Source organism: Alcaligenes sp. YSL9, assembly GCF_030515105.1.
Lineage (GTDB): Bacteria > Pseudomonadota > Gammaproteobacteria > Burkholderiales > Burkholderiaceae_B > Alcaligenes > Alcaligenes phenolicus.
In genome coordinates, this window is sequence record NZ_JALXJU010000003.1 from 113745 (window position 1) to 225430 (window position 111686).

At 57.1% G+C, this 111686-nt stretch carries 109 protein-coding genes and 1 tRNA gene (2 of these 110 cut by a window edge); 54 read left to right on the top strand and 56 right to left on the bottom strand.

Going from position 1 to position 111686, the window contains the following annotated elements; genetic code table 11:
• On the bottom strand, positions 1-1110 hold the 5' portion of the coding sequence (locus M2Q46_RS13220) for a TonB-dependent copper receptor (protein ID WP_302357422.1). 942 nt of this gene lie to the left of the window's left edge; 1110 of the gene's 2052 nt are visible here — the first part of the coding sequence; the start codon lies at positions 1108-1110; its stop codon lies off the left edge, out of view.
• 98 nt (positions 1111-1208) lie between these two features.
• Positions 1209-1646 carry a DUF2946 family protein gene (locus tag M2Q46_RS13225; protein WP_239054864.1) on the bottom strand — a complete coding sequence of 146 codons (438 nt, stop codon included), beginning with the start codon at positions 1644-1646 and terminating at the stop codon, positions 1209-1211.
• 283 nt (positions 1647-1929) lie between these two features.
• Between M2Q46_RS13225 and M2Q46_RS13230 the strand changes: the two genes are divergently transcribed.
• Positions 1930-4554, top strand: a complete 2625-nt coding sequence (locus M2Q46_RS13230; protein WP_239054863.1) for a cation:proton antiporter — start codon at positions 1930-1932, stop codon at positions 4552-4554.
• 43 nt (positions 4555-4597) lie between these two features.
• Here the strand turns inward: M2Q46_RS13230 and cyoE are convergent, their stop codons facing one another.
• The 4 genes from cyoE to M2Q46_RS13250 are packed head-to-tail and all read right to left on the bottom strand — an operon-like array spanning position 4598 to position 7921.
• Positions 4598-5491: a heme o synthase gene (gene cyoE, locus M2Q46_RS13235; RefSeq protein ID WP_022983662.1), complete on the bottom strand. Its 894-nt coding sequence runs from the start codon at positions 5489-5491 to the stop codon at positions 4598-4600.
• Positions 5430-6503 carry a heme A synthase gene (locus M2Q46_RS13240; RefSeq protein ID WP_302357423.1) on the bottom strand — a complete coding sequence of 358 codons (1074 nt, stop codon included), beginning with the start codon at positions 6501-6503 and terminating at the stop codon, positions 5430-5432. The genes cyoE and M2Q46_RS13240 overlap by 62 nt, the downstream gene beginning before the upstream one ends.
• A 4-nt stretch (positions 6504-6507) precedes the next feature.
• Positions 6508-7137 carry a hypothetical protein gene (locus tag M2Q46_RS13245; RefSeq protein ID WP_081055342.1) on the bottom strand — a complete coding sequence of 210 codons (630 nt, stop codon included), beginning with the start codon at positions 7135-7137 and terminating at the stop codon, positions 6508-6510.
• Between the two features lies 1 nt (position 7138).
• A complete protein-coding gene (locus M2Q46_RS13250) occupies positions 7139-7921 on the bottom strand; it encodes an SURF1 family protein (RefSeq protein ID WP_302357424.1) in 783 nt (260 codons plus the stop codon).
• A gap of 28 nt (positions 7922-7949) precedes the next feature.
• On the opposite strand from M2Q46_RS13250, the gene M2Q46_RS13255 reads away from it, so the two are divergent.
• Positions 7950-8156: a twin transmembrane helix small protein gene (locus M2Q46_RS13255; RefSeq protein WP_026483580.1), complete on the top strand. Its 207-nt coding sequence runs from the start codon at positions 7950-7952 to the stop codon at positions 8154-8156.
• A gap of 44 nt (positions 8157-8200) precedes the next feature.
• Here the strand turns inward: M2Q46_RS13255 and M2Q46_RS13260 are convergent, their stop codons facing one another.
• From M2Q46_RS13260 to coxB, 5 genes are all read right to left on the bottom strand, one after another.
• Positions 8201-9076 carry a cytochrome c oxidase subunit 3 gene (locus tag M2Q46_RS13260; RefSeq protein ID WP_009457487.1) on the bottom strand — a complete coding sequence of 292 codons (876 nt, stop codon included), beginning with the start codon at positions 9074-9076 and terminating at the stop codon, positions 8201-8203.
• Positions 9077-9126: 50 nt separating this feature from the next.
• Positions 9127-9351, bottom strand: a complete 225-nt coding sequence (locus M2Q46_RS13265; protein ID WP_003805158.1) for a DUF2970 domain-containing protein — start codon at positions 9349-9351, stop codon at positions 9127-9129.
• Position 9352: 1 nt separating this feature from the next.
• Entirely contained in the window at positions 9353-9466 is a 114-nt protein-coding gene (locus M2Q46_RS13270) for a cytochrome oxidase small assembly protein (protein WP_009457495.1), read from the bottom strand.
• A gap of 17 nt (positions 9467-9483) precedes the next feature.
• Positions 9484-11091 (bottom strand): cytochrome c oxidase subunit I, encoded by a 1608-nt coding sequence (ctaD, locus tag M2Q46_RS13275; RefSeq protein WP_009457496.1) that lies wholly within the window; start codon positions 11089-11091, stop codon positions 9484-9486.
• A gap of 75 nt (positions 11092-11166) precedes the next feature.
• Positions 11167-12252: a cytochrome c oxidase subunit II gene (gene coxB, locus M2Q46_RS13280; protein WP_223253977.1), complete on the bottom strand. Its 1086-nt coding sequence runs from the start codon at positions 12250-12252 to the stop codon at positions 11167-11169.
• A gap of 350 nt (positions 12253-12602) precedes the next feature.
• Here coxB and M2Q46_RS13285 point away from each other — a divergent pair, with 350 nt between their 5' ends.
• The 4 genes from M2Q46_RS13285 to M2Q46_RS13300 all read left to right on the top strand — a co-directional run bounded on the left by M2Q46_RS13285 (position 12603) and on the right by M2Q46_RS13300 (position 16971).
• The gene (locus M2Q46_RS13285; protein ID WP_009457498.1) at positions 12603-13430 is read left to right on the top strand and encodes an NUDIX hydrolase family protein; all 828 of its coding nucleotides are present in this window, start codon (positions 12603-12605) and stop codon (positions 13428-13430) included.
• A 44-nt stretch (positions 13431-13474) separates the two neighbouring features.
• A complete protein-coding gene (locus M2Q46_RS13290; protein ID WP_302357426.1) occupies positions 13475-14347 on the top strand; it encodes a PhaM family polyhydroxyalkanoate granule multifunctional regulatory protein in 873 nt (290 codons plus the stop codon).
• A gap of 26 nt (positions 14348-14373) precedes the next feature.
• The gene (gene glmU / locus M2Q46_RS13295; protein ID WP_035269735.1) at positions 14374-15744 is read left to right on the top strand and encodes a bifunctional UDP-N-acetylglucosamine diphosphorylase/glucosamine-1-phosphate N-acetyltransferase GlmU; all 1371 of its coding nucleotides are present in this window, start codon (positions 14374-14376) and stop codon (positions 15742-15744) included.
• 108 nt (positions 15745-15852) lie between these two features.
• Positions 15853-16971 (top strand): glycosyltransferase family 4 protein, encoded by a 1119-nt coding sequence (locus M2Q46_RS13300; protein ID WP_302357428.1) that lies wholly within the window; start codon positions 15853-15855, stop codon positions 16969-16971.
• A gap of 7 nt (positions 16972-16978) precedes the next feature.
• On the opposite strand, the gene M2Q46_RS13305 is transcribed toward M2Q46_RS13300, so the two are convergent.
• Positions 16979-17455 carry an Lrp/AsnC family transcriptional regulator gene (locus tag M2Q46_RS13305; protein ID WP_052159272.1) on the bottom strand — a complete coding sequence of 159 codons (477 nt, stop codon included), beginning with the start codon at positions 17453-17455 and terminating at the stop codon, positions 16979-16981.
• A gap of 201 nt (positions 17456-17656) precedes the next feature.
• Between M2Q46_RS13305 and glmS the strand changes: the two genes are divergently transcribed.
• Positions 17657-19483, top strand: coding sequence for a glutamine--fructose-6-phosphate transaminase (isomerizing) (gene glmS, locus M2Q46_RS13310; protein ID WP_254002418.1), 1827 nt, complete (start codon positions 17657-17659; stop codon positions 19481-19483).
• A gap of 78 nt (positions 19484-19561) precedes the next feature.
• Here the strand turns inward: glmS and M2Q46_RS13315 are convergent, their stop codons facing one another.
• On the bottom strand, positions 19562-20389 hold the full coding sequence (locus M2Q46_RS13315) for a hypothetical protein (protein WP_302357429.1): 828 nt from the start codon (positions 20387-20389) through the stop codon (positions 19562-19564).
• Between the two features lie 307 nt (positions 20390-20696).
• On the opposite strand from M2Q46_RS13315, the gene M2Q46_RS13320 reads away from it, so the two are divergent.
• The 5 genes from M2Q46_RS13320 (at position 20697) to M2Q46_RS13340 (ending at position 26910) form a co-directional block, all read left to right on the top strand.
• Entirely contained in the window at positions 20697-21266 is a 570-nt protein-coding gene (locus M2Q46_RS13320; RefSeq protein WP_367997726.1) for a sigma-70 family RNA polymerase sigma factor, read from the top strand.
• A gap of 5 nt (positions 21267-21271) precedes the next feature.
• Positions 21272-22276, top strand: coding sequence for a FecR domain-containing protein (locus M2Q46_RS13325; protein ID WP_302357430.1), 1005 nt, complete (start codon positions 21272-21274; stop codon positions 22274-22276).
• A gap of 289 nt (positions 22277-22565) precedes the next feature.
• Entirely contained in the window at positions 22566-25100 is a 2535-nt protein-coding gene (locus M2Q46_RS13330; protein ID WP_302357431.1) for a TonB-dependent siderophore receptor, read from the top strand.
• 31 nt (positions 25101-25131) lie between these two features.
• Positions 25132-26373 carry a YncE family protein gene (locus M2Q46_RS13335; protein ID WP_302357432.1) on the top strand — a complete coding sequence of 414 codons (1242 nt, stop codon included), beginning with the start codon at positions 25132-25134 and terminating at the stop codon, positions 26371-26373.
• 198 nt (positions 26374-26571) lie between these two features.
• Positions 26572-26910, top strand: a complete 339-nt coding sequence (locus M2Q46_RS13340; RefSeq protein ID WP_115634563.1) for a DUF6616 family protein — start codon at positions 26572-26574, stop codon at positions 26908-26910.
• A gap of 127 nt (positions 26911-27037) precedes the next feature.
• Here the strand turns inward: M2Q46_RS13340 and M2Q46_RS13345 are convergent, their stop codons facing one another.
• The 4 genes from M2Q46_RS13345 to M2Q46_RS13360 form a co-directional block, all read right to left on the bottom strand.
• Positions 27038-28186: a YncE family protein gene (locus M2Q46_RS13345; protein ID WP_302357434.1), complete on the bottom strand. Its 1149-nt coding sequence runs from the start codon at positions 28184-28186 to the stop codon at positions 27038-27040.
• Positions 28187-28221: 35 nt separating this feature from the next.
• The gene (locus M2Q46_RS13350) at positions 28222-30561 is read right to left on the bottom strand and encodes a TonB-dependent receptor (RefSeq protein ID WP_115634561.1); all 2340 of its coding nucleotides are present in this window, start codon (positions 30559-30561) and stop codon (positions 28222-28224) included.
• Positions 30562-30829: 268 nt separating this feature from the next.
• Positions 30830-31825: a FecR family protein gene (locus tag M2Q46_RS13355; protein WP_302357436.1), complete on the bottom strand. Its 996-nt coding sequence runs from the start codon at positions 31823-31825 to the stop codon at positions 30830-30832.
• A gap of 36 nt (positions 31826-31861) precedes the next feature.
• A complete protein-coding gene (locus M2Q46_RS13360; RefSeq protein ID WP_302357437.1) occupies positions 31862-32410 on the bottom strand; it encodes an RNA polymerase sigma factor in 549 nt (182 codons plus the stop codon).
• A gap of 224 nt (positions 32411-32634) precedes the next feature.
• Between M2Q46_RS13360 and M2Q46_RS13365 the strand changes: the two genes are divergently transcribed.
• From M2Q46_RS13365 to M2Q46_RS13380, 4 genes are all read left to right on the top strand, one after another.
• Positions 32635-34590, top strand: a complete 1956-nt coding sequence (locus M2Q46_RS13365) for a sigma-54-dependent Fis family transcriptional regulator (RefSeq protein ID WP_302357438.1) — start codon at positions 32635-32637, stop codon at positions 34588-34590.
• Between the two features lie 158 nt (positions 34591-34748).
• Positions 34749-36566, top strand: coding sequence for an NAD(P)/FAD-dependent oxidoreductase (locus tag M2Q46_RS13370; protein ID WP_060185470.1), 1818 nt, complete (start codon positions 34749-34751; stop codon positions 36564-36566).
• A 599-nt stretch (positions 36567-37165) separates the two neighbouring features.
• Positions 37166-37510, top strand: a complete 345-nt coding sequence (locus M2Q46_RS13375) for a BON domain-containing protein (protein WP_035269768.1) — start codon at positions 37166-37168, stop codon at positions 37508-37510.
• 53 nt (positions 37511-37563) lie between these two features.
• Positions 37564-37761 carry a CsbD family protein gene (locus M2Q46_RS13380; protein WP_009456875.1) on the top strand — a complete coding sequence of 66 codons (198 nt, stop codon included), beginning with the start codon at positions 37564-37566 and terminating at the stop codon, positions 37759-37761.
• 80 nt (positions 37762-37841) lie between these two features.
• Here M2Q46_RS13380 and M2Q46_RS13385 read toward each other — a convergent pair whose 3' ends face one another.
• The gene (locus M2Q46_RS13385) at positions 37842-38747 is read right to left on the bottom strand and encodes a LysR family transcriptional regulator (RefSeq protein ID WP_009456866.1); all 906 of its coding nucleotides are present in this window, start codon (positions 38745-38747) and stop codon (positions 37842-37844) included.
• A 108-nt stretch (positions 38748-38855) separates the two neighbouring features.
• Between M2Q46_RS13385 and M2Q46_RS13390 the strand changes: the two genes are divergently transcribed.
• The 5 genes from M2Q46_RS13390 to fabG all read left to right on the top strand — a co-directional run bounded on the left by M2Q46_RS13390 (position 38856) and on the right by fabG (position 43269).
• Positions 38856-39734 (top strand): pirin family protein, encoded by an 879-nt coding sequence (locus M2Q46_RS13390; RefSeq protein WP_302357439.1) that lies wholly within the window; start codon positions 38856-38858, stop codon positions 39732-39734.
• A gap of 61 nt (positions 39735-39795) precedes the next feature.
• On the top strand, positions 39796-40482 hold the full coding sequence (locus M2Q46_RS13395) for a hydrolase (RefSeq protein ID WP_302357646.1): 687 nt from the start codon (positions 39796-39798) through the stop codon (positions 40480-40482).
• Positions 40483-40556: 74 nt separating this feature from the next.
• Positions 40557-41183 carry an isochorismate family cysteine hydrolase YcaC gene (gene ycaC / locus M2Q46_RS13400; RefSeq protein ID WP_026483600.1) on the top strand — a complete coding sequence of 209 codons (627 nt, stop codon included), beginning with the start codon at positions 40557-40559 and terminating at the stop codon, positions 41181-41183.
• A 91-nt stretch (positions 41184-41274) separates the two neighbouring features.
• Positions 41275-42216 carry a pirin family protein gene (locus tag M2Q46_RS13405; RefSeq protein ID WP_302357440.1) on the top strand — a complete coding sequence of 314 codons (942 nt, stop codon included), beginning with the start codon at positions 41275-41277 and terminating at the stop codon, positions 42214-42216.
• A gap of 312 nt (positions 42217-42528) precedes the next feature.
• On the top strand, positions 42529-43269 hold the full coding sequence (fabG, locus tag M2Q46_RS13410) for a 3-oxoacyl-ACP reductase FabG (RefSeq protein WP_009456856.1): 741 nt from the start codon (positions 42529-42531) through the stop codon (positions 43267-43269).
• A gap of 200 nt (positions 43270-43469) precedes the next feature.
• On the opposite strand, the gene proP is transcribed toward fabG, so the two are convergent.
• A complete protein-coding gene (gene proP / locus M2Q46_RS13415) occupies positions 43470-45002 on the bottom strand; it encodes a glycine betaine/L-proline transporter ProP (protein ID WP_022983652.1) in 1533 nt (510 codons plus the stop codon).
• 254 nt (positions 45003-45256) lie between these two features.
• Complete coding sequence (locus M2Q46_RS13420) at positions 45257-46201, bottom strand: LysR family transcriptional regulator (RefSeq protein ID WP_035269784.1); 945 nt, start codon at positions 46199-46201, stop codon at positions 45257-45259.
• Positions 46202-46307: 106 nt separating this feature from the next.
• Here M2Q46_RS13420 and M2Q46_RS13425 point away from each other — a divergent pair, with 106 nt between their 5' ends.
• The 6 genes from M2Q46_RS13425 to M2Q46_RS13450 all read left to right on the top strand — a co-directional run bounded on the left by M2Q46_RS13425 (position 46308) and on the right by M2Q46_RS13450 (position 52800).
• On the top strand, positions 46308-47792 hold the full coding sequence (locus tag M2Q46_RS13425; RefSeq protein ID WP_083054943.1) for an amidohydrolase family protein: 1485 nt from the start codon (positions 46308-46310) through the stop codon (positions 47790-47792).
• A 121-nt stretch (positions 47793-47913) separates the two neighbouring features.
• Positions 47914-49326, top strand: a complete 1413-nt coding sequence (locus M2Q46_RS13430) for a hypothetical protein (protein WP_035269790.1) — start codon at positions 47914-47916, stop codon at positions 49324-49326.
• A gap of 19 nt (positions 49327-49345) precedes the next feature.
• Positions 49346-50191, top strand: a complete 846-nt coding sequence (locus M2Q46_RS13435) for a serine hydrolase (protein ID WP_035269792.1) — start codon at positions 49346-49348, stop codon at positions 50189-50191.
• Positions 50192-50213: 22 nt separating this feature from the next.
• Positions 50214-51038, top strand: a complete 825-nt coding sequence (locus tag M2Q46_RS13440) for a carbon-nitrogen hydrolase family protein (protein ID WP_026483610.1) — start codon at positions 50214-50216, stop codon at positions 51036-51038.
• 29 nt (positions 51039-51067) lie between these two features.
• Positions 51068-51871: an N-formylglutamate deformylase gene (hutG, locus tag M2Q46_RS13445; protein WP_226348213.1), complete on the top strand. Its 804-nt coding sequence runs from the start codon at positions 51068-51070 to the stop codon at positions 51869-51871.
• Positions 51872-51951: 80 nt separating this feature from the next.
• Positions 51952-52800 (top strand): putative RNA methyltransferase, encoded by an 849-nt coding sequence (locus M2Q46_RS13450; RefSeq protein ID WP_257112638.1) that lies wholly within the window; start codon positions 51952-51954, stop codon positions 52798-52800.
• Here the strand turns inward: M2Q46_RS13450 and M2Q46_RS13455 are convergent.
• Positions 52797-54386: a diguanylate cyclase gene (locus tag M2Q46_RS13455; RefSeq protein WP_257112637.1), complete on the bottom strand. Its 1590-nt coding sequence runs from the start codon at positions 54384-54386 to the stop codon at positions 52797-52799. The genes M2Q46_RS13450 and M2Q46_RS13455 overlap by 4 nt on opposite strands.
• 267 nt (positions 54387-54653) lie before the next feature.
• Here M2Q46_RS13455 and acnA point away from each other — a divergent pair, with 267 nt between their 5' ends.
• Positions 54654-57407 (top strand): aconitate hydratase AcnA, encoded by a 2754-nt coding sequence (gene acnA / locus M2Q46_RS13460; protein ID WP_203145348.1) that lies wholly within the window; start codon positions 54654-54656, stop codon positions 57405-57407.
• Between the two features lie 127 nt (positions 57408-57534).
• A complete protein-coding gene (locus M2Q46_RS13465; protein WP_302357445.1) occupies positions 57535-58950 on the top strand; it encodes an MFS transporter in 1416 nt (471 codons plus the stop codon).
• Here M2Q46_RS13465 and M2Q46_RS13470 read toward each other — a convergent pair.
• Positions 58947-59801 (bottom strand): aldo/keto reductase, encoded by an 855-nt coding sequence (locus M2Q46_RS13470; RefSeq protein ID WP_022983645.1) that lies wholly within the window; start codon positions 59799-59801, stop codon positions 58947-58949. The genes M2Q46_RS13465 and M2Q46_RS13470 overlap by 4 nt on opposite strands.
• A gap of 301 nt (positions 59802-60102) precedes the next feature.
• Between M2Q46_RS13470 and panB the strand changes: the two genes are divergently transcribed.
• The gene (gene panB, locus M2Q46_RS13475; RefSeq protein ID WP_009456821.1) at positions 60103-60924 is read left to right on the top strand and encodes a 3-methyl-2-oxobutanoate hydroxymethyltransferase; all 822 of its coding nucleotides are present in this window, start codon (positions 60103-60105) and stop codon (positions 60922-60924) included.
• A 64-nt stretch (positions 60925-60988) separates the two neighbouring features.
• Positions 60989-61954, top strand: a complete 966-nt coding sequence (locus tag M2Q46_RS13480) for a LysR family transcriptional regulator (RefSeq protein WP_009456820.1) — start codon at positions 60989-60991, stop codon at positions 61952-61954.
• A gap of 63 nt (positions 61955-62017) precedes the next feature.
• Here M2Q46_RS13480 and M2Q46_RS13485 read toward each other — a convergent pair whose 3' ends face one another.
• Genes M2Q46_RS13485 through M2Q46_RS13500 form a run of 4 tightly spaced genes read right to left on the bottom strand, consistent with a single transcriptional unit; the run spans position 62018 to position 64371 of the window.
• A complete protein-coding gene (locus M2Q46_RS13485) occupies positions 62018-62395 on the bottom strand; it encodes a RidA family protein (RefSeq protein ID WP_035269810.1) in 378 nt (125 codons plus the stop codon).
• On the bottom strand, positions 62395-63300 hold the full coding sequence (locus M2Q46_RS13490) for an alpha/beta hydrolase (RefSeq protein WP_060185460.1): 906 nt from the start codon (positions 63298-63300) through the stop codon (positions 62395-62397). Before M2Q46_RS13490 ends, M2Q46_RS13485 begins: the two co-directional genes overlap by 1 nt.
• Positions 63300-64172, bottom strand: coding sequence for a tryptophan 2,3-dioxygenase (kynA, locus tag M2Q46_RS13495; protein ID WP_302357447.1), 873 nt, complete (start codon positions 64170-64172; stop codon positions 63300-63302). The genes M2Q46_RS13490 and kynA overlap by 1 nt, the downstream gene beginning before the upstream one ends.
• A 19-nt stretch (positions 64173-64191) precedes the next feature.
• Positions 64192-64371 (bottom strand): hypothetical protein, encoded by a 180-nt coding sequence (locus tag M2Q46_RS13500; RefSeq protein WP_147293848.1) that lies wholly within the window; start codon positions 64369-64371, stop codon positions 64192-64194.
• 114 nt (positions 64372-64485) lie between these two features.
• Between M2Q46_RS13500 and M2Q46_RS13505 the strand changes: the two genes are divergently transcribed.
• The 12 genes from M2Q46_RS13505 (at position 64486) to M2Q46_RS13560 (ending at position 75050) form a co-directional block, all read left to right on the top strand.
• Positions 64486-64974: an Lrp/AsnC family transcriptional regulator gene (locus M2Q46_RS13505; protein ID WP_035269814.1), complete on the top strand. Its 489-nt coding sequence runs from the start codon at positions 64486-64488 to the stop codon at positions 64972-64974.
• A gap of 170 nt (positions 64975-65144) precedes the next feature.
• Positions 65145-65837 (top strand): GntR family transcriptional regulator, encoded by a 693-nt coding sequence (locus M2Q46_RS13510; protein ID WP_009455428.1) that lies wholly within the window; start codon positions 65145-65147, stop codon positions 65835-65837.
• 35 nt (positions 65838-65872) lie between these two features.
• Positions 65873-67585 carry a dihydroxy-acid dehydratase gene (gene ilvD / locus M2Q46_RS13515; RefSeq protein WP_031232959.1) on the top strand — a complete coding sequence of 571 codons (1713 nt, stop codon included), beginning with the start codon at positions 65873-65875 and terminating at the stop codon, positions 67583-67585.
• A gap of 1 nt (position 67586) precedes the next feature.
• Positions 67587-68483, top strand: coding sequence for an NAD(P)-dependent oxidoreductase (locus M2Q46_RS13520; RefSeq protein ID WP_302357448.1), 897 nt, complete (start codon positions 67587-67589; stop codon positions 68481-68483).
• 14 nt (positions 68484-68497) lie between these two features.
• Positions 68498-69328, top strand: a complete 831-nt coding sequence (locus M2Q46_RS13525; RefSeq protein ID WP_060185458.1) for a hydroxypyruvate isomerase family protein — start codon at positions 68498-68500, stop codon at positions 69326-69328.
• A gap of 3 nt (positions 69329-69331) precedes the next feature.
• Positions 69332-70279 (top strand): NAD-dependent epimerase/dehydratase family protein, encoded by a 948-nt coding sequence (locus M2Q46_RS13530; RefSeq protein WP_060185457.1) that lies wholly within the window; start codon positions 69332-69334, stop codon positions 70277-70279.
• A gap of 53 nt (positions 70280-70332) precedes the next feature.
• Positions 70333-71373, top strand: a complete 1041-nt coding sequence (locus M2Q46_RS13535; protein WP_021447249.1) for a TRAP transporter substrate-binding protein — start codon at positions 70333-70335, stop codon at positions 71371-71373.
• Positions 71374-71441: 68 nt separating this feature from the next.
• Positions 71442-71945, top strand: a complete 504-nt coding sequence (locus M2Q46_RS13540) for a TRAP transporter small permease (protein ID WP_235332453.1) — start codon at positions 71442-71444, stop codon at positions 71943-71945.
• Positions 71938-73230 carry a TRAP transporter large permease gene (locus tag M2Q46_RS13545; RefSeq protein WP_203145355.1) on the top strand — a complete coding sequence of 431 codons (1293 nt, stop codon included), beginning with the start codon at positions 71938-71940 and terminating at the stop codon, positions 73228-73230. The genes M2Q46_RS13540 and M2Q46_RS13545 overlap by 8 nt, the downstream gene beginning before the upstream one ends.
• Before the next feature lie 15 nt (positions 73231-73245).
• Positions 73246-73572, top strand: a complete 327-nt coding sequence (locus M2Q46_RS13550) for an NIPSNAP family protein (RefSeq protein ID WP_035269826.1) — start codon at positions 73246-73248, stop codon at positions 73570-73572.
• Positions 73572-74522: a 2-hydroxyacid dehydrogenase gene (locus tag M2Q46_RS13555; RefSeq protein WP_302357647.1), complete on the top strand. Its 951-nt coding sequence runs from the start codon at positions 73572-73574 to the stop codon at positions 74520-74522. The genes M2Q46_RS13550 and M2Q46_RS13555 overlap by 1 nt, the downstream gene beginning before the upstream one ends.
• Before the next feature lie 156 nt (positions 74523-74678).
• On the top strand, positions 74679-75050 hold the full coding sequence (locus M2Q46_RS13560) for a GFA family protein (RefSeq protein WP_324577075.1): 372 nt from the start codon (positions 74679-74681) through the stop codon (positions 75048-75050).
• Positions 75051-75118: 68 nt separating this feature from the next.
• On the opposite strand, the gene M2Q46_RS13565 is transcribed toward M2Q46_RS13560, so the two are convergent.
• Positions 75119-75194 (bottom strand) — tRNA-Thr (locus tag M2Q46_RS13565).
• A 247-nt stretch (positions 75195-75441) separates the two neighbouring features.
• On the opposite strand from M2Q46_RS13565, the gene cysP reads away from it, so the two are divergent.
• Genes cysP through cysW form a run of 3 tightly spaced genes read left to right on the top strand, consistent with a single transcriptional unit; the run spans position 75442 to position 78182 of the window.
• Positions 75442-76446, top strand: coding sequence for a thiosulfate ABC transporter substrate-binding protein CysP (cysP, locus tag M2Q46_RS13570; RefSeq protein WP_042485687.1), 1005 nt, complete (start codon positions 75442-75444; stop codon positions 76444-76446).
• 3 nt (positions 76447-76449) lie between these two features.
• On the top strand, positions 76450-77340 hold the full coding sequence (cysT, locus tag M2Q46_RS13575; RefSeq protein ID WP_051359144.1) for a sulfate ABC transporter permease subunit CysT: 891 nt from the start codon (positions 76450-76452) through the stop codon (positions 77338-77340).
• Entirely contained in the window at positions 77337-78182 is an 846-nt protein-coding gene (gene cysW / locus M2Q46_RS13580; protein WP_051316283.1) for a sulfate ABC transporter permease subunit CysW, read from the top strand. The genes cysT and cysW overlap by 4 nt, the downstream gene beginning before the upstream one ends.
• A 240-nt stretch (positions 78183-78422) precedes the next feature.
• On the opposite strand, the gene M2Q46_RS13585 is transcribed toward cysW, so the two are convergent.
• The 5 genes from M2Q46_RS13585 to petA all read right to left on the bottom strand — a co-directional run bounded on the left by M2Q46_RS13585 (position 78423) and on the right by petA (position 82547).
• Positions 78423-78848: a ClpXP protease specificity-enhancing factor gene (locus tag M2Q46_RS13585; RefSeq protein ID WP_009455465.1), complete on the bottom strand. Its 426-nt coding sequence runs from the start codon at positions 78846-78848 to the stop codon at positions 78423-78425.
• 6 nt (positions 78849-78854) lie between these two features.
• Positions 78855-79463 (bottom strand): glutathione S-transferase N-terminal domain-containing protein, encoded by a 609-nt coding sequence (locus M2Q46_RS13590; protein WP_302357450.1) that lies wholly within the window; start codon positions 79461-79463, stop codon positions 78855-78857.
• 126 nt (positions 79464-79589) lie between these two features.
• Positions 79590-80444 (bottom strand): cytochrome c1, encoded by an 855-nt coding sequence (locus M2Q46_RS13595; protein ID WP_302357451.1) that lies wholly within the window; start codon positions 80442-80444, stop codon positions 79590-79592.
• Positions 80445-80463: 19 nt separating this feature from the next.
• Entirely contained in the window at positions 80464-81852 is a 1389-nt protein-coding gene (locus M2Q46_RS13600; protein WP_009455468.1) for a cytochrome bc complex cytochrome b subunit, read from the bottom strand.
• 50 nt (positions 81853-81902) lie between these two features.
• Positions 81903-82547 carry a ubiquinol-cytochrome c reductase iron-sulfur subunit gene (petA, locus tag M2Q46_RS13605; protein ID WP_035269839.1) on the bottom strand — a complete coding sequence of 215 codons (645 nt, stop codon included), beginning with the start codon at positions 82545-82547 and terminating at the stop codon, positions 81903-81905.
• Positions 82548-82673: 126 nt separating this feature from the next.
• Here petA and mscL point away from each other — a divergent pair, with 126 nt between their 5' ends.
• The gene (gene mscL, locus M2Q46_RS13610) at positions 82674-83129 is read left to right on the top strand and encodes a large conductance mechanosensitive channel protein MscL (protein ID WP_009455470.1); all 456 of its coding nucleotides are present in this window, start codon (positions 82674-82676) and stop codon (positions 83127-83129) included.
• Positions 83130-83310: 181 nt separating this feature from the next.
• On the opposite strand, the gene M2Q46_RS13615 is transcribed toward mscL, so the two are convergent.
• Complete coding sequence (locus tag M2Q46_RS13615; RefSeq protein WP_009455471.1) at positions 83311-84087, bottom strand: Nif3-like dinuclear metal center hexameric protein; 777 nt, start codon at positions 84085-84087, stop codon at positions 83311-83313.
• 25 nt (positions 84088-84112) lie between these two features.
• Here M2Q46_RS13615 and M2Q46_RS13620 point away from each other — a divergent pair, with 25 nt between their 5' ends.
• Positions 84113-85285 (top strand): S1C family serine protease, encoded by a 1173-nt coding sequence (locus M2Q46_RS13620; protein ID WP_035269845.1) that lies wholly within the window; start codon positions 84113-84115, stop codon positions 85283-85285.
• A 280-nt stretch (positions 85286-85565) separates the two neighbouring features.
• On the opposite strand, the gene tatC is transcribed toward M2Q46_RS13620, so the two are convergent.
• The 23 genes from tatC to M2Q46_RS13735 form a co-directional block, all read right to left on the bottom strand.
• Entirely contained in the window at positions 85566-86333 is a 768-nt protein-coding gene (gene tatC / locus M2Q46_RS13625) for a twin-arginine translocase subunit TatC (protein WP_009455473.1), read from the bottom strand.
• The gene (tatB, locus tag M2Q46_RS13630) at positions 86330-86824 is read right to left on the bottom strand and encodes a Sec-independent protein translocase protein TatB (protein WP_254002401.1); all 495 of its coding nucleotides are present in this window, start codon (positions 86822-86824) and stop codon (positions 86330-86332) included. The genes tatC and tatB overlap by 4 nt, the downstream gene beginning before the upstream one ends.
• A gap of 22 nt (positions 86825-86846) precedes the next feature.
• A complete protein-coding gene (gene tatA / locus M2Q46_RS13635; RefSeq protein ID WP_021447245.1) occupies positions 86847-87080 on the bottom strand; it encodes a Sec-independent protein translocase subunit TatA in 234 nt (77 codons plus the stop codon).
• Positions 87081-87092: 12 nt separating this feature from the next.
• The gene (locus tag M2Q46_RS13640; protein WP_026483636.1) at positions 87093-87461 is read right to left on the bottom strand and encodes a histidine triad nucleotide-binding protein; all 369 of its coding nucleotides are present in this window, start codon (positions 87459-87461) and stop codon (positions 87093-87095) included.
• 83 nt (positions 87462-87544) lie between these two features.
• Complete coding sequence (locus M2Q46_RS13645; protein WP_021447244.1) at positions 87545-87898, bottom strand: phosphoribosyl-ATP diphosphatase; 354 nt, start codon at positions 87896-87898, stop codon at positions 87545-87547.
• Entirely contained in the window at positions 87895-88299 is a 405-nt protein-coding gene (gene hisI, locus M2Q46_RS13650) for a phosphoribosyl-AMP cyclohydrolase (RefSeq protein WP_137430545.1), read from the bottom strand. The genes M2Q46_RS13645 and hisI overlap by 4 nt, the downstream gene beginning before the upstream one ends.
• A complete protein-coding gene (hisF, locus tag M2Q46_RS13655; protein WP_035269852.1) occupies positions 88299-89090 on the bottom strand; it encodes an imidazole glycerol phosphate synthase subunit HisF in 792 nt (263 codons plus the stop codon). The genes hisI and hisF overlap by 1 nt, the downstream gene beginning before the upstream one ends.
• On the bottom strand, positions 89087-89827 hold the full coding sequence (gene hisA / locus M2Q46_RS13660) for a 1-(5-phosphoribosyl)-5-[(5-phosphoribosylamino)methylideneamino]imidazole-4-carboxamide isomerase (RefSeq protein WP_009455480.1): 741 nt from the start codon (positions 89825-89827) through the stop codon (positions 89087-89089). Before hisA ends, hisF begins: the two co-directional genes overlap by 4 nt.
• A gap of 77 nt (positions 89828-89904) precedes the next feature.
• Positions 89905-90552: an imidazole glycerol phosphate synthase subunit HisH gene (hisH, locus tag M2Q46_RS13665; protein WP_254500219.1), complete on the bottom strand. Its 648-nt coding sequence runs from the start codon at positions 90550-90552 to the stop codon at positions 89905-89907.
• Between the two features lie 20 nt (positions 90553-90572).
• Positions 90573-91160 carry an imidazoleglycerol-phosphate dehydratase HisB gene (gene hisB / locus M2Q46_RS13670; RefSeq protein WP_009455482.1) on the bottom strand — a complete coding sequence of 196 codons (588 nt, stop codon included), beginning with the start codon at positions 91158-91160 and terminating at the stop codon, positions 90573-90575.
• A gap of 25 nt (positions 91161-91185) precedes the next feature.
• The gene (hisD, locus tag M2Q46_RS13675; protein ID WP_009455483.1) at positions 91186-92490 is read right to left on the bottom strand and encodes a histidinol dehydrogenase; all 1305 of its coding nucleotides are present in this window, start codon (positions 92488-92490) and stop codon (positions 91186-91188) included.
• 129 nt (positions 92491-92619) lie between these two features.
• Positions 92620-93294, bottom strand: a complete 675-nt coding sequence (gene hisG / locus M2Q46_RS13680) for an ATP phosphoribosyltransferase (RefSeq protein ID WP_009455485.1) — start codon at positions 93292-93294, stop codon at positions 92620-92622.
• Positions 93291-94553: a UDP-N-acetylglucosamine 1-carboxyvinyltransferase gene (murA, locus tag M2Q46_RS13685; RefSeq protein ID WP_302357452.1), complete on the bottom strand. Its 1263-nt coding sequence runs from the start codon at positions 94551-94553 to the stop codon at positions 93291-93293. The genes hisG and murA overlap by 4 nt, the downstream gene beginning before the upstream one ends.
• Positions 94546-94794, bottom strand: coding sequence for a BolA family protein (locus tag M2Q46_RS13690; RefSeq protein ID WP_009455487.1), 249 nt, complete (start codon positions 94792-94794; stop codon positions 94546-94548). The genes murA and M2Q46_RS13690 overlap by 8 nt, the downstream gene beginning before the upstream one ends.
• Before the next feature lie 4 nt (positions 94795-94798).
• Positions 94799-95557, bottom strand: coding sequence for an ABC transporter permease (locus M2Q46_RS13695; protein WP_042486095.1), 759 nt, complete (start codon positions 95555-95557; stop codon positions 94799-94801).
• 95 nt (positions 95558-95652) lie between these two features.
• The gene (locus M2Q46_RS13700) at positions 95653-96444 is read right to left on the bottom strand and encodes an ABC transporter ATP-binding protein (RefSeq protein WP_009455490.1); all 792 of its coding nucleotides are present in this window, start codon (positions 96442-96444) and stop codon (positions 95653-95655) included.
• Positions 96445-96630: 186 nt separating this feature from the next.
• Complete coding sequence (locus M2Q46_RS13705; protein WP_035269860.1) at positions 96631-97302, bottom strand: phospholipid-binding protein MlaC; 672 nt, start codon at positions 97300-97302, stop codon at positions 96631-96633.
• 38 nt (positions 97303-97340) lie between these two features.
• Positions 97341-98120 (bottom strand): VacJ family lipoprotein, encoded by a 780-nt coding sequence (locus M2Q46_RS13710; RefSeq protein ID WP_302357453.1) that lies wholly within the window; start codon positions 98118-98120, stop codon positions 97341-97343.
• A 40-nt stretch (positions 98121-98160) separates the two neighbouring features.
• A complete protein-coding gene (gene mlaD / locus M2Q46_RS13715) occupies positions 98161-98637 on the bottom strand; it encodes an outer membrane lipid asymmetry maintenance protein MlaD (protein WP_009455494.1) in 477 nt (158 codons plus the stop codon).
• 21 nt (positions 98638-98658) lie between these two features.
• On the bottom strand, positions 98659-99444 hold the full coding sequence (gene mlaE, locus M2Q46_RS13720; RefSeq protein ID WP_009455496.1) for a lipid asymmetry maintenance ABC transporter permease subunit MlaE: 786 nt from the start codon (positions 99442-99444) through the stop codon (positions 98659-98661).
• Positions 99441-100265: an ABC transporter ATP-binding protein gene (locus M2Q46_RS13725; RefSeq protein WP_009455504.1), complete on the bottom strand. Its 825-nt coding sequence runs from the start codon at positions 100263-100265 to the stop codon at positions 99441-99443. The genes mlaE and M2Q46_RS13725 overlap by 4 nt, the downstream gene beginning before the upstream one ends.
• A gap of 186 nt (positions 100266-100451) precedes the next feature.
• Positions 100452-100982 (bottom strand): chromate transporter, encoded by a 531-nt coding sequence (locus tag M2Q46_RS13730; protein WP_021447240.1) that lies wholly within the window; start codon positions 100980-100982, stop codon positions 100452-100454.
• Entirely contained in the window at positions 100979-101554 is a 576-nt protein-coding gene (locus tag M2Q46_RS13735) for a chromate transporter (protein WP_060185452.1), read from the bottom strand. Before M2Q46_RS13735 ends, M2Q46_RS13730 begins: the two co-directional genes overlap by 4 nt.
• A gap of 723 nt (positions 101555-102277) precedes the next feature.
• Here M2Q46_RS13735 and M2Q46_RS13740 point away from each other — a divergent pair.
• The 6 genes from M2Q46_RS13740 to M2Q46_RS13765 all read left to right on the top strand — a co-directional run.
• Complete coding sequence (locus M2Q46_RS13740) at positions 102278-104632, top strand: 3-hydroxyacyl-CoA dehydrogenase/enoyl-CoA hydratase family protein (protein ID WP_232467074.1); 2355 nt, start codon at positions 102278-102280, stop codon at positions 104630-104632.
• A gap of 19 nt (positions 104633-104651) precedes the next feature.
• Entirely contained in the window at positions 104652-105845 is a 1194-nt protein-coding gene (locus tag M2Q46_RS13745; protein ID WP_009455514.1) for an acetyl-CoA C-acyltransferase, read from the top strand.
• Positions 105846-106071: 226 nt separating this feature from the next.
• Complete coding sequence (locus M2Q46_RS13750) at positions 106072-106668, top strand: DUF3540 domain-containing protein (RefSeq protein ID WP_247966300.1); 597 nt, start codon at positions 106072-106074, stop codon at positions 106666-106668.
• A 2-nt stretch (positions 106669-106670) separates the two neighbouring features.
• The gene (locus tag M2Q46_RS13755; RefSeq protein ID WP_257112613.1) at positions 106671-109022 is read left to right on the top strand and encodes a type VI secretion system Vgr family protein; all 2352 of its coding nucleotides are present in this window, start codon (positions 106671-106673) and stop codon (positions 109020-109022) included.
• Positions 109023-109036: 14 nt separating this feature from the next.
• Positions 109037-109525: a hypothetical protein gene (locus M2Q46_RS13760; protein WP_083054910.1), complete on the top strand. Its 489-nt coding sequence runs from the start codon at positions 109037-109039 to the stop codon at positions 109523-109525.
• Positions 109526-109644: 119 nt separating this feature from the next.
• On the top strand, positions 109645-111686 hold the 5' portion of the coding sequence (locus tag M2Q46_RS13765; protein WP_302357456.1) for a pentapeptide repeat-containing protein. 481 nt of this gene lie beyond the right edge of the window; the window shows 2042 of its 2523 coding nt (coding positions 1-2042); its start codon is at positions 109645-109647; the stop codon falls past the right edge of the window.

The following is a 111686-nucleotide window of genomic DNA, read 5'->3' on the forward strand; positions in this document are numbered from 1 at the left end:
AATATTGTCAAATTCGGCATCTTTCACCCAATCCTGGTCCCGGTAGTCCTGCATGCCCATACCGCTGCGTTTGCGATGGCGGCTGCGCATCAAATCAGCACCCGTGGTCAAGGTCAGGTCCTCGCTCAAGGCCCAGTCCATGCTTAGACGGCCACCCCAGGTCAGGCGGTCCACATTGGAGGCCATAGGCATGGACATGCCGCCACCCGGTTTGAAGGTGCGCAGCCCGTAGTTGTCCATCACGTGATCGGCGTAGTTGTAGTAGAGCTGGGCCTCTACATTGCGCAGCACGCCTTCGTGCATCTCCTTCTTGAAACGCAGACCCAAGGTTTCACGCTTGAATTTCGTGCCATCCATGCCACGACCGGCGTAGCGGGCATAGCCGTCACCCGTACCTGCGCTTAACTCCAGCAAGGTATCGGCATCCGGGGTCAGGCCAATGGCGACGTCTGTATTCCACTTTTTCCAGCGCGAGGGCACACGTTCGCCATCACCGTCCTTGTAGTCCTGAGCGCGATCTTGATTGGCAGTCAGGCGGGCATAGTAAGAGGCATTGCCAGCCGCAAAGTCCACATTGCCTGCGTGACGGCCAGCCGAACCGCCCAGAATACTGGCGTCCAGCGTGGCGTCGTTCTCGGTAAAGCCGGGCGCTTTGCGCTCGAAGCGTACCGTTCCGGCAGAAGCACCCGGGCCCCAGCGCACGCTTTGCGGGCCCTTGATGATGGTCAGTTCATCAAAGGATTGGGGCGAAATGTAGGAGGTCGGCGCATCCATGCGTGACGGGCAGGCACCGGGCATGGAGCTGCCATTGGTCAGCACATTCAGACGCGAGCCAAACATGCCACGCAGCACGGGGTCCCCGTTGCTGCCGCCATTACGAATGGCCGCAAAGCCAGGAATGGTTTTCAAGTAATCCGTGCCGTCGCTGGCAGGCAAAGGCAAGCGGGGCAGTTTGGGGTTGGTGCTGAACTGCAAGGGGGATTCAGGAGCCACCCCGGTCACCACAATGGGGCTCAGTTGTTCAATAACGGTGGATTGGGCCAGGGCAATAGAGGGCACGCAGGCCAGCACACCGGCGCTGATCAGGCCGGGGTTTATTAATTTCTTCATGACTAAATTCCGAAGAGCAGCCGTCGTCCAGCGGCAAACCCGCTTGGGCGATGGCAACAAAGGAGAAAAGGCGTGGCGGCAGAGCCGAACGCGGGGAATCAGACAGGAAGAAGAGAGGGCGGGGCGCGTTGCCCCACAGGCGGGCCACGAATAAAGGCCTGCGCCAGAGCGGGGCTAAGAGGGGGAAGCAGGAAGGGCCGGAACTGGCCCAGGCTCAAAGGCGTGACGATAGCAATCGGCGCGGGCGTCAATGCGGCTTGCAGCATGACGCAGAACGGACAGGTGGCGCTGGTGGTGGCCTCGTCCGAATGGGACGTGGCGTCCTCGCCTAACAAGGCCGCCCAGTGCTGAATCATTTCAGGGGGAAGGCTTTGTCCTGAAGGCAGACAGAAGGCCAGCGCATACCCCTGATCTGTCTGCTTGGGCATATAGCCCGCAGGGACCATGCCGCGCAGCACCACAGCCAGCAACAACAAGCACAGGCCCAGACGATGGGGCCAGTGAGTCGCAGCGAGGAAGGTGCGCGGGAAATTCATGATGCGAAAGTATAACGAGTTATGTCAGACGTGAACTTGCGCTGGCGCAGATTTTGGCTTGCCGCCGTATCACCGTCCATTTGTGTTTCTGAATGCGGGTCCATAGGCCAAAAAACGTAAATTTTGCGAGAAAAAGATAATTCGGCGGCTGTGTGTCCGGAAAAAGGCGCTATTCTGATTCATGCGGAAAGCGGGGGGATTTTCCGTGCCGATCTGGCCTGCCCATGCCTGAATGCGTATGTACATGCCGATCGACTCAATGCCGATGACAAAGGATGTCGCGATGCAGATTGGGCAGTTTGTTTTTGGGTTGGCAGGCCTGCTGGGGCTGGTTGCCTTTATGCCGCCTTTGGCTGGACGCTTGCGACTGCCGTACTCCGTACTTCTGGCCTTGATCGGCTTTGCGCTGGGCATTTTGCTGCACCTGCATGCCTGGGCGCCCAAGATGGTGTCCGACTTCCTGGATACCTTGCAGGCCTTTGACATCTCCTCCGAGACCTTTCTCTACGCTTTCCTGCCCATCCTGCTGTTCGAGACTTCGCTGGCCATGAACTTGCGCCGCCTGCTCGACGATATCGGCGCCATCTTGATGATGGCCATCGTGGCCGTAGTGGTCTGTACCTTTGCCGTTGGCTACGCCTTGAACGCGGCTTCGTCTTATGGGCTGGTGGTCTGTTTGATGTTGGGCGCGATTGTGGCCACGACGGACCCTGTGGCCGTGGTGGGCATTTTCCGTGAAGTGGGTGCACCCAAACGCTTGTCTACCTTGGTGGAAGGCGAGGCTCTGTTTAACGATGCGGCTTCCATTGCCTTGTACTCCGTGCTGTTGGCAGTCTTGACGGGGGGTGGGGAATTAAGTGGCAGCAAGGTGTTGGGCAGCTTCCTGTTCAGTTTTCTGGGCGGTGGTGTCGCGGGTTTCTTGATGGGGCGTCTGGCCAGCGGCCTGTTTGTGCTCTTGCGCGGTTGGCCGGCTGCTGAAGTCACGCTGACCATTGCCTTGGCGTACCTGGCCTTTTTTGTATCCGAGCACTATCTGGGCGTATCCGGTGTGGTCGCCACGGTCATTTCCGGCCTGGTGGTGGGCTCGACAGGCCGCACCCGCATGTCGCCTGCGACCTTCGAGCTTTTGAGCAGCTCCTGGACTCAGATGGGTTTTCTGGCCAACTCCCTGATCTTCCTGTTTGCCGCCATGCTGATTCCACGCCTGATGGCTGAAATCACCTGGATGCAGATCGGCCTGGTGGTCTTGCTGTTTGTGGTGACCTTGCTGGCACGGGCCGTTATGGTGTTTGCCGTTCTGCCCTTGCTGGGGCGCACCCGCTTTGGCACCCGAGTCAGTCGCCCCTATCGGGTGGTGATTCTGTGGGGCGGCCTGCGTGGCGCTGTTTCCCTGGCGCTGGCCTTGGCGGTTACGGAACAGCACGCCATTCCGCATGATGTGCGCCAGTTCATTGGTGTGGCCACCACGGGTTTTGTGTTGCTGACCCTGTTTGTGAACGGGATCAGTTTACGCCCCTTGATTCGTCGTTTAGGCCTGAATCAGCTGACCCCGCTGGAGCGCCACTTGCGCGATCAGGCGGTGAGTCTGGCCTTGGAAGAGCTGCGCGACAAGACCGAAGAACTGGGTCGGCAAGAGCAGATCAAGCCACAGGTCATCGAGCGCCTGTGTACGGTGTTCGATGCCAGTCAGGCCGGTGTGGCATCCGGCCAGATCCAAAGCCTGACCGAAGCACAGAAAGTAAAAATGGGGATGGCGATTCTGTCGGCCCGCGAGGTGGAGCTGTTTTACGAGCTGCTGAAATCGCAGATTGTGGATTGGAAAACCGCCGAGTCCTTGTTGAGCCGGGCCGAACGCATGAACGATACGGTGCGTCTGGCTGGCTTGGCCGGTTTCGAGGCCGCCATTGCCAATGATCTGCGCTACTCCCGAGGTTTCCGGTCTGCTTTACGCTTGCACTATCTGTTTGGCCTGCAAGGCTGGCTGGTGCGGGAACTGGACAAGCGTTTCTCGAACCTGATCGCCAAGCGCTCGGTGGCCCAGCGTCTGATACGTTTTGCCGAAACCGAGCTGGCTCCTTTACTGGGACAACAGGCTACGGGCACGATTGTGCAGGCTCACAAGTTGCGTCTGTCCCAGCTGGAAGACGCTTTGCATTCCTTGACGCTGCAGTACCCGGTGTTCGCGCAGTGGCTGCAAGAGTCCTATCTGGCACGCGTCGCCGCTTCGCAAGAACGCGCCCACTACCGCACCATGTTGTCCCACTCTCTGATTACCAGCGAGATGTACGCTGATCTGGTCAAGCAGATCACACAACGCTGGCGTTATCTGGACGAGCGTCCCACTCTGGACATGACCATGAGCGCCATGGAACTGATTGCCCAGGTGCCCATGTTCGATGGCATTTCCGAGCAAGCCAAGAAGGAGCTGGCGCGACGTTTACGCCCACGTCTGGCGCTGCCAGACCAGAAAATTCATCTGCGTTATGGTGGCATGCGTGTCATGTTCTTTGTGGCGTCCGGGGCGCTGGAGCTGACTTTGCCTGATGGTAGCCTGGTGGAACTGGGGACAGGGCAAACGATTGGTGAAGTCAATGTCGTGGAACATAGCGACCACGTTGGTGAAGTGCGCTCCCTGGGCTATAGCCGCTTGCTGATGCTGACTGAGCGTGATTTCGATACCTTGCGCGGCAAAGATCCCATCTTCAGTGAAAAGATCGAGGCCGTGGTGCGACAGCGCCAACGCGCGTATCAAGTGTGGCAGGAGTTCGAGTCCGGCCAACGCCAACATGAGGAACTGCCACCGCTGTTTGGTTTGGCTCATGCCTTGAGCGAGGCAGAAAGTTTTGTAGGCCCGCCTTTACCCCCGGACTGGGTACGACAGGCGCAGCCCACCGAGGGACAGGCATAAAAAAAAGCGAGCCGATCATGGCTCGCTTTTTTAGTGGGCGTGATCAGATCAAGCGTACCCAGTGATCCAGCAGCAATGCCCCAAACAAGACCGCCAGATAAATAATGGAAAAGCGGAACAGCTTGCGAGACAGCTCATCACTGTAGTTGCGGTGCAGTTGGTGGGCGTATTGAATGAAGCGTGCACCCAGCAAGATCGCCGCAGCCAGGTACAACGGCCCGCTCATGCGGATGATGAAGGGCAGCAGGCTGGAGGCCATCAGGATGTAGCTGTAGAGCAGCACATGCAGCGTCGTAAAGGTCTTGCCGTGAGTGACGGGTAGCATGGGCAGGCCGGAGCGCTGGTAGTCGTGTTGACGGTAGAGCGCCAGGGCCCAGAAGTGCGGCGGCGTCCAGATGAAGATAATCAGCACCAGCAACCAGGCTTCAGCCGGAACAGCGTTGGCAATCGCGGCCCAGCCTAAAGCAGGTGGCATGGCACCGGACAAACCGCCGATCACGATGTTCTGTGGGGTCAGGGGCTTGAGAATCACGGTATAGATCACCGCATAACCAATGAAGGTGGCCAAGGTCAGCCACATGGTCAGCGGGTTCACCCAGTAATACAGCACCAGCATGCCCATGCCGCCCAACAAACCGGACATGGCCAGCACTTGCGGCGGGGTAATGGTGCCGCGTGCCGTACCGCGCCGAGCGGTGCGCAACATGCGGGCATCAATCTGGCTTTCGATCAGGCAGTTGATGGCAAAGGCGGCAGCCGCCAGCATCCATATGCCCAGCGTACCCGCGACCACGGTACCCGGATCGGGCAGGCCGGGAGCAGCCAGAAACATGCCGATAACGGCACAGAAAACAGCCAGCTGGGTGACTCTGGGTTTAGTCAGTACCAGATACTGGCGCAGGAGCGAGGCAGGAGCCAGGGTAGCGGTGTTTGTCATACTGTATTCCTTGGGGGACAGTCGACTTGCGGGAAAGCCGTACCAACAGGGTGACGCAGCATAAAACGAGACCGGCAGCTCCCCCATTATGCAGGACGGCAATCAAAAGAGGCCATTGGAAAAAGATCGTGGTTAACCCCGTGATGAGCTGGGCCAGCAGCAGCAAAAGCACCAAAGTCGCGGGGCGACGCAAGATGGGATCGGCGCGTAATTTCCACGCAACGGAACCCAGAACCAGAAACACCAGAAAGGCCATATTGCGATGGACCCAATGGATGGCGGTCAGCGCGGCCTGGGAAATCATCTCACCTGAAGGCAGCTCGCCCAACGCGCGGAACAGCGAGAACCCGCCGTGCAGATCCATCTCCGGTATCCATTGACCGTGGCATTGCGGGAAGTCCATGCAGGCCAGCGCCGCGTAGTTGGTGCTGACCCAGCCGCCCAGACCAATCTGAATCGTCAGCAGGATAAAGGCCCCGATCAGCCAGGGTCGCCAACGGCGGGTTACAGGTGAGACTGGCGGTCCTGGGTTTTCGCGCACGGCCAGCCAGGTCATCAAGGCCAGCACGCTCATGCCACCCAGCAAGTGAGTGGTGACAATAATGGGCATCAGCTTGTGAGTGACTGTCCAGGCACCAAAGGCCCCTTGCACGCACACAGCCAGTAAGGTGAAAGCCGCCAGCCTGGCCGAATGCCCCAGCGTATGGCGATGCCGCCATGCCATCCAGACAATGGCAATGATCAGCATGCCCAAAGCCGCGCCCACGTAGCGGTGGATCATTTCAATCCAGGCTTTGCCCCAGCTGACCGGGCCATAGGGCATGGCTTGATAGGCTTGTTCGATATGTGCCCCTGCACCCAGCGGCGTAAGCTTGCCATAGCAACCGGGCCAGTCCGGGCAACCCAGGCCCGAATCTGTCAGACGCACAAACGCGCCGAACATGATCAGGTCCAGGGTCAGGAACCAGGTCAGGTAAACCAGCTTGCGGTAGCGTTGGCGTATATCGGCCATGAGCTTATCCGATGCGTGAATTGTTCAGCAGTTTGCGAATGTCGGTGCGAACCTTGAGCGGGTCGGCATCGCCGGGGAACAGCATCATCAAATTGCCATTGGGGTCGATGATCCACATGCCATTTTTGACGGCTTGTTCGGGGGCCTTGCCAGCGGCTTCAGGGGTCAGGAATTCGGCCAGTTGGCGTGGGTCCGCACGCAGCATATGGGTGCCTTGATAGGCCTCCAGAATTTGTTCCGAAGGCTGGCCCTGGTCAGTCACAAACCAGACGCGTGTCAGGCGTTCCACGTTCTTGCCTTGGCTGGCGTGGGAGTTGCGCAGAATGAACAGCTTGCGCACGCAGCTTTCGGGGCAGGCGCTTTCATCGGCGCTGACCAGTACCCAGCGGCCCCGCAGCGATTGCAGATCAAAAGCTTCGCCTTGCAGATTGCGAAGGGGAAGTGCGGCAGGTTCAGGCACGCTGCGTTGAGGCTGAATCAATTGGCCGTAGGCATTGCTCTCGTCTGGCCGCAGTCCCAGTGATGGCATGTAGTAGGCAGCCAGTGCGAACAGCACTGGTGCCAGACTGATCGCCAGCAGCAGATACAGCGGAGTCATGGAACGCGGGCGGGTTGGGGGTTGAGTCGTGTCCACGTCAGGTTTTCCTTGTAGGGGCAGAGTTGAGCCTGGAGCGTCGCAGCCATTTCCACGCTACACCGATCCAGGCACACAGGGCAATCAGGGCAAAACCGAACCATTGCAGTGCGTAGCCACGGTTCTTTTCAAAGTCGATATTCGGGTCGGGCCAATTGGTTTGCAGCTCCGAAGCGGGAGCCGTCTGGGCCAGCACGCGCGGCAGCACAGGCAGATCAATTCGGCTGCGCAGATCTTCCAGGGCCAGGTTCTGCACGACGGGGGGCGCGCCAGACGGGTCGGGCAAGTGTGCAGGCAAGGGGCTGCTGCCCAGCTCAAATAGACGCGGCACGCGTTCCATCAACTCGCCGGAAATGGTTTGGTGGCCGGATGGTGCAGCCGGAACACTAGGGGTTTGCCCCGGTACGCGAGCCAACCAACCACGTAGTACGAGCAGGCTGGAGCCCGCCAAATCGCCCTCATCCAGCACAAAAGGGGTGGCAATCCAGTAGCCCGGCTTACCTTTGAAATTGCGATTATCCAGGAGTACAGTTAACTCACTGCGCCAGGAGCCGTGCACCGCGACAGACTGCCACAAGGCACCTTTATCCAGGCTGGCCTGGGAATCAATATGAAGGGGAGCTTGCTGGCGGCCTTGTTCTATTTGTTGTGCCAGGCTTTGACGTTCCTGCGCGCGGCTCAGTTGCCAGCGCCCCAGGCTAATGAACAGCAGCATCAGCAAACCCAGACAAACCAGGGCAAGCAGGGATCGAGTCGAAGAAGAACGAGGATTGTTGCTGGACATCCATTCAACCTGAAGCGGGGGAGACGTAATGCGTGTGCTAGTCCTGATCGTGTTTCTGGGGATTATTGTTTCGCTGGGTTCGGCCCTGGTGTATTTGATGCGGGACCGGGGTAATTCCAATCGCATGGCCTATGCGCTGACCTGGCGAGTGGGCTTATCCGTGGCCCTGTTTCTGTTTGTGTTGCTGGCCCATCATCTGGGTTGGATTGAAAGCACTGGTGTGCCTTTGGCTTGAAGGAAAAATCCAGGCCCGAAGACACGGGCCTGGAGCATGAATCGCTAGAACCAGTACACGTACAGATACAAGCCCAGCCACACCACGTCAACAAAGTGCCAGTACCAGGCGGCGCCTTCAAAACCAAAGTGGTGCTCGGCGGTAAAGTGCCCGCGCATCAGCCGTATCAGCATTACCGTCAGCATGGTGGCGCCAATGATCACGTGAAAACCGTGAAAGCCCGTCAACATGTAGAACAAGGCCCCGTAAGCGCCGGAAGTGAACTTCAGGTTCAGCTCGGCGTAGGCGTGCATGTATTCGTAAGCCTGGCAGGCCACGAAGGCAAAGCCCAGCGCAACCGTCATGAACAGCCAGAAAATCGCGCTACTACGCTTGCTGGCTCGCAGCGCGTGGTGAGCAATGGTCAGGGTGACGCCCGAGGTCAGCAGCAAGGCCGTGTTGATCGTAGGCAGCCACAGCGGGCCTACGGTCTGGAAGGGGGCAACAGTGCCCGCCGGGCCTTGATTTGGCCAGGTGCCGGTGAAGTCAGGCCAGAGCAGGGCGCGGTGATCCAGGTCGCTTAATAGCGGCGTGGCAATTTCGCGGGTATACCAAAGCGCCCCGAAAAAGGCCGCAAAAAACATCACTTCGGAAAAGATGAACCAGGACATGCTCCAGCGATAGGAGATATCGACACGGGTGCTGTTCAGACCTGTTTCAGACTCGCGCACGGCATCGCTGAACCAGAAGAACAGCACCAGCAAGAAGCTGAGAATCCCGACCAGGAACACCCAGAAACCGCCCGGCCAGTTATTGATCCAGGTAGCCGCACCCAACAGCGTCAGGCACAGGGAAAGGCTGGCGCGTACCGGGTGCCCCGATAAGCCGGGGACGTAGTAATACGGCGCCTTGGACGGGTGAGCCGTAGTCTCGACATGCATAGTGTTCTCCTTCGGGTCATGTGCCCTGGGGCGCAGTATCCGGCCAGGGTTCAGCTGGCCTGACCAATGAACCAGCGGGCCACCATAATCAGGCCCACAACGAAAACAACCGTGGCGATCAAGGCGGCAATAATCAGATAGACCGGATTGATCTTGGCAATGTCCTGCTCATGGTCACGACCACGACGGACTCCAAAAAAACCCCAGGCAATGGCTTTCAATGTCTGGAAAAAACTGAGCTTGCGCCGTGTGAGGTCCCGAAAATCGTCATCCATATCACTGTCCTAAAAATTGACTGCCTTTTAGAAAGGTCCAGGCCATGACGGCAATGACGAACACGGCCAGGAGCAATCCCAGACGGCGGTTGCGACGGCGTTGTTCGGGGGTCATACGGCGTTCCTCCAGTGTTACTTGACGACAGGGGGTACTTCAAAGGTGTGGTGCGGAGCGGGCGATGGAACAGTCCACTCCAGACCTTCGGCACCTTCCCAGGGTTTGGCGCTGGCCACTTCGCCCTTGCCGCGTGCGGCCTGGATCACGATGTAGATCAGCAGCAGTTGCGACAGGCCGAACCAGAAGGCGCCAATGGTGGCAATCTGGTGGAAATCCGTGAACTGACCGGCGTAGTCCACATAACGACGTGGCATGCCCGCCAGACCCAGGAAGTGCATGGGGAAGAAGGTCACGTTGAACGAGATCATGGTGGACCAGAAGTGGATCTTGCCCAAGCGCTCGTTGTACATGCGACCGGTCCACTTGGGCAGCCAGTAGTAGGCACCGCCAAACAGGGCAAAGAGCGATCCGGCCACCAGCACATAGTGGAAGTGGGCCACCACGTAATAGGTGTCGTGTACCGCAATATCAATCGGGGCCACGGCCAGGATCAGGCCGGTAAAGCCGCCAATCGTGAACACGAAGATAAAGCCGATGGAAAACAGCATGGGCGTTTCAAAGGACAGCGAACCGCGCCACATGGTGGCTACCCAGTTGAAGATCTTCACCCCGGTCGGAATGGAGATCAGCATGGTGGCATACATGAAATACAGCTGCCCGGTTACCGGCATCCCGGTGGAGAACATGTGGTGGGCCCACACCAGGAAGGACAGAATCGCGATGGCGGCGGTGGCGTACACCATGGAGGCATAGCCAAACAGGGCTTTGCGCGAGAAGGCAGGCACGATGGCAGAGACAATGCCAAAGGCCGGCAAGATCATGATGTAGACCTCGGGGTGACCGAAGAACCAGAAGATGTGCTGGTACAGAACCGGGTCACCACCACCGGCGGCGTTAAAGAAGTGTGTACCGAAGTGACGGTCCGTCAGCAGCATGGTCACGGCAGCGGCCAGCACGGGCATCACGGCAATCAGCAGATAAGCGGTAATCAGCCAGGTCCAGCAAAACAGCGGCATTTTCATCAGCGTCATGCCAGGCGCGCGCATGTTCAATACCGTCACCACAATATTGATGGCCCCCATGATGGAGGACGCGCCCAGAATGTGGACCGCGAAAATCGTGAAGTCCATGCCTGGTCCCATTTGCAAGGACAGCGGGGCGTACATGGTCCAGCCACCGGCAGGCGCGCCGCCCGGCACAAAGAAGGACGCGGTAAACAGAATCGCGCCTACGGGCAGCAGCCAGAAGCTGAAGTTGTTCATGCGGGCAAAAGCCATGTCCGATGCGCCAATTTGCAGCGGAATCATCCAGTTGGCAAAGCCCACAAAAGCCGGCATGATCGCGCCGAAAATCATGATCAGGCCGTGCATGGTGGTGAACTGGTTGAACAGCTCTGGCCGGAAAAACTGCAGGCCCGGCTGGAACAGTTCGGTACGCAGCAGCAAGGCCAGCACGCCGCCCTCCAGCAACATCACAAAGGAGAAGATCAGGTACATGGTCCCGATATCTTTGTGATTGGTGGCGAACAACCAGCGACGCCAGCCGCTAGGGGTGGCATGGGCATGATGGTGATCATCATGTCCGCTCGGGTTCGCTACATGGTCGACGGTGACGCTACTCATGCTTGACTCCTTGCTGCACTCCCCCTGGCCGTAGTCAGGGATAGATTGATAGTGTGATAGGCGGCGCGCGCAAAATTAGCGCTGTTCCTTGACGTCGGCGGGCATCACGACAGGGTCAGGCCCTTTGCCAGCGTTGCCCCAGGCATTGCGTGTGTAGGTAATGACCGCAGCAATCTGTACATCGGTCAGTTGATTGCGGAAGGCGGCCATTGCGGTGCCAGGATGACCATTCAACACCGTGTCGATCTGGCCTTTCTTGGGGGCGAGCACGAACTTCGTATCGCCGTCCAGAGCGGGGAAGGTGCCGGGCATGCCCTTGCCGTTGGCCTGGTGGCAAGCCACGCAGTTCTGCGCAAAGATCTGTTTGCCGCGCTCGGTCAACTCGTCCTTGGTCCACTCTTTATTGGGATCGTCGGCCTGGGCAGTCATCAAGTCGTTCTGCTCCTGAGCCCACTTGTCGTAGTCTTCTTGCGCCATCACTTGCACCACGATGGGCATATAGGCGTGGTCCTTGCCACACAGCTCGGCGCATTGACCGCGGTAGGTGCCGACCTTGTCCGCACGGAACCAGGTATCGCGCAAAAAGCCAGGGATGGCATCTTGCTTGACGCCAAACTCGGGCACCATCCAGGAGTGGATGACGTCCTCGGCCGTCAGCATGACGCGCACTTTCTTGTTAACCGGCACGACCAGTGGCTTGTCCACTTCCATCAGATAGTTCGGGCCAATGGGTTCGCGGCCTTCAATCTGGGCGCGTGGGGTGGACAGGTTGGACAGGTATTTCACACCCGTGGCCGGACCGTCCAGATACTCGTAGCCCCATTTCCACTGATAGCCAGTGACCTTGACGGTCAGGTCGGCGCTGCTGGTGTCCTTCATGGCCACCACGGTTTTGGTGGCAGGCAGTGCCATGCCGATCACGATCAGGAAAGGAATGATGGTCCAGGCCACTTCCACACCCAGGTGTTCGTGAAAGCGGGCGGCAATCGCGCCCTTGGACTTGCGGTGCCGGATGATGGAATAGAACATCACGCCGAACACGCCAATAAAGATGATGGTACAGATGATCAGCATCATCCAATGCAGCCAGGCAATGTCCTGGGCGATGGGGGTAACCCCGTTATGCAAATTGAGCTGATTGACACGGGGACCACCCTCCATGTGGGTGATCTGAGCCAGGCTTGGCCCTGCCGTCGAACAGGCGGTCAGAGCAAATAAACTTCTCCACATCTTCATTGTTGTCCCTCTTTTGGTGTTGCCATGCCAAACCGGGGTTCGGCTGCGTCAACGCTCCGAAAAATCCAACGCTGGAAGAAACTGCTGTGTTGCAGTGGCGGGCTTGTCGCATCTAAGTGCTGGTCCGCTCGAAGTTTTTAGTAGCTTATCTGTTCACGGAAATTATATAGAACTTGTTTTAGCCTTCAAGGGCAGGGTATGTCCCTAGAAGACAAGGTTGGACTAAACGCTACAAAAGCCGTAATGGGGCAAGGCTTGAATTACAATCGCCGACTATGACTTTGTTCCAGAACCGATCACTTACTCAGGCCCTGCGTCAGCGCATGGCCAGCTTGACCAGTCAGCTGCAACAATTGCCCCCACCGGGCAGCCGTCCTGTCACTGTTGATGGGCGCGTTGCCGGATGGATCACCCCCAAGGCCGCTCGTTGTATCGAGCCTTTGCCAGGGGTCTCGATTGAAGAAGATGTCTTGCGTCTGAGCGATTGCCCCAGCCAGGAATTGAGCTTGGCTCAGGTCCTGGATCAGGTCGCCTTGCGTTTGCAGGAAGGCGGTTGCATTCGGGCCTGGCGTGACGAGTTGCTGGACGTGGTCGGAGAAGGGCAGTGCCTGTCGCGCATTGAACGCGGTGCGGTACGGCCCTTGGGCTTTTTGACGCAAGCCGTGCATTTGAATGGCTGGTCCACAGACGGCCGTATCTGGGCCGCACGTCGTTCACCCACTAAGTCAACAGACCCGAATATGTGGGACACGCTGGTCGGTGGATTGGCGGTCAGTGGTGAATCACTGCATACCTCCCTCATACGCGAAAGTTATGAAGAAGCGGGGTTGGCCGAGTCCGTGCTGGACAATTGCACCCCTTTGCGTGTGTCCTTGCGCATGCACCGTCGCCTGCCGGAAGGCTATCAGGTGGAGAACGCCCTGGTTAGCGATTGCGTGCTGGCCGACGATGTACGGCCCTGCAATATGGACGGTGAGGTTAGTGAGTTTCGCTTATTGACGCTGGATGAAGCCTGGCAAATGATAGAAGCAGATTTGTTTACCCTGGAAGCGCAAGTGGTGCTGATCGACAGCATCAAGCAGCATCTGGAACAGCTGGCCTGAACCTGGGAGTCACCGGGCAGGCATCAACCCGATGGGAGCTACGCATGAACCCGAATCCTTTTGGTATACCTGATTTCAATGCCTTGGGCGGCGGCAACAATCCCTTGCTGCGCAGCATGGACATGATGGCGCAGGCCTGGAAAAACATGGCCAGCGGCGGGGCGGGCGATTTGAGCTCGGGCATGATGCCCAGCTTGTCCCCCGATGATCTGGATCGTCGTATTCGTGACTTGCGTGCCGTGGAAAGCTGGTTGCAGCTGAACCTGTCCATGCTGAGCACGACCATCCAGGGGCTGGAGATTCAGCGCTCCACCTTGGCGGCCATCAAAACCATGGCACAGCAAGGTACGCAGGCTGCGGGCGGGAAAAATCCCTTTGAAGCCTTTATGGCCTTCAATCCCATGGCGGCAGCGGCGGATAGCGCGGCTGCCTCAGATTCCAAGTCTGGGGCCAACAAGCCGGAAGCGGCATCGCAAACGGCATCTCAACATGCTTCGACACAGCCTCAACAAGCTGCACCACAGCCCGAAGCGGCTGCCAAGCAGGACGCCCCAAAAGATAAACAGCCCGGTGCACAGCAGGACGCCGGTGCAGGCAATCCCGCTGCACAAGCGTGGTGGAACATGCTGCAACAGCAGTTTGATGCCATGGCGACCGCCACAGCCGCATCAATGCAGCAGGTGGAAAATTATCGTCAGCAGGCGAGCAAGGCTAAAGCGGCAGGCTCGTCGGCCAAACCCTCCAAACCGGCAGCTGCCAATGCCCAGACGTCGGCCAAGACCAGTGCTCCGGCAGCAGCCAAGCCGGTAAAAACGGCAGCGAAAGCCGCCACTAAAACTGCGGCCAAGGCGGCCACCAAAACGGCGGCTAAAAAAACCGCCACGCGCAGCACCAAAAGCAGTACCAAAAAGAACTGATCGACCAACCTTGTAGGTAAATTTTTATGCTTAATATCGTGATTCTGGCAGCAGGCATGGGCAAGCGTATGCAGTCTGACCTGCCCAAAGTACTGCATCCTATCGCCGGCAAATCCATGCTGGCCCACGTGCTCGACAGCGCACGTGAACTGGAGCCGGAAAAAGTTGTGGTCGTGGTGGGTCATGGCGCCGAGCGCGTTCAGCAAACCTTCGCACAGGCCGAGCTGGCCTTTGCCTTGCAGCAACCTCAGCATGGTACGGGCCATGCAGTGCAACAGGCCGTGCCTGAACTGGTCGGTGGCGACCAGGAAGATGACGCCACGCTGGTTCTGTATGGCGACGTTCCTTTGGTTCAGGCTGACACCTTGCGCCGCTTGCTGCAAGCGCGTGGCCAAGGCGTGGCCGTGCTGACCGAAACACTGGCAGACTCTACCGGCTACGGCCGCATCATTCGCGGTGCAGATGGCACCGTACAGCGCATTGTCGAGCACAAGGATGCCAGCGAAGCCGAGCGTGCCGTGAAGGAAGTGAACACCGGCATTCTGGTAGCCCCGACGGCGCGCCTGAAAGATTGGCTGACCCGCATCACCAACGACAACGCTCAGGGCGAGTACTACCTGACCGACATCATTGCCTTGGCGGTTGCCGATGGCGTGCCCGTGCAAGCTGCTCAGCCAGCTGCTGGTTGGGAAACCCTGGGTGTGAACAGCCGCATTCAACAGGCCGAGCTGGAGCGTCTGTGGCAAGCAGAACAGGCTCGCCGTCTGTTGGAAAAAGGCGTGACCTTGGCCGACCCGGCCCGCTTTGATCTGCGCGGCACACTGGAGTGTGGCCGTGATGTGTTCATTGATGTGGGTTGCGTGTTTGAAGGCAAGGTTGTGTTGCAAGACGGCGTGCGTGTCGGCCCGCATAGCGTGCTGCGTGACGTGACGATTGGTGCCGGTACGCAAATCGAAGCTTTCAGCCATCTGCAACAAGCCCAGGTTGGCGAAGAAGCCCGTATCGGCCCTTACGCCCGTCTGCGCCCTGGTGCTGTTCTGGCCAATCACACCCACGTGGGCAACTTCGTGGAAATCAAGAACACCCAGCTGGGTGAAGGTTCCAAAGCCAATCACCTGGCCTATATCGGTGATGCCGATGTGGGGCAGCGTGTGAACATTGGCGCAGGCACCATCACCTGCAATTACGATGGCGTGAACAAGTTCCGCACCGTGATTGGTGACGATGCCTTCATCGGCTCGGATACGCAGCTGGTGGCTCCGGTGACGGTAGGCCGTGGCGCAACGATTGGCGCGGGTACGACCCTGGTGCGCAATGCACCGGATGATCAGCTGACCTTGTCGCGTTCGGAACAGCGCAGCGTGTCCGGCTGGAAGCGCCCGGTTCGCAAATCTTGATGTGTGTTAGCCCATCTTCGGTATTTCTCCCTTTGCATCGCAAGGGGAGCATTGCTGCGTGCTCTTGTGGCACACAGTGCCCGGATGGGCTGATTCTGGATCGTCGTCATGCGCATTCTGCAGCTTAACTTCGAGCGCGGCTGGCGCGGTGGCGAGCGGCAAACCCTGCTGAGCATCCAGCAGATGCAACAGGCTGGTCATCAGGTCAGTCTATTGGCCCGACGTGATGAAGAGTTGGCCAGGCGTGCTAAAGAGCAGGGCGTGAGTGTGGTGGAATGCGCCTCCGTAGGTGCCGCGCTGCGCTATTTACTGGTGCATGGCCGGGGTTTTGATATCGTCCATTCCCAAACCGCGTCCTGCATGAGCTGGCTGGCCTTGCTGCATTTCTGGTTGCCCAAACGGGTGGTCTTTACGCGCCGCACGGCTTTTCCGATTGACCGCAAACGCGTCGAGCAACGTAGCGGACAGCAGCCAGACAGCGCTTTGACTTCCAAGGAACGACGCACGCGTTGGAAGTGGCGCAAGGCGGATCGTTTGGTAGCGATCAGCCAGGCAGCAGCGGCAGAGCCGCGTCGCCTGGGCTTTTCCGTAGATGTGATTCCTAGTGCCATCGAGTACGTCGAGCAGGATGAAGCCTATGTGAACCACTTGCGGCTGCGGTGGAATCCGCAGGGCTTGCACGTTCTAGGGACGATGGCGGCACTGACGTCCGAGAAAGATCCCCAGACTTTGATACGCGCGGTTCATGCCTTGTATCAGCGTCGTCAGGACTTTGTGTTTTTGCATTTCGGTGCGCCTGGCTCCGAGACCTCGGCGGCAGAGGAACTGATTGCGCAGTTGGGGCTGGAAGACTGCTACAAGCTGGCTGGTTTTGAAGCCCGCCCCGAACAGGCTTATCGCTTGATGGACGGCTTTGTCTTGAGCTCCCGGCATGAAGCCCTGGGCTCCAGCGTTCTTGATGCATTCGTGTACGGCGTGCCCGTTACGGCCACGATGGCGGGCGGTTTGAGTGAGCTGCTGGATAATGGACGCGGCAAATTATGTGCGGTTGGGGATGCACAAGCCATTGCCCAGGCTTTGGATGACACCTTGAGCAATCCGACAGCAGCGCGGCAACAGGCAGCGCTGGCGCATCGCTGGGTGCAACAGGAGCATGACCCTGCCGTCATGGCGCAACGTTATTTGCGTCTGTATCAGCAACTGGTACAGCAACGTGTACGGAACTGAGCCCGGCTTACATCTTTGGTGCAGGTAAAGGCACCCGCGTCTCGAACTTGGCCTGATGAATCGAAAAGAAGCTTCGTATATTGCGGATATTCGCCTGACTGGTGAATAAAGCGTGAGCCAGCTTGTGATACGCCGTCATGTCGCTGACTTGCAAGATCACAATGAAATCCACCCCGGTCGAGACGCGATAGCATTGCGTCACCGCTGCTTCGGGGGCCATCAGGCGCTCGAATTGCTGCAGATATTCTTCACCCTGACGGTCCAACGTAATCTCCACAATGGCCGTCAAGCTGGGGCCCAGTTGCTCCGGGTCCAGCAAGGCAACCTGCCTGCGAATTACCCCTTGTTCGCTTAAACGACGTACTCGCCGCAGGCAGGTTGGGGGAGAGGCATGCACGCGCAAAGCCAGCGTTTGATTGCTGATGGAAGCATCATTTTGCAGTTGCTCCAGAATGCGTAAATCCAGCTCATCCAGTTCAATCATGACATTGTTTATCTATCTATGATGAAATAAAATTCCGTTAAATAAAATTAATTTAGCTTTTCTTTCATATTGATTATTAAATGAAATTTTAATTCATTTCGAAGAAAAAATAGACATAAAATTTTTCATGATTCAGATCAGAATAAGCGGATTGAATTGATTAGTTGGCCCACCGAAAGGGGCCATGAACAGGAGTTGGCTATGTGTGGAATTGTTGGCGCGGTAGCGCAACGCGATATTGTCCCCGTGCTGCTGGAAGGTTTGAAGCGTCTGGAATACCGGGGCTACGATTCTTGCGGCGTTGCTGTTCATGCGCAGGGCCAGTTGTTGCGGGCACGCAGTACTCAGCGCGTGGCCGAGCTGCAAGAACAGGTCAAGGCAGATCATCTGCAAGGCTTTACCGGCATTGCTCACACTCGCTGGGCAACGCACGGCGCGCCTGCTACTCATAATGCACACCCGCATTTCTCCGGCAAGGGCAAAGCACGTATTGCGCTGGTGCATAACGGCATCATCGAAAACCACGACGAATTGCGCGCCGAGCTGCAAAGCATTGGCTACGTGTTCGAGAGCCAAACCGACACCGAGGTTATCGCTCACCTGATCGACCACCTGTACAACGGTGACCTGTTCGAGGCCGTGCAGCAGGTCATTCGTCGCTTGACGGGGGCTTACGCCATCGCTGTGTTCTGTCAGGACGAGCCACATCGCGTGGTGGGTGCGCGCCATGGTTCGCCGCTGGTTGTAGGTGTGGGCCAGAATGAAAACTTCCTGGCTTCGGATGCCTTGGCATTGGCCGGCACCACCGATCAAATCATCTACCTGGAAGACGGGGATGTGATCGATCTGCAGATCAATAAAGTGTGGATCATGGACAAAGACGGTCGCGCCGTTGATCGCCCTGTACACACCGTACATCTGCACACCGCAGCCGCTGAATTGGGCCCATACCGCCACTTCATGCAAAAGGAAATCTTCGAGCAGCCCCGCGCTGTAGGCGATACCTTGCAAGACATTGAAAGCGTTACACCCGAGTTGTTTGGTGACCAAGCCTACAAGGTTTTCCAGGACATCGACAATGTGCTGATTCTGGCTTGCGGCACCAGCTACTACGCCGGTCTGACCGCCCGCTACTGGATCGAGTCTCTGGCCAAAATCCCCGTCAACGTGGAAATCGCCAGCGAGTACCGCTATCGCGACAGCGTGCCCAACCCGCGCACTTTGGTGGTGACGATTTCCCAGTCCGGCGAAACCGCGGATACTCTGGCCGCCTTGAAACATGCCCGCAGCCTGGGCATGGAACAGACCCTGACCATCTGCAACGTGGCCACCAGCGCCATGGTGCGCGAGTGCAAGCTGTCCTACATCACCCGTGCTGGCGTGGAAATTGGTGTGGCTTCCACCAAAGCCTTCACCACCCAGTTGACCGCCTTGTTCCTGCTGACCATCGCGCTGGCTCAAGTCAAAGGTCACCTGAGTCAGGAGCAGGAAGGCGACTACCTGAAAGCCCTGCGCCACTTGCCTACCGCTATCGCGGCTGTGCTGGCTCTGGAGCCACAGATCATGGCCTGGGCGGATCGTTTTGCCAGCAAGGAAAACGCCTTGTTCCTGGGCCGTGGCATGCATTACCCCATCGCCATGGAAGGCGCGTTGAAGTTGAAAGAAATCAGCTACATCCACGCCGAAGGCTACCCAGCTGGTGAACTGAAACACGGCCCTCTGGCCCTGGTCACCGAGGCCATGCCCGTGGTCACCATCGCCCCACGCGATGAGCTGCTGGAAAAGCTGAAATCCAATATCGAAGAAGTCCATGCACGCGGCGGTGAGCTGTATGTGTTTGCTGACGCCGATACCCGCATCGGCAGCAGCGAGCGCGTGCATGTGATCCGTATGCCGGAGCACTACGGCAAACTGTCTCCCATCCTGCACACCGTGACCCTGCAGTTGCTGGCGTATCACACAGCTTGCTCGCGTGGCACGGACGTGGATAAACCACGGAATTTGGCTAAGAGCGTGACAGTGGAGTAATTCATGATAAGAGATTTTTTGCTTGGATATAAAGTTTAAATTAATCAATAAAAAGGAGCCATTTTCATGGCTCTTTTTTTATTCGCTGATTTTTTTGTTTTCTTTTTGATTTATTTTTTCTTCTCCACTTACCTTTATAGATGCGCCATCAATTGGTTCGATTGATACCTCTCCGTTTTCTGGATTGAATATAGCAATATGTGTTCCTATGGATGCTATGTATCGGCCTTCTGCTATATATTTTCCGTTTTTCCATATCGATACGCATGGCGTTATCTTTTTTTGGTTTTTATTCTGATTTTTGTTTTGGTTTTTGTTTTTTTGGATTCTATTTTCTCTATTTATCAAAGGAGTGCAGTAATCTGGTTCTATCAGCCAGCTTTGTAAATGTTGTTCTGCTGCTGGAATGCCAATTGCGGGTATAGTAATAAATAGAGCTATTATAGCTACTATAATCAATGCTATTGCCGCTGGAAATGTCGCTCCAATGAATATAGGTAAAAAAATTAATTTTTCTTTATTAATGCATTGGGTGGTTTTTATGAGAAAACTTTTACCCTCAGTTTTTTCTTGATGTTTTTTGTTTTCTTTGTTTTTTTTGTATATTTTTTTTGTGGTGAATGTAGCTGCTGATATTAATATTCCTGCAATTAGTGTTGCTATTGTTAGGTTTTTTGTAGATTCAAGAAAGGTGTGAATATTTTTTTCGTCTAACCATCCAGAGAAAACTAAACTTGATAGATGAAGTAATTCTAGAGTTGATGAGTAGGTTAGTTTTGCTGGTATTCCGAATACCGATTCTATTGCTAGCGCGGAACTATAACCTAATAGGAATAAAGCGATAGTGCATATTAATATAATTGATGATATGCCGAATGTTATGCGGTTTTTTTTGCTTGCTTCCAATTTATCTCTCCATTTTAAATCTTTTGTTTTACCAAATTCTTATTCAGAGAGCTACTTTGTTTTGTGGCTGATAATAATGTTATTTATATTTTAGGTTTTATTTTTAACTGCGATTTTTACATGCGGTACTCGCTGTATTTCAGATTTTTTTAGATCACGTTATAGACAGCTAGTGGTGGAGAGAGACAAGTATCCCGGTAACGAGGGTCCTTGTGTCGCCCCAAACACACACCGCTAGCGAACTGCACAAACAGCACCATATAATAATTGATAACGATTCTCATTATGTGTAGTGCGGAGTACCCTCGTGTCATCTTCAGTTCTTCCCTTGTCAGGCATGTATTCGGCCGAGTCGGTCGAGTCACTGTACTGCGACCACCATAGTTGGTTGCAGCGCTGGCTGCATCACCGTTTGGGTGGCGCGGACCAGGCGGCTGACTTGGCGCAGGACACCTTTGTACGCTTGTTAAGCAGCCGTTCTCGCTGGCAATTTGCCAGTCCTGGCGAGGCCCGCGCCTACTTGCGCAAGACGGCACAAAACCTGTGCATCAACTTGTGGCGACGTCAGGAAATTGAGCAGGCCTGGCTGGAGATTCTGGCCACTACGCCAGAGATCTTTTACCCTTCGGCAGAACGCCAGGCCATGATTTTGCAGGCGCTGGAAGAGATCAGCGCCATGCTCAGCAGCCTGTCTCCCAAAGCGGCCAAGGCGTTTACCCTGGCCGTCATTTGCGAGATGACGGACGATGAGGTCGGCGCAGAAATGGGTATTTCCGGTCGCATGGTGCGCAAGTACGTGGCACAAGCCATGTTGGGCTGCATCAGTCTGCATGCTTGCCAGACCGTCGCCGAATTGCGTCAGGAACCTCAGTACTAAGTCTCATGAAGCACGGTTCCAGTTTTTCTTCTCCCGCTACACCTCCCCATGCCGTTTTGATGCAAGCCGCTGAATGGTATGCCTGCCTGCGCGATGGCAAAGTCAGTGCGGCGCAGCGCTCTGCCTGGCAGAGCTGGCTCAAGCAGGACGAGATGCACAGCACCGCTTGGCGTTATGTGGAGGAAGTCAGCCGCAGTTTTGAGCCTGTGCGTACCACGCCGGATTCGCGCCGTGTGGTAGAGAAATTGCATACGGCTAACGAGCGGTTGCATCAGCGCCGTCGCGTGCTGACCAGTGTCGCCGTACTGGCAGGCACGGGAGTTCTAAGCTGGCTGGGCTGGCGTCAGTCCTGGCTGCCCTCCAGTGTTCTGGCTTTGGCGGCTGACCACTCTACACAAACCGGAGAGCAGAACCAGATTGTGCTGGCAGACGGTTCCCGGCTGTGGCTGAACACCGCCTCTGCGATTGATGTGCAGTTCACTGCGCAGGTTCGCCATATTGTTTTGATCTCCGGCGAGATCTTCATTCAGACGGCCAAAGACGATACGGACAGACCGTTCACTGTTCAAACTCCGCAGGGCAATATGCGTGCCTTGGGCACGCAATTCAATGTGCGTATGGACAAGGACTGTACGCAGCTGGCGGTCTACGAAGGGGCTGTGCAGGTGTCTACGGCAAAAGGTCAAAACACCGCCACGGTACAGGCGGGCAAGCAGGTGCACTTTAGTGCGCAGCGTATCCGGCAAAGCATGGACGCCGATCAGGCGCGCGAAGCCTGGACCCAAGGCGTGCTGGTGGCTGACAACATTGCCTTGCGTAGCGTGATCAAGGAATTGAGCCGTTACCGCAAAGGCTATCTAGGTGTAGATGAGGCAGTGGCCGATCTGAAGGTCTATGGCAGCTTCCCCATTCATGACACGGACCGCGTGCTGAAAATGCTGGCTTCAGCATTGCCGATTCGCATCGATCAGCCCATGCCCTGGTGGACCAGTGTGCAAGCTCTGGATTGATTGAGCAGGGCATTTCACCAACGATGGTCATAAATAATAAAAATAAAAACCTATCAGATTCAAAGGCTTGCCGGATTTTGGCCAAAAAATCTCAAAAAAGACGCAAAAGCAGGTTCCGGGTTTTGGAGACTTGGTGGTTTTAGACAGTAAGAGGACCTGATTGGCGTGAGGCCAATGAAGCAGGAGGCAGCCCGCCGTGGCTGCTCAGTACTGAACATCAACGCAAGAATATCGTTCAGGTTCATCGTTTTTATTGTGACTGACCCGTGTTTTTGAAGGATGTCTCCTTATGCATCGTCGCCTCGATCCCCTTTCCCTGTCCAAGGATGCAGGATCGCATTGCGCCCCTTTGCGTCCACTGGCCTTGGCCCTGTATGTCTTGATGGCCGGTAGCGCGTTTATTGCCAGTACCTCGCCTGCCCAGGCGACCACGCAAAGCAGCCCGACGGCAGACAAGACACAGCGTTATGACATACCAGCAGGCCCCTTGAGCCGGGTGTTGATGCGCTTCTCGCAAGAAAGCGGGGTCTATCTGGTTGGCGCAGGCAGCGTGGCCGAAGGCAAGCAAAGCGCGGGCCTGAAAGGCAATTACAGCGTGACGCAGGCCTTGGATACCTTGCTGGCAGGCACGGGCATTCGCTACTCGCGCGATGCCAATACCGTCAATTTGTGGCCCGTCACGGAAACCACTCAATTGGCCCCCGTGCGTGTGCAGGGCACCTTGAATCGGGCGACTGAAGACACAGGCTTGTACACGCTGAACGGTACCAGCAGCACCGCGACGCGCTTGAACATGGACACCCAGCACACGCCGCAATCGGTCAGTGTAATGACGCGCCAGCAAATGGACGATTTCGGCCTGACCAGCTTCGATGATGTGATGAACTTTACCACCGGCGTGACGGCCAATACGGCTGCGGTGGGAGGCGGGTTTCAGTTTCAGGCCCGTGGATTTGACATCAGCAATGTGCAAGTGGATGGCGTGCAAAGCAGCTACCGTGCTGCCGGGCGTGGAGCATTTAATCCTATTTCTCTGGATATGGATTTATACGACCGTGTGGAAGTCGTGCGCGGAGCGACAGGTTTGTTGTCGCCTACCGGCGAGCCCTCCGCCTTGATCAATTTGATTCGCAAACGTCCGCAAGCAGAATTTGGCGGCAAGTTAAGCGCCCACTATGGCTCCTGGAACGACAAACGCGTAACGGCGGACGTGACCGGCCCGCTGACTGAAGACGGCCGTTTGCGTATGCGTGTTATTGGTTCGCGCAAGCAGGCGGACTCCTTCATGGATCGCCAGGACCACAAGAACGATTTGCTGTCCGGCATGCTGGAATTCGATTTGACTGACCGAACCTTGCTGACCGCAGGCTACGACTACCAGACCGCCAAGCTGCGAGGCGAAGGCAATATGGGTGTGCCCTTGTTTACCAGCGAGGGCGACCGTATTGACGTTTCGCGCTCCATGTCGCTGGTGCCGGATTGGACCTACTGGGACAAGAAGCATCAAAACGCTTTCTTCTCGGTCGAGCATGAGTTTGAAAACAAGTGGAATGCCAAGCTCAGCTACAGCCATCAACGTGACGATGGTGATGCCTTGATTACTGGCCTGGGGCAGGGCGTGAACCCGGTGGTTCGCCCGGACGGATCCGGCATTGGCATCCGCGCCAACCTGGCCGCCAATGGCTATCGCCATCAGGACAACCTGGAGTTGTCGGCCAATGGTCCTTTCGAGCTGTTTGGCCGCGAGCACCAGCTGATGTTCGGTTTTAACGGCACTCGCAAGCGTGACACCACGTATACCATGCAGGTCAGCGATACCCGCAACTGGTTCATCCCCAATATTTACGACTGGGACGGCTATATGCCCGAGCCCAGCGTCAGCCGCACGGGTGAATGGAACCGCGTCCACACACGCGAATACGGCTTCTTTGCCGGCACGCGCTTGAACATTATTGATCCCTTGAATGTGATCATGGGCATGCGCTTGTCGGACTACAAAACCTACCGTGACAACTACGGTAAAACCGGCCAGTTCACCGGCGTGTCCAACGAGCTGCGCAATCGCAATGAAATTACGCCGTACTTTGGGGTGACGTATGACATCAACCCGAACCTGACGGCCTACGCCAGTTATACCCGCCTGTTCCAGCCGCAAAGCTACAAGGACATCAACGAGAACTTCCTGGATCCCATTACTGGGGTGAACCGTGAAATTGGTCTGAAAGGCAGCTTGATGGAGGAGGCCCTGCAGTTCTCCCTGGCCGCTTTCGAGACCCGTCAAAACAATCTGGCCGTGCTGGACCCGTCGGTGCCGGATGACTTCCTATTGCCTGATGGCAGCCGCCCCTACGTGTCTTCGGGCGCTGGCAACAAAACCAAAGGTTTTGAAGTGGAGCTAAGCGGCGCACTGACCAACAACTGGAATGTGTTTGCTTCTTATAGCTACGCCAGCACTAAAAACGGTGAAGGCGAGCGGATCAACACCTACATTCCCAGCCAAACCTTCCGTCTGGGCACCATGTACCAATTCTCCGGTGCGTTGCAAGGCTTGAGCGCCGGCGCCACCGTGAACTGGTTTGGCAAGCGTGATCTGTGGACGGCTGGCCGTCCTTATACGGCCAGCAACGGCAAGGCGCTGGACGACACCCACAGCAGCTATGCCCTGGTTGGCCTGCACGCCAATTACCGCGTGAACCAGCATTGGAATGCCAAGCTCACGGTAAACAATTTGTTCGACAAGCGTTACTACGACAACTTCGTGATCTTCCGGGCACGTTACGGCGCGCCGCGCAATGTGCATCTGTCCATTGATTACCAGTGGTAATTCCTTCCTCCACTTTTATCGAGCCTAAATTATGACGTCGTCTACTACTCGCCATCTTGTGCGTGGTCTGTACCTTGCTATTGCAATGAGCTTGTCGGCCGGCTACGTACACGCCAAAACTCCTGCCCCTGCAGGCTACCAAGCCGTTACCCAAGCACAGATCATGCAAAAACCGACTGCCGCCGAAGTTCTGGAAATCGTCTTCAGCCCTGCGCAATCCAGCTTGTACGTGTCCTCTCCCAACTGGAAGGACGAGACCTTGTCGCGCACGCTGGTGCTGGACCCCAAGACCCTGGAAATCAAGCAAGAGATTCCCATGGAGGCCAAGAGCTTTGGGGTAGCCCTGGATGATGCCGCCAACCGCCTGTATCTGACTCAAGGTTTCAACGGCACGATTGCCGTGGTTGATACCGTCAAGAACGAGGTCATCAAGCGCATTCGGGTGCAGGAAAAAATCAATTTTCAGGACACCATCAACGCGGCTGAGTTTGGCCAGGCACGCAAAGACGGTTTGCTGAAGATGATGGAGCGTTTCAAGATTACCGAGGACTTCCAGTACAAGACGCGTGAACTGGTCGTGGACAAGAAAAACCACCGTGTGTTCGCGCCTGGCTTGGGCCTGGGTTTTGACAGTGTGCTGTTCGTGGTGAATACCTGGACATTGGAGCTGGAAAAAGTGCTGCCAGGCTTTGGCTATAACGTCGTGGGCATCACCCTGGACGAGGCCAATAACCGCTTGTTTGTCTCCAATATGCAGGGCCAACTGATGGTCGTGAATACCCAGACCTTGAACATTGATCAGGTCTTGGAAATTGAGGCCGACCAACTGCTGAATCTGAGCTACGACCCGGCCCAGAACCGCTTGTTCGGTGTGGACCAAGGTATCGACCGCGATGACGCCCGTAATCTGCACCTGGAGCGTGAATACAAGCGCCGCAGCGCGGGCCACCAGGTGTTTGTGCTGAATGCCGATAACGGCAAAACCCTGGCTGTGATGCCTACTGGCGAAGTGCCGATTGGCGTGCGTTTTGATGCCGAGTCTCAGCGTCTGTTCGTCGCCAACCGAGGCGGTGTGCGCGAGAAAGAAGGCAAGGGTTCGGTCAGTGTTTTTGACACGGTGAACTACAAACCGCTGCAAACCATTGAGCTGGCTCCACACCCCAACAGCCTGGAATACATCCCCGCTGAAAAAGCCTTGTACGTGTCGGTGAAGAACGACGGCAATAGCAAGGAAAAAGGGACCAAAGAACGTATGGTGCGTATCCAGTTTTAAGCTGATTTCGCAGGCAGCCATGCTGCACGACTGATTGACAAGGTGGGTCCAAGCCCGGGTTCGGCGTCATGCTGAGCTCGGGCTTTTTTACGTGTGTGCACTGCTTGCGATATTTAGTGTGAATCTATAAGATTAGATATCTAATCAAATTGAATTTTTCAGCATTTTGTGCCTATTTCAGCTAAAGGAAAACTGCCCATGTCTCACTATCTGATCGAGCTTTATTCGCCTAATGCCAAGTGGAAGGCATTGCCCGAAAAGCAGCGTCAGCATTTTCTGGCCAGCCTTCAGGAAGCGATGGGTGGCCTCTCCAGTCTGGGTATCGAGGTGCTGTCCCTGACAGCAGCTGAGCACGATATTGACCACGCCAGCGACCACCGCTTTATGGGTGTTTGGCGCTTCCCGGATCAACAGGCATGCAAGGCACTGCTGGCTGGTATCAAAGCCAGTGGCTGGTACGAGTATTTCGACCATATCAATGCGGCAGGGGCAGAGGGAGGCTTTGCCCAGCATCTGACGGATCTGGCCCAGGCCTGATCGCGGGCAGTGCTGTTTTGCAGGGCCGGAAGGCCGTGGTGTGAAAGCTGATGCAAATAGGGGCTGGGAACAGGCGCTCCAGCCCGTTCCCAACCCCGTTATCACTATTGGTGATCAGTTCCCAACATCAGAACTGAATGCGCGCCACACTCTCGAACGTACCCTTGGCAGCATCTTCGCCGTTCTTTACCGTGGCATACACATCGCCGTTTTTCTTGGCGATAGCCAAGGTATTAGGGTGCGCCGGGGTGCTGATACTGTGCAGTTGGCGGTAGGTATTGCTGTCGAACACGGTGATCTCGCCTGACTCGCGGTTGGTCACCAGCAAGCGTTGGCGTGCCGGGTCCAGCTTCAAGTTGACGGGGCCGGAGGCCGGCATTTCCGCCATCATTTTCTCGGTATTCAAGTCAATGGCTACAACGCGGTGGCCGGGGTGGCGGGATTGATAACCCGGAATGCCACGTTCCTGGAAACCACGCATTTTGGGATGGCCCTGGTCTACCGCCAACAGACGATGGTTAGCCTCGTCATACGCCAGATTCAAGGGCTGTTCCGCACCCAGCTTGAAGCGATTCACGATTTCATTGGATTGCGTGTCCACCACCACCGCTTCGCCTTGCATATTGGAGACATACAGGCGCTGGTGCTTGGCGTCCAGTGCGATACCCGTCGCGGTAAAACCAAAACCGGGAATGATTTTCTCTACTTTGTTGGCCTGGGTATCAATCACGAACAGCTTGCTTTGAGTGTTGTCGAAAGCAGGCATGTACAAGCGATGGTTGGCGGTATCCAGCATCAACTGGCGGAAATGGTACTCAGGCCGCTCCTTGCCGTCCTTGCCCTTGAGCATGGGGGCCAGTTGCACGGTCTGCAGTACCTGGCGGCTTTGCGTGTCGACAATGGTGATGGCACCTTGGCCTGTGTTGCCTACATACAAGCGGTTGGCCTGGTCATCCAGAGCCAGGCTGAATGCCTTGCGAGTCATCGGAATGGTGCTCACCACCTTCAGGTCTGCGGGATTCACAATCAGAATTTGATAGGGCACGGTGCTGTCGCTAAAACTGCCGGCAGACGCCACAAACAGCAGGTCCAGCTTGTCGCTATAGACCAGTTCGTAAATGCCCTGGGCAATTTGGGCGCGGCTTACCGTAGGCTCGGCACGGTTTTCTACTGCGGTTGGGGCGGTGCTGTGCGTATGTTGTGCGGGTGTGCTGCATGCCATCAAGCTGGCTGCCAACGCCGCGTATACCAGGGTAGAAGCAAAAGTTCGGGTCATGGAAGTGGGCCGTATAAAAGGGTTGAACATCGCCATCAGAACTCGAAGGTGGCAGAAAGGTTGAAGGTGCGAGGCTGGCTTACGCCGCGCCACAAGACCCCATACCAGTAGTGGGAGTTGGCGACGTTATAGACCGTGCCACGGAAGGTGACCGGGGTAGACGCAATCCTGGTGGCATAGGCAAAGCCCAGGTCGTAACGGCGCCAGCTGGGGATGGACTGCACATTGGCTTGATCCAGGTATTGTTTGCCGGTGTGGATGGCATTGGCTGTCAGCGTCAGGCCGTTGATCTGCGGTACGTCATAGGCCACGCCCAGCTTGGCTTCAAAGCGTGGAACTTCCGGGGCGTCATTGCCTTGGTACAGGCCGCTTTGGGTCTTGGTCAGCTTGGCTTGTTTCCAGCTCAGACCACCGATCAGGCGCAGGCCTTTCATGGGTTCGCCAAACACTTCCCACTCCACACCGCGATTGCGCTGCTCGCCATCAAAGCTGTAAATATTGTCGGCATTGGTCACGGCGCTAGGACGGGTGATTTCAAACACGGCCAGCGTGGTGGCGAAGCTGCCAGCGTCGTACTTCACGCCCAGCTCTTTTTGCCTGGATTTGTAGGGCGCAAACATTTCACCTGCATTGGCGGCGCTGACCGGGGCCTGGGCTCCCGCACTTAGCCCTTCAATGTAGTTTCCGTAAACCGAGACTTGATCCGTCAGCTTGAACAAGGCGGCAACTGCAGGCGTCGTGGCGCTCTCGTCATATACATCCCCTTTGACCTGGCCGGTAATGGGGTCAAAGGTCTTTTGCTTGACCCGCTGCTGGCGTACGCCCACGGTCAGCTGCAAGCGATCGTCCAGCATGGACAGGGTATCCGCTACGCCTATGCTTTGCAGGGTGTTTTCATTGCTTTTGGGGATGCTGGGTGAATAGTCGACATTGGTCGGTTTGGAGACGTAGGTGGGGTCATAAATATTGCCTCCGGGCAGACCGGCAATCGGGTAGTTGGCGCGTACTTGATAGACGGTCCGTTCCGAGGCATTGGCGTTAACCGACAATTGGTGGCTGATGGGACCTGTCTCGAATTTGGTCTGGGCGCCAATGTCGGCGGCCAGATTCTTGAACTTGGAATTCCACACCAGCACGGAGTCACGCGCAAAGTCACCATTTTCATTCAACAAACGCCAGTTCATGACGTTGGCCGTCATCTTGCGGTCGTTGTGACCAACACTGGCCCAGACCGTGGTGTCATCGCTCAGGTCGTACTCGCCCTTAAGCATGAACAAGTCACCCTTGGTGTTGTAGATGGACCAGGGCTCGCCAGCAATCAGCTTGTCGTGGGTAGGAGGGGCCGGAACCGCAGACAGACGGGACGTGATCTGGGCAGAGACCCCGTCGGTGTTTTCTTCATTGTGAATCCAGTCCAGGCCTACGCGCAGTCGGGAACCACGATAATCCAGCCCCAGACCAACGGCTTCGTTGTCCACCTTCTTGTGCTTGACGGCGGTTTCGCCCTTGCGCTTGCTGGCATTGATGCGAATGCCCCATTCATTGTCAGCCCCGAAGCGACGACCAAAGTCCACTTTGCCGGAGTAGATGGAGTCGCTTTCATAACCCAGCGTCACGCGGTTGATGGCTTCGTCCGTGGCTCGCTTGGTGACGGTATTGACGGTACCGGCCACGCTGCCGCTGGGCATCATGCCGTTGAGCAGGGCAGAGGGGCCTTTGAAGATTTCCACACGTTCAGCAAAGTCGCCCAGGCTACGGTTGCCGTAAGAGGCCAGACCGTACAGGCCATTGATCCCCAGATCCTCAAAACCGGCGGTGCTGAAACCACGGATATGAACCGAGGCGTAGTTGCTCAAGTCGTAGTCGCTGCCTGTGGTGGAGACCGAAGGGTCCGAGTCCGAAATTACTTTCAGCAGATTGCCGGAGGGGCTGTTTTCAATCGACTCGCGGGTATACGCCTTGGTGCTGAAAGGCGTTTCCATAAAGTCCTTGTTGCCCAGCATTCCCACCCGACTGCCCGTGGCCAGTTGTCCGCCTGCATAGGTGGGTGTCAGGCCATTCAGGGAGCCGGTAACGGTGACGGGAGCCAATTGCGTGACCTGGCTGTCTGCGTTGGGGGCCATGGCTGTCAGGGACACATTCTTGCCGCGGCGTTGATAGCGGATATTGGTATTGGCCAGCACTTGGCCCAAGGCCTGATCCGCCGTCAGGCTGCCCGAGACTGCAGGGGCGTACAGTCCTTTGACAATCTCGGGAGAGTAAGCCAGATCCAGTGAATAGCGGTTAGCCAGTTCAAGCAGAGCCTGGCTCAAAGGTTGAGCGGGAATGCTGATGGAGATGGCAGCGCTTTGAGCGTGGGCAGGGGCCGCACTCATGCCTAAAAGCACAGCAGCAGTTAGGCAGCTTATTGAGAAGGAAACAAAAGTCTTGCTGCTCGCAGCACGGCTGCGGCCTGTTCGGGTCTGGTTCACTGAGCGAGGGTTCCGTTAGGGTTGCGGGCGTTTCGTGACACAGGCCACAGCGATGGCGCGGCGGGGTGTACAAAAAACGGCCTCTTATGGATAAAGACAAAGCAGCCGAAACAAAACCTGATAAAAATCTGAGCCGAATTTGAAACTAATTGTTTCTTCATTCGGCCATGCCTTATGGGCGGCGTGACACCACGGGAGTGCCGTCCCGTAAATAACTGACGGTGACAGGAACAATATCGGGCAGCAGTTCCAGAAAGCCCGCCGTGTCCCCGGTACTGAAGGCCCCGGCAATATGCAGTCCTTGCAGTTCCTGGCGGTTCGCCTGCACCGCCTTGGGAGCGTAGCGGTTGATCTCGTTGATCGCTTCGATCAACGGCGTGTCGCTAAACAGCAAGCGGCCCTGCGTCCAGGCCATCAGGGAGGCGACATCACCGTCACCCATAGGAACCAGATCCGTGCCCGCTTGCGCGCTGACGCCTTGCTTGGCAGTCAGGGCGGCAGTGCTGCGGCTCCACCAAGGACCATGCTGAACCTGTACGGAGCCCGATTCCACCACTACCCGCACTTGTGCCTCATCCCGTCGCACTCCAAAGCGGGTGCCTGTGACGCGTACAGAGGTATCCCCGGCATCCACCAGGAAGGGGCGCTGGGTATCACTGGCAACGGTGAAGGAGGCTTCGCCCGAAGCCAGGGTTACGACACGGCTCTGTTCAAACAGTTGCACATGCAGGGTGGTGGCCGTGTTCAGCTCAATAATCGAGCCGTCCGGTAAAGAAACCTGTTCGCGCTCGCCCTGACGAGTGGCAAATTGCTGCTCATACAGCGTTTCGCCCTGATGAAACCAGGACAGGGCAATGCCGCCACTGATGGCGGCGGTGCAGGCAGCAGCGCCACCAATCAGTAAACCACGACGTTGCAGAAAACGGGGAGCGGGGGTGGCTGGTTCCTGAGCCAGCTGACGCAGGCGATTGCCAGGCACTAGGCTGATGGCATTCCAGATCCCTTGGGCCCGCTTGTATTCCAGCAGGTGTGCCGGATTGGCATCCAGCCAGGCTTGCAGCTGTTTGCGCTCGGTCTCGTCCATGCGTCCCGATTTCTCGCGCGCAAGCCAGAACGAGGCCGCATCGCGGGGGTCCTGCTCGCTGGAAGGGGCAATGGGATCGTTCACAGAATCATGGTCCGACAAGGGGGGCGTCAAATAAACTCATCGGATTATAGGCTTGCCAGCCTTGTCCACGTGGCCGATATCAGGGGGGCAGAAGCTGTGCAGCTGCCCGCGGATATGGCGTGTTGAGTCGATGACATAGCGCTCGACGGTATTGATCGCCAGCCCCATTTTCTGGGCGATTTCAGCGTGGGTATAGCCTTCCAGTCGGTGATAAATAAAGACCTGACGCTTTTTCAAGGGCAATTGCGCCAGCGCCGTTTCCAATGCCTGAGCCAGATCGTTGGCATGCAAATGGGATTCGGGGTCGGCCAGCAGCGGGTGATCTTCCTCGGCCAATTCTTCCAACGAAACCAGATTGGCACGGGACTGCCGCTTGACCTCATTGATCAGGCGATTGTGCGCAGAGCGCATCAAATACGCCTTGGGATTCAGAACCGCTTCCGAACCCTTGCCAAGAAACTGCAGGGCCGATTCCTGGGCGGCATCCTCCGCATCGCAGGGCAGGGAGTTGCGCTTTGCCCATGTCCCGATCAACCCGCTGTAATGAGCGAGCCAAGCTTTCAGGAATGGCGGTGGGCGGGACATGACAATGCAGGCAAACAAAGCGGGTGAGCAGGGAAGCGCTCATATTAGCAATAATTCTCATTCCCATGTCCGAATTGCTTGCAGAGTGTGTCTGCTTGGAGACGGTGTGGGATGCTGCACCGCATCTCAAGGAAAACCTCCATGTACGGCGGCTAAGCATGGCGGCACACTGAAAGATAGGCCACGCCCGCCCGGGGTTTGGCCTATTTTCGGGATGAGGTCTGATGCAGTCTTCACATGTGGCACATGTCCAAGAGATCACGGCTGTTTGGCAGGGCAGCCTGTCCCGGCGCGATCAGGCTGTGGTCCACAGCTGGAGACGATGCATTGAGCATCACAGACTGGACCCGGCGCAGGCTTGCGAGGCCTATATCGTGCCGGATTCCCAATTGCGCGAGCATCGTCAGCAGTCCGAGGCCCTGATCAATATTGCGCGCTCCGGGCTGGAGCGTCTTTATCAGCAGGTCTCCGGGCTGAATTACGTGCTGCTGCTATCTGATAACAAGGGCGTCACGGTTGATTTCCTGGGCTCGGATGGACAGCGTGATGCCTTGCGGCAGGCCGGTCTGTATATGGGCTCGGAATGGTCTGAAGAGCGTGCAGGAACCTGCGCGGTGGGTACTTGCCTGCACACGGGCGAGGCCCTGACCATTCATCAAAACGATCATTTCGATCATATGCATGCGCCCCTGTCCTGCACGGCGGCGCCTATCTATCATTACGACGGCAAGCTGGCTGCGGTGCTGGATTTATCCTTGCTGCAGTCGCCGCAGGCCAAGGCCAGCCAAGGTTTGGCCCTGCACCTTGCCAATGCGGCGACCCGCCGTATTGAGCTGGCCAATTTGATGGCCTGTCACCGTCAGGAATGGATTTTATGCTTGTCGCAGTCGCCGGAGTTTCTGGATATTGATCCGGAAGCGGCTATTGCGATTGATGGCTCCGGCCGTATCAAGGGCATGACGCATACGGGGGCGCGCATTCTGGCGCGGGCGGCGGGGGTGGATTGGCGTAATCCTGCGGGTTTGTTGGGGCAGAGCTTGATGCGCTTTCTGCATCTGGAAGTGGATCAGTTGCCGACCTTGATGCGTTACCGCCCCACGCAGGAGCGTGTCGTTATGGCACGTGATGGCAGTGTGCTGTTTGCCCATGCCATTGAACCCCGACGTGTGTTGAGCAACCGGTCTGTGGGGATGGATGGGGCAGCCGTGGATGCCGCCTTGCCACAGGCCTTGCGAGGTTTGGCAGGCACAGATGCGGCCATGCAGTCCATGCTATTGAAAGCCGCGCGTTTGGCAACGCGGGAAATGCCGGTGTTGTTGCAGGGCGAGACAGGTTCGGGCAAAGAGTATTTGGCACGTGCGATTCACACGGCCAGCGGTCGTGGCGGGAATTTTGTGGCCGTCAATTGTGCGGCCTTGCCCGAGAGCCTGATTGAAAGCGAATTGTTTGGCTATCTGGCTGGTACGTACACCGGCGGTGCTGCACGTGGTCGCACGGGTTTGATCGAGGCGGCTGATGGAGGCACCCTGTTCCTGGACGAGATCGGCGATATGCCGCTGGCCCTGCAAAGCCGTTTACTGCGGGTGCTGGCCGAATCCGAGGTGATGCCTTTGGGCGCACGCACAAGCAAGCGCGTGGACCTTCGTGTGATTTCAGCCAGCCACCATGATTTAAGTGCCTTGGTAGAGCAAGGCCGCTTTCGTGCGGATTTGCTGTATCGCTTGAATGCGGCAGTGCTGGCCTTGCCCGCTTTGCGTCAGCGTAGTGATCTGGAATGGTTGGTGCAGCAGATATTGCATCGGCGTAATAAAGGCGATGTGCCCGGTTTGTCTCCCGAGGCCTGGCAAGCGCTGCAAGCCTACGAGTGGCCGGGTAATTTACGCGAGCTGGACAATGCGCTGGTGCTGGCATTGGCCTTGGCGGAAGGTTCCTGCATTGAGGTGCAGGATTTGCCGGAGGCCTTGCGAGAGCGGCGTCTGGCCACATCTACAGGCAGCCCAACGGCCGCAGCCGTCTCTGCCGGAGAGTCGTCCTGGCAGCAGGTTTTGCAGGCCTGTGGCGATAACGTGAGTGCAGCGGCCCGGCAGTTGGGTATCAGCCGGTCCACTTTGCATCGTTATATCAAACGGGCAGGCGTAGCTCGCCAAGAGTCGCCCTCTGACACAGGTTGCGACACCTGATGCACCACCTGTGTCACCGCTGGCACAGTTTCACCGCCTTAAAACAGGCAGCACCCCTTTAAAACAAGCCACTCCCGGTTTGGCACGGTGTTTGCTATGTACTCCATAGCTGGGCAACAAAAGCCCGGCGCAACATTAAAACGATATGGAGACAAATCATGCAAACACAGCAGCAACTGCAGCCGTCTGCGCGACAGTTGGACACGGTTCTTGAACAGCTGACCCATGCGCTTGCCAGCAATGCACCGGACGATGCGGCAGCCCTGTTTGCCGAAGAATGTTTTTGGCGTGATCTGGTCATGTTCACCTGGAATATCCGAACCATGGAAGGACGTGACCAGATCCGCGACATGCTGACGCAGCAACAGCAAGGTGCCGTGTCAGCCAGGTTCGAGCGCGACAGTGCCGAGCCGGTCAGTGACGACGGCCGAGGTTTGGTGGAGGGCTGGTTTCGTGTGGAAACTGATGTGGCGCGTGGCTACGGCCATATTCGGGTCAAGGACGGGAAGATCTGGACCTTTCTGACCACCATGTCGGAATTGAAAGGGCACGAGGAGCCTTTGGGTGTGCGCCGCCCCATGGGGGCCGAGCATGGCATTCGCCGTGGGCGTCAGACCTGGCAGGAACGTCGTCAACAGGAGCAGGCTGAGTTGGGCACGACCGAGCAGCCCTATGTGCTGGTGATCGGCGGCGGGCAGGGTGGTATTGCGCTGGGCGCGCGCCTGCGGCAGTTGAATGTACCCGCGCTCATCATTGATCAACATGCCCGCCCTGGCGATAGCTGGCGCAAACGCTACAAGTCGCTGTGCCTGCACGACCCCGTCTGGTACGACCACCTGCCTTACATGCCTTTCCCCGATAACTGGCCTGTCTTTGCACCCAAGGACAAGATTGGCGACTGGCTGGAAATGTACGTCAAGGTGATGGAGCTGAATTACTGGAGCAGCACCGTATGCAAGAAGGTGCGCTACGACGAGTCCAGCCAGACCTGGGAAGTGGAGATCGAACGTGATGGCAAGCCCATGACGTTACGGCCACAGCAATTGGTCTTTGCTACGGGCATGTCCGGCAAGGCGAATGTGCCCAGCATAAAGGGGCAGGATGTGTTCAAGGGTGAACAGCAGCACTCCTCGCAGCATCCCGGACCGGAAGCATATGCGGGCAAGAAAGTAGTGGTGATCGGGGCCAATAACTCGGCGCACGATATTTGCGCGGCGCTGTGGGAGGCGGGGGCGGATGTCACCATGGTGCAGCGTTCGTCTACCCACATTGTGCGATCCGACTCCTTGATGGAGATCGGCTTGGGAGATCTGTATTCTGAACGGGCACTGGCATCGGGAGTCACCACGCGCAAGGCAGATTTGCTCTTTGCCTCTCTGCCGTACCGCATCATGGCAGACTTCCAGATTCCTGTGTACGACAAGATCCGCGAGCGCGATGCACAGTTCTATCAGAAGCTGGAGGAGGCAGGCTTCATGCTGGATTGGGGTGACGATGGCTCCGGTTTGTTCATGAAGTATCTGCGTCGTGCTTCGGGCTATTACATCGATGTGGGCGCTTGCGAGCTGATTATTGATGGCAGCATCAAGTTGAAGTCTCGGACCGGTATCAGTCATTTGACCGAGAACGCTGTGGTGCTGACAGACGGTACGGAATTGCCTGCGGACCTGGTGGTGTATGCCACCGGCTACGGCTCCATGAATGGCTGGGTGGCCGATCTGGCAGGCCAGGAAATGGCGGATAGGGTAGGCAAGTGCTGGGGTTTGGGTTCGGAAACCACCAAAGATCCAGGGCCCTGGGAGGGCGAGCAGCGCAATATGTGGAAGCCAACGCAACAGCCGAACTTGTGGTTCCATGGCGGCAATTTGCATCAGTCGCGTCATTATTCCCAGTACCTGGCCTTGCAGCTTAAAGCGCGTCAGGCGGGCTTGCCGGTGCAGGTTTACGGGATGCAGGAGGTGCATCATCTGCGTTGATCGATAGTGACTTTGTTGTTTGGGTGAGAGTGCGCAGTCTGCACCTTGTTCTGATTTTGGCCAGATTATCAATTCGATGATCTGGCTTTTTTTTCCGCTTGTTAGCTGCGGTGGGCGTGTTTGCGCGGCAAGCATCGCGGCTCAGGCGGTGGTTTTGTTAGCAGCCCTGCTAAATTTTTTACTTTATGTGTCTGCCCTGAGCGGCTCCTCTCCAGTGAGCGAGGCTCTGCTTGACTGCTCTGTTCGTGCCCAGAATTTTTCGCGTCAAAGGGGCCTCCGTTTCTTCGGCAGGAACGTATGGAAACCAGCCGTGCTGCGTCTCAGGGCGGATTTTGTCTAGCCAGCATGATGGCCAGGATTGGCCTGACACAAGCCGCTTGCCATAAGTGAGGTGAATAGGGATGTGTGAAATTTGAAGAAATTACTTATAAAGAAAACGCTTGTAGCATTTCGTAGTTTCCAGCCTGATCGGGAATGTTACAGTGGAACCATCCATCGCAAACAACGAAATTTTTGTTGATTGATTTGGACTCCTTTTAATAGCAGGGGTAAAGGGTTTTTTAAATTAAAAATTCCCTTTCTGATATTGGAGAACTTATATGAAAAAATCTGCCATCCTATCCAGTGTATTAATGGCTACCGCTTTGAGTTTTGGTTTGCAAAGCGGTGCAATGGCTAATGAGCCAGCCGTTAATCAGGATCACTCGGCAACCGCAGGTGAAGCCGTCAGCGATACCTGGATCACCACCAAAATCAAGGCTGATCTGGCCAGCACCAAGGATTTGAAGAGCACGGATATCTCTGTTGAGACCAATAATGGCGTCGCAACATTGACCGGTACCGTGCCCAGTGAAATTGAGCACAAGAAAGCCGTTGCTGCAACGGAAAGTGTGAAAGGCGTTGTGAAAGTCGATTCGTCGGGATTGAAAGTAAAACCGGAATAAAAGTTCCGTCATCAATCCTAAATGTGAATTCCCGTTGAAACAGGAGAACGACTATGAATGAAGATACGATCAAAGGTAAATGGAAACAGCTGTCTGGCAAGATTCAGGCCAAATGGGGCAAACTGACCAATGACGATATTGATGTTGCCGAAGGCAATACCGAATATCTGGTCGGAAAAATTCAGGAACGCTACGGCATTGCACGTGAAGAAGCTGAAAAGCAAGTTCGCGACTTTAATGGCGGCGCCTGATCCTTTGGCTTGATTGCCCAGGACTACAAAACGCCCTGCATATGCAGGGCGTTTTTCTTTGTGCCTTGGCAAGGTTGCTGTCAGTCCTCATCCATCTGCTGGTAGCGTTCGACCAGGTAATCCAGCAATGCTCGCACAGCTGGCATCTGCCCCCGGCGGGAGGAAAACACGGCATGAATGATTTCGCGTCGTGGAGCCCAGTCCGGAATCAGTTTCACCAAAGAGCCGTCGGCCAATTGATCGCAGACTACCAGGGTAGGCAACTGCACCACACCAACGCCTTTTAGTGCTGCGCAGCGCAAGGCCGTCATATCGGTGGTAATCAGGCGGGGCGTGTGATGCAGCACGGCTTGTGCGCCATCGGGACCATACAAGGTCCAGGTATGGCTTTGTTGTGGCAAACCCAATGCCAGGCTGGGATAGTCCGCCAGATCAGCGGGTGAGCCGGGCATTCCGTGGCGGGCAATCAGCTCCGGGCTGGCTATCAAACATTGGCTGCGGTCGGACAGAACACGCATCACCAGATCGCTGTCTTGCAATGGTGGCGGGCGCACGCGGATCGCCATATCCAGCGCTTCCCCGATCAGGTCCACGCGCCGGTTGGTGGCATCCAATTGCACCGTGACATGCGGGTAGCTGACCATGAAGTCGGCCAACATATCACTGACATGGGCGTTCAGTAAGGTGATGGGGCAACTGAGGCGCACCACACCGCGCGGCTCGGCACGTGTCAGTTCGATGGCTGCCTGTGCCGCTTCGGCCTCTACCAGCATGGCCTTGCAGTGCTCGTAATAGGTCTGGCCAATCTCGGTCACGGTAAAGCGGCGGGTGGAGCGCTGGATCAGCCGCACTCCCAGGCGCTCTTCCAGTGCAGCCAGCCTGCGGCTAAGCGTGGATTTGGGTAAACCCAGTGCGCGACCGGCCGGGGCAAAGCCGCCGTGATCCACAATCTGAACGTAGAAGTACAAGTCGTTTAAATCTTGCATGGCAGTTTTATCGTTCCATAAATGGAACATAGATGGCCGATTTAGGGGGCTACTGGCTTCGTTGTCCCGAGTTTATTCTGTCTCTTATGTTGAAACAAGGAGATGGACATGAAGAAAATTCTTGGTATCTATAGCGCTCCCCGTCCTCACTGGGTGGGCGACGGCTTCCCCGTTCGCTCCCTGTTTTCGTACCACACACACGCAAAACAGTTGAGCCCCTTCCTGCTGCTGGACTATGCCGGCCCTGCCGAGTTTGCTCCCAGCAACCACAAGCGCGGCGTTGGCCAGCACCCACATCGGGGTTTTGAAACCGTCACCATCGTCTACAAGGGCGAGGTTTCACACCACGACTCCACGGGTCAGGGCGGCACGATCGGCCCCGGTGATGTGCAGTGGATGACGGCCGGCTCGGGCATCTTGCACGAGGAGTATCACTCCGACGCTTTTGCTCGTTCTGGCGGCACTTTGGAAATGGTGCAGCTGTGGGTCAACCTGCCTGCCAAAGACAAGCGTGCTCCCGCTGGCTATCAGGCCATTACCGACCAGCAAATTCCTGTGGTCGCACTGCCTGATGCTGCTGGCATGGTGCGCGTGATCGCCGGAGAAAAGGACGGTGCCACTGGCCCTGCCAGGACCTTCACTCCCATGAATGTATGGGATATGCGTCTGAATCAGGGTGGTATTGCCGAGCTGGAAAGCCCTGAAGGCTGGACAGCCGCCTTGGTGGTGCTGCAAGGCACGGTGCTGGTCAATGGTCAGAGTGTGGCGCGTGAAGGTCAGTTGGTCGTTCTGGATCGTAGCGGCAGTCAGTTCAGTGTCGAGGCCAATAACGACGCTGTCGTCCTGCTGATCAGCGGTGAGCCCATTGATGAGCCCATCGTAGGACACGGTCCTTTTGTCATGAATAGCAAGCAGGAGATCTTGCAGGCTATGGATGACTTCAATAGTGGCCGCTTTGGTGCGATGGCACCAGGGTCGGCATCGTAGTGCAAGGCCCGCGGGGGCCGCATTCAGGTGGCCCCCGTCTCTCATCCACAGGAGAAACATGATGACTATCCCCAGCAATGTAGCCAACTTTAATGGTGCCGCTCCCGTAATTGATCCCGATGATGCAGTCATGCTGCTGATCGACCACCAAAGCGGCCTGTTTCAGACCGTGAAGGACATGCCCATGACCACCTTGCGTGACCATGCGGCAGCACTGGCCAAAATCGCCACCTTGAGCAAGCTGCCCGTGATTACCACGGCTTCCGTGCCACAAGGCCCGAACGGTCCTCTGATTCCCGAGATTCACCAGAATGCTCCCCACGCCCAATACGTGGCACGCAAGGGCGAGATCAATGCCTGGCACAACGAGGACTTTGTTGCCGCCGTCAAGGCAACCGGCCGCAAGACCTTGATCATTGCCGGCACCATTACCAGCGTGTGCATGGCTTTCCCTGCGATCAGCGCGGTGGCTGAAGGCTACAAGGTGTTTGTGGTGATTGATGCCTCCGGCACCTACTCCAAGATGGCCGAGGAAATTACCCTGGCTCGCATGATGCAGGCCGGTGTGGTGCCTATCGATACGGGTGCTGTTGCCTCCGAACTGCAGCGCACCTGGAACCGCCCTGACGCACAGGAATGGGCCCAGATCTACACCAAGATTTTCCCCGCCTATCAGTTGCTGATCGAAAGCTATGCCAAAGCACAGGACGTGCTCAAGAATCAGGAACAGCTGGATTCGCAGCGTTAATCAACGCCGCGCTCTTGCAGTACCGGGTGCAGTCCCGCACCCGCCCCTTTCAATCATCGTTAAGGAAGACTGAGATGACTACGCCTTACAAACGTCTTGATAAAGACCAAGCCGCTGTACTTCTGGTTGATCACCAAACGGGGCTGCTGTCTCTGGTGCGTGACATTGATCCAGACAAGTTCAAGAACAACGTTTTGGCTCTGGCCGATCTGGCCAAGTACTTCAACTTGCCCACCATTCTGACCACCAGCTTTGAAGAAGGCCCTAACGGTCCTTTGGTCCCCGAGCTGAAAGAAACCTTCCCGGATGCGCCTTACATCGCTCGCCCTGGCCAGATCAACGCCTGGGATAACGAAGACTTCGTCAAAGCCATCAAGGCAACGGGCAAGAAGCAGCTGATTATTGCCGGTGTGGTGACTGAAGTGTGCGTGGCTTTCCCGGCCCTGTCGGCTTTGGAAGAAGGCTTTGATGTGTTTGTGGTCACCGATGCATCGGGCACATTCAACGAACTGACACGTCACTCGGCATGGGATCGCATGTCCTCGGCTGGTGCTCAGCTGATGACCTGGTTTGGCGTGGCTTGCGAACTGCACCGCGACTGGCGTAACGACGTGGAAGGTCTGGGTGCCTTGTTCTCCAACCATATCCCCGACTACCGCAACTTGATCAATAGCCACACCAAGTTCACATCCGGTAAGTAAATCGCTTCGGCGCTGCGCTGGTCATTTGAGTGGCCAGCGCTTTTGGCTGTTTGAAACCCAGCCCCCAGATCTGTTTTCAGGAGTTCGACCCATGAGTACACACAGTTCCGAAGTCTCTTCATCCTTTGATTGTCCCGAAGACATCAACGGCGAAAAACGTGTTCAACGTGTTGCCGGGCGCGGCGCACAAGTGGGTGGGGGCATTACCGTCAGCCGGATTCTGCCTTCCTCGGAACGGCGCATGGTGGGGGCCTGGTGCTTCCTGGATCATGCAGGGCCCGCCGTGTTCACGTCGGGATCCGGCCTGCGTGTGGGCCCTCATCCACATATTGGTCTGCAAACCTTTACCTGGATGATTCAGGGCGAGGTTCTGCACCGTGATAGCCTGGGCCATGTGCAAGTGGTCAAGCCTGGTCAGGTGAACTTGATGACAGCGGGACGCGGTATCAGCCATACCGAGGAGTCCTTGCCCGGCGAGGACAAGCTGCATGCGGTTCAGCTCTGGATTGCCTTGCCGTCCAAGGACGCCACCTGTGAACCCGCTTTTGACCACCATCCTGACTTGCCTCATTGGCGTGAGGGCGAGTGCGACTTTACCCTGCTGGCCGGTACCTATGCACAGCATCAGGCACCCAGCAAAATGTATTCGCCTATGGTGGGGATGGATTTGAGCAGCTCCAAGGCTGGGGAAGTGAGACTGAATTTGAACCCCGAGTTTGAGTATGGCTTTTTAGTCGTGCAAGGCACCCTGGGTATTCAGTCCGAGCAGTTCGAGGCCAATGAACTGGCCTATGTGGGCCGTGGCCTGACGCAGTTGAGCTTGAGTCTGAGCGCCGGCAGCCGAGTCATTGTGCTGGGTGGCGAGCCGTATACCGAGGAGCTGGTTCTGTGGTGGAATTTTGTTGGTAAAAACAAGGACGTGATCGGCCAGGCACAACGCGATTGGCGTGCGGCCCATGAGCGCTTTGGTGTGGTGCATGGCTATGACGGTGAGCCCTTGATTGCGCCGGATCTGCCATGGGAAAGCAACTGATTTTCAGTGACGGCTGCTGGTTCTGATCGTCTATTGCGATGACGCTGGCGGTGGTTTGCTGGCTGCCTGTCCTGGTTTCCGAGCAGGGCTATGGCGCATGTGTATTTCGCCCTTATCCCGTTGTTCAGATGGCCCCTTTCGGGGCCATTGTGTCTGTGTACAGTTTGCCTACCGTGACTGGCGGTCTGCCTGTGATCGGAGTACAAAACAGTGTGCTGGTGCAAGCAAGGCCACAGGAAAAGGTCTGTACGGCTGCGGTCAAGCCCTTTTGTTTGCACAACAGCGTTGAACAATTTCTAAAAGGTAGCTGGAATGCGATTGAAAGATAAAGTGGCCATAGTCACCGGTTCGGCAGCTGGAATTGGTTTGGCAACAGCCAGGAAGTTTGCCCAGGAAGGGGCGATTGTGGTGTTGTGCGATCGTAATGCGGATGCCGTCAATCAAGCAGCGCAGTCTTTAAGTGGTAATGGCGTTACCGCCGTAGGCTACACCGTGGATGTGACGGACCGTGCACAGATTGACGCCATGGTGGCGGATGTGAAGCAAAAGTTTGGCCGCATTGATGTGCTGGTGAACAATGCCGGGATCACCAAGGACGCCAAGCTGGTGCGCATGACCGAGCAGCAATTTGATGATGTGATTGATGTGAACCTGAAAGCGGTTTTCAACTTCACTCAGGCCGTGGCCGCGGTGATGCTGGAGCAGGAAAGCGGTTCCATTCTGAACGCTTCCAGCGTGGTGGGTTTGTACGGCAATTATGGTCAAACCAATTACGCGGCCAGCAAGTTCGGGGTGATAGGCTTTACCAAAACCTGGGCCAGGGAGTTGGGCCCCAAGGGGATACGCGTCAATGCCGTCTGTCCCGGTTTTATCGAGACAGACATTCTGAAAACCATCCCCGAAAAAGTGCTGCAAGGCTTTCGTGATCATTGCTGGCTGCGCCGCATGGGCAAGCCTGAAGAGATCGCCAATGTGTATGCGTTTTTGGCCTCGGATGAAGCCAGCTTCATCAATGGCACGACGCTGGAAGTGTCGGGCGGTTTGACGGTTTAATACCGTGTTCTGAACGATGGCTTGGAGGATTCTTGTTTGAATCCTGAGCCGCCACAAAAAAGCCTGAATCTGCTTTAAGTCAGATTCAGGCTTTTTCTATGGGAACAAGCGGTTTGGCGTTGCCGCTGTGAAAGTTGCAGGGGGCGTTTCAGGCCCCCCATCCGACAGCACCTACCCTCTATATAGAGAGGGCTGTTTTATTAATCCAGCTCGGGGTGGCGGTCCACCAGACGCTGGCGTTTTTGCTTCAAGGCTTCCAGTTCTTCCTCGGCCTTGGCAATGGCTTCTTCCACATCTTGCACGCTTTGTTCGATGTGGTCATACGCTTCTTGCAGCAGTTCCTTGGCTTCCTTGCGGTTGGAGGCGGTAGGTGTATCGCCGCGCAAGGGGCGGTTCGCCGTTTCGGGCAGGAACAGGGCGGTAATCAAGCCGATGACACTGGCAAACATCAAATAGTAGGCAGGCACCAGCAAGTTGTTGGTCTGCTCCACCAGCCAGGCCGCAACCGTAGGCGTCAGGCCCGCCACAATAATGGCGATGTTAAAGGAGGCGGCCAAGGCACTGTAACGTAGCCGGGTCGGGAACAGGGCGGGCAGGGTAGAGGCCATGACCCCGGTCAGGCAGTTCAGTAAAACGGCCAGAATCAGCAGCCCCAGGAAGATCTGCACATTGCTGTCGCTACCAATAAAGTGAAAGGCGGGAATCGCAAAGATCAGCAGGCCCAGACTACCGGCCATCAGAAAGGGTTTGCGACCTATCTTGTCGCTGACAAAACCCACCACCGGTTGCACGAACAGCATCCCTATCATCACCACCACAATAATGAAGACACCATGTTCTTCGGCATAGCCCAGGCTGCTGGACAGATAGGTAGGCATATAGGTCAGCAACATGTAATAGGTGATGTTGGTAACCAGCACCATGCCAATACAAATTAGCAGGGCTTTGCGGTACTTGGAGAAGATCTCGCCAAAGGAAACCGTGGGGCGCTCTGTCAGGGCGGCGCGGTCTTCTTTCTCCATCTTTTCCAGTTGCTCGGTAAAGGCGGGAGTCTCTTCAGCGGCATGGCGCAGGTACAAGCCCAAAATACCCAGTGGACCGGCAATCAGGAAAGGAATGCGCCAGCCCCAATCCTGGAAGGTCTCTTCGGTCAGGGACGTTTGCAGCAGCACGACCAAACCGGCGCCCAGAACAAAGCCCGCGATAGAGCCAAAGTCCAGCCAGCTACCCAGGAACCCGCGCTGCCGGTCGGGCGCGTATTCGGCCACAAAAACTGCCGCGCCAGTGTATTCACCGCCTACGGAAAAGCCTTGGGCCAGCTTGCACAGCAGCAGCAAAATGGGTGCCCAGATGCCGATGGATAGATAAGAGGGGATCAGGCCGATCAGGAAGGTGCTGATGGCCATGATGATGATGGTCAGGGAAAGCACTTTCTGACGTCCGAACTTGTCCCCCATCAACCCGAAGAACACTCCGCCCAGAGGCCGCACCAAAAAGGGCACCGAGAAGGTACCCAGGGCGGCGATGGTTTGTACTGCGGGAGAGGCATCGGGGAAAAAGACTTTACCCAAGGTGGCGGCCACAAAGCCGTAAACGCCAAAGTCAAACCATTCCATGGCGTTGCCCAAGGCAGCGGCGGTTACGGCTTTTTTAAGTTTGCTGTTGTCTACGACGGTAATGTCGTCAATGTGAAGCGGCTTGGCGTTGCTGGATGCCGCGGAGGACTGCGTCATATGGCTTCTCCTGGAGAGCAGGACAATGACCTGCAGGGTCGCCCTGTGTGCGATCGATACCAGAGAAGAAGCACTGGCATGACGGCATTCTGATCAGGCGAGGCTTGAAGGCGATTCTACGTCCGGCTTTGCTGTTCGTCTATCGAAGGGAAAGGGTCGAGCAGTCAGGGCCAAGTCGCGAGAAAAACGGGACGCGACTTGCCGTCCTTATTGTTACTGAGCCCAAGCCTGTCTCCCACCATATTTGCACATGCTTACAGAGCGCGGCATCCAGGCGGTAAAGGAGCTTTTTTCACGTAGGCTCGCACCTCATCGACCAATGCCGCCGCCGCGGGCGTCAAGTCATGTTCTTGGTGAAACATCAGACACAAGGTACGGACCAGCGTGGGGGCCTGCAGCAAGGAGAAGCTCAGACCGGGCATCAAGACCCGTTGTGCAGCCAAGGCAGGCAGCAGGGCAATGGCCAGACCACTTTGCACCAGCGCTGCTTGCGAGGTGGTGCTGGACGCTTCATAAAACGGGGCCGAGGTTTCGATGGGCAGGTCCGGACGGGACTGCAGCACCGCCATGATCCCGGTTTCGTCTACGACGCCGACCAGTTTGCGTTCGTCCAGAGCAGACCAGCTGACCGTGTTGTTGGCATCCGGTTTGATCAGCTTGTCGTCGCTGCGATAGAGCACGCCAAACTGGTCTTCCAGCAAGGGTTGACTGTCCAGCCCTTGGACATCCGCCCAGGGACTGGTCAGACCAAAGTCGATCTCCCCGGCCACGATCTGGCGTTGAATGCGTCCCGAGTTGTCATCCCGTAAATACAGACGGACCGCCGGATGCTGCTGGGAGAAATTGGCGGCTGCCGGTGCTATCAAATCCGTAATGGCCGACGGCGCTGCGGCCACACTGACCCGCCCGCTTTTCAATTCCCCATAACGCATGACATCGCTGATGGCGCCATCAAAATCTGCCAGCAGGCGGGTGATGCGCGGCAGGAACTCCTGACCAATAGGCGTCAGGGATACACGCCGACTGGTGCGGTTGAACAAGGTGGTATTCAGGGCAACTTCCAACTGCTGGATCAGGCCCGTGACCGAGGATTGTGTTTGAAAAAGACGACGCGCGGCATGGGTGAAACTGGCCTCCTGGGCCACGGCGACAAACGCGTTCAAGTGCTTGAGCGTGATGTGCTTGGGAAGTCTGTCCATATCATTTTCTGATTAATCAATTAACTTAAACAATTTTTCATATTAATAATACCTTTGGATAATGCGGTCAACTCCCCTTTTTGTGGGAGGGTTAGTGGAGACGTAGATGCAGACAGACGACCGCAGGCTGGACGTCAAGATCAGCAATGGCTGGATTATTGATGGCTTGGCCACCCCGCGTTGGCGTGGTGATGTGGGTATTCGAGAAGGACGGATTGTCGCCGTGGGCGACTTGAGCGCCTGGCACGCCGATCAATCGGTGGACGCCAGCGGCCATGTGGTGGCTCCCGGGTTTATCGATACTCACGGCCATGATGATTTGATGTTCATCGAGCGGCCTGTTCTGGACTGGAAAACCAGCCAGGGCATTACGACGGTTGTGGTCGGCAATTGTGGCGTCAGCGCTTTCCCGGCTCCTTTGCCCGGTAACTCGGCAGCGGCTTTGGCCTTGCTGGGCGATTCTCCCTTGTTTGAAGACATGGCGCAGTACGTGCAAGCTGTGCGCAAGCTCAAGCCCATGATCAACGTGGCGGCTTTGGTCGGTCACGCGAATTTGCGCATGGCCGTGATGCAGGACCCCTTGTCCCAGCCGAATGCCGATGAGCAAAAGGCCATGGAAGCCTTGCTGGCCCAGGCACTGGAAGAAGGCGCCGTGGGCTTTAGTACCGGCCTGGCTTACGAGCCCGGCTGCATGGCCGAGCCGGCCGAACTGGAAGGTCTGGCCCGTGTTGCCGCTTCCAAAGGCTCTTTGCACACCAGTCATATTCGCAATGAAGGCGACACGGTGCAGGAGTCGGTAGAAGAAGTGCTGGCGGTAGGCCGCCAGACGCAGTGCGCCACCCTGGTGTCGCACCACAAGTGCATGATGCCGGCCAACTGGGGCCGCAGCAGCCATACCTTGGCCAATATTGATCGGGCCCGCGCCGATGGCGTTCAGGCCACCCTGGATATTTATCCCTATTCGGGCAGCTCCACGATCCTGATCCCCGAGCGCGCCCACACCATAGACCAGATTCGTATTACCTGGTCTGAGCCTCACCCCGAGTGCAATGGCCTGTATCTGGCCGAGATTGCCGAGCAGTGGGGCTGCGACCGGGAAACTGCCGCACGGCGTTTGCTGCCTGCTGGCGCGATTTATTTTGCGATGGACGAGAAAGAAGTCCAGCGCATTTTCAGCCACCCATGTTGCATGGTGGGCTCGGACGGATTGCCTGCGGATGCGCATCCCCACCCTCGTTTGTGGGGTAGTTTCACGCGCATTTTAGGGCGGTACGTACGCGAAGATGGCCTGATGTCCCTGGAGCAGGCGGTTGCCAAAATGACAGCCATGCCTGCCTCGGTCTTCGGGCTTGAAAACCGCGGCGTGTTGCAAGTCGGCGCCTGGGCGGATCTGGTGGTGTTTAATCCCGAAACGGTGCAAGATTGCGCCACCTGGGAAGAGCCCACCTTACCGTCTCAAGGTGTGCAGACCGTGTTTGTGAATGGCGTACAGGTTCACCCTGTTGCCCCGGAGCAGCGGCCCGGCCAGGTGCTTGATCGCGCCTTTGCCGCTCAGGCACAAAGCCTGGATGCGCCGATTATCCCGCTATAAGCGGCGCGTCGGACAAGAAAACAGTCGCTGTGATCTGGGGCGGTCAACCAGGGCAGGGCGATTGCATCACATGCAGGCCGGTTTTTGAAAACTGGTCAGGAAGGATCGTTAAGGAGACGACATGAGTGTCATTCAGCAACAAATGCCAACGGGCAAGCGCAATGCTGCCATGGTGGTGTTTTTAATTGGCATGGCGATTGCCTTGTACACCCACTTTTACATGCCGGGTGAAAGCTCCCTGTGGGGCTTGACGCCGGTAGTGGTGTTTGCGCTTATAGCCTTGTTGGGTGTGGATATTGTTCTGGCCACGATTGGTGCGATTGTATTGGGCGCCATCATGACCAGTACGACGCCCATTGCCATGGGCAAACTGCTGGCCGAGTCCCTGGGCTCGTTCATCGCCGTGGTGGGTTTGATTATTGTACTGGGCGCCGGGGTGGGTGAAGTGGCTGCCCGTACGGGTGCTGCCGAGCAATTGGTGCGAGCCATTGTGAAGCGTATTGGCTTGTCCAATCCGGTGCGTGTGCGTCTGGGCATCATGGTGGCCTCCACCTTGATCTGTGGCGCTCTGGGTACGCTGGCTGGCGGTAACGCCATTATTGCTGCGGTGGTGATTCCAATTGCCGCGGCCGTGCGTCTGTCCCCTCCTGCTGTGGCTGCCTTGTTCCAAAGCGCCGGTTCCGCCGGTCTGGTGCTGGGCCCATTCACCCCTAACGTGGTGACCGTGACGGGTCTGACCGGTTTGAGCTACACCGATTACCTGCTGGTTGCCGGTCTGCCCATGGCTGCTGCTACCTTGCTGACGGGCTGGTTCATGTCCGGTCGTATTCAGAAGATGACCAAGGATCATTTCCAGTACGAAGAAGCCTCGCAAGGTCAGGCTGCTTTTGACGTGAATGCCAAGGCCTCCCCCAAGGCCGTGCGTGCTGCCTGGGCTTTCTGCATCACCATCGTGGGTCTGGCTGCAGTGGGTATTGCCTCCAAAGCGGGCTTTGCTTACGCCATTATTGTGATGGTGTCCCTGGGTGCCACCACCGGTTTGGCCGGTGGCATGAACCCACGTGAAATTCTGCAGGCCATGTATGCCGGTGCGGGCAAGCTGATCTGGATTTTCTTCCTGTTCTGGCTGTTCAACCCGGTGCTGGTGCTGGTGGATCAGTTGAACGCCTATCACGCCTTGCTGGATTCGGTGCAGCCCTATCTGGTCGGTATTAGTGGCGCCGTGCTGTGCATGTTGATTGTGGCCTTTAACGTGGTCGGTCACATTCCGGGTGCTGCCGTGGCGCAGATGACTTTCACCGCCAAGATCTTTGGTCCTGTGCTGGCGGCCGCCGGTGTGGGCCCCGCAGCCACTGCCGCCGTGATTCTGGGCAGTTCGCAGATTGACTGGTTTGGTCCTTTCCCTTCTTCAGATATGTTCGGCCAGATGGGCCTGGCGCGTTCCACTCAGCTCAAGTACATGTTGTATAACGGCTGGGCGGTCATGGCGGTCAACTTGTTGATGTTCGTCGGCCTGTTCCTGATTCTGGTCTGAGTATTGAAGGAGTGTTTGTATGTTTACCTTAGGAAGCGAGTTGCTGGATGCGCCACTGGTTCGTGAGCGCCTGCAGGAACGACTGGAGCCTTTGCTGACCCAGGAGTCCGCCCGGATTTCGATGGCGGTCTACGCTACCGACGGTACCTCCTTGTTCGAGTGGCAGGCGCAGCGCGTCATGCCCTCGGCCAGCCTGATCAAGACGCCCATGCTCCTGTGCCTGCTGGAACAGGTGGCACAGGGCAAGCTGTCGCTCGATACGGTTTACCCTCTGCCCGAGGGCGACCGTACCCCTGGCACCGGCATTTTGAGTCAGCTGCCCGGCGTGCCCAGCCTGAGCCTGCGCGAGCTGGCGCTGCTGATGATCATCCTGAGCGATAACGTCGCTACCAATGCCCTGATCGATTTGCTGGGCATGGATAACATCAACGCCTGGAGCGCCCAGGCCGGCTTGAAGCACACGGATTTGCAGCGCCACATGATGGACATGAAGGCGCGCGAGGCCGGTAAAGACAACTGGACGACTGTTCAGGATGCCTGCTCGACCTTGCTGTATCTACTGCATTCGCCTGCCCTGCCGGAAAACCTGCGTCAGCAGGGGCTGGACATGCTGGCGGATCAGCGCGAACGAGGTCACTTTGCGGCAATTTTGCCTTCTATCGCCCAACTGGCGCACAAGACCGGCTCCTTGCCCGGCTTGCGTCACGATGCCGGTATCTTGACGATGGGCGAACGCAGTGTGGTGCTGGCTGTGATGGCCGATGGCTTTACCGATGGCCGCACCAGCACCTCTTTATACGGTGGCCAGGGAGCGGGTGTCTTGTCCCGTCTGGCCTTGGAAACGGCCCGCGCCCTGCAGTATTGAGCCGGTCCGAAAGGATAAAAGTATGTCTACGACACGTGTTGCCCTGGTTCAATTGGATAGCGGCCGCGACCGCCAAACCAATCTGGACCAGCTGGAACATTGGGTGCTGGCCGCTGCCAAAGACGGCGCACAACTGATTGTGACTCCCGAGTACAGCGATGTACGTGGTGATACGGAATGGTTGCAGCAAAATGCCACGCCCATTCCGGGTCTGGTGACGGATCACATGGCCAGCCTGGCGCGCCGCACCGGTGCCTGGATTCATCTGGGTTCCATGCACGAGCGCCGTCCTGATGATCATCGCCTGGGCAACACGAGCGTGACGTTTTCACCAGAGGGTGAAATCGTGGCGCAATACCGCAAAGTGCATTTGTACGATGCGGTGGTGAACGGTCTGGAATACCGCGAGTCCGACGATTTCTGCCACGGCCAGCATCTGCAAAATGTGCAGGTCGGGGATCTGAATCTGGGCCTGAGCATTTGCTACGACATGCGCTTTGCCGAGCTGTTCCGTACCTTGCGTGCCCGTGGCGCGAATGTGCTGGTAGTGCCCGCCGCCTTTAATGTGCATACCGGCCGTGACCACTGGGAAGTGCTGTTGCGCGCCCGAGCCATTGAAAATCAGTGTTACGTGCTGGCCGCCGCGCAGATTGGCGGTCCCGGTCCTGCCATGCCGTGCTTGGGTCGCAGCATGATTATTGACCCTTGGGGCACCGTATTGGCCTGTATGCCTGATCATCCAGGCTATATTTGCGCCGATCTGGACCCCGCTCGCGTGCAGCGCATGCGTGAATCACTCCCGGCCTGGCAGCACCGCCGGGGTGATCTGTATCCTATTCCTTCTTGATTGTGTGCTGAAACAGACTGGAGTCTGCCATGACCGTACCTGCTGCCTTTGAGTTTTACCCGGGCACTGCCCCCTTGTTGATTTCCATGCCCCACTCGGGCACCTACGTGCCTTCGGACTTGCAGGCGCGTTTTACGGAGTCAGCGCGTCAGGTGCCGGATACGGATTGGCATATTCCACGCTTGTATGAGTGCGCCCAGAAACTGGGTGCGTCCGTTCTGGTGGCGACGTACTCGCGGTTTGTGGTGGATCAGAACCGCCCGCCGGACAATGCCAGCCTGTATCCCGGTCAAAGCGTCACCAGCCTGTGTCCCGTGGACACGTTTGGCGATGAACCCATTTACCAACCTGGCCAGGAACCGGACGAGCGTGAGGTTGCTCAGCGTCGCGAGACCATCTGGTTGCCGTATCACCAGAAGCTGGAAGAAGAGCTGACGCGTTTGCTGGCCCTGCATGGCCGTGTGGTCCTGTGGGATGCGCATTCGATTCGTTCGGTCGTGCCGCGCTTTTTTGAAGGCCGTCTGCCGGATCTGAATTTCGGGACTGCCAATGGTCAGAGTTGCGATCCAGCCTTGAGCGAACGTCTGATGAAAACCGCCTCGGCCAACAAAGACTACAGCAGCGTGTTGAATGGTCGTTTCAAAGGTGGTTACATTACCCGCCACTACGGACGTCCCGAGCAGAACATCCATGCTGTGCAGCTGGAAATGGCGCAGTGCTGTTACATGGAAGAGCAGTGGCCCTTTGAGTACAAGGAAGAGGCGGCCCGTAACATCCAGCCCCTGATCGAGGCCTTGCTGCGCGACGCGCTGGCTTTTGCGACCAAGTCGTAAATTCATCCTGAGCCCCGGCATAGACAGGCCGGGGCGCTACACTATCGCCTTGGCCACGGTGGCCGTAGAGCGATTCATTCATGTCTGACCTTTCCCCGCCCTTGTTCGAGAAACTGTGCTGTCCTTTGGACGGCTTGCCGCTCTCGTTTGAGGCTCCCAGCTGGCGCTGCCCCTCGGGCCATTGTTTCGATACGGCCAGCCAGGGCTATATCAATCTGCTTCCTGTACAAAACAAGCGCTCACGCGATCCGGGCGACAGCAAGGACATGGTGGCGGCGCGGCGTCGTTATCTGGAGTCCGGGGTGTACGAGCCTATCGCCGCCGGCGTGTGGCGTGCCTTGATGGATGGCCTGGAAGGAGAGGCGCCTTATGCCTGTCTGGATGCGGGCTGTGGCGAAGGCTATTACCCGCGTTATTTGCGTCAGCAGGATCAGGATGGGCAGTTGGCTCTGATTGGTCTGGATATTTCCAAGTGGGCCGTCATGGCGGCGGCGCGCAGTTCCTCGGACATACGTTGGCTGGTGGGTAGCAATGCTCAATTGCCCGTGCCGGATGGTGCTTTGGATGCCTTGCTGTGCATGTTTGGTTTTGCCGTGCCCGAGGAGTTCTTGCGTGCGCTGAAGCCGGGCGGTATCTGGGTGCAGGTTGAAGCGGGCCCAGACCATTTGCTGGAGCTGCGCCGCATTATTTATCCGACCTTGAAAGCCGACAAGGACGAGACTCCGCAGTCCCCGGTCGGTTTCAGTCTGGAAGCTGTTGAACGTGTTCGTTGTCAGATCAGCCTTGATTCACAAGAGAAAATTGCCGATCTGCTCTTGATGACGCCACATTTGTTCCGAGCCAGCGCGCAAGGGCTGGAGCAGGCTCGTCAATTGACGAGCCTGGATCTTCAGGTGGATGTGCGTATCAAGGTCTTGCGCCGTCTTTAAGCTGATCTGCTCTGAGCGTCGCTGGTGGCCGGATCGCAAATTTCTACGCGGTTGCGTCCATTGCGCTTGGCCTTGTAAAGCGCTTCGTCCGCCAGTTTCAACACTGTGCTGTGTTCTCGGGCATGCAAGGGCCAGTGCGCCAACCCAATGGAAATCGTAATGGGTGAGCCAGTTGGGCTATTGGTTTCGCTGATCAGAATGCGCAGGCGCTCGGCCAGTTGCACGGCCTGGTCTACATCCTGATCGGGCAGAAAAATACAGAACTCTTCACCCCCGACCCGACAGATCAGATCGGTATCGCGGGTACAGGCCCGCATGGTGTCGGCCAGAAAGCTCAGCACCAGATCGCCCACATCGTGCCCGTAGGTGTCGTTCACGCGCTTGAAGTGGTCAATATCCACCGTCAGCACGGAAAAGGGCGTGTCCGTTTCCTTCCATTGCTGTAGCACAACAGCCATGCCCCGGCGGTTGTTCAGGCCGGTCAGCGGGTCGGTATTGCGCTCCACATCCATGACGCCCATTTTGCGATTAACACGTTTCAAGCCCAGCAACATGGCCAGCTTGATCTGGCGGGACTCAAAATACCAGGCATGAACTTGTTCGATGCGCGAGCTGGCCTTGGCTGAATCCAGATGCGGAGCCTGACGAGCCAGTTGTCGCAAGGGTTTGGCGATCAGCATGGCCAACATCCAGATCAGGATCTGCACGGCCAGGAAAAAGGGGATGGAATTGCGCAGTACTTTGCCCAGCAGGACCGTTAATTCATCCAGCACCACTTTGGTGGGGCTTTGCACCACGACTCCCCATTTCACATCGTTGCTGGGCGCGAAACCGGCCAGCATGTCTACGCCCTTCACGTTGCGCAGGGACAGAGCGTCACTCTCGCCCTGGCTGACAGCGTCAATGGCCGGGTTGCCGTGTATGACTTCGCCAATCCGGGCGACGTCACGGTGAAAAATCAGCCGTTTGTGCTGGTCAACTACATAAATGTAAGAACCATCACGGTAAAAGTGCTCGCCCAGCAAGGCGTTCAGGCTATTGGGCTCGTGCAGGTAGATGGAACCACCTACCAGGCCTTTGTAATTGCCTTCTGCATCAAAAATCGGGTGCGACAGGAAGATCAGCAAGCGCCCGGTGGCGGACAGATAGGGTGGGCTGACCACGGGTTTCCGGGTTTTCAGTGCCAGTTGCGTGCCTTCCCCCCGCAGTGTCGTGCCAAGCAGGTTGAGCTGTTGGGGAGCATTGGCCAAAACCCGGCCCTCGGTATTCAGAATCAAAACCGAGTTAAAGCTGTTGTTTTGTTCTTTCAGGCGCCTGACTTCGTCACGTAGCATGGGCTCGTTGCCCTGATTCAGGGAACGGGAGAGTTCGTTGGCGCTATAACGAAGTTGCTGTTGCAAATTGGCGATGAAGGCATCGGTGCTGCTGGCCAGTTTCAACGCGTAGGCGCGGTTCTTTTCCAGAGCTTGCTCGATCAGCAAGGAACGTTCCGCTGAATAGGCTCCATACAAGGTGTAGCCCATGGTCAGCAGACTGCTGGCAGTAGCCAGCAAGAGAATCAGCCGGCGCAGATCAACAAAAAACATGAGGATGGGCGAACGCTCGAAGTAAAGGGAGGGGCGGGGGAGGCCGAACAGACGGGCGTAAGACGCCTAAAACATTATACGTAAAGAATGTTTCCGAGTTTGAGGAGGTGTGTCCTAAGGCCACAGGAAGGACGTCGCGCAGGGCAGGGGATTACGCCAGAGTGTAAGATGTGGAATGGTCTAGACCAATAGACAGTTACCACATGTGTATCGCTGGCTGGGTAGATTGGATGGTATCGGCCGGCACTTTTCCATGGAGATCCCGATATGAAAAGCGTAGATAGTTTTAAGGCTTTGCACCAGTTGGATGTCGGCGGGCAGTCCTACGACTACTATCGGTTAGATGCGGTTCGTGGAGATGGCCTGGATGTTGCCAGCCTGCCTTATGGCTTGAAGATCCTGCTGGAAAACTTGCTGCGCACTGAAGATGGTGGCGATGTCACGGCCGATGATATTCGCGCCCTGGCCGCCTGGGACCCGGCTGCCGAGCCCGATCGTGAAATCGCCTTTACCCCCGCACGCGTTGTGCTGCAGGACTTTACCGGCGTGCCAGCCGTTGTGGACCTGGCCGCCATGCGTGAAGCCATGCAGGCCTTGGGCGGTGATCCGCAAAAAATCAACCCCCTGGCACCGGTAGAGCTGGTTATCGACCACTCGGTGATCGTGGACGACTTTGGCAAGCCCAGCTCGTTTGAACGCAACGTGGAAATCGAATACGAGCGCAATATGGAGCGCTACCAGTTCCTGCGCTGGGGCCAAAGTGCTTTTGATAACTTCAAGGTCGTGCCACCGGGCACCGGTATTGTTCACCAGGTGAACCTGGAACATTTGGCCCGCGTGGTCTTTACGCGCGACGAACAAGGCCGTCAGCTGGCGTATCCCGATACCTGTGTGGGCACGGACTCGCACACGCCTATGGTGAACGGTCTGGGCGTGGTGGCCTGGGGCGTAGGCGGTATCGAGGCCGAAGCCGCCATGCTGGGCCAGCCCATTTCCATGCTGATTCCTCGCGTTGTGGGCTTCAAGCTGACGGGCCAAATGCCTGAGGGCACCACGGCTACCGACCTGGTGCTGACGATTACCGATATGCTGCGTCAGCATGGGGTGGTCGGCAAGTTTGTGGAGTTCTACGGCCCCGGCGTCAGCGCTGTGCCGTTGGCCAACCGTGCCACTATTGGCAATATGAGCCCTGAATACGGCTCCACCATCTCCATGTTCCCGATTGACGAGGAAACCCTGCGTTATATGGAGCTGACGGGCCGCAGCAAAGAGCAGATCGAACTGGTACGCGCCTACGCCAAGGCTCAGGGCCTGTGGCACGATCCGCAGCACGAGCCTCGTTACTCCGAGCGCCTGGAGCTGGATCTGTCCACCGTCGTGCCTTCGATTGCTGGTCCCAAGCGTCCTCAGGACCGTATTGCCTTGTCTTCCTCCAAACCGGCATTCCGTACCGCTGTGCGCGACTTGCTGGGTGACGATGTAGCGACCTACGATGAGGCCGTGGAAGAAAGTTTCCCCGCGTCGGACGTGCCTTCGCACAAGCCGCCAGCACCCCGTAAAGCTGCTGTGAAATTCACCTTGGCCGACGGTAGCCAGTGTGAGCTGGATCACGGTTCGGTGGTTATTGCCGCCATTACCTCGTGTACCAATACCTCCAACCCCAGCGTCATGATGGCCGCCGGTCTGTTGGCCAAGAAAGCCGTGGAAAAGGGCTTGAGCCGCAAGCCTTGGGTGAAAACCAGTCTGGCCCCCGGGTCGCGCGTGGTTACGGACTACTACCAGCGTGCAGGCCTGACTTCCTATCTGGACAAGCTCGGTTTTGATCTGGTTGGCTATGGGTGCACTACATGTATTGGTAACTCTGGCCCCTTGATTCCAGAGGTCAGCCAGGCCATTAACCAGAACGATCTGGCCGTGGTGTCCACGCTGTCCGGTAACCGCAACTTCGAGGGCCGTATTCACCCCGAAGTGAAGATGAACTACCTGATGTCGCCACCGCTGGTGGTCGCCTACGCCTTGGCGGGCACCATGGATATTGACCTGTACCACGAGCCTTTGGGGCAGGGCAGCGATGGCAAGGATGTATTCCTGAAAGACATCTGGCCGTCTGCCGCTGAAGTGCAGGACGTGATCAGCAAGGCGATTGCCTCGGATATGTACCGTGATGGTTATGCCGATGTGTTCGCCGGTGACGAGCGCTGGCGCTCTCTGCCTACCCCCAAAGGGGATCGTTTCGAGTGGCAGGATGATTCCACCTACGTGCGCAAACCGCCTTACTTCATTGACCTGAAGCGCGATCCAAGCCCTGTCTCGGACATTCGTGGTGCTCGCGTGCTGGCCAAGCTGGGTGATTCGGTGACAACCGACCACATCAGCCCCGCCGGTTCGATTGCGCGTACCTCGCCTGCGGCAACGTACTTGATGGATCACGACGTCAAACCGCAGGATTTCAACTCCTACGGCTCGCGTCGCGGTAACCATGAAGTCATGATTCGCGGCACTTTCGCTAACGTGCGTCTGCGCAACCAATTGGCTCCGGGTACAGAAGGCGGCTATACACGCGACTTCACGCAAGATGGCGCACCAGTAGCCACGATTTACGATGCCTCGCGCAATTACTTGAATGCCGCTGTCCCGCTGGTGATTCTGGCCGGCAAGGAATACGGTTCGGGTTCTTCGCGTGACTGGGCGGCCAAAGGCACGGTGCTCTTGGGCGTGCGTGCAGTCATTGCCGAGTCCTACGAGCGTATTCACCGCAGCAACCTGCTGGGCATGGGCGTGATGCCTTTGCAGTTCCCGGCTGGCCAGAACGCCGAAACCTTGGGCCTGACGGGGGATGAAGTCTTTGATATCGAAGGCATTACCGCCCTGAATCAGGACAAGATTCCCGAGAAGGTCAAAGTGCGTGCGGGCGATATCGAGTTCGAGGCTCTGGTCCGAATTGATACGCCTAGCGAAGCGCATTACTACCGTCACGGCGGTATCATGCAGTACGTTTTGCGGGGCTTGTTGAAAGCGTAAGCCCGGCAGCAGGTCAAGGCGTGCGCATGCACGCCCAACAGTGCGTCAGTTGTGCCCTGTGCAACTGGCGCACTGGTGTGTTTGAAGGGCCGGCACGGTTGCCGGCTCTTTGTTTGGATAAAGAAAAATGGCAAATACCCAAGAAGCGTCTTGGTCTGAACTCCTGTCTGGCCGTAATGGCTTGCGCTCACTGGCCTTGGCCGGGGGCGTGGCCGTTCATGCGATCAACGTGTACGTGGCGACCACGATTCTGCCCTCGGTGGTGGAGGATATTGGCGGGCTGGAATACTACGCCTGGAATACGACCTTGTTCGTGGTGGCCTCGATTCTGGGCTCGGCCCTGTCGCCACAAGTTCTGGAAAAATTGGGTCTGCGTCACAGCTTCTTGATGTCCTTGCTGTTCTTTGCCATTGGCACGACCCTGTGCGCGGCAGCGCCTTCCATGCCTTTCCTGCTCTTTGCCCGCACGATTCAAGGTTTGGGCGGCGGCTTGCTGCTGGGCCTGAGCTATTCTTCGATCCGGCTGGTATTTGAAGAGCGACTTTGGCCGCGCGTCATGGCCTTGGTATCCAGTATGTGGGGTGTGGCAACCTTGTCGGGTCCGGCGATTGGTGGGGTATTTGCCCAGATGGGACAGTGGCGTCTGGCCTTCTGGAGTGTCCTGCCATGTGCCGCTTTGCTGGCTATTTTGGTCTGGACGCAATTGCGCGATGCGCGTGCGCCTGAAACTCGTAAATCCGGTTCCACTTTAGGCAAGGTATTGCTGCTGACCGCTTCTGTGCTGGTCATGTCCGCAGGTAGCCTGTCTACTTCCTGGATGATCAATCTGGCCGGTGTGCTGGGCGGGGCGATTCTGGTTTATTTGATGGCGCGTGTCGACAGCAAGTCCACCAGTCGCCTGTTTCCGCAGGGCACTTACTCCATCAGCACGGCCTTGGGCAGTCTGTATGCCGGTATTGGTCTGGTCAGCGTGGCCGTGGCAACGGAAATTTTCATTCCGTATTTCCTGCAGATCATCCACCACATGAGCCCGCTGAAAGCAGGCTACCTGACGGCCTTGATGTCAGGCGGCTGGACCCTGGGTTCTATTGCCAGCTCCAGTCGGGGGCTGAAAACCGGGGATCGCATGATTATTGCCGGGCCTGTGCTCTCGGGCTTGTCATTGGCTGCCTTGGGCGTCTTTATCCCGTGGGTAGGCTTGAGTGAAGGGACGGACTATTCCTGGGCCTTGTATCTGTCTTTATTGGGAGTCGGAGTGGGAATTGGTCTGGCCTGGCCGCATTTGCTGACGCGGGTATTTCATTCCGCGCCCAAGGGGCAGGAGAATATTGCCTCGGCCGCCATTACCACCTTGCAGTTGTTCACGATGGCATTGGGTGCGGCCTTGGCAGGAATCATTACGACAGCCTCGGGCTTTGTGGACCCCGGTGGGGTGCAGGGCGCACGCCAGTCGGCGCAGGCTCTGCTGTGGTTGTTTGCCCTGGCGCCCCTTCTTGCAGCCTTCTTGTCCGGGCCTGCGCGTCGGGTGCGCCCCAGGGCTTAGTCCTGGACGGTGCTTTTGGGCAGGCGGAACAGTTCTGGATCCGGGCCAAGACGGCCGTCGGCCTGATCCAGGCTGGCAATGGCGGCCATATCGGCTTCGCTTAGCTCAAAGCTGAAAATGTCCATATTGTCGCGCTGGCGTTCGGGGGAGTTGGACTTGGTAATCACCATATTGCCCAGCTGAATCTGCCATCGCAGCATGATTTGCGCCACGGAACGGCCATGTTCCTTGGCAATCTTGTTCAACACCGGGTTGTCCCACAGCGTGCCCAATCCCAGCGGGCTCCAGGCTTGCGTCTGGATGGCGTGGTCTTCGTGGTAATGGCGCGATTCAGCCTGCTGAAATCCGGGGTGCAGCTCGATCTGGTTCAGTACGGGCAGCACACCTGTCTTGTCCAGCAAGGTTTGCAGGTGCTGGGGCAGGAAGTTGCACACCCCAATCGACTTCACACGACCTTCATTGCGCAGATTGATCAGCGTTTCCCAAGTCTGGATGTACTGGCGGTTCTTGGGCACGGGCCAGTGAATCAGGTACAGATCCACATAATCCAGCTGCAGCTTGTCCATGCTTTCTTCAAAGCCTGCACGGGTATTGTCGTGGCCATGCATGTCATTCCACAGCTTGGTGGTCACAAACAGCTCTTCGCGTGGCACCTTGGACTGACGAATCCCTTGGCCCACCTCGGCCTCGTTACCGTAGATGGCGGCGGTATCGATCAGGCGGTAGCCTGCTTCGATGCCACTGCACACCACATCGGCCGTTTGCTCGGCAGGTACCTGCCACACGCCCATGCCCAGTTGTGGCGCACGGTTATCGTCGTGGAAGGTGATTGTTGGGGGGGTAGTCGACATAGGTCTCTCCTCGGTTGAGTGCACGGCAAAACAGCCAGGACATGGCTGATGAAACCACCGCGCATTGGGAACGATCGGGCTCTAGAGTACAGGCGGTGTCAAAGCAAAAGTCCTTAAAAGGACCTGAATCCGCATGGGATGGACACGCGAAGCTTGTACGTAGGCAGGAAATTAGCTTATTGTTTTTTGTCCTGCGGCGATTATAGAGGCGTCGACTGGATTTTTTCTTAAGATGTTGCAATCTGCATCATTCATAATCCCATATAAGCTTTAGCTCTATGGGATTCCAGCTGGAGTAAGTATGAGCGTACATACCACGCAGGTCCGCGTTAGCGTACCCGCCTTGATCGCCTGCAAGGGCAAACAAAAAATTGCTTCATTAACAGCCTACATCGCGCCTATCGCACGTATGCTGGACGAGCACCTGGATATGATTCTGGTGGGCGATTCGACCGCTATGGTGGGCTATGCCATGCCCGATACCTTAAGCATTACGGTCGATATGATGGCGGCCCATGCTGCTGCCGTGGTGCGTGCGACTCAACATGCTTGTATTGTCGTGGATATGCCGTTTGGCAGCTATCAGGAATCACCCCAGCAGGCATTTGCCAATGCATCGCGTATGCTCGCCATCAGCGGTGCCCAATCGGTGAAGCTGGAAGGCGGTCAGGCCATGGCTGAAACCACGCGCTTCCTGGTCGAGCGCGGTGTGCCCGTGCTGGCACACGTGGGTTTGATGCCCCAGTACGTCAACACCATGGGCGGTTACAAGGCTCAAGGCATGACAGATGCGGCTGCCCAACGTGTGCTGGAAGACGCGGTGGCTCACGCACAGGCGGGTGCCTGGGGTGTGGTGCTGGAAGGGGTGGCAGAAGGTCTGGGTCGCCGTATTACTGAAACCATCGCTATTCCGACCATCGGTATCGGTGCTTCTCCCGCATGTGATGGCCAGGTTCTGGTGACGGAAGACATTCTGGGTCTGACCAATGGCAAGATCCCCAAGTTCGCCAAACCCTACGCGGATGTGGGTGCCTTGATCTCCCAGGCAGCCGGTCAATACGCGGCTGAAGTGCGTGATGGTTCTTTCCCCACGCTGGATCAATGTTTCGGTGTGAAACGCTAGTCCGGCTAACTATTCCGCATTAGAATATTCCGTGTTGATAAATGCGGCATTCACATAGAACGACATGGAAATTCGCCAATTAGAAGCCTTTGCAGCGGTGATGTCTGCTGGCAGTGTTACCGCTGCTGGCAGACTGCTGGACCGCTCTCAGCCAGTGGTTAGCCGCCAGATCCAGGAGCTGGAACAGGAACTGGGCTTCAGGCTTTTTACCCGCACCCGTCCGCAGGTCACCTTGACTGAACAAGGGCGCGAGTTCTATCTGGAAGCCCGGCCCGTGCTGATGAATCTGGAGGTGCTGCAAAGCCGCGCTCTGGAAATCGCCCGTGGGGGCCTGCGACCCCTGCGCATCGTGACTACTCACGCCTTGGCGATTGGCTTGGTGCCGCAAGCGCTGGGCATCATGGAGCAGCACGATCCGGCCTTCAAGCAAAAGCTGATTATTGATACGGTAAAGCCGGAAGAAGTGGTGCAAGCCATTGACGAAGGACGGGCCGATCTGGCGGTGACCAGTTTGCCGCTGGACATTGATGGCTGCACCTTGCATTGGTCAGGTCAAAGCCCCTGCTTGCTGGGCATGGCCGTCAATCATCCCCTGGCCAAACAGGAACTGGTGCGTCTCAGTGATATTCAGGGCACCCCCCTGATTTCTATCCAGAACCGCCACCGCTTGCGTCATACCCTGGCAACCGCCTTGCTGCGTGCCAGTCCGGAAGCCCCGGAAGATATCCGTCATATCGAGGTTGCCTCCTCGTTGGAAGGCCTGGTTCTGGCCAGCCAAGGGGTAGGCGTGTCATTGATTGACCCCTTTACCGCCCACGGCCTGCCACTGCCCAACGTCGTGTTGCGCCCGATTGATATCCACGTTCCTTATATGGTCGGTGTGGTGTCTTTGCGATCCCGCGAACTGCGTCCGGATGCGCAGCGCCTGGTCGAGGCCATGCGGCAGTATGTGCTGCAATTTATCCCGCGCTTTGTGCTGGGGGATGACACCGGCTTGCCCAGTACGCAGGACCCGTTCGACTCGCTGTAATCAACACGCTTGTTGATCAAGGCTCGGGCGGCTTTGCTGGATGCTCGTCCGCCTCTGCAGGTCTTAGGGGATCATTGCGTACGCCAGAACTTCCAGCTTCATGCCCGGCTCCACCAAGGCTGCAACGCCAACACTGGCGCGGTTGGGGAAGGGCGCGGAGAAAAACTCTCTGTACACCTTGTCGATGCTGTCCATGTCGGCAACATCGGTCATGTAGATCAGCACTTGGGTGACATTTTCCAGGCTGCCACCGGCCGCTTGCGTGGCCCGTTGCAGATTGGCAAAGGTCAGGCGAGCTTGCTGCTCGATGCTTCCCGTATCAATGCTGCCGTCCGGCCGCACAGGTCCATTCACCGTAAACAGCATTTCCCCCTTGGCTTTGACGGCCCAGGAAAACGCTTGCTTCAGGGGTGGCAGTCCGACGTCGACAACTTGTTTCATCACTTGCTCCGAGTAGGGGTGACCGGCAAGGACGCAAAGAGTGCGTGCGTGGCATCGCCCAAGCGGGTGTTGGGACGAGCCTGGTCAAGAATGACATCGAAGTGGTTGCGTGCTGGCATTTCGATGGGGGACAGATACCAGGCTCCCACTGCATTAAGCGCATCGGCAAAAGCCTGACTCTGGCGTTTGAACTCCGAGGTTTCGATTTCTCCCCAGCTGATGATGGCGGGCGGAAAGCCCGTCAGATCAAGCAGTTGGGGGCTGATCGCCTGTGCGCGCGCCGTGTCCAGAGACAGTGCCTCATTGATGCTGGTGCCAATCAGGGGCTGCAGGTCGTAAATGCCTGAAACCAGTACCGCCGCTGCGGGTGCCCCTACGGGTAAATCGGCATCATCTTTCCATCCACGCAAGCAGCACATGGCCGCCAGATGCGCGCCGGCAGAACTGCCGGACACGACGATACGTTGCGGGTCAAAGCCCAGTTCTTCGCCATGTTGATGCAGCCAGCGCAGAGCCTGGCGGCACTCCAGCACCATGTCGTGGACAGAGGCTTGCGGTGCCAAGGTGTAATCAATGGCGGCAAAGGCAATGCCGGCCTCGGTGCAGTCCGGGGCCGAGAATAAAGAGGAAGCCTTGGAAAGCTCCTGCCAGTAGCCGCCATGAATAAACAGCAGCAGCGGCGGGAGGGATTCCGAGTCGCGGGGTGCAGGTAAAAAGAGGTCAAGCTTATGCGCGGCGGCACTGCCATAGGCAAGCTCGGCATGCCGAGCTCCGCTTTGCAAAGCTGCTGCGCTAAGTGTGGCGTAGTCCTCGATATAGGGTGCGTAGTTCCCGCCTATACAGGAGCTGGGCGAGTATTCACGTTCGCGCTCCTGCGCGGAGAGTAAGTCCTGTGGGGCTTGCATTACAGCGCGGTCCGAACAGTCCAGATCTCGGGGAACAGCACCACATCGAGCATCTTGCGCAGGTAGCTGACGCCGCCTGTGCCGCCCGTGCCGCGTTTGAAGCCGATGACGCGCTCAACAGTCGTGACATGGCGGAAACGCCAAAGACGGAAGGCGTCCTCAATGTCGGTCAGCTTCTCGCCCAGCTGGTATAGATCCCAGTTTGCATGCGGGTCACGGTAGACCTCCAACCATGCAGCTTCCACCTCGGGGCTGGCTTCGTAGGGCTGTGTCCAGTCACGCTCCAGGTGATCGGCGGGAATGGCAAAGCCCTGGCGGGCCAGCAGGCGCAGCGACTCGTCATAGAGCGAAGGGGCACGGTACGCCTTGTCGACCATCTGGAGCAGGTCTGGCCTATGGGCATGGGGCTTGAGCATGGCCGCATTCTTGTTGCCCAGAGCAAATTCAATGCAGCGATACTGCGCGCTTTGAAAACCGCTGGAGCTGGCCAGATAAGGGCGCATCGCCGTGTATTCCGGCGGGGTCATGGTCGAGAGCACGGTCCAGGCACTGACCAGCTGCTCCATGATGCGCGAGACCCGCGCCATCATCTTGAAGGTGTCGGCGTAGCGGTCGGCTGCGATGGCTGCAGTGGCGGCGGTCACTTCATGCAGCATCAGTTTCATCCAGAGTTCGCTGGTCTGGTGCTGGATGATGAACAGCATTTCGTCGTGGGCAGGCGAGAGCGGGTGTTGAGCGCCCAGCACCTCGTCCAGGTGCAAGTAGTCGCCATAGCTCATGGATTGGCTGAAATCCAACTGCGCTTTTTCTTCCGAAACAATGCGCTCTGTCTCGCTGATTCCCTTGTCAGCCGATGCTTTGGAAGCATTCATTTGTTCTGTTCCCGGTACGTTAATAATGATCTGCGCGACCTGTGGAACAGGTCGCGTGGGTCGATAGAAAATCAAAGTCGTGTTGCGCGCCGAGGGGAGTTTGCAATACATCTTGCCCGAAGGTCTCCATCAGCGGCAGGATGCGGTCACCTGAGTAGGCGGGCATAGGGGTAAAGCTGAAATGGGTCTGTGGTTTCATAATTTCATCCCACTTAAATTTATGCGTTGATCTTATGGATTTAAGGGTCTTGCGCCAAGCTGTTTTTTATAGAAGCATAACTTTTTCTGAAAAACTTAAAAAACGGGTTTTTTTATGCAAATAGAACTGGATCAGGTGGATGGCAGTTTGCTGGCCGAGCTGCAAGGAAACGCCCGGCTGACAACAAGCGAGCTGGCGCAAAAAGTGGGTATATCGCAGTCGCCTTGCTGGCGCCGGATTCGACGCATGGAAGAAGCCGGGCTTATTTCAGGCTACCACGCCCGGCTGGATCGGCGTGGCCTGGGTTATGGCGTGGTGGCCTTTGTCAGCATCAGTGTGGACTTTCAAAATGAAGAGCGTTCGGTGCAATTTGTGGAGGCCGTGCGCGATATTCCGGAGGTGGTGATGTGTCACGGCATTGCCGGTCCGGCGGATTTTTTACTGATGGTCGTGGCCAAGGATCTGGACAGCTATTCGGAATTGTTGCAACGAAAATTGCATCGTTTACCTGGTGTTCGGCAAGCGCAGACCAGTTTTTCCTTGCAGGAATTCAAGGGCCTTAACGCGCTGCCAATCCCAGCAATGGCCGGCCCTGCAGCCTGATCAAGTGCTCTGCAAAAGCTGATGCGCGGCTCGCTCACAAAGCGTGTCGAGTCGCTCATCACGAATCAGGTGGCTAAGGGTTAGCTCTGATTTGTTGTCGTAGAAGTCCGTCCTTAGAATTGATCAAAAATCACAAATCTTTGCTCGAATTCACGTTGTGACGGAATTTAATGAAACATTCAGATGCTGCAAGCACAAGCGCTCCGCTCGAAGCTTTTCAACCCATCGTTCGGCAATCCGTCAACGAAGCGGTCTATCAAGCCCTACGTAACAAGCTGATGCACGGTGAGTACCGTGCGGGCCAAGTGCTTGGCATTCAGTACCTGGCCGATGCGCTGGGTACCAGCACCATGCCCGTGCGCGAAGCACTGCGCCGTCTGGTGGCACAGCAGGGGCTGGAGCCTTTGCCTAACGGCACTACCCGTGTTCCTTTGATCACCAAAGCCTGCCTGAGCGATATTCGCCGCGCCCGTGTTTTGATCGAAGGCACCGTCACCGAATGGGCGGGGCCTTTCCTGACTCCGTCCGTGCTGGATCAGCTGGAACAACTGGCGCAAGAAATCACCCAAGAGCGCCGCACGCCCAAAGGCGTGGCCAGCAGTCTGGAAAAAAACCGGATCTTTCATTTCACGATTTACGGAGCCGCTCAGTCTCCCGTCATGCTCGCCATGATCGAGAGCCTGTGGCTGCAGTCGGGCGCTTACTTGCGTGAAACCCGCGAGCAGCTGCACAACGAAGACTCTGCCGATCACCTGCACGAATCCACCGTCAAAGCGCTGCGCGCGGGCAATTTTGCCCAGGCGCGCCAATACATTCAGGAAGATGTTTCCTGGATCTTTGATCGCTTGGACCTGGCCGATTAAGTCGATCTCTCAACTACTCATCACCACCAAAGACCATGCTAAAAAAACATAGATCAAAAGCAGTGACCGAGGGCGTGACTCGCACCCCACACCGAGCCTTTCTGCGTGCAACAGGCCTGGACGATGATGATCTGGACCGTTCGATGGTCGCCATCATTGGAACCGCCGGAGACAACACACCCTGTTCCAAATCGCTGGGCCCACAAGCAGACAGCGTTCGCCTGGGTGTAGCCCAAGGTGGTGGCGTACCCGTCATGATGAACACGATTTCCGTGTCCGATGGCACCTCCATGAACCACGCTGGCATGCGCATGAGCCTGGTCTCGCGCGAGATGATTGCCGACAGCATGGAAATAGCCGTGCGTGGCCATGCCTATGACGCTTTGGTCGGTTTGGGCGGTTGCGACAAGACGCTGCCCGGCACCCTGATGGCCATGGCGCGCCTCAATGTCCCTTCGGTTTTCATTTACGGTGGCTCCATGTTGCCGGGCTACTCGCCCGATGGCACTGAAAACACGGTGCTGACTGCCATTGAGGGTGTGGGTCGTTATCAGACTGGTGCGATTTCCCTGGAGCAACTGCACGGCATTGAGCGCACCTGTGCCATGACCGTGGGCTCCTGTCCGGGCCAGTTCACCGCCAATACCATGGGTATGGTGGCAGAGGCTTTGGGCATGTCCTTCCTGGGTTCGTCGACCACCCCGGCGGTTTACAGCCAGCGGCACGCACTGGCTCGCCGAGCTGGTCGCCGCGTGATGGAGATTCTGGAAAACGGGGGGCCTTTGCCGCGTGATCTCATCACCCGCAAGAGTCTGGAAAATGCCGCAGCGGCTGTTGCAGCGACTGGCGGCTCGACCAACGTGGCCTTGCATATCCCTGCCATTGCGCACGAAGTGGGCATTCGTTTCACCATGGACGATCTGGCCGAAGTGTTCAACCGCACGCCGCTGATTGCCGACCTGCAGCCTGGCGGCCGTTATCTGGCTCGCGATCTGGACGTGATCGGTGGGGTGCCTGTAGTGCTCAAGGCACTGCTGAAAAGCGGCCACCTACACGGCGATGTGTTGACCATTACCGGCGAAACCTTGGCCGAAGCCCTGGAGAGCTTCCCCGATGTGGATGGCCGTATCGTGCGTAGCAGCGATCAGCCCATCCATGCGTCGGGCGGTCTGGTCGTGCTCAAGGGCAATCTGTGCCCCGATGGCGCCTTGCTGAAAATTGCCGGCTTGAAGTCTCTGGTTTTTGAAGGCCGCGCTCGCGTCTTTGAAACCGAGGAAGACTGCATGGCCGTGGTGTCCAAGCAGGCCTACGAGACTGGCGACGTGCTGATCATCCGCAACGAAGGACCCAAAGGCGGCCCCGGCATGCGCGAGATGTTAAGCGTTACCGCCGCTATTTACGGCCATGGCAATGGCGAGAAAGTGGCACTGCTGACCGATGGCCGTTTCTCCGGCGCGACACGCGGCATGTGTATCGGCTATGCCAGCCCCGAAGCGGCAGCCGGTGGGAACATCGGCTTGGTGCGCGACGGCGACCGTATCACCATCGATGCCACGCAAAGCAGCATGCAGCTGCATGTGTCCGACGAGGAGCTGGCTGCACGCAGAGAGCAATGGAAACCCTTCGTACGAGATCGTTTGGCTGGCGCGCTGGAGAAGTACGCACGCCTGGTTGGACCGACCAATGAGGGGGCAGTGACTCACTCGGGTGCTGCCGAGTGGCCGCAAGAGCAGCTTGAGGACGTATAAGATGAAACTCGGTTTTTGCGGTTTGGGATTGATGGGTGCTGCCATGGTGCAGCGCCTGCTGAAAGCGGGTCACGAGGTCAAAGTCTGGAATCGCTCCAGGGAAAAGGCCGAGCCGCTGGCAGCGCTCGGTGCGCAGATTGTGGGCACGCCACGTGAAGCGGCTGAAGGCACAGACGGCGTCTTGTTATGCCTGTTTGATGCCAAGGCTGCCGAGGCTGTGGTGTTTGGCGCGGACGGGATTGCTCAGGCAGCGGGCCTTAAATGGCTGGTGGATCACTCCAGTATCGACCCCGAGGCCACACGCAAATTGGCCGCCCGTTTGGTGGAGAGCTGCGGCGCTGACTGGATTGATGCCCCGGTGTCTGGCGGTATTCCCGGCGTGGAGGCCGGTACCTTGGCCATCATGGCGGGCGGTAGTGAAACCCATATGGCTGAAGCCGAGGCCGCCATGCGCGCCTATGCCGGCAATATTACGCATATGGGGCCTTCCGGTACCGGGCAGGCGACCAAGCTGTGCAACCAGGCCATCGTGGCGACCTCGATTGCGGCGTTGGCCGAAGCCATTGGCTTTGCCCAGCGCAATAACATCAATGTGGACAAGCTGGCCCCGGCGCTGGCGGGCGGCTGGGCGGACTCCAAGCCTTTGCAGATCTTTGCCCCGCGCATGATAGAAGCCCAAGCGAAAAGCATCGGTGCGCTGTCCACCATGCTCAAGGATATCGACACCTTGATCGCCAATGCTCAACACAGCGGTGCGCCTATGCCGGTTGCGGCCAGCGTGCAGCAAATGTTGCGCGTGGCAAGCGCCATGGGTTTGGGGCAGGCCGAAGTGTCTGCTTTGGTCAGCGTTGTGCTGCCTGAGCAGCGTGACGCCTTCCTTCGCCAGATAGACGCATAAGACAGGCGGCTCCCATGCAACTATCCGCTAATCTCAGCTGGTTGTATCGGCATCTGGACTGGAGCGAACGTTTCGAGGCTGCAGCGGCTGACGGTTTTCAAGGCGTCGAGATTTTACTGCCCTATGACTATGCACCCGGCTGGTACGCCAGTCAGTTGCAAGCCGCCAAGCTGGAACTGACACTGATCAATACGCCGATAGGCGAGGGGCAGGGCCGTTTGGGCTGGGCGGCCATTCCCGGCGCACAGGCGCAGTTTCAGGAAGCCTTTGATCGCGCCCGTGCTGTGGCACAGGCTACCGGCTGCCGCCGTATTCATGTGATGGCGGGTGACGTCAGCCCTTTTGCACAGGAAGACTGTCGGGCTGCACTGCTCAGTAATCTGGAACAGGCTTTGGCCCTGGCTGAAGCGGATGATCTGGTGCTGACGCTGGAGGCGCTCAACCGCAGCGATATGGCCGGGTACTTCTATTATTTGCCCGAGCAGGTCATTGAGGTGCTCCAGCATTTCAACTCCCCGCGCCTGCGTCTGCAGTTTGATTACTACCACTGCGTCAAAGAAAGTCTGGATGTCCCGTCCAGCGTGGCAGTCTGTGCTCCCTGGATTGGCTATGTGCAGATCGCGGGTGCCGATGGTCGCTATGAGCCTGATCTTGCACAGCATGATTTGCTGGCAGGCGTAGCCGCTTTGCCCGCCTTGGCTTACGACAGCTGGCTGGGTTGCGAGTATCAGCCTCGCGGCTTGCCTTCAGAAGGTTTGGCTTGGTGCCAGCCCTTGCGTGATCGTGGTGTGCTGGCTGCGCCACGTCAGCGTGATGCTGCTTGCATGCAGGCTGCCGGGAGATAAGCCATGAAGCACGTCTTGATTACCGGCGCCAACGGCTACATCGGTCAAGCGCTTGCTCGTGCGGCGGCCAAACTGCTTGCGGCTAATGAGATTCAAAGCCTGACGCTGACGGATTTGGCTTTTGAAGAGCAAGGCTATCCCCACCTGCCTGGACTGCGTTGCATTAGTGGTGACTTGTCCGATAAAGCCGTGCTGGGGGCGGTGCTAACGCCAGCACCCGACACGGTTTTCCATCTGGCCTCGGTGACCAGTCGGCTGGCTGAAGAGAATTTTGCACGGGGTTTGCGCGTCAATATAGACGGCACGATAGGCTTGTTTGAGCATCTGCGACAGCAAGGCCAGTGTCCCGTTGTGGTGTATGCCAGCAGTATCGGTGTCTTTGGTACGCCACTGCCCCAGCAGGTGGATGACAACACGCCCGTCGCACCCACTTTAAGTTACGGAACGCAGAAGCGGATGGTGGAACTGCTGCTTGCCGATTACAGCCGCCGGGGTCTTCTGGATGGCCGCTCGGTTCGCTTGCCTACTGTGGTTGCCCGCCCCATGACTGCTGAAACGGCCTTGTCTTCATTTGCCAGCTCTTTGATCCATGCCTTGGCTGCTGGAAGCACTTACGAGTGCCCCATCGGCCCGCAAGGCTGGATCTGGCTGCTTTCCTTGCCCGCCTGTGTGCGGCACCTTCTGACAACAGCGAGCCTGGAAGCCGCTCGCTTGCCCGCTGGTCGGGTGTGGAATCTTCCCGCCCAGCGTCTTCAGGTGGCAGACCTGGTACAGGCTGCCAAATCCCGCTATGGCCGGGGGGCCGATGCGGGATTGAGCTTTCAGTCCAACCCTCAGTTTGACCAGCAGTTTGCCCAGTGGCCGCCTTTGACAACGGCAATCGCCACGCAGTTGGGTATGCATCATGACGGCGATGCCGAAACCTTGATTGAGCAGGCCCTTGTCTCCTGACGGGCCTGGCTAACTATACCTATAACGAACTACCACCAAAAAAGGATTTCCCCATGAAGAACCGATGGATTTCTCGCCTGTTGGGTATGGCCTTAACCAGCCTGGCAGTGGCAGCTGGTCCCGCAAAAGCGGACAAGCCTGTGGAGCTGACTTTCTCTGCCTGGATTCCGCAAACGCACGTGCTGGTGGCGAACTTCATGAAGCCCTGGGCCAAAGAGGTGGAGCAGGCCACTGAAGGGCGCGTCAAGATCAACTTTCTGACCAAGGCCGTGACCAACCCGGTTGGGCACCTGGATGCGGTACGCAATGGGATTGTGGATCTGGCCTTTATTTCCTACTCCTATTACCCCGGCAATTTTGATTTGATGAAGTTTGCCATGCTGCCGTTCTCGGGCAATAGCGCCGAGTCTACTTCGTTGGCGGCCTGGGACATTTATAGCAAGTACCTGCAAGATGCCAAAGAGCATCGCGGTATCAAATTGCTAGGCATTTATGGTCACGGCCCAGGCAGCGTCTACACCACTGACAAGCAGGTACAGAACATTGCCGACTTCGAGGGCCTGAAGCTGCGCATTGGTGGTGGCATGCAGGCCGACTTGTCCAAGGCCCTGAAGGTGAACGCGGTTGTGAAGCCCGCCTCCGAATCGTATGAGCTGCTGAGCACTGGCGTGGTGGACGGCGTGCTGTTCCCGCCCGAGTCTGTGGCCTCTTTCCGCCTGGATACGGTGGTCAAGCACGCCACGGTTTTTCCCGGTGGCCTCTATGCGGATCTGCACGGCATCATCATGAACCCGAGCGCCTTTGATCGTTTGTCTGAAAAAGACCGCGAGATCCTGATGAGCCTGTCCGGTGAGCATATTGCTCGCCTGGGCGGCAAGGCCTGGGGTGATGCAGACGTGGCCGCCATGAAGATCCTGGAAGAGCACAAGGTGCAGTTTCATCCTGCCAGCGATGAGCTGATTGCCGCCGTCAAAGAGCGCACAGCGTCCTTCGAGCAGGCATGGCTGGATGCTGCCAAGGCCAAGGGCATAGACGGGCCTGCTGTACTGGCCGAGTTTCGTGCCGACCTGAAGCAGCGGGAAAGCGCGAATTGATCAGCACACGCAGACTGTCTTGAACCTGCTGTGCGCCTCGTGCGCCAGCAGCCCCGGAGCTACAAAGCATGAACTCCATTCTCTCTTTATTAAGAGCGGGTCTTCGACGTTTGACCGAGTTATGCATGGTCTCGCTGGCCTTGCTGACTCTGGCTGATGTATTAGGGCGCTACATTTTCAACGTATCGGTCATGGGGGCGGTAGAGCTGACCGAAATACTGATGGTAGGTGTCATTTTCTGCGGCATCGTGTTTGCCACCATGGAGCGCGAACACGTTGTTGTTGATTTAGTGCCTATTCCTGGTGGGGAGAAGGGTGTCCGTGTCGTCCATGTCACCAGCCACCTGCTGGCTGCTGGAATCAGTGCCTTGCTGGCCATGGTCAGCTGGACACAAGCCGAGTCGGCGGCCGAATACCTGGATCAGACCACTTTGCTGGGGCTGCCATTGGCTCCGGTTGTTTATTTCATGAGCATCATGCTGTTCGTCAACACCATCGTGGAGCTGGCTCAGCTTCGCCGGGATCTGAACGCAGACACCGCCCATCTGGAAGAAGAGGCACAGAATGACTGAAGCACTGATTGGCTTTGCAGCCATGCTCCTCTTGATCTTCCTGCGGGTGCCGGTGGCGTTTTCCATGGCCCTGGTGGGCTTTATTGGCGTTGGCATCATGCGCAATTGGCCTTCTGCCTATGCCATGACCGGCGCAGTCGTGCGTGAAAGCGGTTTTCAGTATTTGCTGTCCGTACTGCCGCTGTTCATCTTGATGGGTAATTTCATTACTCAAGCCAAGTTGTCCAAAGAACTGTATGCGGCGGCGTATGCCTTCCTGGGCCATCGTAAAGGTGGTTTGGCCATGTCTACGGTGGTGGCCTGTGGTGGCTTTGGTGCCGTGTGTGGCTCCAGCCTGGCAACAGCGGCCACCATGTCCAAGGTGGCTTATCCGGAAATGCGCAGACTGGGCTATAGCCGTGCGCTGGCTTCCGGTTCCATCGCTGCCGGTGGCACGCTGGGCATTCTGATTCCGCCCTCTATTGTCATGGTGGTCTATGCCATCTTGACCGAGCAAAGCATAGGCAAGATGTTTGCTGCCGGTATTTTGCCAGGCCTGCTGGCCATTATTTTCTATCTTCTGGCGGTGCGCTGGACGATCTGGCGTGACCCCAATGCGGGCCCTCCCGGCGAGCGCATGAGCTGGAAAGAGCGCTTGCGTGCGTTGCGCGATGTCTGGGGCGTGCTGGTGCTGTTCATCATCGTCATGGGCGGTATTTACGGCGGGATCTTCAGTTCTACCGAAGCGGCGGGGATTGGTGCGTGTGGTGCCTTCCTGTTCGCGCTGTTGCGTGGCCGTTTGACCTGGCAAGTGCTTTCCAACGTGCTGGTCGAGTCGGCGCGTACCACGGGGATGCTGTTCATGGTGCTGATCGGAGCCTTGCTGTTTTCCAGCTTCATCAACTTCACCTCCATGCCTGGCGATTTGCAGGATTGGGTGCAACAGTTCGATATGAGCCCGATCGTGGTGATTCTGCTGATTTGCGCGATTTACATCGTGCTGGGCAGTGTGTTGGAAAGTATGTCCATGGTCTTGCTGACCGTGCCTATTTTCTACCCCTTGGTGCAGCACCTGGGCTTTGACCTGATCTGGTTCGGCATCATCGTGGTGGTGGTTACGGAAATCAGCTTCATCACCCCGCCCGTGGGCATGAACGTGATGGTCCTGAAAAGCCTGCTGCCCGACGTGAAGATGAGCACGCTGTATCGGGGTGTGATTCCCTTCGTGGTAGCCGACGTTTTCCGCCTGGCGGTGCTTTTGGCCTTCCCGGTCATCTCGCTGCTTTTGCCCAAATACCTTGGATAAAAACGGATTCGCAATATGATTATCGACCAAAGAACCTACACCATCCCCACCGGCCTGCTGCGCGATTTCCTGTCCTTGTACGCGACGGAAGGACGTGCCATACAGATCGAACATCTGGGCCCCTGCCACGGCTACTACACCACGGAAGTGGGCGAGTTGAATCAGGTGGTGCACCTGTGGGCATACGAAGATATGGCTGACCGAGAGGCCCGTCGTAATGCCTTGGAGGCTGACCCCCGCTGGTTGGCCTATCGCCGTAAAGCCGCCGCTGCGGGGCATGTCATACGCCAGAGCAATGCACTGTTGAAACAAGTCGATTTCGACGTTTTTACGAGCGAATGATGACCATGAGCCAGAAAATTCTTCAAGCCTGCCCCTTGCCACCACCGCTGGCGGGCAAACTGCCCGCCTTGTGCCCGGTCGAAACCCTGAGCGATGCGCCTGATCAAGCGGCGTTCTTGCGTGAGCACGGCGCTGAATTCACGGTGCTGATCACCACCGGAACGCAGGGCGCAGACAAGGCACTGATTGATGCCTTGCCAAACCTGAAAGCGATTTGTAGCTTGGGCGTTGGCTACGATGCCATCGACCTGGATGCCGTCCGTGCGCGTGGGGTGATGCTGAGCAATACGCCGGATGTTCTAAACGATTGCGTGGCCGACTTGGCCATGGGCTTGCTAATCGATACGGTGCGGGGCATTTCTGCTTCTGACCGTCACGTTAGGCGTGGTGACTGGCCGCGTGTCGGCCCCACCATGCCAAGCACGCGGGTCAGCGGCAAGCGTCTGGGCATGTTGGGCATGGGCCGAGTCGGACAGGTGATTGCACGTCGCGCGATCGGCTTTGACATGGAGATCCGCTATCACACACGTAGCGCCAAACCCGAGTTGCCTTGGCAGCACGAGCCTTCGCTGCTGGCCTTGGCGCAATGGTGCGATTTCCTCATCGTGGCGTGCCCCGGCAGCCCGGAAACCTATCACCTGGTGTCTGCCGAGGTCTTGAACGCTCTTGGGCCCCACGGCTACCTTATCAACGTCGCCCGTGGTTCTGTCGTGGATGAAAAAGCCCTGGTCGCCGCTCTTGAAAACGGCCAATTGGCAGGAGCAGGGCTCGATGTGTTCGAGAACGAACCTGAAGTGCCAACTGAATTGCTGAGCAATGATCGGGTCGTAGTATTACCCCATGTAGGGAGCGCGACCCGTGAAACCCGAGCGGCCATGTGTGATTTGGTGTTGAAGAATGTGGAGCGCTTCGTCAAGGAAGGGGGGCTGGTGACGCCGGTGAAGTTATAAGGTGGAGTAGCGGGCTGGCAGCCTCATGTCCGGCAGATTTGGCCCGATGTCTTGTATCCTCTATCGAGTAAGGCATTCGACGCCCGCTGAAATCAGCGGCGAGAAATTTACTCTTTGGGGGTATGGCTTGTGAAAGGAAGCTGTCTTTGCCAAGGCGTGGTCTTTGATATCACCGGCTCCATTACGGATCTGCTCTATTGCCATTGCCGTATGTGTCGCAAGTCTCATGGTTCTGCGTTCAGGGCGCGGGGCAAGGTAAAGACTAAAGACTTTCATTGGCTTCGCGGGCAGGAGCTGTTGCGCTTTTATGAGTCCTCGCCAGGGGAACACCGTGGCTTTTGCTCTCGGTGTGGATCAAATATTTTGACCAAGTTTGATCAGAAGCCGGGGGAGCTAGGCTTGGCGCTAGGTGTATTGGATGATGACCCTGGTGCGCGTCCGACATGCCATGTGTTCGTAGGTTCGAAAGCATCTTGGCATGAGATTACTGATGATCTGTCTCAGTACGAAGCATTCCCGCCAGAGTAAAGGCAAGATTCCGACAGCAGAAAAACAAAACGCCAAGCTTTCAAAAGCTTGGCGTTTTGTTTTATTCGTGGTGCCGGCTAAAGGAGTTGAACCCTCGACCTTCGCATTACAAGTGCGCTGCTCTACCAACTGAGCTAAGCCGGCGAATTGACGATTATAGCCGGGTTTTTCGCCAAGAAGCAATCACCAGAAAAATATTGCTGTGGTGCACACCACGCCAGCCCAGCCAATAGATAGGTTCTGGTTATAAGAGCATGATGAAAATGTCGTTTTAAATGCCTTTTTCCCTACCCATAATCTGATCTATCCAAGCTGCGCTTATATAGATAGCACGCGATTGAACATCAGTGACGGGCTCCGAAGGCCGCGTCCGGGACCTTTGGGGAACACCATGAAATTGAAGTCTGTTGTTGGCTCTGCCTTGTTGTTGGCATCTTTGCTGGGTGGCACGGCCAGTGCCCAGGTTTCTTTGCTGAACGCCTCGTTTGACGTGGCGCGCGAGACCTTTGCGGCGATCAACCCCAAGTTTGTTGAACACTGGAAAGCGACGACTGGTGAAGACATCAAAATTGACCAGTCTTTTGCCGGTACCTCCCGTCAGGCCCAGGACATTATTCAGGGCAAGAAAGTAGACACTGTCACCTTCAACCAGGTTACCGATATTGAGTTCCTGGCCGAGCGCGGTGCGGTTGCCAAGGATTGGGCCAGCAAGTTCCCGAACAACAGCTCGCCTTACTACAGCACCATCGCTTTTCTGGTGCGCAAGGGCAATCCCAAGAACATCAAGTCCTGGGATGATTTGGTACGTGACGATGTGAAGCTGGTGTTCCCGAACCCCAAGACCTCGGGTAATGCTCGCTACACCTATTTGGCGTCCTGGTTGTACGCCAATGAGGCTTTCGGCGGTGACGAAGCCAAGATCAAGGAGTTTGTCGGCAAGGTGCTGGGGAATGTAGAAAGCTTCCCCACAGGTGGTCGTGGTGCGACCGTGGCGTTTGCCCAGAATGGTCAGGGCGACGTTTTGCTGACCTTTGAATCCGAAGTGATCAATATTGCTGCCAGCGATGAGTTCAAGGGCAGCGAGCTGGAAGTGGTGGTGCCCCCTGTCAGCGTATTGGCCGAGTTCCCGGTAGCCGTGGTGGACCGAGTGGTCGACCAGAAAGGCACTCGCAAGGAAGCAACCGAATACCTGAAGTTCCAGTACACCCCCGAGATTCAGCGCCTGCTGGCTGGTTTCAACTACCGTGTGACGGATCCTGCCGTGGCCAAGGAGTTCGAGTCCAAGTACGCGCCGGTCAAGCTGATCAATCCTACTGATGTTCTGGGTTCCTGGACTGACATCCAGAGCCGCCACTTTGCTGCTAACGGGGTGTTGGACCAGTTGCTGGCCAAGTAATTCATGAGTCGTACTCTTGTGGGCGGGGCGCAGGATTCCGGGGCGAAGGCTGCGCTAAAGCCCATCTTCTTTCTGCGCCGCCCCGTCATGCCGGGTTTTGGACTGAGCTTTGGCTTTAGCGTCCTGTACCTGTCCATTATTGTGCTGCTGCCTTTGTCGGCCTTGTTCATGTACGTCAGTGACATGAGTCTGGCCGATTACTGGCGTGCGGTGACTGATAAACGCGTTGTCAGCAGTTATCAGGTCACGATCAGTGCCGCTTTTTACTCCACTGTGATTGCCAGTGTGGTGGGCTTCATCATTGCCTGGATTATCACGCGCTTTGAGTTTCCGGGGCGCCGTCTGATTGATGCTTTGGTGGACCTGCCGTTTGCCTTGCCAACGTCGGTAGCAGGTTTGACCTTGGCGACGCTATTTGTGCCTGGTGGCTGGTTTGGCCAGTTTCTGCCGGAGGGTTGGAAGGTTGCTTATCAATACCCCGGTATTGTGTTGGCCATGACGTTCACCAGTTTGCCCTTTGTGGTACGTATCGTGCAGCCCGTGATTGAAGAGCTGGGTGCCGAGTATGAAGAGGTTGCCCACACCTTGGGTGCCAGTGGCTGGCAGACCTTTAGCAAGGTGGTGTTCCCACCGCTGATTCCTGCTCTGGTGACTGGAGCGTCTCAAGCTTTTATTCGTAGCCTGGGTGAGTTTGGCGCAGTCATCATGATTGCGGGCAATATTCCCTTCAAAACTGAAGTGTCGTCCCTGATGATTTTTGTGCGGCTGCAAGAGTTCAATTACCCGGCCGCTGCCGCGATTGCCTCGGTGATCTTGATCGCATCCTTGCTGCTCTTGTTCACCTTGCAGATGGTGCAGAATCGTCTATTAGGCTGGCAGCGGAGGGCACCATGAGAAAAACACCTAAAAGCACCGCAGACCGCCTGATTTTGGCCTTGGGCATTGTGTTGGTGCTGGGGCTGCTGGTAGTCCCCTTGGTACTGATTTTCTCCAAAGCCTTGGGCGATGGTTTGCCTGCCTTGTGGAGCAATCTGCAAGAGGACTATATGCTGCATGCCATCGGGTTGACTCTGTTTGTGGCGGTGCTGACGGTGCCCCTGAATATGGTCTTTGGCATCTTGCTGGCCTGGTGTCTGACGCATTACCAGTTCCGTGGTCGTCGTCTGCTAAGTACCTTGGTGGATTTGCCTTACGCGGTCTCTCCGGTGGTGGCGGGCCTGTGTTACCTGGTGGTCTACGGTGTGGAGTCGTCCCTGGGGCAATGGCTAAGCGCGCGTGATATTCAGTTGATGTTCGCCTGGCCGGGTATCTTGATGGTCACTATCTTTGTGACGACGCCTTATGTGGCTCGTATCCTGATTCCCATCATGCAGGCTCAGGGCTCGGATGCACAGGCGGCGGCTTTAAGTCTGGGTGCAAACGGCTGGCAGATCTTCTGGCATGTGACGCTGCCGGATATCAAATGGGCCTTGCTCTATGGCGTGGTGTTGACCAATGCCCGTGCGATTGGGGAGTTTGGGGCCGTGTCTGTGGTGTCGGGCACCATCATGAATCAGACTTTGACCTTGTCCTTGCTGGTGGATCAGCTGAACAACGATAACAAGGCAGCAGCGGCTTTTACAGCGGCTGCGCTGCTGGCGGTGTTCGCGATTGTGTCCGTGATGCTCAAGAGCCTGCTGGAGTGGCGTGTGGCGGCTGGGCGTCGCCGTAATCAAGCGGAGGCAGTACAAGGGTAGATGGTGGGTTGGATGCTTGGGAAATATTTTCAGTGGCGTTAGGTGGCTGAGTATTCCCTGAGGTGGTTTAAGTAGCTGATACTGATCTGCCAAGCCAAGCCAAGCCAAGCCAAGCCAAGCCAAGCCAAGCCAAGCCAAGCCAAGCCAAGCTAAAGCCAAAGCATGGGTGAATGCCGAGCTTGGAACCCAAATAAATAGAGCCCCATGCGGGGCTCTATTTTTGTCTGCGTCGAACGCGCCTTATTTGACGATCTTCAGGTGCGAGACCTTGTCAGCGTCTTTCTTGGCAGCGGGAGCTTCCGGAGCCGCTTCAGGAGCGGCGTCCGGTGTGTCACCTTCTGCGTAAGGCTCGGACTCCACCACCTCAAAACCCATACCAGCGCCTGTTTCGCGTGCGTAGATGGCCGATACAGCTGCCACGGGTACGAAAATGTCTTCCGTGACGCCGCCAAAGCGGGCCTGGAATTCAATGTAGTCGTTGCCCAAGATCAGGCCATTGGTGGCCAGATGTCCGATATTCAGGGTGATTTGTCCATCCTGAATATGGCCGCGTGGAACAACCGTGTTGGCGTCTACCGTGACCACGATGTGTGGGGTGTATCCGTGGTCGGAACACCATTCATGTAGAGCGCGCAGCAGGTAAGGCTTGGTCGAGGTTTCTTGCATAGTGGATTAGCGACGCATGACTTTTTCGGAAGGAGTCAGTGCTTCAATGTAAGCAGAACGCGAGAACACGCGCTCGGCGTACTTTTGCACAGGAGCAGCGCTCTTGGGCAGTTCGATACCGTAGTGGTCCAGGCGCCAGAGCAGGGGAGCGATCGCCACGTCCAGCATGGAGAACTCTTCACCCAGCATGTACTTGTTCTTGAGCAAGATGGGAGCCAACTGCGACAAGTGGTTGCGGATTTGTTGACGAGCCAGTTCTTGTGCCTTGGCATCCGCGTTGCGGCGGTCTTCCAGGGCGGCCACGTGCACAAACAGTTCCTTTTCGAAGTTATACAGGAACAGACGTGTGCGGGCGCGCATGGTGGGGTCCGCAGGCATCAGCTGAGGATGCGGGAAACGCTCATCAATGTACTCATTGATGATGTTCGATTCGTACAAGATCAGGTCACGTTCTACCAGGATTGGCACCTGTCCGTAGGGGTTCATGACGGCGATATCTTCAGGCTTGTTGTACAAGTCGATGTCGCGGATCTCGAAATCCATGCCTTTTTCAAACAACACGAAACGGCAGCGCTGTGAGAATGGGCAAGTTGTTCCAGAGTAGAGCACCATCATGGTAGGAGATTCCAGTCGTAGAAATAAAAACAAGAGCCTCACGGCTCAGAATTTAAAACCCTGCAAGGGGTTTTAACAATAAAAAGCCGGGCAGGCTAGTTAGGCCTGCCCGTCTAGCATAGCGTTTTACTTGATGTCTTTCCAGAAAACGCTGTTCAGGCGCCATGCAACGGCAAAGAACAAGAGCAGGAACAGGATCACGCCCACGCCAATTTTCTTGCGCTCCAGCTGCACAGGCTCGGCCATCCAGTCCATGAAGTTGGCCAGGTCGGCCACGTCGCTGTCGTATTTGGCAGCAGCCTTGGCGTTAACAGGCTCAAGCTTGACGTTGTCGGTAGCGTGGCCGGTGTAATCGGCCAAAACTTCTTTCTTGACGTCGGAGAAGCCGGCTGGATCGTAGGTGGCTGTGGTCTTGACCCATTCCTTGCTGCCATCGTCCTTGGCTTCCTGAGCTACGGTCGTGCGGTGCAAGGTGACGCCACCTTGGCGCTCCCACATGGCGTGAGGCATACCCACGCTTGGGAAAACCAGGTTATCCCAGCCGGTTGGGCGGGATGCGTCACGGTAGAAAGTGCGCAAGTAGGTGTAGATGTAGTCTGCGCCGCTGGGGCCCAAGTTGGTGGACTTGGCACGCGCAATCACGGACAGGTCCGGAGGAGCGGCACCAAACCACTTCTTGCCCATTTCAGGGGTCATGGCGATCTTCATCAGATCACCCACCTTGTCCGAGGAGAACAGCAAGTTTTTCTTGATGTCCTCTTCGGTCAGGCCGATGTCTGTCAGCTTGTTGTAGCGCATGGAGTTGGCGCTATGACAGTTCAGACAGTAGTTCACAAACAGTTTTGCGCCATTTTGCAACGCCGCCATGTCATTCATGCGGTCGGGCGCGCGCTCCAGGGCATAGCCACCTTCGGCGGCACCAGCCACCGTGCAGGTAAGGGACAAGGCCAGAGCGCCAAGCAGTTTCTTAATCATGGTCATTCCGTTTCGTGTTGGGGGCCTAGTGAGGGCGGAAAGTCACGCGATCAGGTTCGGGTTTGAACGTACCCATGCGGCTCCATACTGGCATCAGCAGGAAGAAGGCCAGGTAGATCACCGTACCGATCTGGCTCAGCAGGTTGAACAAGTCGTTCGGAGCCTGTGTGCCCAGGTAACCCAAGATCAGGAAGTTGATGATGAAAATCGCGTACAGCACTTTGTGCCAGGTAGGACGGTAGCGAATCGACTTCACAGGCGATTTATCCAGCCAAGGCAGGAAGAACAGGATCACGACCGTACCACCCATGGCCACCACGCCCCAGAACTTGGCGTCGATAACACGCAGCAGCACAGCAACAGCGATCAGGACAGCGGGTACGACCAGGCGCCAGATACCGGGCAGCTTGCCTTTGACGAACAGCACCAGAGCACCCAGCACGGAAGCACCGGCCAGAACCCAGGTAAAGTCGGCAGTCGTGGCACGCAGCATGGAGTAGAACGGCGTGAAGTACCAGACAGGAGCAATGTGCGGAGGAGTCTTCAGTGCATCGGCAGGGCTGAAGTTGTTGAACTCCAGGAAGTAGCCGCCCATTTCAGGGGCAAAGAACACAATAGCGGCAAACACAATCAGGAAGCCCGCCACACCCAGGATGTCGTGCACGGTGTAGTAAGGGTGGAAGGGGATGCCATCCAAAGGACGACCTTGAGCGTCTTTGGGGCCTTTCTTGATTTCCACGCCGTCGGGGTTGTTGGAACCCACTTCGTGCAGCGCGATCAGGTGAGCCACAACCAGACCCAGCAGGACCAGAGGCACCGCAATCACGTGCAGAGCAAAGAAGCGGTTCAGGGTGGCGTCGGACACCACGTAGTCACCACGGATGAAAATAGCCAGATCAGGACCAATGAAAGGAATGGCCGAGAACAGGTTAACAATCACCTGGGCGCCCCAGTAAGACATCTGGCCCCATGGCAGCAGGTAGCCCATGAAGGCTTCAGCCATCAGACAGAGGAAAATGGCAACGCCAAAGATCCAGACCAGTTCACGTGGCTTGCGGTACGAACCGTAAAACAAGCCGCGCAGCATGTGCAGGTACACCACCACGAAGAACATGGAAGCGCCTGTGGAGTGCATGTAGCGGATGATCCAGCCACCGGGCACTTCACGCATGATGTATTCAACCGACTCAAAGGCCAGCTTGGCATCAGGCTTGTAGTTCATGACCAGGAAAATACCAGTCACGATCTGGATAACCAGCACCAGCAGTGCCAGAGAGCCAAAGAAGTACCAGAAGTTGAAGTTCTTCGGCGCGTAATATTCTGACATGTGCTCTTTGTACATGGATGTCAGGGGGAAACGCCTGTCAATCCATCCCAAGAGTCCTGTCGTTTCGACGGTTTTCTCGCCAGCCATGAAACGGCTCCTTTATCTTTTTAAATAGTACGTATTGGGTTACAGCCGCCTTAGGCCTTGTTGTTTTCGTCTACGCCGATGGTAACCATCGTGCCGTCAGCCGAGAACTCGTAGGGCGGGATTTCCAGATTGTCTGGAGCAGGCTTGTTGCTGTAGACGCGGCCGGCCAGGTCGAACGTGGAGCCGTGGCAGGGGCACAGAAAGCCGCCTTCCCAACCACCGGGCAGACCAGCGCCAGCGCCAGCAGCCAGATGCGGGGTAGGGGAGCAACCCAGGTGGGTGCAGATACCGATACAGATAAAGATTTCAGGGCGACGCGAACGGTATTCGTTCTTGGCGTACGCAGGGGTGTAACCGGGGCGATCCGAGTCAGGGTCGGCCAGCTGGCTGTCCAGCTTGGGCAGTGCGTCCAGCTGCTCTTTGGTGCGGTGCAGAATCCAGACGGGTTTCCCGCGCCATTCCACGGTGCGCATCTGACCGGGGGCGATACCGGAAATATCGACCTCTACGGGAGCGCCGGCCGCTTTTGCTTTCTCGGAAGGAGCAAAGGAGCTGACAAAGGGAACAGCTGTCGCCACACCAGCGACACCACCTAATGCACAGGCGGTGGCGACCCAGGTGCGGCGCGAAGGATCGGGCGGAAGATTGAAATCAACCGCGCCTATGGCATCGGGCTGTGTCGTATTCTGACTCATTCTAGTATCCTTATTCCTGCCCGACTCGGGCAATACCACAATTTACGGATTTGGGCCTGGGTATATTATTCAACCGCACATTATACGCGTTACCCAGCGCAGCATAACTTGATCAAAGGTGAACATATGAACAAGGCTCGAGGTTTCCTGAACGAATTCCGGGAGTTCGCAGTTAAGGGCAACATGATGGACCTTGCGGTCGGTGTCATTATTGGCGCTGCTTTTGGCAAGATTATCGACTCGCTGGTAAAAGACATCGTCATGCCCGTCATCAGTTTCATCCTTGGCGGCGAAGTGGATTTTACCAACCAGTTCACGGTCTTGCGTACACCAGAGGGCTTTACCGGCCCAGAAACCCTGGAAGCTCTGAATGCGGCCGGTGCTGTTGTTTTGTCGTGGGGTAACTTCCTGACCATTTTCATCAACTTCATCTTGCTGGCCTTCGTGGTGTTTTGCATGGTCAAGATGATTAACCGTATGCGTGCCACCGTGGCCAAGGCTGAAGCTGCTGAGGCCGTACCCGAACCAACCCCTGAAGACGTCATCTTGCTGCGCGAGATCAGGGATTCGCTGAAAAAATAAAAGCCCAGACTTATCAAAGCTTTAAGGTGCCTTTCGGCACCTTTTTGTTTATGTAAACCCACCGGCAGGGTCAAGTTTGCCCGCGCCGGATGCCTGATTTTAGCCTTTCAGGGCCTGGGCTTGTCTAGCCTGCGGCGCTTTAAAGCTTGTTCAAGGTCATATGTGCGGGTTTTTGATGAAATCAGATCGGGTTGTCCAGATCGATGAACTCCACTTCTATGCCAAACTGGCGAGCGATTTCTTCGCCCAAAGCCTTGGCCCCATAGCGTTCGGTTGCATGATGGCCGGCTGCCATGAAGGCAATGTTGTTTTCCTGTGCACTGTGAAATGTCTGCTCCGAAGCCTCGCCGCTGATGTAAAGATCGGCCTGCGCGGCGATGGCGCTATCAATAAAGCCCTGTGCCCCTCCTGTGCACCAGGCTATTCGGCGGATTTTCCGTTGTAAATCGCCAACAACCAGTGGCTGCCGTTGTAAATTATTGCAAACTGTCAGGCTGAATGTTTCCAGTGAAACAGGGGTTGGCAGTTCACCCAGCCAGACCAGTCCATCCGGACCACAGGTTTGTGCCACGCCGTCTGCGTCGCGCAGCACCTCGATGCCTAACTGGCGAGCCAACTGGGCGTTATTGCCCAGGACAGGGTGAGCGTCCAGGGGCAGGTGATAGCCCAAGAGGTTAAGCTGATGCGTCAGGACGCGTTCGATACGAGTTTTTCGGGCGCCTACAATGCACGGGTTTTCGTTTTTCCAGAACCAGCCGTGGTGCACCAAAATTGCGTCCGCCTGGCGGGCAATAGCGGCATCAATCAGTGCCAGCGAGGCCGTCACGCCGGTGACGAGTTTGCCAATATAGGGCTTGCCTTCGACCTGAAGCCCATTGGGACAATAGTCCTTGAAACGGGCGACATCCAAGGTGCTATTGAGCCAGCTGGCCAGTTCGGCTGTTGAAACCTGAGTCATGGAAATCCTTATCTGAAAGAGTGCTATGCGTCGATTGTGGCTAGTGTTTGCTCAAGCGGTGACAATTTGTCTGGCGGGCTTTTTTATTGTAGTGACGCTGCGACCGCAGTGGGTGGGCGCGCCCGAGGCTCCCGTCCGCTCCACGAATACGGTGGTTTTGCCTGCACCGGTTCCGTCCCTGATCCCCGCGCCTGCTATGGAGCAGGATGGCCCGCTGTCTTATGCCTCGGCTGTCACTAGCGCCGCGCCGGCGGTCGTTAATGTGTACACCAGCAAGCATTTGGAAGGCAATTCCCCCTTGCTGGAAGATCCTGATCTGCAGCGCCTGTTTCGCGAACTGCCCGACTTGATGGGTCGCCGCTCCACAATCAACCTGGGTTCGGGCGTGATCGTACACGAGCAGGGTTATATCCTGACCAATTACCACGTGATTGAAGCGGCCGATGCCATCGAGGTGGCATTATCGGATGGACGTCAGGCCAAGGCGCGTCTGATTGGCTCGGACCCTGAAAGCGATCTGGCCGTGCTGAAAGTGGATCTGCCCAAGCTGGCTGTGATTCAGACCCAGGAACAGGATCAATTGCAGGTGGGCGATGTGGTGCTGGCCATTGGCAATCCTTTCGGAGTGGGTCAGACCACGACGATGGGCATTGTCTCCGGCTTGGGACGCAATCGCCTGGGCATCAATATTTACGAAAACTTCATTCAGACCGATGCCGCCATTAATCCCGGCAACTCGGGTGGGGCTCTGGTGGATGCGGTTGGCCGTCTGGTGGGAATCAATACCGCTATTTATTCCGAAACAGGCGGTTCGCTGGGTATCGGTTTTGCCATTCCGTCCTCGACTGCGCTGGCCATCATGAACGAAATTATCCGTAATGGTGAAGTGACACGCGGCTGGCTGGGCCTGGAGCCACAGGACATTACTCCGGACCTGATCAAGTCTTTCAAACTAAAGAGTGATGCAGGTGTGATTATTGCCAGTGTGCAACGTCACGGCCCGGCTGCCGAGGCGCATTTGCAGGTGGGCGATATTGTGTTGCGCTTGAATGGTCAACAAGTGGCCGATTCAATTGGCCTGCTCAATCAGATTGGCCCAGTGCAACCCGGGCAGACCGTGACATTAAGCGTATTGCGCGATGGCAAGGAGCTGGACGTTCCCGTCAAGGTCGGTATGCGACCTCAGGTGCGCAAATAGGGCCAGCAGCTTCTCCTCTTCGCTGGAGTTCACTGAAAGAGCGTAACGGTGCGTTCAAGGCCTTCCAGGCCGTACAGGCTCTTGGGTAGTGTGTGATGCTTGTGTGGTCAGGCGATTTGCATTTGGCTACGCTGTTTTGCAGATCGTAGTGGCGCGAAGGCTTGGCAAGGTATCTAAAAAAAATGGCTCTCTGGGCTACTCCTTTTGGAGCAAGGCAAGAGAGCCATTTTTGGGTCTGCACGCCATGTGACGCGTACAAACAGGTGTTGCTTTGATCGTTTTACAGATCCAGCTCGCGGCCTTCGCTGTTTTCCGCTTCCCGTTTCTTGATCAGGCTGGCGGCCAGAATCCCTAATTCATAAAGCAGGCATAGCGGGGCGGCCAACAAGATCTGGCTGACCACATCGGGCGGAGTCACGATAGCGGCGATCACAAACGCGCCCACAATTACATAACCACGGATTTCGCGCAGCTTGGCTACCGTTACAACGCCTGTTTTCACCAGCAAAATCACGGCGATAGGCACTTCAAAGGTAATGCCAAAGGCCAGGAACATGGTCATGACAAAGCCCAGATAGGCTTCGATGTCCGGTGCTGGTGTAATCGATTGCGGGGCAAACGAGGCGATGAAGTGAAACACGGTGCGGAACACCACGAAATAACAAAACGCCATGCCGGCAATGAACAGCAAAGTGCTGGTCATGATCAGCGGCAAAGCCAGCTTCTTTTCGTGGTTGTACAAACCTGGCGCAATAAAGGCCCATGCCTGGTAGAGCACGATAGGCAAGGCCAATACGAACGATGCCATCAAGGTGACTTTGACCGGCACCATGAAGGGGGTAATCACCCCGGTGGCAATCATGCGCGTACCCTCGGGCAGAGAGCTCATCATGGGCTGGGCCAGCACATCATAAATGGCCGAAGCGCCCGGATACGTAAACAGCACGATAAAAATCCCGACCACGGCAATGACCGCGCGCAGCAGGCGTGTACGCAGCTCGACCAGGTGGGAGATGAAGGTATCTTCTTGAGGCGCTTCGGTGCTCATGCCGTCGGTCCTTTAGAGGGGTGGGCGGGAGCATCCGTAGGACGGGGAGCGTCGTCACTGGCTGGCGCACTGGGCGCTGGCTGGGCGGCTGCATCCGTATCGGGCTGACTGGCAGCCGATTCTTTCGCGGGGGTGGCGTCGGGGCTCGCCTTGACGCTCTCGGCGGTATCCGAGAAGGCCTTGCGTGCGGACTCCGACGCGTTTTGCAGGGTGTCGCGGGCTTCTGTCAGAGGCTGGCTGATGCTTTTGCCCGTGTCCTCGACCGAACTGCGCACCGAGCGCGCGGCGTCCTCCATCTGGTCTTTGAGCTTGTTCACCTCATCCAGATTGATTTCGCGTTGGATATCGGTCTTGACCTCGTTAACGTAGCGCTGCGCGCGGCCAAGCAAATGGCCGACGGTGCGCGCTACTTTAGGAAGACGTTCGGGACCGATGACGATCAGGGCAACCACTCCAATCAGGAGCAGTTCGCTAAAGCTGACATCAAACATTCAGACTCACACAAGAAGGGGATCAGGCGCGATCGGATTTTTCCTTGGCCTGCACGTCGATCGTTTGAGGATCGGCAGCGCGTTGGCTGACGGTTTCGGGTGTTTTTTCTTCTTCACCCACGTCTTTCATGCCTTCTTTGAAACCTTTGACTGCACCGCCCAGATCCGAGCCGATATTACGCAGTTTCTTGGTGCCGAAAACCAGGGCAACGATGACCAGAACGATCAGCCAGTGCCAAATGCTAAAGCTACCCATAATGTATCTCCCTTAAGCAGCCATGGCTGCGCGTTGTTGCCATGGGCGCTCACCGCCCAAGATGTGCATGTGTAAATGGTTGATTTCCTGCCCGCCATCCAAACCGTTGTTGATGACAATGCGGAAACCGCCTTCAGGGCCGGGGCGACAACCAGCCTTTGCGGCCAGGGAAGGTGCCAAAGCCATCATTTTACCCAACCATTCGCTATCCTGGCCCGATACGTCCTGCATGGACACGACGTGTTTCTTGGGGATTACCAGGATATGGATAGGTGCAGCTGGGTTGATGTCGTGAAATGCCAGAAAGTCCTCGTCCTCGTACACTTTTTTGGACGGGATCTGATCGGCAGCAATTTTACAAAACAGACAGTTCTCGCTCATAGCAACCTCGGTAGCGAAGCACTTGCTGGGCAAGTGCCAAAAATCTAGGTATCAGGACAGTGTAGCGCGTCTAAATGACAGAATTACACCTGGTCCTTAGGGCGCGAAGCTTTTTCTTCCAGGCCTGATGTACCTTCGCGGCGCAGCAGTTCTGTCAGAACATCGCGGGGCTCCAGACCGTAGTAAGTCAGGGCCACCAGGCTATGAAACCACAGGTCTGCCGTTTCGTAGACGATGCGCTCGCGTTCTTCATCCTTGGCAGCCATGACCAGCTCGGTCGCTTCTTCCCCGATTTTCTTCAGGAATGCATCCGGTCCCTTGGCCAGCAGCTTGGCGGCGTAGGAAGAGGATGGGTCCCCGCCTTGTGCAGGTAGGCGGGACTTCAGGGTGCGGCCAAGATGATCGAGGATGGTCTCGACAGTAGGTTGTTCGCTCATCGGTAAATATGCTCCGGGTCTTTCAGGACGGGGTCAACCGTCACCCATTGTGCCTGATCGCTCTGGCCTTGCAGCTGGCGATAAAAGCAGCTTTCACGACCCGTATGACAGGCGATCTGGCCAACCTGCTCCACGCTAAGCAAAATAACGTCGCCATCACAGTCCAGGCGCAAGTCGCTGACATGCTGCACGTGGCCGGATTCCTCGCCCTTGCGCCACAGGCGCTGGCGGGAACGCGACCAGTACACGGCGCGGCCGGTGCTGACGGTCTCTTGCAGGGACTCCTGGTTCATCCAGGCGACCATCAAGATTTTGCCCGTGGCCTGGTCCTGCGCAATCGCGGGGATCAAGCCTTGTTCATCAAAGCGGATTTCAGCCAGCCAGGCCGGTAAGTCAGCCATTAGCGTCGCACCTGTATACCTTGCGCAGCCATGAAATCCTTGGCTTCGGCAATAGTGTGTTGACCGTAGTGGAAGATGCTGGCGGCCAGTACGGCACTGGCGCCGCCCTTGATCACGCCATCGGCCAGGTCTTGCAGGCCGCCCACTCCACCAGAGGCGATAACGGGAACGGAGACCGCCTCGGACACGGCACGAGTCAGTTCCAGATCAAAGCCGGATTTGGTGCCGTCGCGGTCCATGCTGGTCAGCAGCAGTTCGCCGGCGCCGTATTCGGCCATGCGGGCTGCCCATTCCACCACGTCCAGGCCGGTTCCACGACGACCGCCGTGGGTAAAGACTTCCCAGCGGGGGGCTTCGTTCTCAGCACTGACACGGCGTGCATCAATGGCGACGACCATGCATTGCTTGCCATGGTGATCGCTGGCAGCACGCACCAGGTCCGGGTTGCTGATGGCGGCGCTGTTAATGGACACCTTGTCCGCACCGGCATTGAGCAGGCGCTGGATGTCGGCCACTTCACGCACACCACCGCCCACTGTCAGGGGGATGAAAATCTGACTGGCCACCTGTTCGATGATGGGCAAGATCAGATCACGGTTGTCCGAGGTGGCCGTAATGTCCAGGAAGGTCAGTTCGTCGGCACCCTGGTCGTTGTACTTGCGGGCGATCTCGACCGGGTCTCCGGCATCGACCAGATCCACAAAGTTGATGCCTTTGACCACACGGCCAGCGGTCACGTCCAGACAAGGAATGATGCGGCAGGCTAATTCGTTGGTGACGTCCTGGCTCATGCCTGGTACTCGTCAGCGAAGGTTTGCGCCTCAGCAAAATTCAGGGTGCCTTCGTAAATGCTGCGACCCAAAATCACACCTTCGATGCCTTCGTGCTCTACGGCACACAGGTCTTCGATGTCTTTCAGGTTGGTAACACCGCCGGAGGCGATGACGGGAATCTTCACGTGCTGGGACAGCTTGACGGTGGCTTCGATGTTCACGCCAGTCAGCATGCCGTCGCGGCCAATATCGGTGTAGATAATGGACTCGCAGCCGTAGTCTTCAAATTTCTTGGCCAGATCCAGTACGTCGTGGCGGGTCAGCTTGCTCCAGCCGTCGGTGGCGATTTTGCCGTCACGGGCATCCAGGCCAACAATGATGTTGCCAGGAAAGGCGCTGCAGGCGTCTTGCAGGAAACCAGGGCTTTTGACAGCGGCAGTGCCAATAATGACATAGCTCATGCCAGCGTCCAGGTAGCGCTCGATGGTATCCAGGTCGCGGATACCACCGCCGATCTGTACGGGAATTTCACCGTCGATGGCAGCAATGATGGATTTGATGGCTTCGCTGTTCTTGGGCTTACCGGCAAAAGCGCCGTTCAGGTCCACCAGATGCAGGCGCCGGGCCCCTTGTTCCAGCCATTGTGTTGCTATTTTGGCCGGATCATCCGAGAAAATAGTGGCATCGTCCAGGTCACCCTGGCGAAGGCGCACACAACGCCCGTCTTTGAGGTCGATGGCGGGAATCAAAAGCATGGTCTTTAGCCGTAAAAAACGTAAGAAATACTGGGTCGGAAAAAGTCAGAACAACGCCGGGAAGCTTGCTTGAAAAATCATGGCTTCCAGTTGGCGAAATTCCGGAACAGTTGCAGGCCGTTGTCTGCGCTTTTCTCAGGATGGCATTGCAACGCAAAAATATTAGCGTTTGCTATCGCCGAGGTAAAGCGTTGGCCATAGTGCGTCGAACCACAAGTTTGATCTATATGCAGCGGATCGACAAAGTAGCTATGAACAAAGTAAAAGAACGCGCCATCCTCAATGCCAGCCCATAAGGGATGATCCTGAGTCTGGTGTACGCGGTTCCAGCCAATATGGGGCACTTTCAGCCCGGGGCCGGAGGCGTGGTCGCTGCTTTTGTAGTTCGGGCCCTCAAAACGGCGCACTTGGCCGGGAATCAGACCTAAACAGGGGACATTGCCTTCCTGACTGGAATCGAACAGCATTTGTTCGCCTACGCAAATGCCCAATAGGGGCTTGTTGCGGGCGGCTGTCAGCAAGGCATCGCGCAAACCGGATTGGTCCAGGTGGGCCATGCAATCGGGCATGGCACCCTGGCCGGGTAAGACAACCCGGTCCGCATCCAGAATGGCTTGAGGGGTTTGAGCAAGAACGATGCGCGCATCAGCTGCGGCGGCATGCAGTGCTCGGGCAACCGAGAAGATGTTGCCCGAACCGTAATCGACAATAGCGATAGTGGTCACGATGTGTGTCCGAAGGACGTTTACAGAACCCCTTTGGTCGAAGGCACCACGCCTTCGCTACGTGGGTCCAGCTCCAGAGCCATACGCAATGCTCGGCCAAAGGCTTTGAACACGGTTTCGCACTGGTGGTGTGCGTTTTCGCCGCGCAGGTTATCGATGTGCATAGAAACCAGGGCGTGATTGACAAAACCCTGGAAAAACTCGCGTGCCAAGTCTACATCGAACTGGCCGATTCGTGCGCGGGTAAAGGGCACAAAATAAAACAGGCCGGGGCGACCGGAGAAGTCCACCACTACGCGCGACAGCGACTCGTCCAAGGGCACATAGGCATGGCCGTAGCGGCGCAGACCGGCTTTGCTGCCTACGGCCTTGGCAAAAGCCTGGCCCAGTGCAATGCCGATATCCTCGACAGTGTGGTGATCATCGATGTGGGTGTCGCCCTCACAGTGCACGTCCAGGTCAATCAGACCGTGGCGGGCGATCTGGTCCAGCATGTGGTCCAGAAAGGGCACGCCGCTGTTGAGCGAGTGACGGCCGGTGCCGTCCAGGTTAACGGCCACGCGGATGCGGGTTTCATTGGTATTGCGGGTAATCTCGGCGGTACGCATATCAGTGCCGGCGGCAAGGCCGGTATCAGGATTGGTTCAATCGGAATTGCGCGCTGGCAGCGTGGGCGTACAGGCCCTCGCCTTGTGCCAGCGTAGCGGCTATGGGTCCCAATGTTTGGGCGCCTGATTCTGAAACCTGAATAATGCTGCTGCGTTTCTGGAAATCGTAGACGCCCAAAGGTGACGAGAAACGCGCAGTGCGTGCCGTCGGCAGGACATGGTTAGGCCCGGCACAGTAATCGCCCAGCGATTCGGAACTGTAAGGGCCCAGGAAAATGGCGCCAGCATGGCGGATTTTGCTCAACAAGTCCTGGGCGTTACGGGTAGAGACTTCCAGGTGTTCCGGCGCGATATGGTTGCTGATCTTACAGGCCTCGTCCAGATCGCGGACGTGGATCAGGGCACCGCGACCAGACAGGCTGCGACGGATGATGTCCGCGCGTGGCATGGTGGGGAGCAGACGTTCGATGGCCGCTTCAACCTGGTCCAGGAAGTCCGCATCGGGACACAGCAAGATGGCCTGGGCCAGCTCGTCGTGTTCAGCCTGGGAGAACAGGTCCATCGCCACCCAGTCAGCAGGAGCACTGCCGTCGCTGATGATCAGGATTTCGGACGGGCCGGCAATCATGTCGATGCCAACGACGCCAAAGACGCGGCGTTTGGCAGCGGCGACATAGGCGTTGCCGGGGCCGACAATCTTGTCTACCGGCGGGATGGTGTCCGTACCGTAAGCCAAAGCGCCTACAGCCTGCGCGCCACCAATAGTGAACACGCGATCGACACCGCCCAGGGCGGCAGCCGCCAGCACGATGGGGTTGCGCACGCCATCGGGTGTAGGCGTGACCATGATCAGTTCTGGAACACCAGCCACTTTGGCAGGAATGGCGTTCATCAGAACCGAGGAGGGGTAAGCGGCCTTGCCACCGGGGACATACAGTCCCACACGGTCCAAGGGAGTAACTTGCTGACCCAGCACGGTGCCATCGGCTTCCGTGTAGGTCCAGGTTTCAGTGCGCTGATGCTCGTGGTAACGACGCACACGCTCGGCGGCCTGTTCCAGTGCCTTGCGCTGATCGGCAGGCAGGCTGTCCAGAGCCGCAAACAGTTCTTCTTTGGAGATTTCCAGTGCCGAGGCCTGTTCAACAGCCAGTCGGTCAAAGCGCTGGGTGTAATCCAATAAGGCCGTGTCTCCCTCATGCTGGATACGATGCAGAATTTCGGCACAAGCGTGCTCGATAGACGCGTCTTCGGACGCTTCGTAAGCCAGTAGAGTGCGCAGTTCGGCATCGAACTGGGCGGATTGGGAGGTCAGGCGATGGATCAGTGACATGTCGCTATAGGAAAAAGCTAAGGTTCAAGGGCCAGTGTATAACATTTCGCTTAGGCAAAAGGCGGTCTGCGCCTTTTGCGCAAGCAGGATTGTCAGGCTGTTTATCCCCCGCCCGTGGTAGGGGAAGTTTTACTCGTCTACCGAAGCGCGAGAGAAAGCGTCGATCAGGGGTTGCAACTGGGCACCACGGTTCTTCATGGCAGCCTGATTGACGATCAAGCGCGAGGAAATGGGGGTGATGTCTTCCACTTCCACCAGCTTGTTGGCACGCAAGGTGCCTCCGCTGGAGACCAGGTCCACAATGGCGTCGGCCAGACCGACCAGCGGAGCCAGTTCCATGGAGCCATACAGCTTGATCAAGTCCACATATACGCCTTTGCTGGCGAAGTGTTCGCGGGCAGCGCGGGTGTATTTGGTGGCGATACGCAGGCGCGAACCTTGCTTGACGGCCGAATGGTAGTCAAAGCCTTCGGCCACGGCCACACACAGGCGGCAACGGGCAATGTTCAGGTCCACGGGCTGGTACAGACCGCCGGGGTGCTGTTCCATGTGCTCGTACAGCACATCCTTGCCGGCAATTCCGATATGGGCGGCACCGTATTGCACGTAGGTTGGCACGTCGGTGGCACGCACAATAATCAGACGCAGGTCCGGGTTATTGGTGGGCAGGATCAGTTTGCGCGACGTTTCGGGGCTTTCCAGCACCTTGATGCCTGCCTCTTCTAGCAAGGGCAGGGTTTCGTCAAAAATCCGGCCTTTGGACAAGGCCAGCGTCAGAGGTTGATTTAAACCGGCGGGACTCATTGGGTTTCCTTGCTGCTGATTCGCTCGATGTTGGCGCCTACGGCTTGAAGCTTGGCTTCCATGCGGTCGTAGCCACGGTCCAGATGGTAGATGCGTTCGACGGTAGTGTCACCCCGAGCCGCCAGGCCTGCAATGACCAGGCTGGCCGACGCACGCAGGTCGGTTGCCATGACGGTGGCGCCAGTCAGGTAAGGAGCGCCGGTAACGACGGCCATATGGCCTTCGATATCGATCTGTGCACCCAGTCGGTTCAGTTCCTGTACGTGCATGTAGCGATTTTCAAAGATGGTTTCCACGACCGAGGCGGTGCCGTCGGCAATGGTGTTCAGTGCCATCAATTGAGCCTGCATGTCCGTGGGGAAGCCGGGGTATTCGCTGGTACGGAAGCTGACCGCCTTGGGGCGACCATTCATGCTGGCCTTGATCCAGTCCGAGCCGGTGTCAATCTGCAGTCCGGCTTCGCGCAGCTTGTCCAGCGTGGCGCCCATGGCGTCAGCATCGGTATTGCGCAAGGTCAGTTCGCCACCGGTAGCGGCAACGGCGCACAGGAACGTACCGGCTTCAATACGGTCGGGGCAGATGGTGTGTTTGGCACCGTGCAGGCGCTCGACACCGTCAATGACGATACGGTCGGTACCGTGGCCCTGGATCTTGGCACCCATTTTGATCAGCAGCTCGGCCAGATCAATAATTTCCGGTTCGCGGGCTGCGTTTTCCAGAATGGTTTGGCCTTCAGCCAGAACGGCGGCCATCATCAGGTTTTCGGTGCCGGTCACTGTCACCATATCCGTGCGCACCACGGCACCGCGCAAGCGTTTGGCGCGGGCATTCACAAAGCCGTGCTCGACATGGATTTCCGCCCCCATGGCCGCCAGACCCTTGATGTGCTGATCTACAGGGCGCTGACCAATGGCGCATCCACCGGGCAGGCTGACGCGGGCCTCGCCAAAGCGGGCCAGCAGGGGGCCCAGCACCAGAATGGAGGCGCGCATGGTTTTCACCAGTTCGTAGGGCGCTTCCAGATTGGTGATGTTGCCTGCATTCAGCTCCAGCGTGCCATTGCGTTCCTGGGTGACACCCAACTGACCCAGGAGCTTCAGGGTGGTGTCGATGTCACGCAGGCGCGGGACATTGTCCAGGTACACCGTGTCGGCAGTCAGCAGACTGGCGCACAGAATGGGCAGGGCAGCGTTTTTGGCGCCAGAGACGGTGATCTCGCCATTCAGGCGTTGTCCGCCCGTGATGCGTAATTTATCCATTCGGATTGGCCTTGTATTCGTCGGGGGTAAGCGTGCGCATGGACAGGGCGTGGATTTCGGCTTTCATCCGGTCGCCCAGGGCTTTGTAAACCAGTTGGTGACGCGCAATCAGGCGTTTGCCTTCAAAGGCGGTGCTGACGATCAGGGCCTCAAAGTGCGAACCGTCGCCTTGCACTTGCAAGTGTTCACAGGGCAGGTTGTCGGCAATGTATTGGTGAACTTGTTCGGGGGTCGGCAACATGAAATCAATTCCGTAATTTATAGCCTGAGGCAAGCAGGCGTAGCGAAATCAGACACAGCGCAACAAAGACGCTGGCGACAACGGTCAGGCTGAACCAGGGAGAAATATCCGAGGCGGCAAAAAAACCGTAGCGGAACCCGTCAATGGTATAGAGCAACGGGTTCCAGTGTGAAACAGTTTGCCAAAACGGCGGCAGGCTATGAATCGAATAGAACACGCCCGACAGGAACGTCGCAGGCATGATCAGAAAGTTCTGGAACGCGGCCAGTTGGTCAAACTTTTCAGACCACAGTCCGGCGATCAGACCCAAGGTGCCCATGATGCCGCAAGACATGACGGCAAACACCAATACCCATAAGGGCTTGGCTACAGGCAGGGACACGAAGAACAGCGACACCAGCCACACACAGAGGCCCACACAGACACCGCGGGCGATGGACGCCAGCAGATAGGCGGCGAAAATCTCGCGGTGCGACAGCGGTGGCAGCAGGATAAAGACCAGATTGCCAGTGATGCGGCTTTGAATCAGTGATGAGGACGGGTTCGCAAAAGCGTTTTGCAACATGCTCATCATCATCAGGCCCGGAATCAGGAAGGCGGTGTAGGGCACGGAGTCGTATACCGTGACGCGGCCTTCCAGCACGTGGGCGAAAATCAGCAAATACATCAGCGCCGTCAGTACGGGCGCAGCAATGGTCTGAAAGCCCACTTTCCAGAAACGCATCAGCTCTTTGCGCAGCAGCGTAGGAAAGCCCGAGCCCATCTTGGGCTGAGGGGGCAGGCTCAGGGTGCCGATCTTGGCAGCGGGGGCGTCCGTGTGTTGAGGCACGCCCCAGTGTTTGGGAGAATTGTTCTGGTTCACAGTGCGACTCCCATTTTTCCTTCGTTGTGCATGATGCGCACAAATGCATCCTCCAGATCGTGGCCGCCTGCGCGCTCCATAATGGCTTGCGTGGTATCCAGGGCGACGATCTTGCCACTTTTAAGCATGGCCAGGCGACCACAGAGGGCCTGGGCTTCTTCCAGATAGTGGGTGGTCAGCAAGATGGTGTGGCCTTGTTGATTCAGGCGAATGATGAACTCCCACAGCGTGCGGCGCAGGTCCACGTCCACACCGGCAGTGGGCTCATCCAGAATAATGACAGGGGGGCGGTGCACCAGCGCCTGGGCGACCAGAACGCGGCGCTTCATGCCGCCGGACAAGGCGCGCATGTTCACATCGGCCTTGTCGCTCAGGGCCAGATTGGCCAGAATCTCGTCGATCCAGTCGTCATTGTTTTTCAGGCCAAAGTAGCCCGATTGCAGACGCAAGGTTTCACGGACGGTGAAAAAGGGATCGTAAACAATTTCCTGTGGCACCACGCCCAGCGATTGGCGGGCTTTTTGATACTGGGTGCGCACATCGTAACCACAGACACTGACCTGGCCGCTGGTGGGACGGGTCAGGCCGGCCAACATGGAAATCAGGGTTGTTTTGCCGGCGCCGTTAGGGCCGAGCAATCCGAAAAATTCACCATGTTCGATAGTCAGGCTGACCTGATCGACGGCCAGAAAACCGGCATCGGAACGGGGAGGGGAAAACAGGCTTTTAAGTCCCCGGCTTTGGGGAGCGAAGCGTTTACTGACGTTATCGAGTTTGAAGGCGGACATGGCAATTTGGGTTGGCCTGACGCGGGTGTGGCGGTGTAAGTCGTCGCTGTAGCGTCTTTGTTAACTAAACAGGCCTACGCATGGGCGTAGACCTGTTTGGGGGTGATCAGGCTCTTTATTATAGAGTACGACTCTGGTCTGCTTAAGAATGCCCGACCAAAGCGCCCGTGCTTGCCACGGCCTGTCTTAGCTGTTTTGCTTGTTCAGCGCCTGAATCAGGCCATCAATGCCACCTTGCTCAATTTGCTGGGCAAACTGGTTGCGGTAGTTTTGAATCAGCCAGATGCCTTCCACGTTCAAGTCGTAGATTTTCCAGCCTTCAGGTGTTTTTTCCAGGCGGTAATCCACGCCAACCGGGCCACCGTTGGACTGAGTCAGCGAGGAGCGCACCACCACGTCGTCTGCATTGGCATCGCCACGGAACGGCAGGATGGTCAGCTGTGTCTTGTCATCCACGCGGGACAAGGCCCCGCTGTAGGTACGCACCAAGGTGCCCTTGAACGCTTCGACCAGCTTCTGACGCTGTTCGGGGCTGGCTTGACGCCAGTAGCGGCCAGCGGACAGACGTGTCGTCTTTTCCAGGTTCACGTAGGGCATGATATTTTCGTTCACGGCAGCCAGAATGGCGGCGCGGTCACCCTTGCGGATGGCGTCGCTTTCCTTGACCACTTGCAATGCTTGATTACCGACCGATTCAACAAACTTGTTGGGCTCCCCTTTGGGATCTGCAACTTGTGCCTGGGCTGCGACGGCGTGCAAACACAGAGCCAGGGCCGCACAGACGGTCAGGATCCAGGAAATCAGGCGAGAGGGGGAGGACTGCAAAGCAGTCCCGCCCAAGGCGGGACGGGAAATCATAAAAAACTCCAGAAGAATGTTCTGCGGGCAGCGCGTTTTTATTCGTCTGCGTCCGAGTAGTCAGGCAGGTCCTGGCTGGTGTCGTCACCGGTGCGGCGGGCTTGCACCATCGCATGGCGTCGTTGCAGGTAAGCGTCGCGTATGAAGCTGTAGCGGTCAAGGGCGATGTCGTTAACAAGTTTTTCTGCATCCAACACGCCAGCACGGGCATCCAAGGCCCACAAACCCAGGATGCTGTTGCGTACCGGTACATCCTTGATCGCCATGATCGGACCCGTGGAGGAGAAGCCTTCCAGGAAGCTGGTGCCACGTGCCACACCGTCGCGAACGGTGCTGGGGCCAAAGAAGGGCAGAACCACGTAAGGGCCAGACTTGACGCCCCATACGCCCAGCGTCACACCAAAGTCGTTGGGGATGCGCTTGGAGCCGTTCATGGTGGCAACGTCAATACAACCGCCCAAGCCCATGGTCGAGTTGAACAGGACGCGACCCAGCGTGTTGAAGAAGTCGACGTGTTCGCCTTGCAGGAAGCTGTTGACGGCCGACCAGGCATCGCCCAGGTTGTTGAAAATGTTACTAATACATGTGCGTGCAGGCTGCGGCGTCAGGGCGTTGTAGCCTTCTGCAATCGGTTTGATCAGCGCGCCGTCCACGGTTTCGTTAAAGGCGTAGATGCCACGGTTCATGCCTTCCCAGGGGTCCTGGGGGTTGGGGTTGGGCACACTGGCGCAACCGGCCACAAGCGCAGCACTGGCACCGATCAGGCTCAAACGGACTCCACGAGGCAGGGAGTAAGAGCGGCGAGTTGTTGTATTCATGGTTGTGTCGTCTGTAATGAGCATGAACGGGCGGGTTTGCTTACTCCGATTTGGAGCCGCCGTCCTTGGAGGCCGTGTTGTAGAGGAACTTGCTGATCAGTTCTTCCAGCACAACCGCGCTTTGAGTATAGGTAATGGTGCTGCCACCTTGCAGGTCCTTGTCGTCGCCACCCGCAGTCAGGCCAATGTACTGTTCGCCCAGCAGGCCTGACGTCAGGATGGAGGCCGAGGTGTCGACAGGAAACTTGTAGTGCTCGTCCATATCCAGGGTGACCACGGCTTTGAAGTCCTGGTTGTCAAAACCAATGGAGCCAACCCGGCCAACGACCACACCGCTGGCCTTGATGGGAGCGCGTGGTTTCAGGCCACCCAGATTATCGAACTTGGCCGATACCTGGTAGGTCTTGGCAAAGGAAAAAGAACTGAGGTTACCCGCACGCAGGGCCAGGAATGCCAGTGCGACCAGCCCCAGCAAAACAAACAGGCCAACCCAGAAATCGGTTTTCTCGCGATTCATAGCTGAGCAATTCCTAAATAGTTAACTGAACATAAGGGCGGTGAGCAGGAAGTCCGTGCCCAATACCGCCAAAGCGCCGCTGACGACCGTGCGTGTGGTCGCGCGAGAAACGCCTTCGGGCGTGGCCTTGGCATGCCAGCCCATATAAAGCGCAATCAAGGTCACGATCAGGCCAAACACCAGGCTTTTGATCACTCCGTTGAGTACGTCATCAATGACATCGACACCGTTTTGCATTTGCGACCAGAAGGCGCCCGCATCAATGCCGATCATCTGCACGCCGACGACATAGCCGCCCAGAATGCCGACCATGGAGAACACGGCGGCCAGAATGGGCATGGCAATAATGCCACCCCAAAAGCGCGGTACCAGCAGGCGGCGCAAGGGGTCTACCGCCATGACTTCCATGGCGGCAATCTGTTCACCGGCCTTCATCAAGCCGATTTCGGCGGTTAATGATGTTCCGGCTCGGCCTGCAAACAGCAGGGCGGTGACGACCGGTCCCAGTTCACGTACCAGAGACAGGGCGACCAGCAGGCCCAAGGCCTCTTCGGAACCATAGCGGTTCAGTGTGTAATAACCTTGCAAGCCCAGCACAAAACCCACGAACAGCCCGGAAACGGCAATGATCAGCAGCGAATAGTTGCCAATAAAGTGGATTTGCTGGGAAACCAGACGGGGGCGACGCCACAGCAGGGAAGACCGGGCCAGCAAGGCCACGAACAGGCGGCTGAAGGCACCCAGGCCGTAGATGCTATTGCGTATCGCAGCGCCTAGCGCGCTAATCGGGGCGGTGATGAAATTCATGAGCGCGTCGTCCGATTCTGGAGCCAGGCTTCAAAAGCCGGGGTGACGGGATAGTTAAAGGCGATAGGGCCGTCGGGTTCACCACGCAGGAACTGCTGCACGTAAGGATCCTTGGAGGCGCGCAGCTCGGTGGGCGTGCCCTGGGTCAGCAAACGTCCCTGGCCAACAATATAAACCTGGTCGGCAATCGCAAAGGATTCGGCCACATCGTGCGTAATCAATACTGAAGCGCAGTTCAGGCGGTCGGTCAGGTCGCGAATCAGCTGCGCGGTAATGCCCATGGAAATAGGGTCCAGGCCGGCAAAGGGTTCGTCGTACAGAATCAGCTCGGGCTCCAGCACAATGGCACGGGCCAGGGCAACCCGGCGGGCCATACCGCCGGAAATTTCATTGATGCCTAAATGGGCAGCCGCGCGCAGGCCAACGGCGTCCAGCTTGTCTAGTACACGGTCCTGAATGGCGGCTTCGGAGTCGTTTGTCAGCTCCCGCAGGGGAAACGCCACGTTTTCAAACACGTTCAGGTCAGTAAACAGGGCACCCTGCTGAAACAGCACACCCATGCGTTGACGCGTCTGGCGCAGAGCCTCGCCGTCCAGCTTGGCCAAGTCCTGGCCAAAAACCGTAACAGTCCCTTTCTGAGCACGAATTTGTCCGGTCGCAGCACGCAGAAGTGTTGTTTTTCCGGAACCTGACCCCCCCATCATGGCGACGACCTGACCTTTCTGAACGGTCATGGACACGTCCGCGAGCACGGTAAAGGCACCGTAGCCCAGCGAGGCGGAGTCCAGATTTAGTACGGCTCGGTCAGTATTTACAACCATGTCGCGGGCAAAAGGGGATAAAAGGACCTGCCATTGTACCGCTTGCAGCTCTGGCGTCTCAATGTCTTGCGCGCGATGGGGGCGGGATCGTGGCGCTTTTATGAGCCATTTTGTGGCTCTTGATACAGCCACTTACTTCAAACCGGCTTTGGTGGTGAAGTCGCCCTTTTTTGTGTCGAATTTGTTTTAGATAGCGGGTTGTATCAAGGCGAACAGCAATCCGCCGCCTGCCAGCAACCATAAAGGGTTGATGCGACTTAGCAGCAAAATGGCTGTACAGGCCAGAGCCGTGCCCCAGGCCCACAGTCCGCCTTGGGCCGCTTTCAGAATTGTGCCGCTGGCGGCCAGGATCATGCCGGCGGCAATGGGCAGCAGACCAATTTCAATGGCGCGGATGATGCGTGTGCCCTCATAGCGCTTCCAGATTGTTGCCAGGTAATAGATCAGCAGGGCAGAGGGCAGGAAAATGGCGACGGATGCGGCCAGGGCACCGGCCCAGCCAGCCGCCTTCCAGCCCACCAGGGTGACAAGCAAGGATTTCGGGCCGGGTGTCAGGCGCGACAGGGCGAACAGATCCAGAAATTCCTGATTGCTGAGCCAGCCATGGATTTCTACCGATTGCCGGTGAATCTCCGGGATGATGCTTTGCCCGCCCCCTATGGTCAGAAAAGACAGGGGCGCAAAGACGCGCATGAGCTGGAGCAAAACCGTGATCATGATTGCTCCACCGCTTTGTCTCCAAGTTGCAGCCAGGCATACCAGACGGACAGCGGTGCACAGATCAGAATAACGGGGATCAGGCTCCATTCCATGACGAAAATGCCGACAAAAACGGCCAACATGAGGGCAATGGGCACGATTCCGGTGGCTGCGCTGCGCGCCGAGCGTACGCCCATTTCAAGAGACAGACCAATAGCGGCAGCGGCAATTCCGGCCATGACTTGGGGCACCAGGGTAGAGCCCGTCAGTTGTTCCAGACCAATCAGCATCAAAATGGCCAGCAGTAGCGGGGGAAGCACCATGCCCAGCGTGGCAACTAACGCCCCAGGCCCGGCCAGCAGACGATAACCAATCCATATAGAGAGGTTCACCACATTGATGCCGGGCAGTGCTTGGGACAGCGCCAGACCGCTAAGAAAATCTGCCTGGCTCATCAGGCGCCGCTGAACAACAAACTCACGCATTAACCAGCCACTCAAGCCCCCACCAAAGCTGGTCAGGCCAATGCGGGCAAAGATCAGAAATAGAGCGCTTAAGGATAAAGGGGCAGCTTCTTGAGACCGGGTCATAGAGCAATGAAGGAGGATAGGGCTCGTCAAAAGTGGAAGTTTGAACATTCTGGCATACAAATTAAGCCGTTTTTGCCCTCTTGTGCGCTCGGGTGGCGGCCTGATCCTTCTTGCTGGGGGTGCGGCGTGGCCTTTATTGGCAAGAAAACGGCCTTCGGGCAGCGGTCGTTCAAATTTTTTTCTACCCCCAAGCGCTGCTTATTTGTTTGAAATATTTAAAGATAAAAATTAATTAAAGTGGGTGCAAAAATTAAATAAAAAATGAATTGATATAAATAAGAAAAGAATTAAAAAAATAACTTGAAACCATGTGTGATGCCCGCTTGAGGGGACGGGTGCTTCCGGCGGCTAATGAAGGGTGTAATGAGCTTTTTATGGGTTCAATCTATTGAAATAAAAGAGATTGAAACGATCGTTTGAATTTATGGTGGCTTGCTGGAGCGGCTGAGCAGCCCGATCCGGATCCAAACATGGACAGTTTCATGAAGATGGATTTGATCTATACCCATCTTTGATTGAAAATAAAAAAGACTTTATGGTCGTAAAAGCGGTTGTGCGTGTACGATTATTCGATTGCCTCGCATCGTAGAGCGTCCGTTTGGGACCTTATGCTGCGTGGGGTTTCAGTTTCCTGGAGACAAACCTATGACATCTAGTTCAGCCAGTGCAGTGACGGGCAGTGCCCGTACCTTGCGTCGGGTCGCCGTGTGCGGTGCCGGCGTCATGGGCGCGCAAATTGCCGCCCATTGCGTGAATGCAGGCATACCAGTAGTTCTGTTTGATCTGCCCGCCCGCGAGGGGCCCAAAAATGGCATCGCCCTGCGTGCCATTGCCAATCTGCGCAAAATGAATCCCGCTCCTTTGGGTACGCCAGACCTGGCCGACCTGATCGAGCCCGCCAACTACGACGACAACCTGGACCGTCTGGCCGATTGCGATCTGGTAATCGAAGCCATTGCCGAGCGTCTGGACTGGAAACAGGATCTGTACCGCAAGATCGGGCCAGCACTGAACCCTAATGCCATCATCGCCAGCAACACGTCCGGCCTGTCCATCACTTCCCTGGCAGATGTTTTGCCGGAAGCGCTGCGTCCACGCTTTTGCGGCGTGCACTTTTTCAATCCGCCACGCTACATGAGCCTGGTGGAGCTGATCCCCACGAAATACACCCAGCCAGAGCTGCTGGATGTTCTGGAAACCTTCCTGGTATCGCAACTGGGCAAGGGCGTGGTTCGCGCCAAAGATACCCCCAATTTCATCGGTAACCGCATTGGTGTTTTTGGCATTCTGTCCGTGTTCGAGCAGGCTCGTCGTTTCTCCCTGACTTACGAGCAGGTTGATGAATTGACGGGTACACGTCTGGGTCGCGCCAAATCGGGTACTTACCGTACCGCTGACGTGGTTGGTCTGGACACCCTGGCACACGTGATCCGCACCATGCAGGATCAGCTGCCCGATGACAGCTTCAAAGCACACTTTGGCCTGCCACCAGAAGTGCAGGGCCTGATTGATGCAGGTGCTTTGGGTCAAAAGACCGGTGCCGGTTTCTTCCGCAAGAAGGGCCGTGAAATCCAGCGTTTCGATGCTCAACAGCGCGATTACGTGGCTGCTGACCAGAAAATCGATCCTGATGTCGCCGCCATTCTGGCTGTACGTGACCCGGCTGAGCGCCTGCGCCAGCTGCGCGAGTCCGACAAGCCTCAGGCTCAATTCGTGTGGGCCGTACTGCGCGACACCTTCCACTACAGTGCCATTCATCTGCAAGACATTGCCGACAACGCCCGTCAGCTGGATCTGGCCTTGAAATGGGGCTTTGGTCACAAGCAAGGCCCGTTCGAGATCTGGCAGGCTGCCGGATGGCGTCAGGTGGCCGAATGGATCAACCAGGATATTCAAGACGGCAAGACACTGAGCAGCCAGCCGCTGCCAGACTGGGCGACTCGTGGTCCTGTGTGGGAAGCGCAAGGCGTGCATACCGCTGCCGGTTCCTGGAATCCGTCGCAAAGCCGCTTTGAAGGCCGTAGCGATCTGCCTGTTTACCTGCGCCACATTGGCACACCTTTGCTGGTGGGCGAGGTCGAGTCTCTGGAAACCACCACGGTTTTCGAAGATGAGTCGGTTCGCTGCTGGACGCTGCCCGCACCGCACCCACAAGACGTGCTGATCGTGTCCTTCAAGACCAAGATGCACACGCTGAGCCCTGGTGTGGTCAATGGCATGTTCAAGGCGATTGAGCTGGCTGAAGCCTCGTATCAGGCTCTGGTGGTGGCCCAGGATGGTGATCCATTCTCCGCAGGCGCTGACCTGAAAGCCATTTTGCCCGTGTTCGAGAAAGAAGGCGTGGCCGGTGTTGAGCCGGTAGAGCGCGCCATGCAGGACATGGTTCTGCGTATCCGCTACGCCCAGGTGCCTGTGGTGGCTGCGGTTGCCGGTCTGGCTCTGGGTGGTGGTTGCGAACTGGCTGTGCATTGCGCACACCGCGTCGCTCACTTCGAGTCCTACATTGGTCTGGTTGAAGTGGGTGTGGGTCTGGTTCCAGGCGCAGGTGGTCTGGCTTACTCGGCTCGTCGCTCGGCTGAACTGCAAGCCATGGGTGCACCTGATGCCCCGTTGCTGGCCTACCTGAAGCGTTTTGCTCTGGCTATCGCCAGCGCACAAGTGTCGCGCTCCGCTCTGGATGCGCGTCAGCTTGGCTTCCTGAAAGAGTCCGACACCATCGTCATGAACCGTCAGGAACTGGTTTATGTGGCCGTTCGTCAGGCACAGGCTCTGGCCAGCGCCGGTTGGCGTGCTCCATTGCCACGTCGCTTCCCGGTTGCCGGTCGCGATGGCATTGCCACGCTGAAAGCTCAGCTGGTGAACATGAAAGAAGGTGGTTTCATCTCGGAATATGACTTCCATATTGCCGAGAAGGTCGTAACCGTGATCTGCGGGGGCGATGTGGATCCAGGCTCGCTGGTGGATGAAGCCTGGATGATGGCGCAAGAGCGGCAGGCCTTCCTGGAACTGCTCAATTCCCCCAAGACCCAGGAACGTATTACTGGGATGCTGACCACTGGCAAGCCAGTGCGTAACTAGAGCGGATCAAGGAGTAGACATGACTGTACAACAAGCTTATATCGTCGCTGCCAAGCGTACGCCCATTGGAAAGGCGCCTCGCGGTGTGTTTTCGTCCTACCGTCCTGACGAGCTCTTGGCAGAAGCCATTCGCGGCATGCTGGCCGATGTGCCCAAACTGGACCCTGCCGCCATTGAAGAAGTGGTGGCTGGTTGCGCCCTGCCTGAAGGCCCGCAAGGTTTTAACGTTGCGCGTATTTCTGCCTTGCTGGCAGGCCTGCCGCATACCGTGGCCGGGATGACCGTCAACCGCTTCTGCGCCTCGGGCTTGAGCGCTATTGCGATTGCTGCTGACCGTATCCGTACGGGCCAGGCAGACATCATCGTGGCTTCGGGTGTGGAATCCATGAGTCAGGTGCCGGTGATGGGCGTGAATACCACGTTCAGCCCCGAGATTTTCACTTCGGACGAGAACTACGGGATCGCTTACGGCATGGGTCTGACTGCTGAAGAAGTAGCGCGTCAGTGGAAAGTGTCCCGTGAAGATCAGGATGCGTTTGCCCTGGCTTCACACCAGAAAGCCGTCAAGGCTTGGGAATCGGGCGAGTTCACGGGCGAAGTTCTGCCTGTGACGGTGACACGTCGTCAACCGAACCTGAGCACGCAGGAAATCTCCGTCAAAACCCAAGTGGTTGATCGTGACGAAGGTCCACGCCCTGATACCAGCCTGGAAGTGCTGGGCAAGCTGCGTCCCGTGTTTGCAGCGCGTGGTTCGGTCACGGCTGGCAACAGCTCGCAGACGTCGGACGGGGCAGGTGCCTTGCTGGTTGTTTCCGAACGCGCCTTGCGTGAGCACAATCTGACTCCGCTGGCCCGTTTCGTGACTTTCTCGGTCCGTGGTGTGCCACCAGCAATCATGGGTATCGGTCCTAAAGAAGCCGTGCCTCATGCGCTGGCCTTGGCTGGCCTGAAGCAAGACCAGATGGACTGGATCGAGCTGAACGAAGCCTTTGCTGCTCAATCTCTGGCGGTGATTCGTGATTTGGGCCTGGACCCCGAGCGCGTCAATCCGCTGGGTGGTGCTATTGCCATGGGTCACCCCCTGGGTGCGACTGGTGCCATGCGTGCCGCCACCGTGGTTCATGCCTTGCAGCGTCGTCAGCTGAAGTACGGCATGCTTACCATGTGTATCGGTACAGGCATGGGAGCCGCCGGGATTTTCGAGCGGACATAATTTCCGATCTGCTGCTGTTTCTATCGTTGCTGGACAAAGCCGCCTTCGGGCGGCTTTTTTATTGGGGCGTCCCCCGCATCGGTGGGCAATAGCACAATACGTGTAAGCAAATTTGTTTAAAACCCGCTAAATGTCAAAAAAGTAAAGTTTTGTTGTTGTCATAGAGTAGACATGGGGTCGGGCCATAGTCCTTTTCATTGTGTTGAACAGCTCACACGGAGGATGTATGGGATTGCCCTCGCGCATGGTGTCCAGCCTGCACGTTCCCCCCATGTTCTGGCAGGGACGGGTCAAGGCTCGTCTGGAGTCGGGGCAGTTTGAAGTCGACTGCGGCGAGCGCTGCTGGATTGTGCCGCAGGCCGTCAGTTGCCTGGTGCAGCCGCAAGTGGGCGACAAGGTCTGGGTAGGCGGTGCCGATGGCGAGCAGGCCTATGTGTTCGCCGTGCTGGAGCGACCCCAGGGCGGGGCTTTGCATCTGGTCGCCGAGCAGGGCTTGCATGTGCAGGCGGCGCAGGGTGGGGTGCATATCCAGTCCGAGGCGGACCTGACTTTGCAGGCAGGTGGCCATTTGCGCCAGTCTGGCCGGGAGATGAGCCTGACCGCAGGCACGCTGCGGATTTTGTCGCGCGTGCAGGAAACCGTGGCGGATCGCCTGTCCCAAGTGTGCAATCACGTATTTCGTCTGACTGAAAAAGAGGAGCGTTGGCGTGGGGGCCGCATGGATGTGCAGGCCCAGCATCAAATGCGTTTGCATGCCCGCCATACCTTGATGACTGCGCGCGAGCTGGTCAAAGTCGACGCTGACCAAATCCATATGGGGTAAGCATGCTGACAGAACGCCTTGTACAAGTGCATAGCCCGCTCGGGCCGGAGGTCTTGCTGTTTCAGGCTCTGCAAGGTCGGGAAGCCTTGTCACAGCCTTTTGAATTGCAGGTGGATGTGGTCTGCAATACCCCCTTGCTGGATTTGCGCAGCTTGCTGGGCGAGTCCCTGAGCCTGGAAATCAAAACACCTTTTGCAGTGCCGCGCTTTCTGGATGGTCGTATCAGCGCATTTCGCCTGATGGGTAAAACCGGCCGCAGCGACCGCTTCTACACGTATCGAGCCACCTTGCGCCCCTGGCTCTGGTTCTTGAGCCAGAACATGGACAGCCGGATCTTTCAGGAAAAGACCGTGCCCGAGGTTTTGCAGGACGTGCTGGGCCGCTACCCCTTTGCCTGGGAGTCGCGCCTGACGCAGGACTACCCGCGTCAAACCTATTGCGTTCAGTATCAGGAAAGCGACTTTCAGTTTGTTAGCCGCTTGATGGAACGCGAGGGGATTTACTACTGGTTTGAGCACCGTAATGGCGCCCATACCCTGGTGATGGCCGATGATGCCGGTCAACATGCGGCTGCGCCCTGGCTCTCTGAGCTGCCCTTTGTTTCCCCCGACCGGGTAGCGCATCCCGATGTTGAGCATATCCATGCCTGGCACCCGTATGAGCAAGTCACTCCGGGTCGCTACGCGACCGCTGACTACGACTATTGCAAGCCGGGAGCCAGCCTGGACGCCACGCGCAGCAACCCGGCTGAACATGCCTTGGGTGATTTGGAAGTCTACGAATGGGCGGGTGGCTACACCGAGCCTCAACATGGTGAACATTACTCCCGCTTGCGGCTGGAAGCCTTGCAGGCAGTACGTAGCCAGGCTCAAGCCCAGACTAATGCGCGTGGTGTCGCGCCGGGTTATTTGCTGTCCGTACGCAATCATCCGCGCCCCGAGGACAACCGCGACTATCTGGTGACGCAGGTCGATTACGACTTTCTGGATGTAGGCCATACCGGCGAGAGCGGCATGGCCAGCCACTACTTCATCGATTTTCTGGTGATCCCGTCCAGCCAGCCGTATCGCCCGTTGCGACGTACACCTATTCCGCGTACCTACGGCCCGCAAACCGCCAAGGTGGTGGGCAAGAGCGGCGAGCAACTGTGGACCGATCAATATGGTCGCATCAAGGTTCAGTTTTTGTGGGATCGCTACGGGCAGGCCAATGAAAACAGCTCCTGCTGGCTGCGTGTTTCCAGCCCGTGGGCAGGTGGCGGCTTTGGGGGCATTCAACTGCCCCGAGTGGGCGACGAAGTGATTGTGGATTTTCTGGGGGGTGACCCGGACCGGCCCATTGCCGTCGGTCGTGTGTATAACGCCAGTAATATGCCGCCCTGGAACCTTCCGGACAATGCCACACAAAGCGGCTTTTTAAGTCGTTCCAAAGACGGTGATCCCAGCAACGCCAACGCCTTCATGTTCGAGGACAGAGCCGGACAGGAGCGTATCTGGCTGCATGCCGAGCGCAATCTGGATACGGAAGTCGAGGGTGATGAAACCCATACCGTCGACGGTAACCGGACTACTGTGGTCACAGGCCACGATACCTTGAGCGTCATGGCAACCCGCACGACAACGGTGCAGGATCTGGAAACCGAGACATTTAATAGCGGCGTCGTACGTACGGTCATCGGGGATCTGGTTGAAACCATAGAAGGCGAGCAGACCCGAACTCATACCGGTGATGTGACGCGTACCGTGACGGGCAATGTCACCGACACCTTGACCGGCGATTTGACCCGAACCATCACCGGCGAGGTCACTCATACGGTCACGGGCGATGTCACGGATTCCATCACCGGCACTCGCAACTCCACCCAAACCGGCGATTACACCCGCACGATTACCGGCGCAGTGGATTACACCGTGACTGGCGATGTCAAAGAAACCATTACAGGTGATGTGGACCTGACCACCACCGGCAATATCACTGACACCCTGACTGGCAATCTGACCAAAAGCATTTCCGGTCCTGTGGACATTACCGCCGCAGCGGGCGTGAACATCACCACGCCTAGCTGGAAGGTGAATGTCACAGGTATTGAAAAGTGGTGGATTCCGCATACCGAAAAAGTGACGGGGTTCCGCCTGAACGGCACGATTTCCTCGCTGGATGCCTGGGGTATTCGGGCACAGGGCTATCTGGTCAATTTCCAGGCTGCCGTCATGAAGATGGACCACTCGGCCTTCAAGGACGAGAAAGCCTACGCCGCGATCAAGACCAGTGCGGTGTATCTGGGCAAGCAGGCGGTGCGCGTCGGCAGTTCGGCTCTGCGTTTGGCCAAGTCCGGCTTGCACATCTTTTTTTAAGGACGTCCGCGACGATGTTGGGACAGATTATGTGGATGGCTTTCAGCGCTTTGATGGGAGCCATCATGATTTCGATTGGTATCGCACTGGAGTGGCGGGACTGGCTGCCTTATCTGGTCATCTTGCCCATGCTGATCGCAGTGGGTGGTTTTGTGGCTGGGTATAGGGGTTTTACGCGCTATTGGCGTGCCCGTCCTGAGGAGCTCTTGTATCAGCGCCTGCATCGTGCCGAGGTCGTACCGCAACAGGCCGTGATCGTATCTCAGGATGAGCTGCTGCCAGAGGTCTTCAAATCTGCTTATCCGCTAATGCGCCTGGGTCTGGACGTGGATGGCCAGAAAACCCATGTGGATGTGCTGGTGCAGCCCGAACTGAGCAAGCGATTCAAGCCGGGTAATTGGGTCAGCGTACTGTGCGATCCGGCCAATGCTCAGCTGTGTGCTCTGAACCGTGAACAGGTGACCTTGCAGCTGAAACCCGCCGCCAACTCCTATGGGGATTGATTGATGGTGGCGCTGGCTTCGCAGTTGATCGGGGATGACGCACACGCGGGTCCGGAGCAGTCAGGCAGTGCTCCTGCTCCAAGTCAGTCCTGCTCGTGCTCTCCCAAAGGACAAGTCCCATGCGCATCGTAAAGCCCTTGCGCTTGGGTGTTTTGGCACGCCCCTGGAGCTGGCGCGGACAACACGCGCTAAGCGTGTCGGTACAGGCCTGGTGTTCCATGGATGCCCCGCATGTCTTGAGCACCGATGCACGTATGTGGCAAAGCGTATCCGGCCTGATGCAGGGCGACGATGTGCTGGATCTGGCCTTGCCCAAACCTTGTGCAGAGTTTCTGGTCTCTGGCCATGCCTGCGCTCCTGGTGGTGAGCCGGTATTCCAACTGGCCGTACAAGCGCGTGTCGGCCCGATAGAAAAGCAGCTGGCTGTATTTGGGCAACGTCAGTGGCGGCAAGGCAGACCGGGGGAGGCAGAGCCTTTTACCCGCGTGCCTTTGGATGGCAGCCGTAGCTGGGGCGGGCCGCAGTATCCCGATAATCCCGCCGGCATGGGAATGGAAGCAGCCAGTCCGGGCGAACCGCTTTGCTTGCCGCAGGTAGAGCCTTGGGAAGGGCGCTTGCACCGTTCTGACCAGCAGGGCCGTCCAGCGGGTTTGGGGCCGGTATCGCCTTTGCGACCACGTCGCTTTCGTTTGGCGGGCCGTTATGACCCCGCCTGGCAGCAAGGCGATCCAGGCATGATGCTGGACAGCCTGGACCCACATTTTTTCAATGCTGCTGAACCGGACCAGTGGTGGCGTGAACAAAGTCATTGGCCCGCAGACAGTTCTTGGGAACTACACCATCTGCACGCTCAGCGACCCCGATGGAGTGGCAGCTTGCCGCAGTGGGAGGCGATCTGCTGGTATCAGGATCGTCGTCTACCTGGTCTGCAAAAGCTGGACCTGCGGCACACCACCGTTTGGTTTTTTCCTGATTTGGGCCACATGCTCCTGCTGTACCAAGGGAGCGTGCCGCTTCAGGATGCGCAGGCGCAAGATGTGAACTTATTAATGCCTGCCCTGGAGCCCTTGGACCAAGCGCGTGGCCAGGATCATTACGAGCAAGTGCTGCGCTTGCGTAGCGAAGGCGATCAGGCCGGATTATTTGCCTTGCGCGACCAGGATTTGCTACCCGCTGACTGCTGCGCACCTTTGGATGATTTTCAGACTAGCGCAGACGACCCTTTGTCCTTGACCATGCGGATGCGCCTGGAGCGCTGGGCGCAGGACGCGGCACAGGAACACCCGGCTTGGCAGAACGAGCTGTTTTCCTTGGCGCAGGCTGGGCCTCCCAAACCTATGGATGTGGACCGAACGGATTGGGTGCAGGAAGTGCGCCAAGCCAATCGCCAGCAATGGGATGCGCGTCAGCAGATGGAAGAGGGCATGGCGAAAGTGCAGGACTTGCAGCGTGAATCTCCCTTTCAGGATCAGGCCAGCACTCGTGTGACGGCTCGTGATACACAGCGCATGTTGTGCGAGCTGGATGCAGCGGCCAGCGACCAGGCGCCTGTGTCCGGCTTGCTATCCAAACCCATGGAGCAGGCCAGACGTGCGATGCAAACCTATGCCCCTGCACCGCCTGCTGCCTCTGATCTGCGTCAGCAGCGTTTGCGCAGGCGAGTGGAGTGGATTCTGGCCGGAACCCGCAATCTGTCTGGCCTGGACTTGAGTGGTCTGCATTTGCAGGACTTCGATTTCTCCGGGGTGCGCTGTGTTGGCACCTGCTTTAACGATGCGGTTCTACGGCAAGGCACGTTTGCAGGAGCTGATTGCTCGGGAGCCACATTTGTGCGGGCGCGATTGGAGCAGGTTCAATTCAATCAGTCCCAATTGGATGATGTGGATTTCAGTGCGGCAGTACTGCAATCCGTACAGTTTCGTCAGGTGCAGGCGGCCCGATGGCAGCCGCGCGAGTCCAGTTGGCAGGATGTCTTGTTCCAGCAGTCGAACCTTCAGGAGCAGGAGTGGCTGGATGTGGACTTGCTGCGCTGCACCTTCGAGACCTCGCAGTTAAGTGGCGTGCAATATTTGATGCGCTCGCGCTTGTCCGAATTGTCTTATCTGGATTGCCAGTTGCAGCAATGCGCTTGGCTGGACTGTGATCTGCGGGACCTGTCCTT

What these genes read in the sequence shown, in the direction of transcription:
- M2Q46_RS13615 (WP_009455471.1), bottom strand. Translation starts at nt 84,087, where the DNA reads ATGACTCAGGTTTCAACAGCCGAACTGGCCAGCTGGCTCAATAGCACC.
- M2Q46_RS13435 (WP_035269792.1), top strand. Translation starts at nt 49,346, where the DNA reads ATGTTTACCTTAGGAAGCGAGTTGCTGGATGCGCCACTGGTTCGTGAG.
- tatC (WP_009455473.1), bottom strand. Translation starts at nt 86,333, where the DNA reads ATGAGCACCGAAGCGCCTCAAGAAGATACCTTCATCTCCCACCTGGTC.
- M2Q46_RS13485 (WP_035269810.1), bottom strand. Translation starts at nt 62,395, where the DNA reads ATGAAACAAGTTGTCGACGTCGGACTGCCACCCCTGAAGCAAGCGTTT.
- mscL (WP_009455470.1), top strand. Translation starts at nt 82,674, where the DNA reads ATGAACAAGGCTCGAGGTTTCCTGAACGAATTCCGGGAGTTCGCAGTT.
- M2Q46_RS13490 (WP_060185460.1), bottom strand. Translation starts at nt 63,300, where the DNA reads ATGCAAGCCCCACAGGACTTACTCTCCGCGCAGGAGCGCGAACGTGAA.
- M2Q46_RS13285 (WP_009457498.1), top strand. Translation starts at nt 12,603, where the DNA reads ATGACTTTGTTCCAGAACCGATCACTTACTCAGGCCCTGCGTCAGCGC.
- mlaE (WP_009455496.1), bottom strand. Translation starts at nt 99,444, where the DNA reads ATGAATTTCATCACCGCCCCGATTAGCGCGCTAGGCGCTGCGATACGC.
- M2Q46_RS13225 (WP_239054864.1), bottom strand. Translation starts at nt 1,646, where the DNA reads ATGAATTTCCCGCGCACCTTCCTCGCTGCGACTCACTGGCCCCATCGT.
- hisA (WP_009455480.1), bottom strand. Translation starts at nt 89,827, where the DNA reads ATGCTTTTGATTCCCGCCATCGACCTCAAAGACGGGCGTTGTGTGCGC.
- M2Q46_RS13330 (WP_302357431.1), top strand. Translation starts at nt 22,566, where the DNA reads ATGCATCGTCGCCTCGATCCCCTTTCCCTGTCCAAGGATGCAGGATCG.
- M2Q46_RS13230 (WP_239054863.1), top strand. Translation starts at nt 1,930, where the DNA reads ATGCAGATTGGGCAGTTTGTTTTTGGGTTGGCAGGCCTGCTGGGGCTG.
- kynA (WP_302357447.1), bottom strand. Translation starts at nt 64,172, where the DNA reads ATGAATGCTTCCAAAGCATCGGCTGACAAGGGAATCAGCGAGACAGAG.
- M2Q46_RS13550 (WP_035269826.1), top strand. Translation starts at nt 73,246, where the DNA reads ATGATTATCGACCAAAGAACCTACACCATCCCCACCGGCCTGCTGCGC.
- M2Q46_RS13300 (WP_302357428.1), top strand. Translation starts at nt 15,853, where the DNA reads ATGCGCATTCTGCAGCTTAACTTCGAGCGCGGCTGGCGCGGTGGCGAG.
- M2Q46_RS13440 (WP_026483610.1), top strand. Translation starts at nt 50,214, where the DNA reads ATGTCTACGACACGTGTTGCCCTGGTTCAATTGGATAGCGGCCGCGAC.
- acnA (WP_203145348.1), top strand. Translation starts at nt 54,654, where the DNA reads ATGAAAAGCGTAGATAGTTTTAAGGCTTTGCACCAGTTGGATGTCGGC.
- M2Q46_RS13755 (WP_257112613.1), top strand. Translation starts at nt 106,671, where the DNA reads ATGCTGACAGAACGCCTTGTACAAGTGCATAGCCCGCTCGGGCCGGAG.
- M2Q46_RS13690 (WP_009455487.1), bottom strand. Translation starts at nt 94,794, where the DNA reads ATGTTGCCGACCCCCGAACAAGTTCACCAATACATTGCCGACAACCTG.
- M2Q46_RS13585 (WP_009455465.1), bottom strand. Translation starts at nt 78,848, where the DNA reads ATGCAAGAAACCTCGACCAAGCCTTACCTGCTGCGCGCTCTACATGAA.
- M2Q46_RS13305 (WP_052159272.1), bottom strand. Translation starts at nt 17,455, where the DNA reads ATGATTGAACTGGATGAGCTGGATTTACGCATTCTGGAGCAACTGCAA.
- ilvD (WP_031232959.1), top strand. Translation starts at nt 65,873, where the DNA reads ATGCTAAAAAAACATAGATCAAAAGCAGTGACCGAGGGCGTGACTCGC.
- M2Q46_RS13545 (WP_203145355.1), top strand. Translation starts at nt 71,938, where the DNA reads ATGACTGAAGCACTGATTGGCTTTGCAGCCATGCTCCTCTTGATCTTC.
- coxB (WP_223253977.1), bottom strand. Translation starts at nt 12,252, where the DNA reads ATGGAGGGTGGTCCCCGTGTCAATCAGCTCAATTTGCATAACGGGGTT.
- M2Q46_RS13370 (WP_060185470.1), top strand. Translation starts at nt 34,749, where the DNA reads ATGCAAACACAGCAGCAACTGCAGCCGTCTGCGCGACAGTTGGACACG.
- M2Q46_RS13600 (WP_009455468.1), bottom strand. Translation starts at nt 81,852, where the DNA reads ATGGCTGGCGAGAAAACCGTCGAAACGACAGGACTCTTGGGATGGATT.
- M2Q46_RS13590 (WP_302357450.1), bottom strand. Translation starts at nt 79,463, where the DNA reads ATGATGGTGCTCTACTCTGGAACAACTTGCCCATTCTCACAGCGCTGC.
- M2Q46_RS13520 (WP_302357448.1), top strand. Translation starts at nt 67,587, where the DNA reads ATGAAACTCGGTTTTTGCGGTTTGGGATTGATGGGTGCTGCCATGGTG.
- M2Q46_RS13380 (WP_009456875.1), top strand. Translation starts at nt 37,564, where the DNA reads ATGAATGAAGATACGATCAAAGGTAAATGGAAACAGCTGTCTGGCAAG.
- M2Q46_RS13595 (WP_302357451.1), bottom strand. Translation starts at nt 80,444, where the DNA reads ATGACCATGATTAAGAAACTGCTTGGCGCTCTGGCCTTGTCCCTTACC.
- M2Q46_RS13695 (WP_042486095.1), bottom strand. Translation starts at nt 95,557, where the DNA reads ATGGGCTCGGGCTTTCCTACGCTGCTGCGCAAAGAGCTGATGCGTTTC.
- M2Q46_RS13365 (WP_302357438.1), top strand. Translation starts at nt 32,635, where the DNA reads ATGCAGTCTTCACATGTGGCACATGTCCAAGAGATCACGGCTGTTTGG.
- M2Q46_RS13455 (WP_257112637.1), bottom strand. Translation starts at nt 54,386, where the DNA reads ATGTTTTTTGTTGATCTGCGCCGGCTGATTCTCTTGCTGGCTACTGCC.
- M2Q46_RS13535 (WP_021447249.1), top strand. Translation starts at nt 70,333, where the DNA reads ATGAAGAACCGATGGATTTCTCGCCTGTTGGGTATGGCCTTAACCAGC.
- M2Q46_RS13510 (WP_009455428.1), top strand. Translation starts at nt 65,145, where the DNA reads ATGAAACATTCAGATGCTGCAAGCACAAGCGCTCCGCTCGAAGCTTTT.
- hutG (WP_226348213.1), top strand. Translation starts at nt 51,068, where the DNA reads ATGACCGTACCTGCTGCCTTTGAGTTTTACCCGGGCACTGCCCCCTTG.
- M2Q46_RS13745 (WP_009455514.1), top strand. Translation starts at nt 104,652, where the DNA reads ATGACTGTACAACAAGCTTATATCGTCGCTGCCAAGCGTACGCCCATT.
- petA (WP_035269839.1), bottom strand. Translation starts at nt 82,547, where the DNA reads ATGAGTCAGAATACGACACAGCCCGATGCCATAGGCGCGGTTGATTTC.
- cysW (WP_051316283.1), top strand. Translation starts at nt 77,337, where the DNA reads ATGAGAAAAACACCTAAAAGCACCGCAGACCGCCTGATTTTGGCCTTG.
- M2Q46_RS13500 (WP_147293848.1), bottom strand. Translation starts at nt 64,371, where the DNA reads ATGAAACCACAGACCCATTTCAGCTTTACCCCTATGCCCGCCTACTCA.
- M2Q46_RS13405 (WP_302357440.1), top strand. Translation starts at nt 41,275, where the DNA reads ATGAGTACACACAGTTCCGAAGTCTCTTCATCCTTTGATTGTCCCGAA.
- M2Q46_RS13760 (WP_083054910.1), top strand. Translation starts at nt 109,037, where the DNA reads ATGTTGGGACAGATTATGTGGATGGCTTTCAGCGCTTTGATGGGAGCC.
- M2Q46_RS13710 (WP_302357453.1), bottom strand. Translation starts at nt 98,120, where the DNA reads ATGAATACAACAACTCGCCGCTCTTACTCCCTGCCTCGTGGAGTCCGT.
- M2Q46_RS13480 (WP_009456820.1), top strand. Translation starts at nt 60,989, where the DNA reads ATGGAAATTCGCCAATTAGAAGCCTTTGCAGCGGTGATGTCTGCTGGC.
- tatB (WP_254002401.1), bottom strand. Translation starts at nt 86,824, where the DNA reads ATGTTTGATGTCAGCTTTAGCGAACTGCTCCTGATTGGAGTGGTTGCC.
- hisD (WP_009455483.1), bottom strand. Translation starts at nt 92,490, where the DNA reads ATGTCACTGATCCATCGCCTGACCTCCCAATCCGCCCAGTTCGATGCC.
- M2Q46_RS13730 (WP_021447240.1), bottom strand. Translation starts at nt 100,982, where the DNA reads ATGATCACGGTTTTGCTCCAGCTCATGCGCGTCTTTGCGCCCCTGTCT.
- M2Q46_RS13360 (WP_302357437.1), bottom strand. Translation starts at nt 32,410, where the DNA reads ATGTCCCGCCCACCGCCATTCCTGAAAGCTTGGCTCGCTCATTACAGC.
- proP (WP_022983652.1), bottom strand. Translation starts at nt 45,002, where the DNA reads ATGACGCAGTCCTCCGCGGCATCCAGCAACGCCAAGCCGCTTCACATT.
- M2Q46_RS13700 (WP_009455490.1), bottom strand. Translation starts at nt 96,444, where the DNA reads ATGTCCGCCTTCAAACTCGATAACGTCAGTAAACGCTTCGCTCCCCAA.
- M2Q46_RS13325 (WP_302357430.1), top strand. Translation starts at nt 21,272, where the DNA reads ATGAAGCACGGTTCCAGTTTTTCTTCTCCCGCTACACCTCCCCATGCC.
- M2Q46_RS13450 (WP_257112638.1), top strand. Translation starts at nt 51,952, where the DNA reads ATGTCTGACCTTTCCCCGCCCTTGTTCGAGAAACTGTGCTGTCCTTTG.
- mlaD (WP_009455494.1), bottom strand. Translation starts at nt 98,637, where the DNA reads ATGAATCGCGAGAAAACCGATTTCTGGGTTGGCCTGTTTGTTTTGCTG.
- murA (WP_302357452.1), bottom strand. Translation starts at nt 94,553, where the DNA reads ATGGATAAATTACGCATCACGGGCGGACAACGCCTGAATGGCGAGATC.
- fabG (WP_009456856.1), top strand. Translation starts at nt 42,529, where the DNA reads ATGCGATTGAAAGATAAAGTGGCCATAGTCACCGGTTCGGCAGCTGGA.
- M2Q46_RS13250 (WP_302357424.1), bottom strand. Translation starts at nt 7,921, where the DNA reads ATGTCCAGCAACAATCCTCGTTCTTCTTCGACTCGATCCCTGCTTGCC.
- cysP (WP_042485687.1), top strand. Translation starts at nt 75,442, where the DNA reads ATGAAATTGAAGTCTGTTGTTGGCTCTGCCTTGTTGTTGGCATCTTTG.
- M2Q46_RS13420 (WP_035269784.1), bottom strand. Translation starts at nt 46,201, where the DNA reads ATGGACAGACTTCCCAAGCACATCACGCTCAAGCACTTGAACGCGTTT.
- M2Q46_RS13240 (WP_302357423.1), bottom strand. Translation starts at nt 6,503, where the DNA reads ATGGCCGATATACGCCAACGCTACCGCAAGCTGGTTTACCTGACCTGG.
- M2Q46_RS13705 (WP_035269860.1), bottom strand. Translation starts at nt 97,302, where the DNA reads ATGATTTCCCGTCCCGCCTTGGGCGGGACTGCTTTGCAGTCCTCCCCC.
- M2Q46_RS13735 (WP_060185452.1), bottom strand. Translation starts at nt 101,554, where the DNA reads ATGACCCGGTCTCAAGAAGCTGCCCCTTTATCCTTAAGCGCTCTATTT.
- M2Q46_RS13265 (WP_003805158.1), bottom strand. Translation starts at nt 9,351, where the DNA reads ATGGATGACGATTTTCGGGACCTCACACGGCGCAAGCTCAGTTTTTTC.
- M2Q46_RS13335 (WP_302357432.1), top strand. Translation starts at nt 25,132, where the DNA reads ATGACGTCGTCTACTACTCGCCATCTTGTGCGTGGTCTGTACCTTGCT.
- M2Q46_RS13470 (WP_022983645.1), bottom strand. Translation starts at nt 59,801, where the DNA reads ATGTCGACTACCCCCCCAACAATCACCTTCCACGACGATAACCGTGCG.
- M2Q46_RS13385 (WP_009456866.1), bottom strand. Translation starts at nt 38,747, where the DNA reads ATGCAAGATTTAAACGACTTGTACTTCTACGTTCAGATTGTGGATCAC.
- glmU (WP_035269735.1), top strand. Translation starts at nt 14,374, where the DNA reads ATGCTTAATATCGTGATTCTGGCAGCAGGCATGGGCAAGCGTATGCAG.
- M2Q46_RS13270 (WP_009457495.1), bottom strand. Translation starts at nt 9,466, where the DNA reads ATGACCCCCGAACAACGCCGTCGCAACCGCCGTCTGGGATTGCTCCTG.
- M2Q46_RS13290 (WP_302357426.1), top strand. Translation starts at nt 13,475, where the DNA reads ATGAACCCGAATCCTTTTGGTATACCTGATTTCAATGCCTTGGGCGGC.
- hisF (WP_035269852.1), bottom strand. Translation starts at nt 89,090, where the DNA reads ATGAGCCAGGACGTCACCAACGAATTAGCCTGCCGCATCATTCCTTGT.
- M2Q46_RS13750 (WP_247966300.1), top strand. Translation starts at nt 106,072, where the DNA reads ATGGGATTGCCCTCGCGCATGGTGTCCAGCCTGCACGTTCCCCCCATG.
- M2Q46_RS13340 (WP_115634563.1), top strand. Translation starts at nt 26,572, where the DNA reads ATGTCTCACTATCTGATCGAGCTTTATTCGCCTAATGCCAAGTGGAAG.
- M2Q46_RS13425 (WP_083054943.1), top strand. Translation starts at nt 46,308, where the DNA reads ATGCAGACAGACGACCGCAGGCTGGACGTCAAGATCAGCAATGGCTGG.
- cysT (WP_051359144.1), top strand. Translation starts at nt 76,450, where the DNA reads ATGAGTCGTACTCTTGTGGGCGGGGCGCAGGATTCCGGGGCGAAGGCT.
- M2Q46_RS13555 (WP_302357647.1), top strand. Translation starts at nt 73,572, where the DNA reads ATGACCATGAGCCAGAAAATTCTTCAAGCCTGCCCCTTGCCACCACCG.
- glmS (WP_254002418.1), top strand. Translation starts at nt 17,657, where the DNA reads ATGTGTGGAATTGTTGGCGCGGTAGCGCAACGCGATATTGTCCCCGTG.
- tatA (WP_021447245.1), bottom strand. Translation starts at nt 87,080, where the DNA reads ATGGGTAGCTTTAGCATTTGGCACTGGCTGATCGTTCTGGTCATCGTT.
- M2Q46_RS13255 (WP_026483580.1), top strand. Translation starts at nt 7,950, where the DNA reads ATGCGTGTGCTAGTCCTGATCGTGTTTCTGGGGATTATTGTTTCGCTG.
- M2Q46_RS13640 (WP_026483636.1), bottom strand. Translation starts at nt 87,461, where the DNA reads ATGAGCGAGAACTGTCTGTTTTGTAAAATTGCTGCCGATCAGATCCCG.
- M2Q46_RS13465 (WP_302357445.1), top strand. Translation starts at nt 57,535, where the DNA reads ATGGCAAATACCCAAGAAGCGTCTTGGTCTGAACTCCTGTCTGGCCGT.
- ycaC (WP_026483600.1), top strand. Translation starts at nt 40,557, where the DNA reads ATGACTACGCCTTACAAACGTCTTGATAAAGACCAAGCCGCTGTACTT.
- ctaD (WP_009457496.1), bottom strand. Translation starts at nt 11,091, where the DNA reads ATGAGTAGCGTCACCGTCGACCATGTAGCGAACCCGAGCGGACATGAT.
- hisB (WP_009455482.1), bottom strand. Translation starts at nt 91,160, where the DNA reads ATGCGTACCGCCGAGATTACCCGCAATACCAATGAAACCCGCATCCGC.
- M2Q46_RS13390 (WP_302357439.1), top strand. Translation starts at nt 38,856, where the DNA reads ATGAAGAAAATTCTTGGTATCTATAGCGCTCCCCGTCCTCACTGGGTG.
- M2Q46_RS13620 (WP_035269845.1), top strand. Translation starts at nt 84,113, where the DNA reads ATGCGTCGATTGTGGCTAGTGTTTGCTCAAGCGGTGACAATTTGTCTG.
- M2Q46_RS13430 (WP_035269790.1), top strand. Translation starts at nt 47,914, where the DNA reads ATGAGTGTCATTCAGCAACAAATGCCAACGGGCAAGCGCAATGCTGCC.
- M2Q46_RS13350 (WP_115634561.1), bottom strand. Translation starts at nt 30,561, where the DNA reads ATGAGTGCGGCCCCTGCCCACGCTCAAAGCGCTGCCATCTCCATCAGC.
- M2Q46_RS13530 (WP_060185457.1), top strand. Translation starts at nt 69,332, where the DNA reads ATGAAGCACGTCTTGATTACCGGCGCCAACGGCTACATCGGTCAAGCG.
- M2Q46_RS13395 (WP_302357646.1), top strand. Translation starts at nt 39,796, where the DNA reads ATGACTATCCCCAGCAATGTAGCCAACTTTAATGGTGCCGCTCCCGTA.
- panB (WP_009456821.1), top strand. Translation starts at nt 60,103, where the DNA reads ATGAGCGTACATACCACGCAGGTCCGCGTTAGCGTACCCGCCTTGATC.
- M2Q46_RS13740 (WP_232467074.1), top strand. Translation starts at nt 102,278, where the DNA reads ATGGGCGCGCAAATTGCCGCCCATTGCGTGAATGCAGGCATACCAGTA.
- M2Q46_RS13260 (WP_009457487.1), bottom strand. Translation starts at nt 9,076, where the DNA reads ATGCATGTCGAGACTACGGCTCACCCGTCCAAGGCGCCGTATTACTAC.
- M2Q46_RS13725 (WP_009455504.1), bottom strand. Translation starts at nt 100,265, where the DNA reads ATGGTTGTAAATACTGACCGAGCCGTACTAAATCTGGACTCCGCCTCG.
- M2Q46_RS13375 (WP_035269768.1), top strand. Translation starts at nt 37,166, where the DNA reads ATGAAAAAATCTGCCATCCTATCCAGTGTATTAATGGCTACCGCTTTG.
- hisG (WP_009455485.1), bottom strand. Translation starts at nt 93,294, where the DNA reads ATGAGTCCCGCCGGTTTAAATCAACCTCTGACGCTGGCCTTGTCCAAA.
- M2Q46_RS13540 (WP_235332453.1), top strand. Translation starts at nt 71,442, where the DNA reads ATGAACTCCATTCTCTCTTTATTAAGAGCGGGTCTTCGACGTTTGACC.
- M2Q46_RS13345 (WP_302357434.1), bottom strand. Translation starts at nt 28,186, where the DNA reads ATGACCCGAACTTTTGCTTCTACCCTGGTATACGCGGCGTTGGCAGCC.
- cyoE (WP_022983662.1), bottom strand. Translation starts at nt 5,491, where the DNA reads ATGACAAACACCGCTACCCTGGCTCCTGCCTCGCTCCTGCGCCAGTAT.
- M2Q46_RS13505 (WP_035269814.1), top strand. Translation starts at nt 64,486, where the DNA reads ATGCAAATAGAACTGGATCAGGTGGATGGCAGTTTGCTGGCCGAGCTG.
- M2Q46_RS13525 (WP_060185458.1), top strand. Translation starts at nt 68,498, where the DNA reads ATGCAACTATCCGCTAATCTCAGCTGGTTGTATCGGCATCTGGACTGG.
- M2Q46_RS13645 (WP_021447244.1), bottom strand. Translation starts at nt 87,898, where the DNA reads ATGAGCGAACAACCTACTGTCGAGACCATCCTCGATCATCTTGGCCGC.
- hisI (WP_137430545.1), bottom strand. Translation starts at nt 88,299, where the DNA reads ATGGCTGACTTACCGGCCTGGCTGGCTGAAATCCGCTTTGATGAACAA.